We start from the raw sequence: 115343 nt of genomic DNA, 5'->3' as shown, positions 1-115343 counted from the left end.
ACAGACCCTGCTGAGGATGAAAGGCGTTAAGGCCGCAAATTCGCAGATCTTCACGCCCCTGCTGGCGCAAAAAAGCGTGCGCCTGCTCAAGGGAAGCAAAGATTTGCACCGCCCCCAGCGCGGCCAGCTCTTCATCGCCGCTGCGCTGCTGCCAGTAGAACTGCGGCCACTGCGGCTGATGCGTGCACCACAGAAGGGGATCAAATGCGTCATTCAGCGCGAAGGGGACATCGAAAATTCGCGTGCCGGGCGATGGCGGGAACGCTTCATCCAGGCAGCGATACAGGCTTTCCAGCGCGGTGGATACAGACAGCACGCAAACCTCCACGGAGTAAAAACCCCACATTATACGGGGTACTACTGAGGAATAGCAGTACCCACGATGAGGGAGCGGTTTTTAATTAGCGCGGCGGTTAGTGGGTGGCGATTTCGAACGCCATGCCGATATGGTCGATGCCGTCCTCGTCGTAAACCTCAGTCACCGGCACAAAACCGAAGCTGGCGTAGAATTTTTGCAGGTGCGCCTGGGCGCCAAGATAGATAGCCTTTTGCGGCCAGTGTTGCCGGCAGCTGGCCAGCGCCTGTTCCATCAGCTGATAGCCCAGCTTCTCGCCGCGTACCGCCTGGCTGACAATCACCCGGCCAATCACCACCGGTTCAAACTCATCATCGCTCTTGAGAATGCGCGCGTAGGCTACCAGCTCATCGCCGCGCCAGCCGAGAAGATGGCGATTCTCCCCCACCAGATCGTCGCCGTCGACGTCCTGATAGGCGCAGGTTTGTTCGACAACGAACACCGCACAGCGTAATTTCAGCACGGCGTAGAGCTGTGGGACGGTCAGTTCACCGTGGTGAAGATCCTGCCATGTAATCATCTGCGCTTCCTTAATTAATTTTAACCCTAAATAATTCAAGTGGCATGAAGGCGGCCAGCGAGCGAATCCCCTGGAGCTTACATGAGTAAGTAACTGGGGTGAACGAGTGCAGCCAACACACATGCAACTTGAAGTATGACGGGTATACTTTGTTTTTTGACTCACGCCCTAAGGACACTGGACGATGGAATTACTCTTTTTGGGGACATCCGCTGGCGTGCCTACCCGTACGCGTAATATGACGTCGATAGTGCTGAATTTGCAACAGCCAACAATGGCTGAGATGTGGCTGTTCGACTGCGGGGAGGGAACTCAGCATCAGTTTCTGCGTACCCCTTATCATCCCGGCAAGCTGAATAAGATTTTTATTACGCATTTACATGGCGATCATCTCTTCGGTCTCCCCGGCCTGCTGTGCAGCCGCTCGATGCAGGGTAATTCTCTGCCGCTGACGCTGTACGGACCGAAAGGACTTAAAGCGTTCGTGGAAACCGCGCTGCGCCTCAGCGGTTCCTGGACCGATTACCCGCTGACGATTATCGAAGTCGGGCCGGGACTGGTGCTCGATGAAGCCGGCTTCCGGGTCACCGCCTGGCCGCTCAACCACCCGGTCGAATGCTACGGCTATCGTATCGAACAGCATGATAAGCCGGGCACCCTTGACGCCGCGCAGCTTATCGCCGAAGGCGTGCCTCCCGGTCCGTTATTTCAGCGCTTAAAACAGGGATTAACGGTTGAGCTGGAAGATGGAAGGCGGATTGACGGCAGCCGCTACCTTGGCCCGGCAACGCCGGGTAAGAAGCTGGCTATTTTCGGCGATACCGCCCCCTGCGAGGCGGCGCGGGAGCTGGCCTGCGGCGTGGATGTCATGGTTCACGAGGTGACGCTCGAACAGGCGATGGCGGAAAAAGCGAACAGCCGCGGGCATTCAACCAGCCAGCAAACGGCGGCGCTGGCGCGCGACGCGGGCGTCGGCACGCTTATCGCCACCCACTTTAGCTCTCGCTATGACGCTGAAGGCTGCCAGCGTCTGCTGGCAGAGTGCAGAGAGATATTTCCGTCTACCGTGCTGGCGGAAGATTTCATGGCGTATAGCGTAGAATAAAAAAGCGGCGTACCGCGGCAGAGAGACGCCGCGAATACGCCAGCCATTACTCTTCAGCGTAGCTGTTATAACGCAGAATAGATTTTAAATTGCGATAGCCCAGGTAATCCTGGATCGAGTCGTCATCAATTCCTTTTTTTCCCAGCTCATAGCCGCACGCGTGGCGCAGCATCCTGGGATGAATATTTTGCTTCAGCTTCGCCAGCTCGCAGCACTCGCGAATAATTTGATAAAAACGCTGGCGCGTCATCTGATTGCCCCGGGAAGAGATAAACAGCAAATCGTTATGAGCCGGGTAACACTCTCTGGCCAGTAGCCAGCGCTGTAATGAGATAATTTCTTTGGGTTGTAAGGGATGATACCCAGAGATACCGTGACGCGCCCGGCGAATATAAACCCGTTTTCGCGACAGGTCGACATCCCGCAAGGTCAAGGCGGTAATTTCGTTAATCCGACAACCGTGCAAAAAACACATCTGGATCATGCAGCTATTTCTTTCCGGGTGCGCACAATAATGTGCAGCAAGTACCAGACGCTCAACGTCCTTGACGCTAAGATATTCCGTATCTACCTGCATACGTTATTCCTTTTCATCCATTTGACTATAAAATTACTGATAGGTAAATGTCAGCTGTACAATAGACTCAAATTTACCCACCGTTGCTCCACCCCGGGTTGAATATAAACGGGCAGCCAGCGGGAATACGCCTTTCCCGGTACTGCCGTCGATAGCAATACTCATCTGGTCCTGATTTTTATAAAGAGTAGAGTGATCGCTACTGGTGATTTGCAGTGCGATATTCTGCGCCGCATCGCTGGCGGCCATATTGGCAAAATGTCTGGCATCATCAACGTCGATAACGCCGTCAAATTTTACCGTTGCTTTTGTTGTCCCCGCCGGGCAGTTTTCGACATTCAGGTAAAAGGATTTCCACTCTGAAGCGTTGCCGGCCGTTTGAAAGTCAATATTCAGGAGCGGGCCAAAATTAACCTCTTGATACTTCGTGTCGGTACTGACGTCACAGGGGAGATAATAAATATTGCCGGTAATATTCAAAGGGATCCCGCCCGAGGATGAAAAAACAGGCAGCAATAATGCCAGCCATAGCGTCTTTTTCATTATCTACTCCTGCTATTCAATTTCTGCCTGAATGGTTGCCGTAGCGGTAAAGCCTCCGCCGCTGGGTAAATTCCCGGTGGTATTAATCGGATAAATTTTCATAGTGGTGTCCCCGGTCTGACTCGGGTAATTAAAATTGACCGGCAGCAGACCTGAAATGACCGGTATTTTGACGCCGGTAATATTTTCAATGCGCACCGCAATATCGCGATTGGTAGTCGCCAGCGCAGTGCTATCGTTAGTATCCGCCATTCCCTGGAACGACAGCGCGATTTTTACCCCGGCGGAAATATTGGTACAGGCCACCGTCATATTAACAACATGTGGAGAGAAGTCCTTCGGCATCTGGCCCGCGGTTTTAAAATGGTTGGCGGCAATATCCTCAAAATCAATATTAATCGCTTTACCGGTATTAATCTCGCAGGACTGCGGAACCGTTACCGACCCGCTCATTGAAATTTGCGTCAGGGGGATACCGCTGTAGCTGCCCGTTTTTCGCGTCCCGTAAACACTCAGGATAACCGTCGGAGGGATCGTCACCTGGCCAACAAAAGGCCGGGTAAAATAAAGCGAAATATATCCCAGTGACCCTGTGTCAAAAATGGAGCCGCCGGGATTACAGGCAAAACCTTGATTATTCTGATTACTCTTATCCTCAATCGGCGTAGGAATATACTTATTCACGCCCCCTGCAATAAATAACTCGGTGGCAATTTCCAGGTATTGATTTAGCTGGTAATAATTTAATCCGTTGCGGCTTTGCGTCGCGGTAAGGCCTGGCACCGTGGCTTTAAAATACGTCACCCCGCTGGCACTATCACAGTCACACTTTGCCTTGTAGGTTCCCCCGGTACTCCAGTGGTACAAACGGGAAAACTCCATTCCGGCCTGATTTTGTGAGGGATTAGTAAAGCTTTCAATAAATGAAAAGCTATCCTGAAAAGGCGCCCCGCCATTACCGGTATTCTGACACCACCCGGTTGCCGCCATCGCCTGCGGCGAGATCGCCAGCGCCGTCAGGCCCGCTAATATTCCCCATGAAAATCGTTTCATTGTCTCTGCATCCTTTCGATTATCGGCATTGCGCCTGGGCCACAATAATGCCGGTAAGTTCTTTTGCTGACGGCAGCGCATAGTGGATCTGGCAGCGGTCTTGCGTCCCGGAGCCCCACTTCACGTTGAGTACGCCGTTAGATTCCAGTCCGGTCAGGTAGACCTGTCCGCCATCGCCAACGATAAACGCCTGCTCAGAGGATGCCGCCCCGGGGACGCTGACCATGGCCCCGAAAGGCAGGGGTTGCCCGTTCTCCTGGCGTACCGTCATCAGTACCCGGTTACCCACGCTGGTGGCATAATTTGCGCGAACCACCGCCCCACGGGTAGGCACAACCGTCTGCGTCGCCAACTCGAGGTCGACATCGTCCGGCATCGTCGTGGTATCGAGCGTCAGGATATTCTTACGATACGGCGAGGCGTAAGGCACGACGGTATAGCCTCGCCAGTCGGTTCTGACCCCTGTCTGGCTATTCACGCCGACGCCGGCGGCGCCGGGCGCCTTGATGAGAGCGACGGTTTCGCCGAAAGGCTGCCCCAGCGTCAGGCCGTTTTCATGTACCAGCGCTCCGCCGCGCAGGGCGTAGTTCAGCCGATGGCTGTATTTATCATGGCTGTAGCCGCCGGTAAGTTCAGCATAGGTTGCACGCCAGTCCGCATTGACGCTGCCGCTCTCCCCTCTTCCCTGGCTGGTGTAGCCTTCCTGCACGCTCCAGCTCAGGTTATTACGCTCCAGCAAGGTGCCGGAGAGGCCCAGATTGTTGCTTGTGGAGCCATTTTTGCTGCTGTTCAGGGAGTAGTTGGCATAAACCGGCTTCGGTAGCCATTCCCCCAAAGGCACGCTGATGCTCAGGGCAAAAAGGTGGTCTTCATCATTACGCTTACCGGTGTTCTGGTCGGTCGTATTGCGGTTATAGCTGTAGTTCATGCTATAGCTGATGCCGCGCCAGCTATTGTTGTATCCGACGCCCACTGACTCCATAGTGCGGCCGGTATTCCAGTAATCTTCGCGAATATAGCTCAGCGACAGCGACCCCATTTCTTCTCCAAGGCTCTGGCTGATCGTCACCTCCCCGCGGTTGCGCCGACGTTCAATAGAAGGCGTGTAGTTGTCATCCCGATAGGTATCCAGCACTTCCTGCATATCCCAGTAACCGCTGGTCGCATAGCGATATCCCGCCAGGCTTACGTTAGTCCCCAGGCCCGGGAGGTCTTTGCTGTAACGCAGACGTACCGACTGCCCGCTCTCTTTATCTTTATCCTGTCGGGTCGACCAGGCCTGGATGATATCGGTCGATACGGCGCCCAGTTCACCGAGGTTTTTCCCCATTCCCAGCGCCACCGACTGGTACTTACTGCTAAACTGGCCGCCGCCGTACAGGGTTAACCCCCAGGGCAAGCCGTAGATTGCCGTCGCCTGCGTGAGGGGCGTTTCGTCAATGCTGTTGTCGTAGGCGCGATACACGCCGGAGGTCATGCTATATTTCAGCCGCCCTTCGCGCTGCAGGACAGGGAGCGAAGCGTAAGGTACGATCAGGTTCTGCTCGCTGCCGTCCGCCTCTTTGATGGTGACGGCTAAATCACCCGAGCCGCCGGTCGGGTACATATCGGTAATTTCAAAAGCGCCAGGCGCAACGTAGGTCTGGTAAATCTCATAGCCGTTCTGGCGAATAATGACCTGAGCATTAGTGCGCGCAATCCCGCGAACGACGGGCGCGTAGCCGCGCAGGCTTTCCGGCAGCATATCGTCATCGGAAGCCAGCATCGCCCCGCGGAAGGGAACGCCCTCAAAAACGTCGGCGTCCGTGCTGCTATCGCCCAGCGTCATCACCCCCTGTAGCGATTTGATGTTGCGCTGCGCATAGGTATAAACCGTGTCCCAACTATTGCTGGACTCTCCCCCGCTGCTGCTGCGCGACCAGGTGGTGTAGTTACGTAAACGCCACGGCCCGACGTTGATACCGGGGCGCAGGTTAACGTATTGATTATCGCTGTCCGGCGTATCGTTCTGACGTGACCAGTTATTTGCCCCGCTAAAGGAGTAATTCAGCAGGATCGCCGGCACCCCCTCATCCCACTGTTTCGGATCCACCCAGCCGCGGGCGGCGCTGGTCACCGCCGCCTGCGGGAAGCTCAATAGCAGGCGCTGCAGGCTGAAGCGAAAATCAGATTTTGCCTGCGGTATCACGCTGATATCCGCGCAGCCGGGCGATCTGCGGCCCAGCTCTGGAAATTGGGAGACGCGCACGCCCCATTCGGCCAAATCGTCTACCGTCAGGCAAGGCTGTAATTCCGTTATTCCCGGCCCTTTGCTCTGCTGAAAAACCACATCGCGGGTGTCCATAAAAACGTTATTAAGATAAATATCTACCCGATAGGTCCCCGGCAGCTGTCCGCCAGCCTGCTCGTAAGCGGATAAATCCCTGACGCCCGTATGCGGGCCGTCCATTTCCAACAGGGCCGGGTTAAAAACCTCCCGCGCCAGGACATCTTCACACAGCGGTAGCAGCGCAACGGCCAGAGCGCCGGCTATCCGGTTAAGCCGCCATTTATTATGATTATTTTTCATTTTCCCTGGAACTCCCTGGCCTGAAAGCCTCTACAAAGTCGCGTGGTGCAGCGCGCCGGTACCGCCATAATCGTTAATCAGTTTCCACTGCAAAGCGCCCGCGCTGACGCCCGGCAGTTGAAAGCGCGCCGTTTCCCCCGGCCCCACCCAATTGGCCTCTTTAACTTCGGCGCCCCCCACTTTGACCTCGGCAAAATTCATATAAAAGGCGGTGGGATTCATGACCTGTAGCGTATTGCCGCTGCGCGTCCAGCGAAGCTGCTCCGTCACCATCTCCGGCGTTCCCTCAACGGATTTAGGTCGATAAATTAATTTGATGCGCGTTTTGATAGCGATCTGTAGGGTATTGGCGCCGGCTTTAGCCTGCGAGGAGGGAATCGCTTTGATGTTCATCCAGAACATACTTTCTTTATTTTCCGGTAAGCCGCCGCTGTAAATTACCCGCAGTCGGGTTTGCTGCTCGCCCTCAAGGCGAAATAAAGGCGGCGTTAACAGAAAAGGGGCTGCGCCCTTATTACTTTCAACCCAGCTTTGAATGAGATAAGGCGTAGCATCATTATTAGTTACGCTCAGTGAGGACTCTTTTTTACCGCCGGGATAAATCAGACGAGTACCGCCGGTCACCACGCCCGCATGCGCCGCAGCGCCGACCAACAGCCATCCAGCTATTAGCACTTTCAGGTATTTTTGCATCTCCAGCTCCCTGGAAAAGCGAGCCACATAGGGCTCGCTAACACTGTCATATAGACGGAAAATTAGTTATAGCTGATGGTAAAGTTGGCTGTACCGTCAGCTTTACCCGCAACGATAGTGCTTTCAGTCTGGATATAACGGACGCGGAACGGCAGATCGATATTGCCGGTAGCGGGGATGGTCAGGCTGGCAGAACGCGTATAGAGCGGCAGCGTCGCGTTGCTGCTGGCGTCAACCAGCTGCAGGGCCACGCCTTCGGCAACGGCAGGATCGGTACCCGCTCCGGTCAGCTGCAGTTTATCATTATCACCGTTGACGTTAGCGCCGGAGAACAGTACCGATGCTTTGGTGACGGTAGTCGGGCAGTTTTCCAGTTTAATCGCGAAATTCTGTTCAGCCGCAGTAGACCCCGTACCGCTAAACGCGGTCTTGGCAATCTGCCCCATCTGAACTTCCAGCGGGTTGGACAGGTCGTTCACCACGTCGCAGCCCGCATCGATAATATCGCCGATAAACTTCACCTGACCGTCATCCGCCAGCGCAGCACCAGAGAACGCCGCGCAACCGGCGACAACAGCAGCAAGTAATGTTTTTTTCATGATTTATCCTTTTCAATGCAGTCGATGCATTAACTTATAAGCGCAATACCCTGCGCATCCTTTTATTTACGTTTGATATTAATAACGCAACAAAACATTGACCCATGAAATGGATATAATATTTTGAAGTGGTCATTATGTATCAATATGACCACTTCAATTAATTAGAATATAAATTGCCAGGGAAGGCGTTTTTGATTTCATATTTATCAGGAAAAATCCCAATAAACACGATAAAAAGCTAAAGAATGAGAGGCGGAACAAACCATACATAAAGCCAATTAAAACAATTAAAAAATAAATGACACCTATACTTAATATAACTATATGAAAATAATAGTAAAAAATATTGTTAATCATAAATTGACATTGTTACTACCTGTGGATAGCATAGGAGTCAGTTTGATACAAAATGACTATTCCGTTTACCAAACTTCTCTAAACCTCGCATCGTTACTGGCTGTATAGATAACCGTGTGCTGAATATTCCGGTGTCCAAGAAAGTCCTGAATTAATCGCGTATCCACCCCCTTATTAGCCAGCGCGAAACCGCATGCGTGGCGCAGCATATGCGGATGCGCGTTGATTTCCAGCTGGGCGACGAGGCTCAGGTTCTTCATCATCTGGTATATTCTCTGCCGGGATAAAGGCTGGCCATTTCGTGACAGAAAGAGCCAGCCAGAATTATTTCCGGGATAATTATCACGCACGCGCAGCCATTCGTTGAGTACCTTTACCTCTTGTTTATAAATAGGATGAGTGGTTGAAAAGCCGTTCTTCAGTCGACGAATATAAATGACCCCGCTTTGAATATCGATATCAGAGAGCTTCCAGTGACGAATTTCGCTCACTCGACAACCATGATTAAAACACATCCACAGTAAACAGACATCGCGCTCCGGGTTTGCTCCCCGCCTGGCCGCTTCAACCAAACGCTGAACCTCCCCGACAGTCAAATGCTTACGTCTTGTTTTCATTCACTTTCTCCATCTACAAAACACAATAGCGTGCGTAGTAATAATAGTACGGAAAATAAGAGGATGAGTGGAAACGTAAAGTGAGATTAATATGATAAAAAGCATGAATAATACGAAAAAGAGTAAAGAAAGCGCCTGGCGCTTTTGCGTAGATAAAAAAAGGACCGCCGAAGCGATCCTTTTCTCTGGCTAAAGATAGCATTACATCAGCGGCGTAGCCAATTGTACGATGCTGATGAGCGGCTGCGGCCAAACGCCCAGTACCAGCACCAGCAGCGCGGAGATGAGCACCACGATGCCTCCGGCGCTGTACTGCCAGTTAGACGGCGCATCGCGATTCAGTTTCTCCGGCGCGCTCAGATAGAGGCTTACCGCCACGCGCAGGTAGTAGTAGAGGCCAATCGCTGAACCCACCACTACCGCGCCGACCAGCCACCACAGGTGCGCATGCACACCCACCGCCAGCACGTAGAACTTACCGATAAAGCCCAGCGTCATCGGAATACCGGCAAGAGACAGCATCATCACCGTCATTACCGCCGACAGAATCGGACGATGCCAGAACAGGCCACGGTAGGAGTAGAGCGAATCGGCATCCGGGCCGCGGTACGGGCTGGACATCAGGCTCACCACGCCGAACGCGCCGAGGCTGCTGAACAGGTACCCTGCCAGATAAACGCCCACCGCTTCCATCGACATCTCACCGCTCTGCAGAGCAATTAGCGCCACCAGCAGATAGCCAAGATGAGAAATGGAAGAGTAGCCGAGCAGACGTTTAATATTGGTCTGGCTCAGGGCCATCAGGTTCCCGAAGATAATCGAAGCAAAGGCGATCAGGCCCAGCACCACGCGTACCGCCTCGCTGTCGCCCACCGGCATATAGAGGAACAGGCGCATGACCACGCCAAAGATGGCGATTTTACTGGCGGTCGCCAGGAAGGTGGAAACCGGAGCAGGCGCGCCCTGGTATACGTCCGGCGTCCACAGATGGAACGGCACCAGCGACAGCTTAAAGCCGAGACCGACAATCATCAGACCGAGACCAGCCAGCAGCAGCGGCTCGTGCAGCATGCCATCCGTCAGGCTCTTACCGAGCGCCAGGAAGGAGAGGTTACCGGAGTTGGCATACACCAGCGCCATACCGAACAGCAGAAACGAAGAGGCAACGGCGGACAGAATCGTATATTTGATACTGGCTTCCAGCGAACGTTTCTGGCGGAAGGCGTAGCCCACCAGGCCGAACAGCGGCAGCGAAATCAGCTCAATGCCGAGGAACAGCGCCGCCAGATGGTTAGCGCCCGCCAGCAGAATACCGCCCAGCGCGGCGATCAGCACCAGAAGATAGAACTCTTCTTTGTTGTCCTTGTAACCCTCAAGCCACGGGTAGGCGAAAGTACAGGTGGCGAGGCTCGCCAGCAGCACCAGCCCGGTATAGAGCATCGCGTATCCGTCAACGCGAATCAGCGGCGTGACGTCCATCGCTCCGTTCTGACCCACGAACCAGAGTGATATCAGCGCGGCGTTCAGGCCGAGAACCGACAGCGTGGCATTGAGGAAATGATTGCGTCGCCACGCAATGGAGAGCATCACAACCACCACCGTCAAGCCGACGATCAGCAGCGGTAGCAGTGCGATCAGTTGTTGTGGAGTTATTGTCATGGCGAATTACGGCCTTGTAGTAGAAACAGAATTAACAAACCACTGCTGAATGTTGCTCATCGCAGAGTGCGAGGTGTCCAGAATCGGCTGCGGGAAGAAGCCCAGCAGCACCAGCAGAACGACCAGCAGCAGGATGATCGACAGTTCACGCAGGGACATTCCCGGCAGCGCTTTCGCGGCGATTTCGCTTTTTGCTTTACCAAAGTACGCGCGATGCAGCATCGACAGCGAGTACACGGAAGCGAACACCAGACCAAAGGTCGAAATAACGGTGATCACCGGCACGGTTTTATAGCTGCCGAACAGAATCATAAATTCGCCGACGAAGTTACCGGTACCCGGCATCCCGAGGGTCGCGACCGCAAAGAACATCGACAGCGCAGGCAGCCACTTTATCTTGCTCCACAGACCGCCCATCTGACGCATATCGCGCGTATGCAGACGCTCGTAAAGCTGACCGCAAAGAATAAACAGGCCGGCAGCGGACAGACCGTGAGCAATCATCTGAATCACCGCGCCCTGATAAGCCAGCTGGCTGCCGGTGTAGATAGCAATCAGCACGAAGCCCATGTGGGAAACGGAGGTGTAAGCAATCAGACGCTTGATATCGTACTGGCTGAAGGCCATCCACGCGCCGTAGAAGATACCGATGACGCCCAGCCACATCGCGATGGGGGCAAATTCGGCGGAAGCGTTCGGGAACAGCGGCAGCGCAAAGCGCAGCAGGCCGTAGGCCGCGGTTTTCAACAGGATCCCCGCGAGGTCAACGGAACCCGCGGTCGGCGCCTGAGAGTGCGCATCCGGCAGCCAGCCGTGCAGCGGAACCACCGGCATTTTTACCGCGAAAGCGATAAAGAAGCCCAGCATCAGCAGGTATTCCACGCCGTGGGACATCGGCGTCTTCAGCAGCTCTTCATAGTTGAAGGTCCATACGCCGGTAGCGTTGAAGTGAACAAACGCCAGCGCCAGGATGGATATCAGCATCACCAGACCGCTCGCCTGGGTATAAATGAAGAACTTGGTTGCCGCCGTGATACGCGTTTTACCGTCGGAAGCCTTATGGCCCCACAGCGCGATCAGGAAGTACATCGGCACCAGCATCATTTCCCAGAAGAAGAAGAACAGGAACAGGTCGATAGCCAGGAATACGCCGATCACGCCGCCCAGGATCCACATCAGGTTAAGATGGAAAAACCCCTGATATTTCTCGATTTCGCGCCATGAACAGAGCACCGCCAGCACGCCCAGCAGCCCGGTCAGCACCACCATCAGCAGCGACAGACCGTCGATAGCCAGATGAATGCTAATCCCGAATCGCGGGATCCACGGCATCACGAATTCCGACTGCCACTGCGGAATACCGGTAGATTGCGTGAGAGAATAGCCGCCCTGCATCCACAACTGCAGGCCAAGCAGAAACGTCAATCCCATAGTGATCAGCGCGATCCAGCGCGGCATCTTCACGCCAAAGCGTTCAGTCTGCCAGCACAGGAAGCCGCCGATGAAGGGAATTAATATTAGCCAGGGTAATAACATGGCGATCTTTATTCCTTGTTAAAGTCCCGTTCAGGACCGATTTTCAACGAATTCTCACAGAAAATTCACTTCGGATTGCGGGTGTTATTGCCCGGCAGCGCTATGCTTGCCGGGCCTACTGCTTGTAAGTCGGGTTAACCGACAACGCCCACAATCCTCAAACTCAACGCAATACCATCAGCAGCGCCAGCACCACGACAGCGCCGATGCCCATAGAAGCCACATACCAGCGCAGATAGCCATTCTCGCTCACCACCAGGCCTTTGCCTGCGAAGCGGGAAAGGATCGCCGGAATGTTCATCAGGGCATTCAGCGGATCGCTCTTCAGCAGCCACGCCACGCCGAGGAACGGCTTAACGAACACCTTGTCATACAGCCAGTCAAAGCCCCAGGCGTTGTACCACCAGGTACCGAGCAGACGACCCGGCGCGCTGTTGGCAATCGACGTCACCAGCGTGCGTTTACCCAGCCACAGCCAGGCGGCAATCAGAATACCGGCGATAGCAATCACCCCGGAGGCAATTTCCAGCGTCATAACGCGTCCGTGTTCAAGCTCGGTGGTCTGCGGCAGTACGCCTTCCAGCGGCGGCACAATCAGCGCGCCAACGAAGGTCGAGAGCACCAGCAGCACAATCAGCGGCAGATGATGGGTAATCCCCTTCCCTGCGTGAGCGTGAATTTGTTCTTTGCCGTGGAACACGATGAAAATCATACGGAAGGTGTACAGGGAGGTCATAAACGCCCCGACCAGGCCGGCAACCATCAGATTCAGATGACCGTTCGCCATCGCGCCCGCCAGAATCTCATCCTTACTGAAGAAGCCTGCCGTCACCAGCGGCAGCGCGGACAGCGCCGCGCCCCCCACCAGGAAGCAGACGTATACCAGCGGAATAGACTTACGCAGGCCGCCCATCTTGAAGATATTCTGTTCGTGGTGGCAGGCCAGAATCACCGAACCGGACGACAGGAACAGCAGCGCTTTAAAGAACGCATGGGTCATCAGATGGAAAATCGCCGCATCCCACGCCTGCACGCCGAGCGCGAGGAACATGTAGCCAATCTGGCTCATGGTGGAATACGCGAGCACGCGTTTGATATCGGTCTGCACCAGCGCGGCGAAGCCTGCCAGCACCAGCGTTACCGCTCCGACGATACCCACCAGATGCAGAATTTCCGGGGTCATCAGGAACAGGCCATGGGTACGCGCAATCAGGTAGACGCCGGCGGTCACCATGGTGGCGGCGTGGATCAGCGCGGAGACCGGGGTTGGGCCGGCCATCGCGTCCGCAAGCCAGGTCTGCAACGGCAGCTGCGCGGATTTACCCACCGCGCCGCCCAGCAGCATCAGGGTTGCCCACCACAGCATGTTATTACCGGCTTCGAAGTGCGCAGGCGCCAGTTCGACCATTTCGCGGAAGTTCAGGGTGCCCAGCTCGTTGTAGAGAATGAACAGCGCGAACGCCAGGAACACGTCGCCGACGCGGGTCACCACAAAGGCTTTCATCGCCGCCGCGCCGTTCTTCGGATCGGTGTAGTAGAAGCCGATCAGCAGATAGGAGCACAGGCCCACGCCTTCCCAGCCAAGATACATCAGCAGCAGGTTATCAGCGAGCACCAGAACCACCATGCTGGCGATAAACAGGTTGGTATAGGCGAAGAAGCGAGAGTAGCCCTCTTCGCCGCGCATGTACCAGGAGGCGAACATATGGATCAGGAAGCCGACGCCGGTCACCACGGACAGCATGGTCAGAGAGAGACCGTCCAGCACCAGGTTGAAGCCGACGTTGAAGTCGCCCACCGACATCCAGGTCCACAGCGGCACGCTGACCGCCTGTTTGCCGTTGGCGAAGAAGTCAACGCCGACAAACGCCGTGACCAGCGCCGCCAGGCCTACCGAGCCTACCCCCACGGTGGCGGATAAGTTTTCCGACCAGCGGCCGCGAGAGAAGGCCAGCAAAACAAAGCCAATCAATGGCAAAAGAATGGTTAAGGCAAGCATGTTCATCCGCGCAACTCACTTACTGAATCGATGTTCAGGTTCTGGCGACGACGATGGAGCTGCAGCAGCAGCGCCAGGCCGATACTCGCTTCCGCGGCGGCGAGGGTGATGGCGAGGATATACATTATCTGGCCATCGGTCTGGCCCCAGTAGCTCCCTGCAACCACGAAAGCCAGCGCCGCGGCATTGATCATGATCTCCAGGCTAATCAGCATAAACAGCAGATTGCGGCGGATGACCAGCCCCGTCAGGCCGAGGACAAACAGGACAGAGGCGAGGATCAGTCCATGTGTTAAGGGGATCATGCGTGTTCCTCCGTTTTTCTTTTATCGCTGTCGTTCGGACGGTTGCTCAGCACTTCCCCGACGCGCTCTTCACGGCCGATATGGAAGGCAACAACCAGGCCCGCGAGCAGCAGCATGGAGGCCAGCTCCACCGCCAGAACGTACGGACCAAACAGCGCAATACCGACCTCTTTGGCGTTAATCGCCGCGCCGTCGATACCCTGATCGTTAATACCAAGGATGGCGTAAACGATAACCACCAGCAGTACCGCTGCGAGAATGGCCGGACCGATCCAGATCCCAGGTTTCAGCCACTGGCGCTCCTGCTCGATTTCGCTGCCGCCCAGGTTGAGCATCATCACCACGAACACGAACAGCACCATGATGGCCCCGGCGTAGACGATAATTTCCAGCGCACCGGCGAAATAAGCCCCTAAGGAGAAGAACACCCCGGCGATCGCCAACAGCGAAATGATCAGGTACAGCAGCGCGTGCACCGGATTGGTGTGGGTGATCACCCGCAGGGTTGCGAGGATGGCTATCAGGCCACAGATATAAAAAGCGAATTCCATTGCCCTCTCCTTACGGTAACAGGCTCTTGACGTCGATAGGCTTAGCTTCGTTCTCTGCTTCGCCCTTATCTTTGCCGTCGATTGCCATACCCGCCATCCGGTAGAAGTTATATTCCGGGTATTTACCCGGACCGGAAATCAGCAGATCCTCTTTTTCGTACACCAGATCCTGACGTTTGTATTCGCCCAGCTCAAAGTCCGGGGTCAACTGAATCGCCGTGGTCGGGCACGCTTCTTCGCACAGGCCGCAGAAAATGCAGCGCGAGAAGTTGATGCGGAAAAACTCCGGGTACCAGCGGCCGTCTTTGGTCTCCGCTTTTTGCAGAGAGATACAGCCTACCGGACAGGCTACCGCACACAGGTTACAGGCAACGCAGCGCTCTTCGCCGTCCGGATCGCGCGTCAGCACGATGCGGCCACGGTAGCGCGGCGGCAGATATACCGGCTCTTCCGGGTACATCCGAGTTTCACGTTTGGCAAAGGCGTGCATCCCGATCATGCAGATACTGCGGACCTGGGTGCCAAACCCTACCAATAATTCTTTTAAGGTCATGGTCAATTCACCCCTTATTGCGCCTGCCAGAGAATGACAGCCGCCGTTACCAACAAGTTGATCAGCGTTAACGGCAGGCATACCTTCCAGCCAAAGGACATTACCTGGTCATAGCGCGGACGCGGTAATGATGCGCGGATCAAAATGAACATCATCATAAAGAACGCGGTTTTCAGCGCGAACCAGATGAAAGGAGGTAACCATGGGCCATTCCAGCCGCCGAAGAACAGCGTCACAATCAGCGCCGATACGGTAACAATCCCGATATATTCACCGACGAAGAACAGACCGAACTTCATGCCGGAGTATTCGATGTGATAACCGTCAGCCAGCTCCTGTTCCGCTTCCGGTTGGTCAAACGGGTGACGGTGACATACCGCTACGCCCGCAATCGCAAAGGTCACGAAGCCGAAGAACTGAGGGATGACGTTCCACAGATGCGCCTGGTTGTTGACGATATCGGTCATGTTGAATGAACCGGCCTGCGCCACCACGCCCATCAGGGAAAGCCCGAGGAACACTTCGTAGCTCAGGGTCTGGGCAGAAGCACGCATCGCGCCAAGCAGCGAGTATTTGTTGTTGCTCGACCAGCCGGCGAACAGCACCGCATAGACCGCCAGACCTGCCATCATCAGGAAGAACAGGATCCCGATGTTCAGATCGGCCACCACCCACGTCGGGCTGACCGGCACAATGGCGAAGGCCAGCAGCAGCGAAGTAAAGGCAATCACCGGCGCCAGAGTAAAGATCACGCGATCCGAGAAGCGCGGAACCCAGTCCTCTTTAAAGAACATTTTGATCATGTCGGCGACGAGCTGCAGCGAACCGCCCCAGCCCACGCGGTTAGGCCCGTAACGGTTCTGGAACAGGCCCAGCAGACGACGTTCGCCAAAGCTCATAAACGCGCCGCAGGTCACCACCACCAGCAGAATCACCACCGCTTTAAGGATGCCTAACAGAATGTCGATGAGATCGGGAGTTAACCAACTCATGCTTTCGCCTCCTGCAGAGTATCAATACGCGCTCCGGTCAGCACCGGCGCAATCCCTGGCATGCCCATCGGTAAGCCAACCTGCCCTGCCGTCAGCCCCGCCGAGATTACCAGCGGCAGGCTAAGCGCCTGGCCATCAACGCTGAAGGAAACCATCGCCCCTTCGTTCACGCCAAGCTTCGCGGCATCTGCCGGGTTCAGCTTAACGTACGGCTGCGGCATGCGGCTCTGGAATACCGGAGCACGCTGCGACAGCTCGTCGCTGCCGAACAGATGGTAGTAAGGCGCGATACGCCATTTCCCTTCTTCAGCCTGGAAGCTTGCCGGTACCGCGGTAAAGTACTCAAGACCGCTGGCGGAGGCTTCAATCAGACGCACGCCCGGATCGCCGTGGCGCAGTTTACCGCCCACTTCATCCTGGAACTTGTTCCACGCCTGCGGGGAGTTCCAGCCCGGAGCCCATGCAAAGGGAATTTGCGAGCGCGGCGCGGACGGCTGGTTGTTCCCTTCCATGGAGAAGGCAAACATGGTGTCTTTATCCTGCGGCTGACGGGGTTCATGCACGCTGATGTTGGCGCGCATCGCCGTACGACCGCTATAGCGGTGCGGTTCACGGGCCAGCTTCTGACCGCGAATGCGGAAGGTCGCATCCGGCGCGGCGTCTTTGATACCGGCCAGCTGCGGTAGCGCGGCAATGGCGGCGTCAATCACGTGGTCCAGCTGCGTCCAGTCAACCTGGCGATTGTTAACGGTGCTGTGCAATGAGTGCAGCCAGCGCCAGCTTTCCAGCATCACGGTTTTCGCGTCGTAGTAGGCCGGGTCGTAAACCTGGAAGAAGCGCTGGGCGCGACCTTCGTTGTTGACCACGGTACCGTCGCTTTCCGCGAAGCTTGCCGCGGAGAGCACCAGATGCGCTTTTTCCATAATCGCGGTACGCTGATGGTCAACCACCATGACCAGCGGCGCTTTCGCCAGCGCCGCGTCAACGCGGGCGGCTGAAGCGTGGCGGTGCAGGTCGTTTTCCAGCACGATAACCGCATCGGCGTTACCGGTCTCCAGTTCGCTCAGCGCCTCTTCAAGCGAGCCGCCGCCGATCATCCCGAGTCCTACGCTGTTCACTGCCCGGGCGACCATGGTCACGCCAACGTCAGCGCCGCGGCCTTTCAGGGCTTTCGCCACGTTCGCGGCGGCCTGAATCACCTCGATGCTGCCGGCGTTGGTTCCGGAAACAATCAGCGGTTTTTTCGCTCCGGCTAACGCCTGAACGATCACGTCGATTTTGCCTTTCAGCTCGCTGCTCAGCCCTTCGACCGCCGGCGCGCTATCGTCCAGCGCGTGGGCGATGGCGAAGCCTAGACGCGCCTGATCTTCCACCGGCGCGCGGTAGGTCCATGCGGCGATATCATCAAGACGCGTGTCGTCGATATTGGTCACGAACAGCGGATGCTTCGCGCGCTGGCCGATGTTAAGGATCGCGGCGATCTGCCAGTCGGCGACTTTCTGCGCCGCCGCCATTTCACGCGCTTTGCCTTTCACCGCCTGACGCACCGCCAGCGCGATACGCGCGCCGGTCTGGGTGATGTCCTCACCGAGGATCAGCACCGCATCGTAGGATTCGATCTCGCGCAGCGCCGGGGTATGAATACCGCCTTCGCGCAGCACTTTCAGCATCATCTGCAGGCGCGCTTGTTCGCCCTTCGCGATGCCGGTATAGAAGTTTTCGGCGCCGACCAGCTCGCGCAGCGCAAAGTTGCTTTCAATGCTGGCGCGCGGGGAGCCGATACCAATCACCTTCTTCGACTGGCGCAGGATATCTGCCGCCCCCTGCATCGCCTGTTCGGCGTTGAGGGTGATCAGATCGTCGCCGCGGCGCTGAACCGGCTGACGCGGACGATCTTTCAGATTGACATAGCCATAGCCGAAACGACCGCGGTCGCAGAGGAAGTAGCGGTTAACGGTACCGTTATAACGGTTTTCGATACGACGCAGTTCGCCGTAGCGCTCGCCGGGGCTGATGTTACAGCCGATGGAACACTGCTGGCAGATGCTTGGCGCAAACTGCATGTCCCACTTACGGTTATAGCGCTCGGAGTGCGTTTTATCGGTAAAGACGCCGGTCGGACAGACTTCCACCAGGTTACCGGAGAACTCGCTTTCCAGCGTACCGTCTTCCGGACGGCCAAAGTAGACATTGTCGTGAGCGCCGTAGACGCCCAGGTCGGTACCGTCGGCATAGTCTTTGTAGTAGCGAACGCAGCGGTAGCAGGCGATGCAGCGGTTCATTTCGTGAGAGATGAACGGCCCCAGATCCTGGTTGCGGTGGGTACGCTTGGTAAAGCGGTAGCGACGGAAGCTATGACCGGTCATTACGGTCATATCCTGTAAGTGGCAGTTGCCGCCCTCTTCGCACACCGGACAGTCGTGCGGGTGGTTGGTCATCAGCCACTCAACTACGCTTTCGCGGAACTGCTTCGCTTCTGCGTCGTCGATGGAAATAAAAGTGCCGTCGGATGCCGGTGTCATACAGGACATCACCAGGCGGCCACGCGTGTCTTCCGCGTTCTGATATTGCTTCACCGCACACTGGCGGCAAGCACCAACGCTTCCCAGCGCCGGATGCCAGCAAAAGTAAGGAATATCAAGACCCAGAGAGAGACAAGCTTCTAACAGGTTGTCCGCTCCGTTGACCTCGTACTCTTTGCCGTCTACATGAATCGTAGCCATTAGCGTGCTTCCAAAATAAAAAAACCTTTAGATTACCAGCGCGTCTTAAGCAGGTTCGGCTGAATCCCGTTGATTGCATGGGTATTGCTGAACTGCTGTTTAATGCCAGCTTCGAATTCTTCGCGGAAATATTTAATCGCGCTCTGTAGCGGCTCAACCGCACCCGGCGCGTGCGCGCAGAAGGTTTTACCCGGACCGAGGAATCGACACAGTTGCTCAAGCGTCTCGATATCACCCGGCTGGCCTTCGCCGCGCTCGAGAGCGCGCAGAATTTTCACGCTCCACGGCAGACCGTCACGGCAAGGCGTACACCAGCCGCAGGACTCACGGGCAAAGAACTCTTCCAGGTTGCGTACCAGCGGCACCATGCCAATCTCATGGTCAACCGCCATCGCCAGCGCGGTGCCCAGACGGCTGCCCGCTTTACCAATGCTTTCGAATTCCATCGGCAGGTCGAGATGCGCTTCGGTCAAGAAGTCGGTGCCCGCGCCACCCGGCTGCCAGGCTTTGAACTTCAGGCCATCGCGCATGCCGCCCGCGTACTCTTCGAGGATCTCGCGCGCGGTGGTGCCGAACGGCAGCTCCCAGACGCCCGGATTCTTCACGCGGCCGGAGAAACCCATCAGCTTGGTGCCGGCGTCTTTACTGGTCGAAATGTTCTGATACCACTCGACGCCGTTGGCCAGAATCGCCGGGACGTTGCACAGGGTTTCAACGTTGTTTACGCAGGTCGGTTTGCCCCAGACGCCCGAGCTGGCCGGGAACGGCGGCTTCGAACGTGGGTTGGCGCGGCGGCCTTCGAGGGAGTTAATCAGTGCGGTTTCTTCGCCGCAGATATAGCGCCCTGCCCCGGTGTGCACAAACAGTTCGAAGTCAAAACCGGTGCCAAGGATATTTTTACCCAACAGGCCCGCTTCGGTCGCTTCGGCAATGGCCCGGCGCAGATGCTGCGCCGCTTCGATATATTCGCCGCGCAGGAAGATATAGCCGCGCCAGGCTTTCAGCGCGAACGCGGAGATCAGCATGCCTTCCACCAGCAGGTGCGGCAGCTGTTCCATCAGCAGGCGGTCTTTATAGGTGCCCGGCTCCATTTCATCGGCGTTACACAGCAGGTAACGGATGTTCATGGACTCGTCTTTCGGCATCAGGCTCCACTTCAGACCGGTGGAAAAGCCCGCGCCGCCGCGCCCTTTCAGGCCAGCGTCTTTTACCGCAGTGACGATTTCATCCGGCGCCATGCCGGAGAGCGCTTTACGCGCCCCGGCGTAGCCGTTTTTACTCTGGTATTCATCCAGCCATACCGGCTGTTTGTCGTCGCGCAGACGCCAGGTTAACGGATGGGTTTCGGCAGTACGAATAATGGTTTTCATTTATACCGCTCCAGGAGGTCAGGAATCGCTTCCGGCGTCAGATAACTGTGAGTGTCCTCATCAATCATCATGGTCGGCCCCTTGTCGCAGTTGCCCAGGCAGCAGGTCGGCAGCAGGGTGAAGCGGCCATCAAAGGTGGTTTGACCCGGTTTGATATCCAGCTTCTTCTCAATCGCCGACTGAATGCCCTGGAACCCGGTGATGTGGCACACCACGCTGTCGCAGTAGCGAATCACGTGACGGCCCACCGGCTGGCGGAAAATCTGGCTGTAGAAGGTCGCAACGCCTTCTACGTCGCTGGCCGGGATCCCCAGCACATCGGCGATAGCGTAGATTGCGCCGTCCGGCACCCAGCCGCGCTGCTTCTGAACGATCTTCAGCGCTTCAATGGACGCCGCACGCGGGTCTTCGTAGTGGTGCTTCTCGTGCTCAATCGCCTCACGCTCTGCCGCACTCAGCTCAAAAGCCTCGGTTTGTGGTTGTTGATTCTCGTGCATAATTAGCGGTCCACGTCTGACATAACAAAATCGATACTACCCAGATAGACAATCAGGTCGGAGACCAGACTGCCGCGAATAGCGGCCGGGATCTGCTGCAGGTGCGCGAAGCTTGGCGTGCGCACGCGGGTGCGGTAGCTCATGGTGCTGCCGTCGCTGGTCAGGTAGTAACTGTTAATACCCTTGGTCGCTTCAATCATCTGGAAGGATTCTTGCGCCGGCATGACCGGGCCCCAGGAAACCTGCAGGAAGTGCGTAATCAGGGTTTCGATATGCTGCAGCGTGCGCTCTTTTGGCGGCGGCGTCGTCAGCGGATGATCCGCCTTGAACGGGCCTTCCGGCATGTTATCGAGGCACTGCTGAAGAATGCGCAGGCTCTGGCGCAGCTCTTCCACTTTCAGCATCACGCGGGTGTAGCAGTCGGAGACGCCACCGCCGGTCGGGATCTCAAAGTCGAAGTTTTCATAGCCAGAATAGGGACGCCATTTACGTACGTCGAAGCCGATGCCGGTCGCGCGCAGGCCCGCGCCGGTGGTGCCCCACTCCAGCGCTTCTTTGGCGTTGTAGGCGGCAACCCCTTTCGAACGACCGATCAGGATGGTGTTGCGCAGCGCGGCTTTCTCATAGGAATCCAGACGCTTCGGCATCCACTCGAGGAATTCGCGCAGCAGGCGATCCCAGCCGCGGGGCAGGTCGTGCGCGACGCCGCCGATGCGGAACCAGGCCGGGTGCATACGGAAACCGGTGATCGCTTCCACCAGATCGTAGATCTTTTGACGGTCGGTAAAGGCAAAGAACACCGGCGTCATCGCCCCGACGTCCTGAATAAAGGTGGAGATGTACAGCAGATGGCTGTTGATACGGAACAGCTCGGAGAGCATCACGCGGATCACGTTGACGCGATCCGGCACGGTTATTCCCGCCAGTTTCTCAACCGCCAGCACGTAAGGCATTTCGTTAACGCAGCCGCCGAGATATTCAATACGGTCGGTATACGGAATGTAGCTGTGCCAGGACTGGCGCTCGCCCATTTTCTCGGCGCCGCGGTGGTGGTAGCCGATATCTGGCACGCAGTCGATGATCTCTTCGCCATCAAGCTGCAGAATAATACGGAACGCACCGTGAGCGGAGGGGTGGTTCGGGCCGAGGTTAAGGAACATGAAGTCCTCGTTTTCGGTCCCGCGCTTCATGCCCCACTCTTCCGGTTTGAAGGTCAGCGCTTCCATTTCCAGATCCTGTTTGGCTTTGGTCAGCTCAAACGGGTCAAATTCGGTGGCGCGCGCCGGGTAGTCTTTACGCAGCGGGTGACCTTCCCAGGTCGGCGGCATCATGATGCGGCGCAGATTCGGGTGACCATCGAAGGTCACGCCAAACATCTCCCAGGTTTCACGCTCATACCAGTTGGCGTTAGGGAACAGTTTGGTGAAGGTCGGCAGATGCAGATCGTTTTCAGACAAGGCAACCTTGAGCATGATGTCGCGGTTGCGGTCTATTGAAATCAGATGATAGAAAACGGAAAAATCCGCGGCGGGTAAACCGTCGCGGTGCGTGCGCAGACGTTCATCCATGCCGTGCAGGTCAAACAGCATCACGTAAGGCTTCGGCAATTTCCTCAGGAAATCACCCACCTCAAGCAGCTGTTCACGCTTCACCCAAACCACCGGAACGCCGGTGCGGGTTGGCTGAACGGTAAAGGCATCCGGCCCAAAACGGTTGCGCAGTTCGCCGATCACCGGGTCATCAAGGTGATCGCGGGTTTGCCAGGCTGGTGCGGCGTCATGCGCGGTTAAATCGGTCATATTGTTCACCATTGCAAAAGGTCCGTGGTGACTGCCGGCGAGGCTTCGCGCTGTAGTAGATTGATTTGCGAAGTTTTTATCCCGCCCGCAGGCGCAAGTTAAATCTCGTCCGGAGTCCGCAGATTGGTCACTGCAATACGTTCGCCGCGTTTACGCTCGCGTTCCGACTGCATATTGGCGCGGTACACGCCCTGATCGCCAACCACCCACGAGAGCGGACGGCGTTCTTTACCAATGGATTCCTGCAGCAGCATCAGCGCCTGCATATAAGCTTCCGGACGCGGCGGGCAGCCCGGGATGTAAACATCGACCGGAATAAACTTATCCACGCCCTGGACGACAGAGTAAATATCGTACATTCCGCCGGAGTTGGCGCATGCGCCCATCGAGATAACCCACTTCGGCTCCAGCATCTGGTCATAAAGACGCTGAATGACCGGCGCCATTTTGGTAAAGCAGGTGCCGGCAACCACCATCAGGTCAGCCTGACGCGGGGAGGCACGTAATACTTCTGCACCAAAGCGCGCAACGTCATGCACCGCGGTGAATGACGTCACCATTTCCACGTAGCAGCAAGAAAGGCCGAAGTTGTAAGGCCAGATTGAGTTCTTACGGCCCCAGTTCACCATGTCATGCAAGGCGTGTTCGAGTTTCCCCATATACACGCTTTTATTGACTTCTTGCTCCAGGGGGTCGGTTACGATCTCCTGTTTTTGCAGGGGGTAACGGTCGTTCTCACCGTTAGGATCGATGCGGGTGAGCGTATAATCCATCTTATTGCCTCGCTTTTACTGCGTATGACGGTTAGTGGGACTGTCTGTTTCCGGGTTAACCAGCGTGCGACGGGAGCGCGCAGGCGTCCAGTCCAGTGCGCCGATACGAACGAGGTAAACCAGACCAGCCAGTAGCACTAAAATGAAAATTGCGGCTTCCACAAAGCCGACCCAGCCGCTTTCACGGATAGAAGTCGACCATGCGTAGAGATACAGGGCTTCCACGTCGAAGATAACGAAGAACATGGCAACCAGATAAAACTTCGCAGAAAGACGTAAGCGAGCCGAACCGACGGAGTCGATCCCGGATTCAAACGGCGTGTTCTTGCTTCGCGCGCGCGCGCGTCCGCCAAGGTACCAGCCGCCGACGAGCATCAGGCAGCACAGGCCGATAGCGATGATGAGAAATATAGCGAATGCCCAATGATGAGCGATGACTTCAGTGGATGTTGACATACGCATTGCTTAACCAAAAAAGTGTAGCGCTAAAACCCTCTGCTCTTACTGGCAGATGAACGCCACAGCGTTTCACGGGGAGGAATAAAAAAATAGCCGTGCAAAAAAGCGTCCCTGGGTGATGTGGAAGGCCAGTTGCGGTGGCTTTTTACTCCTTTCATTAACCTTTTGTCAACTTTAACAAAAGTTTTCACAACATTAATTTACATTGGATTTTTTTCATTAACATTAAATGCCCTTTCATGCGGAATAACCTTGCATACTGTTCGGCTTTAGTGTTGTTGAATCGTGTCCGTTTCCGCCGTAAATCAAAATTACCCGCCTATTTTGACAGGATTCAGACACGATTCCTCCCCCTAAGGAGGGGTATTTTCTTGATCTGCGACACGCTTTTGTTAATTCAACCAAGAAAACAGCAACAAACCAGATGGTTTTTTAACATTAGCAGGAAGTATTGAAAGTGCAGAGAAAAGTCGAGAAATGAGAGGAGGAGCAGATCTAACTTACTGATTTAGCTCAAAAGAAATCAACAAAAGTTTCTATTAATCAATAAAATTTGAAAAAAACGAACCGCAGCGGCAATTTCACACGTCTGGGGTTAGTTTTTACACTTACATTTTGTTACCAGTTTTTGTGATGTTTGTTAGCTTTTCCCGCTCAGGAAATAAGGGAATTATCTCCCCCTTCGGGAGTATAAACGCGTTGCGTTGACCACGGCTGGTACTCTGCGCTCAGCGACTGAAAAATGGCCTGCGTCAGCTCGCTTGCCTTTTGCGGATTGCAGTTCAGCATGTAGCGGGTATCCGGCAGCACGGGTAAACCGTCACTCCGGCCCGGTACGCGAAATTCGGGGCTCATCATCTCTACTGGCTGCGCGGTCACGCCAAGCCCGGCTTTCACCGCCGCCTTCACCCCCGCCATTGAGCTTGCCGCATGGGAAAGATGCCACGCAACGCCGGCGGCGTTGAGTACCTCAACGATCTCTTCCCGAAACGGATCCGGGGCATCCAGCAAAACAAGCGGGACAGACTCGCCCTGAGGGAGGACATAATCCGCTGCGCAGTACCACAGCGTTGGCGACGTGCGCAGCGTCAGCATGTCAGAACCCTTGGTTTGTCGGGTCGTCAGCGCAAGATCGATTGCCCCGCTCTTCAGCATATCGACGATATCAAGGTGTTTGAGGACTTTGATTTCCAGCGTCAGCCTGGGATAAAAACTACCAATCCGGTTTAACAGGCACGGTAAAATGGTATCCGCCGTCTCATCAGAGGCTCCCACGGTCAGCGTTCCCTGCAGGCTGCCAAACATGAGCGACATACAGGCTTCATCATTAAAGCGCAGAATTTTCCGCGCATAGCCCAGCAGCTGAATGCCCTGCTCGGTCAGAAGCTTATTGCGCCCGTGGCGAGCAAACAGCTCTTTGCCAACCAGCTGCTCCAGCCGCTGCATCTGCTGGCTCACCGCTGACTGGGTCCGGCGCACCGCGACGGCGGCAGCGGCAAAGGTACTGAGATCGGCGACGGCAACAAAGGTTCTCAAGAGATCGAGGTCTAAATTTAGTATCGAACGATTTTCATTTATCATATTTGCTTCACATTCAGGCGGCTAATGCTTACCTGCCTTGTTGATGCTGTGCTCCAGGCTTCCGGCTAATCCTTAAGCTTCGCGTTACCCGCCAGAGACGGACGGATGAACAACTGGACGAACGTTATTGCATTAGAAAGCACTCATCCGCAGCAAATGCGCGGAATTTCAGAGTAATATTTTGCTCGTACGCCTAAGCGCTTTTAATTACGACGCATTTGTTTTTGTGATGTGACGCAAAAAAATAGCCGTCAATGACCATTGTCTGCATCCTCACCGGCGACAAACCTTGCCATCGGGATCAGGCAGAACAAAAACCTGCAATAACAATGTATTAATAAAGAAATAAGCTACCTGGCATAGCCATATGTCGGTATTAACGGCGATATTCTAACCTAAAACCACAATATTTATAAGCGTTAATCAGTATTATCTCAGGCCACTTTAAATGCTGGTCAGCACTTTAATTAAATTAACAGATCTAAGAATATTCCTTGCATAAAATAAAACTCATTTAGCTATTAAATACTTTCATTAAAAATATCTAGCAAAGTTGTTACAACCTTCAGCGTATTGTGAATTAAACGTTCACCAGACGATGATTCGTTTTACGCGCAAAAAACAAGCGCCGGTCCTCTTTAAATCAACAAACCAGATAAACGTTCGCCAAAACACCACCAGGCACAATATAAGACCATCAATAAAAGTATTAAAGGTGTAATGTATAAACAAAAGCGCAGCTCACCAGACAAATTGATTAAACCAAAAAGCGATGAATAGCAAAATCTTCTCCTGTTAACCCTTCAAAACAGCGGGGAGGCGGAGTACATTATTCCGTGCTGACTTCCACGGCAGGGAGTGGCGATAACAGCTAAAAGGTCAAGGTTCATGTCCCCCATCGAAAAATCCAGCAAGTTAGATAACGTCTGTTACGACATCCGCGGCCCGGTTCTGAAAGAGGCGAAACGCCTTGAAGAAGAAGGCAATAAAGTCCTGAAGCTGAACATCGGCAACCCAGCGCCGTTTGGCTTTGACGCGCCTGACGAGATCCTCGTTGACGTTATCCGCAACCTCCCTACCTCGCAGGGCTACAGTGATTCAAAGGGCCTCTATTCCGCCCGTAAGGCCATCATGCAGCATTACCAGGCCCGCGGTATGCGTGATGTGACGGTCGAAGATATCTATATCGGTAACGGCGTTTCGGAGCTTATCGTCCAGGCCATGCAGGCGCTGCTGAACAGCGGCGATGAAATGCTGGTCCCGGCGCCGGATTATCCGCTGTGGACCGCCGCGGTCGCGCTTTCCAGCGGTAAAGCGGTGCACTATCTTTGCGATGAGTCTTCCGACTGGTTCCCGGACCTCGACGATATCCGCGCGAAAATCACCCCGCGTACCCGCGGCATCGTGATTATCAACCCGAATAACCCAACCGGCGCGGTGTACTCAAAAGAGCTGCTGATGGAGATCGTCGAGATCGCCCGCCAGCATAACCTGATTATTTTCGCCGATGAGATCTACGATAAGATCCTCTACGATGAAGCGCAGCACCACTCAATTGCGCCGCTGGCCCCGGATCTGCTCACCGTTACCTTTAACGGCCTGTCAAAAACCTACCGCGTTGCCGGCTTCCGCCAGGGCTGGATGGTGCTGAACGGGCCGAAGAAACACGCAAAAGGCTATATCGAAGGCCTGGAGATGCTGGCCTCTATGCGCCTGTGCGCCAACGTCCCGGCCCAGCATGCGATCCAAACAGCTCTCGGCGGCTATCAGAGCATCAGCGAATTTATTGTTCCCGGCGGACGCTTGTATGAACAGCGTAATCGCGCCTGGGAGCTGATTAACGACATTCCGGGCGTCTCGTGCACTAAGCCGAAAGGCGCGCTGTATATGTTCCCGAAAATCGACGCTAAACGCTTTAATATTCACGATGACCAGAAGATGGTGCTCGATTTTCTGCTGCAGGAGAAAGTCCTGCTGGTTCAGGGTACCGCCTTTAACTGGCCGTGGCCGGACCACGTGCGTATTGTGACCCTTCCGCGCGAAGACGATCTTGAAATGGCAATTACCCGTTTCGGGCGTTTCCTTTCCGGCTACCACCAGCTCTGATTTTATCTGTCCAGCCGCCGGGATTTGCATCCGGCGGCAATCCCTGCGCACAATGGCACCCGACGTCGTAACTGATTAAGGGTTCCTATGAGTCAGAGTCATTTCTTTGCCCACCTCTCCCGCCTGAAACTGATCAACCGCTGGCCGCTGATGCGTAATGTGCGCACCGAAAACGTCTCCGAACACAGCTTACAGGTCGCGATGGTGGCCCATGCGCTGGCGGCGATCAAAAATCGTAAATTCGGCGGCCGGGTTAACGCCGAACGCATCGCGCTGCTGGCGATGTATCACGATGCCTCGGAAGTCCTGACCGGCGACCTGCCGACGCCGGTAAAATATTTCAATTCGCAGATCGCGCAAGAGTACAAAGCCATCGAAAAAATCGCCCAGCAGAAGCTGGTCGATATGGTTCCTGATGAACTGCGCGACATTTTTGAACCGCTGATCGATGAACATCACTACAGCGAAGAGGAAAAATCCCTTGTCAAGCAGGCGGATGCGCTTTGCGCCTACCTGAAGTGTCTGGAAGAGCTATCGGCGGGGAACAATGAATTTCTGCTGGCCAAAGGCCGCCTTGAGAAAACGCTGGAATCGCGCCGCAGCACAGAGATGGACTACTTTATGCAGGTGTTCGTCCCGAGCTTCCATCTTTCCCTCGATGAAATCAGCCAGGATTCGCCTTTATAACCCCACACTTCCCCGGCCAGCGTCAGCCTGACCGGGGAAGGATGCCGCTGAATCAGAACGGAAACAGCACCGGGATCAGCAGGACGCACACCACCATCACCAGGAGGGTGAACGGCACGCCGATTTTGACAAAATCGCTGAATGAATATTTCCCCGGCCCCAGCACCAGGGTGTTCACCGGCGACGATACCGGGGTCATAAACGCCGCCGAGGCCGCCATGGCGACCACCATCGCAAAGGGATAAGGCGAAACGCCCATCGACTTTGCCGCGGCCAGCGCAATGGGCGCCATCAGCACCGCGGTGGCGGTATTGGAAATAAACAGGCCGATAGCCGCGCACATCACAAACAGACAGCCAAGCATCAGGTATGGTCCTTTACTCCCCGCCACATCCATGAGTCCCTGAACCACCAGATCCACGCCGCCGGTTTTCTGCAGCGCCAGAGCAAAAGGCATCATTCCGACAATCAAGATAATGCTCGGCCAGTGGATAGCTTTATAGGCGCTCTCGGCGTTAATACAGCGGAATTTCCCCATCAGCAGGCAGGCAATGATGGCCGCTATAGGGTTAGGAATTTCGTCAGTCAGCATCAGCGCGACCATCAGCACCAGACAGAAAATCGCGTGCGGCGCCTGGCTATGCGCCGGCGAGGCGTCGTTGACCTCGATGGGCATATTCAGCACCACAAAGTCACGGCCCCGCTTAGCCAGCAGCGCTATCTGCCGCCAGTTGCCCACCACCAGCATGATATCGCCAAGCTGCAAGGCTTCATCGGTCACCGCGCCGTCAAGGGCTTTGCCATCGCGTTTCAGCCCCACGATGTTCAAATCGAAACGGGTACGAAAGGCGATTTCGCGCACCGACTTGCCAATCAGTTCTGAATCCGGGATCAGAGAGACTTCCGCCATCCCCACGTCCAGCGCCTGATCGGAAAAATATTCGCCGCGCAGCACCATCGGTTCGAGCATCTGCTCGCCGCAGAACTGGCGCAAATCCACGTCCGAGGCCGACATATCGATCAGCAAGACGTCGCGGGCGCGGAATTCCGATACGCCGTTAACGTTAACGATAACCCGCCGAAAGCGCCGCCAGCGCTCAACGCCGATAACGTTCGCCCCGTAGCGCTCGCGTAGCTTCAGGTCGTCCAGGCGCTGGCCAATCATCGGCGAGCCGGGGCGTATGGCCAGGCGGCGCGCGCGCCCCGTGAGATGATAATCTTTAATGAGATCGCGGAAGGTGCTTCTTTTTCGGCCATCTCGCGCTTGCTCGCCCTCTTCCCCTTTGAGCATAAAGCGCATCACCAGCATATAGAAAACGCCCAGAACCAGCACCACCAGACCTATCGGCGTAACGCTAAAAAAGCTGAATCCTTGCAGCCCTTCGCGTAAAAGTTCGCTGTTAACGACCAGGTTGGGCGGTGTGGCCACCAGGGTCATCATCCCGCTGATAAGTCCGGCAAAACTGAGCGGCATCATCAACCGCGAAGGGGAGGTGTTCATGCGCATCGACACGCTGAGCACCACGGGGATAAAAATGGCCACCACGCCGGTCGAGCTCATAAACGCCCCTAATCCGGCAACGGTTAACATCAAATAGACCAGCATTTTGGTTTCGCTGTTGCCGGCAACCTTCACCAGCCAGGAGCCCATTTTGGTGGCGACCCCGGTGCGCACCAGCCCATCGCCAATAATAAAAAGCGCGGCAATAAGAATAACGTTAGGATCGCTAAAGCCGGAGAAGGCCTCGCTGAGCGTTAAAGTGTCGCTGAGGACGAAAGCGACAATCACCAGCAATGCGATAGCGTCCATGCGCACTTTTCCGGTGGCAAAGAGCACGACGGCTACGGCAAGAAGAGATAACACCCAAATCAATTCACCGTTCACAACTTATCCTTGTCAGAAGATGGAGTTGGAAGTCTGGCATAAAAAAGCCCCGCCGGCGCGGGGCTAAATCATGAGATTAATCTTTAAGGATAATATTCACGTTGCCGTCAGGCAGGCGTTCAACCTGCAGGCTCTCCAGCGTCGTTAATACTAAATCCGCTTCATCAAGACGCGGCGCATCGGCGGGCACATTGACCGCGATGGTGCGACAGCCGGCATTCAGCCCGGCGAGCAGACCGGCAGGCGCATCCTCCACGACGGCGCAATCCCCCGGCGCCAGCCCCAACAGTTCAGCCCCCAGCAGGTAGGCGTCCGGTGCGGGTTTCCCGTGCTTTACGCGCTCGGCGGTAACAAAAACCTTCGCCTCAGGCAGCCCCGCGGCACGATGACGAGCGTGGGCGACGGGTATCGACCCCGACGTCACGATCGCCCACGGAATCCCCGCGCGATCGAGCGTCCTGAGCAACGCCACCGCGCCCGGCAGCGCCGTTACGCCATCCGTATCCGTTGCTTCTACCGTTTCCAGCAGGCTGAACTCTGCCTGAATCTCCTCTTCGCTGCGGCCGGGGAGAAAATGACGCAACGAGGTTATCGCCTGTTTGCCATGAATGAAGTTCAGCACTTCATCATGAGGGATACTGAACCGATCCGCCCATTTGCACCACGAACGCTCCACAACCGGCAGCGAATCGACCAATGTCCCGTCAAGATCAAACAGGAAACCTTTACACTGCACGGGAACCTCCATCAGGCGTTGATAATTTGGTTAATTTCGTTACTGCTTAAATGGTACTGACGCGGGCAGGAGTGCCAGGTGCTCAGCATGCGCTGGTATTTTTCCCACATCGGGGTCTGGGAGTTAAAACCGTGAGTGCCGGCGTCAAAGTGGCTGTAGCGCCCTTCAACGTTAACCATAAAGCGAACATAGCCGAGATAGCGGGCTTCGGTCGCCACGTCGAAGCCGAGGAAGGTGACCCGACGCTCGTCAATTCCGCTGGCATCCTTCAGGTTCGTCCAGGAGACATGCAGCGCGTGATACATCTCCATGATATCAATGATGGTACGACACGTTTCCTCAGTAAGCTGGCCAAACTCGCGGTCCAGCTCGCGCATCTGCAGCCCGTATCCACGCTCAATGATGGTCTGCAGGCGGCGGTAACGTTCAGCGTTGTCCGGATCGAGCATCGTCATCATTTTGTATTGATTCGACAGAATCAGACGCTGCGCATTGGTCATTTCCATTTTTGACTCCTGTGGCACTTTTACGACGTGAAAAAAGAAGGCGCATAATTCATGCGCCTTCTTTTATATGCGTTTTCCCGATGCAATTACAAATCATCAAGGAAAGTTTTATCCAGTTGTTTGAAGGCGCGCTTAAGCGTGTCAGCTAAAGCCTGATAATCCGGCTTGCCGTCAACCGGCGTCAGCGCTTGTCCCGCCTCCTGCAGTTTACCCCGTACTTCATAAAACCAGTTCAGTATCGACGGCGGCAGCGGCGTTACCGAACGCTTACCCAGCCACCATAAGCCTTGCATCGGCAGACTCAGCGCGAACAGCGCGGTAGCCACGGCAGGGCCCAGCTGGCCGCCGAGGGCGATTTGCCAGCACAGCGTGAAAATCGCCACCGGCGGCATGATGCGAATCGCATAGCGCGTGGCGCGAATAATACGGTTTTCAATAAACACCGGGGCAAGGCGCTTATCCAGGGGCCAGGTCTTTGCATAGTGCTGCCCGTGGCGAAACAAGCCAAAAAAACTCACAGGGCGATTCTCGGGACCGGACATGGCTTACCTCAACTTTACATATAAAACTTAAAAAATTTGTGTAAAACACCAACTGTGCATGACAACGTTCAAAAGATTTTGGCAATGGCGGCCTCAATCAGGTATTCTGTGCGCACCTGAGGGGCGGTTAGACCCTTTTACCAGGTTAGTCAAATTATCGCATATTCTGCCACCGGCTGAAAATTATGCAAAATGACATAAAATCAAATGTACTTCTCTCATCGTGCCCGAAAACAGTACAAGGCATGATGTTAATCATAAATGTCGATGTCATCCTGCGCTACGCTTTGTGACACACTGACGTTTTTTTAGCCACGTATCATAAAAGGTACTTCCATGTCGAGTAAGTTAGTACTGGTTCTGAACTGCGGTAGCTCCTCTCTGAAATTCGCTATCCTTGATGCCGTCAACGGCGACGAATACCTGTCTGGTTTAGCAGAATGTTTCCATCTTCCTGAAGCCCGTATCAAATGGAAAATGGACGGCAGCAAGCAAGAAGCCGAATTAGGCGCTGGCGCTGCTCACAGTGAAGCGCTGAACTTTATCGTTAACACTATTCTGGCACAAAAACCAGAACTGTCTGCTCAGCTGACCGCAATCGGCCACCGCATCGTTCACGGTGGTGAAAAATACACCAGCTCCGTCGTTATCGATGACTCCGTGATTCAGGGAATCAAAGACTCCGCCTCTTTCGCTCCGCTGCACAACCCGGCGCACCTGATCGGTATCGCTGAGGCGCTGAAATCTTTCCCTAATCTGAAAGACAAGAACGTTGCCGTGTTCGACACCGCGTTCCATCAGACCATGCCGGAAGAATCTTACCTCTATGCCCTGCCGTACAGCCTGTACAAAGAACACGGCGTACGTCGCTACGGCGCGCACGGCACCAGCCACTTCTATGTGACTCAGGAAGCCGCGAAAGTTCTGAACAAACCGGTTGAAGAGCTGAACATCATCACCTGCCATCTGGGCAACGGTGGTTCCGTTTCCGCTATCCGCAACGGTAAATGCGTTGACACTTCCATGGGTCTGACTCCGCTGGAAGGTCTGGTTATGGGTACGCGTTCTGGCGATATCGACCCGGCAATCATTTTCCATCTGCACGATGCCCTGGGCATGAGCGTAGACGCCATCAACAAAATGCTGACCAAAGAGTCCGGTCTGCTCGGTTTGACCGAAGTGACCAGCGACTGCCGCTACGTTGAAGACAACTACCAGGAAAAAGCTGACGCTAAACGTGCCATGGACGTTTACTGCCACCGCCTGGCGAAATATATCGGCTCCTACACCGCGCTGATGGACGGTCGTCTGGACGCTGTCGTATTCACCGGTGGTATCGGTGAGAACGCCGCGATGGTTCGCGAACTGTCTCTGGGCAAACTGGGCGTACTGGGCTTTGAAGTTGATCACGAGCGCAACCTGGCTGCCCGTTTCGGCAAGTCTGGCTTCATCAACAAAGAAGGCACTCGCCCGGCTATCGTCATTCCGACCAACGAAGAGCTGGTCATCGCGCAAGACGCCAACCGTCTGACCGCCTGATTCCACACCGCCAGCCATAACCCTAAATAATTCGAGTTGCAGGAAGGCGGCGACGCAGAGAATCCCCAGGAGCGTACGAGTAGTACGTAACTGGGGTGAGCGAGTAAAGCCAACGCACATGCAACTTGAAGTATGACGGGAAGCTGGTGGTGCAGTTTTGTATCCCGCCTGATACTGGCGGTAACGAAAGAGGATATATCGTGTCCCGTACAATCATGCTGATCCCTACCGGAACCAGCGTAGGCCTGACCAGCGTCAGCCTCGGTGTTATCCGTGCTATGGAACGTAAAGGCGTTCGTCTGAGCGTCTTTAAACCTATCGCTCAACCGCGTGCCGGTGGCGATGCGCCAGACCAGACTACCACTATTATTCGCGCGAACTCCGACCTTCCGGCCGCAGAACCGCTGAAGATGAGCCACGTTGAGTCGCTGCTCTCCAGCAATCAGAAAGACGTGCTGATGGAAGAGATCATCGCCAACTACCACGCCAACGCGCAAGATGCGGAAGTGGTGCTGGTTGAAGGTCTGGTCCCGACCCGCAAACATCAGTTTGCCCAGTCTCTGAACTACGAAATCGCGAAAACGCTGAACGCTGAAATCGTTTTTGTGATGTCCCAGGGTACCGATACTCCAGAACAGCTGAAAGAGCGCATTGAGCTGACTCGCAGCAGCTTCGGCGGCGCGAAAAACACCAGCGTCACCGGCGTGATCGTCAACAAGCTGAATGCGCCGGTTGACGAACAGGGCCGTACTCGCCCTGACCTGTCGGAAATCTTCGACGACTCTTCCAAAGCAAAAGTCGTGAAGATCGATCCGGCTCAGCTGCAGAGCGGTAGCCCATTACCGGTTCTGGGCGCGGTGCCGTGGAGCTTCGATCTGATCGCCACCCGCGCGATTGATATGGCACATCACCTGAACGCCACCATCATCAACGAAGGCGACATCAATACCCGTCGCGTGAAGTCCGTCACCTTCTGTGCGCGTAGCATTCCGCACATGCTGGAACACTTCCGCGCAGGCTCCCTGCTGGTCACTTCCGCAGACCGTCCTGACGTTCTGGTTGCCGCCTGCCTGGCCGCGATGAACGGCGTGGAAATCGGCGCTATCCTGCTGACCGGCGGCTACGAAATGGACGCCCGCATCAGCAAACTGTGCGAACGCGCGTTTGCAACCGGCCTGCCGGTATTCATGGTTAACACCAACACCTGGCAAACCTCTCTGAGCCTGCAGAGCTTCAACCTGGAAGTTCCGGTTGACGATCACGAGCGCATCGAGAAAGTTCAGGAATACGTGGCTAACTATATCAACGCCGACTGGATTGAATCGCTGACCGCGACTTCCGAGCGCAGCCGTCGCCTCTCTCCGCCAGCCTTCCGCTATCAGCTTACCGAGCTGGCGCGTAAAGCAGGCAAGCGCGTCGTGCTGCCGGAAGGCAACGAGCCGCGTACCGTTAAAGCCGCGGCTATCTGCGCCGAGCGCGGTATCGCCACCTGCGTACTGCTGGGTAACCCGGATGAAATCACCCGCGTGGCCGCCTCTCAGGGCGTAGAGCTGGGCGCCGGTATTGAAATCGTTGACCCGGAAGTGGTTCGCGAAAGCTACGTTGCTCGCCTGGTCGAGCTGCGTAAGAGCAAGGGGATGACCGAAGCGGTTGCCCGCGAGCAGCTGGAAGACAACGTGGTTCTCGGCACCCTGATGCTGGAGCAGGACGAAGTTGACGGTCTGGTATCCGGCGCGGTTCACACCACCGCCAACACCATCCGTCCGCCGCTGCAGCTGATCAAAACGGCTCCGGGCAGCTCCCTGGTCTCCTCCGTATTCTTCATGCTGCTGCCGGAACAGGTTTACGTTTACGGCGACTGCGCGATCAACCCGGATCCGACCGCTGAACAGCTGGCTGAAATCGCCATCCAGTCCGCAGACTCCGCAATTGCCTTCGGCATCGAACCGCGCGTGGCCATGCTCTCCTACTCCACCGGCACCTCCGGCGCAGGCAGCGATGTAGAGAAAGTACGCGAAGCCACGCGTCTGGCGCAGGAAAAACGTCCTGACCTGATGATCGACGGCCCGCTGCAGTACGATGCGGCGGTCATGGCTGACGTTGCGAAATCCAAAGCGCCGAACTCCCCGGTTGCCGGCCGCGCGACCGTGTTCATCTTCCCGGATCTGAACACCGGTAACACCACTTACAAAGCCGTACAGCGTTCTGCCGACCTGATCTCCATCGGGCCGATGCTGCAGGGGATGCGTAAGCCGGTGAACGACCTGTCCCGTGGCGCGCTGGTTGACGATATCGTCTATACCATCGCCCTGACCGCGATTCAGTCTTCCCAGCAGCAAGCATAATCTGCCCGCTGCATGCAAAAAGGCGACCGGATGGTCGCCTTTTTTATTTACAGCAGCTCTCGCGCCGCCGAGACAATATCATGCGCCGTCAGGCCATACTCCTTCTGCAAGAAATCCTGCGTTCCCACCTGGCCGTAGCGCTCCTTCACCCCCACGCGACGCATCGGAACCGGGCAGGTCTCCACCAGCACTTCCGCCACCGCCGATCCCAGCCCGTTATGAATACTGTGGTTTTCACAGGTCACGATACGCCCGGTTTTCTCGGCATAATTTTTCACCAGCATGCGGTCGATGGGCTTCAGGGTAAACATATCAATCACCGCCGCGCTGACCCCTTCCTGCTCAAGCTGACGCGCCGCCTCAAGGGCTTCCGCCACCATGATCCCGTTGGCAATCAGGGTGATGTCGTCGCCTTCGCGCAGCACATTCCCTTTGCCAATGGTAAACGTTGAGCCCGGCGCGTACACGCTCGGCGCCTGTTTGCGGATCGTGCGTACCCAGTAAAAACCGTCGAGATCGATAAGCTGCCGCAGAATATCCTCAAACATCACCGCATCGGTCACTTCCAGCACCACCGAATGCGCCAGACCGCGCACGATCCCCATATCTTCAAACGACATATGGGTTCCGCCGTTATGGCAGGCGGTCACCCCGGCGTCAGAGGCGATCACCTTGACGTTATTCCGCTGATAATCGAGCGACATAAACAGCTGGTCGAAGCAGCGGCGGCTGGCGAAAGCGGTAAAGGTATGAACAAACGGCTTGCGTCCGGTCAACGATAGCCCGGCGGCGGTGCCGATCACGTTGGCTTCCATAATGCCGCAGTTGATGACGTGCTGCGGATGCTCCCGCGCGACGCCATCCATCGCCATGGAGCTCATCAGATCCGCTTCCAGCGCGATAATCGGGCTCCTGGCTTCAATTTGCTGCGCGACGAATCCGGCATAGACTTTACGCATCTCTACGGCATCTTTTTGCCCTGCGGGTGCAACCTTAATCATGTTCAGCCTCCAGTTGGCGAATCGTCTCGTTTAGCGTCTCTTTCATCTCCGCCGTCAGGCGTAAATGGTGGTTATTACTGAGATTCTCGAGATACGGCACGCCCTGGCCTTTCACGCTATCGAGAATAACCACGCGCGGGCGCGCATCGACGGGAGGTACGGGTTGAACCGCGGCCAGCAGCCCGGGGATGTCATCGCCTTTGACGGTGACAACATCAAAACCAAAGGCGCGGAATTTATCCTCCAGGTTGAAAGCGCGAATGATTTCATCCAGCCTGCCGTCAAGCTGTAGCTTGTTCCAGTCAACAAACACGGTCAGATTATTCAGACGGTGATGGGCAATAAACTGAAAGGCTTCCCAGCACTGGCCTTCATTCAGCTCGCCGTCGCCAACGATACAGAACACGCGATTCGCCCGCCCCGCCAGCTTATGCGACAGCGCCATGCCGCCGGCGATGGAAATCCCCTGCCCCAGCGAGCCCGTAGTGGCGTCCACCCCACGCGTTTTCAGCCGGTCCGGATGGCTTGGCAGCCGCGTACCGTTCTGGTTTAGCGTGCTCAGCTCCTCCATCGGGAAATACCCCTTAATCGCTAACGTACTGTACAGCGCGGGGCCGGCATGACCTTTTGATAACACAAAGTAGTCGCGCTCTGGCCAGTCCGGGTCCGCGGGATCAATTTTCATCACCGCGCCGTACAGTACCGCCAGCGTCTCCACGACCGACATACTGCCGCCGTAGTGGCCGAAACCGAGGTCAGTCAGCGATTTCAGGGTAGCGACGCGAATGTCCCGCGCCAGGTTAGTTACTTCTTGCACATTCATGATTTCGCTCCGCTGTTCTCCTGCGCGCCGCCGCCCACAGGTTTCTTTTTCACAAAAACGTTGTACGCCACCAGCAGCACAAACAACGCCACAACTAGGCCGGTAATCGCAAACGGCGACAGGTAGCGGGCCAGGTTACCCAGCACGATACCCACGGCGCCGAAATCCGCATCCGAGAAAGTGGTGTTGGCAAAGCCAATCGCCCCCAGTACCGGCAGCAGCAGCACCGGCAGGAAGGTGATCAGCAGGCCGTTGGCAAACGCGCCAATCATCGCCCCGCGCCGCCCGCCGGTGGCGTTGCCAAAGACGCCTGCGGTCGCGCCGGTAAAGAAATGCGGCACCACGCCGGGCAGGATCAGCACCCATTTAAACTGCCCGCAGAGGAACAGCCCGACCAGACCGCCGAGGAAACTAAACAGGAAGCCAATCAGCACCGCGTTGGGCGCGTAGGGGTAAACGACCGGGCAGTCCAGCGCCGGACGGGCGTTGGGCACCAGCTTTTCTGAAAATCCGGTAAAGGCCGGCACGATTTCCGCGAGGATCAGACGTACCCCTTGCAGGATGATGAACACCCCGGCGGCGAAGGTAATCGCCATAATGATGGCGTAAACCAGATAGTTCTGGCCTCCGCTAAAGGTGCTTTCCACATACTCGCGCCCCGCGCTCACCGCCATAATCAGATAAATGATCATCATGGTCAGCGAAATGGATATGGAGCTGTCGCGCAGGAAGCTCAGGTTTTTCGGCAGATTCATCTCTTCAGTTGAACGCGATCCTTTACCGCAGACGCTACCGATCCAACCCGACAGCACATAGCCCAGGGTGCCGAAATGGCCGAAAGCGATATCATCCGTGCCGGTAATACGCTTCATATAGCGCTGGGCCAGCGCCGGGAAGAACGCCATCACCAGCCCGAGGATCAGGGAGCCGGTAAAGACCAGCCCGACGCCTTCGAAACCCGCCACGGTAAGAATCACGCCGATCATACAGGCCATATAGAAAGTGTGGTGACCTGTCAGGAAGATATACTTCAGACGCGTAAACCGGGCGACCACAATATTCGCTACCATCCCGAACGCCATAATCAGCGCGGTTGAAGCACCGTATTTTTCCAGGGCAATAGAAACAATCGCCTCATTATTAGGAATAATGCCCTGAATATTAAAAGCATGTTCAAACATGCCCCCCAGCGGATTCAGCGAACCGACTAATACCGTCGCGCCGCCGCCAAGAACAATAAAACCCAGAATTGTTTTAATGGTTCCCTTGACGACATCGGAGAAAGATTTCTTTTGCGCTACCAGACCAATTAACGCAATTAAACCGACCAGCACCGAGGGTACTTTTAGAATATCAACAACAAAATTCAGCGTTTCAAGGATAAACATATCCACCTCGCTATCAATAATTATTGTCTGGCGAACCACGCGCGCAGCTGCGCTTCGAGTTCGTTAATATCGATGATGTTAGTAATCACCACCAGCTGGCTTTCCGGCACGCTGGCGCTGGCGGCAATGTCTTTTGCCATCACGAATAAATCCGCCGCGCCCGGCGTTGCCGACGACAGATCGGAGTGCTCTACCTCGGCCTCGATATCGAGTTTTTTAAGCACTTTTTTTATATTCATCTCAACCATAAAACTACTGCCCAGGCCAGAGCCGCAAATTGCCATAATTTTCATTGTTATCACCTTTTTTGGGTAGAGTACGTCCGCATCACGCAGGCGCGTAATGGGTTATAAGCCGGATAATAAAATTGAATCAGTAGCGCGCGATGATCGTTTTTATCTCCTCAATATTGGTTGCCTGATGTAATTTATTCATATCTTCATCGCTGGAAAATAATTCCGCCAGGGCAGAAATCATTTCGATATGGCTATGTTTATCCGGCGCCGCAAGCATAATAATAATATCAACCGGGTCGAACTCCTCAGAGCCAAACGATACCCCTTGTTGCAGTTTCAACAGCGACAGCCCCAGGCCCTTCGCGCCCTCCTCAGGCCGCGCATGCGGCATCGCCAGTCCCGGGGCCAGCACGTAGTACGGCCCGAGCCGCTGATGCTGCTCCACGATGGCCGTCACGTAGGCAGGTTCGATAACGTCGGCCTTCAGCAGCGGCCGGGCGCAGATGTCCAGCGCCTGTGGCCAGGTCTCTACGCTTTGCCGCAGCGCGATGGTGGCATCAGAGAGCCAAGTCTTGAGCATTTTGTCCCGCCTCTTTTAGCAAAAGATGGGCAAACTTTATGCAAGCAGCCAATAGTTATCTGCGAGAACGATCACAAAGATAGCGCTACCAATGCTGAACATTCAGATTTGTGATAGCGCTATCAATTCGTAATCATCCCATCAAAACGCAGCAAAAAGGCCCGTTTAAGGCGTATACTCCCTGACACATGAAGTAATGGATGATAATAAAAACGTCTGTTTAGCAGGAATATGTATGTCTCTAACCCGAAAACGGCGTAGTACCGGTAAAGTCACGATCGCCGATGTTGCTCAGCTGGCTGGTGTGGGAACGATGACCGTGTCCCGCGCCCTTCGCACGCCGGAACAGGTTTCCGATAAGCTACGTGAAAAAATCGAAGCGGCGGTGCAAGAGCTAGGGTATATGCCTAATCTCGCCGCCAGCGCGCTGGCGTCTGCCTCCTCAAGAACCATCGCGATGGTGGTACCAAATCTTGCCGAGGCGGGCTGTTCGGCGATGTTTGCCGGGCTTCAGCAGATATTACAGCCGGCAGGGTATCAAATCATGCTGGCAGAATCGCTGCACCGTCTGGAGCAGGAAGAAAAGCTGCTGGAAACGCTGCTGGCCTCTAACATCGCCGCCGCCATTCTGCTTAGCGTTGAACACAGCGATACCGTACGCCACTGGCTGAAGAACGCCTCGATTCCGGTGGTGGAGATGGGCGCAATGCGCGCCGATCCGATCGACATGAATATTGGCATTGATAACGTAGCGGCGATGTTCGAGCTGACGGAGATGCTTATCCACCGCGGCTATCAGAATATCGGTCTGCTGTGCGCCAATCAGGAACAGTGGATTTTTCAGCAGCATTTGCAGGGGTGGTATAAAGCCATGCTGCGCCATCATATGTCGCCTAACCGGGTAATTAACGCCGCGCTGCCCGCCAACTTTTCCACCGGCGCTTCACAGCTGCCGGAGTTTTTGCTGGCATGGCCGGAGCTGGATGCGCTGGTTTGCGTTTCCGATGAGCTGGCATGCGGAGCGCTGTATGAATGTCAGCGTCGGCGCATAAAGGTACCGGATGATTTAGCCGTCGTCGGTTTTGGCGACAGCGACGTGAGCCGGGTCTGCCAGCCGCCGTTAACGACCATGGCGGTACCACACCATAAGATTGGTATAGAAGCCGGGCGCGCCCTTCTGGAGCGTCTTACGGAGGGAAACTGGAGCGACAGAAAGCCCATCGCGTCCAGTTTATGCATGAGGGACAGCTGTTAGAAAACTACTCAGCCTCTTCCTGCTTTTCGCTTTTTGCTGACTCATTATTCGCATTGCGGGTCATCCACAGCGCCAGCGCTTTTAATGAGTCCGGAGTGAACTCATCGCAGCGGGCGGTGATCTCTTCCGGCGTCAGCCAGCACACTTCGCTCACTTCTTCTTCCTGCAGCGCGAACGGGCCGTGCGATACGCAGCTAAACAGGCCGCCCCAGACGCGGCAGTGTTTATCTTCGTAGTAGAACTGCCCGTGGTCAGCAAAAGGCACGCCGGCAATACCGAGCTCTTCTTCCGCCTCACGGCGCGCGGATTCCAGCATTTGCTCGTCAGCCTGCACCACGCCGCCGGCGGTGGCGTCCAGCATGCCCGGCTGGAAATCTTTTGTTTCGGTACGACGCTGCACCAGGATTTTGCCCATCCCATCATGAACAACAATGTAGGTCGCTCGATGACGCAGGCACTCCGCACGCATTTGTTCGCGGCTGGACTGTGCTATCACCTCATTGTTTTCATTAACAATATCGACCCATTCTGTGCTTGCCAAATGATTCTGTTCCGCCATCAGGAAACCTTACTTTTTAAAGCGCTCTTGCGGCGCGTCTATACGGTTGAGGGGTAAATTACGGGTAAATTGCGACCTCTGCAATAACCTGATTATCATCGAGTGCTAAAACCTGCAATTGCCCCTCGTTCAGAAGACCGTAGCTGGCGGTAAATCCCCCTTTAGGGATGCTGACCGAGCCGGGATTGAAGAGAAAAATCTCGCCGCGTTTCTCGGCAACCGGAATATGAGTATGGCCATAAGCCAGCACATCGCCAGCAGCGAGAGGAGGCAAATTTTCGGGGCTATACAGATGCCCGTGGGTCAGAAACAGACGGGTTCGCGCGCTCAAAACCTGCTGCCAGGGGGCGGTAATGGGGAACCGCAGCAGCATTTGATCGACTTCGCTGTCGCAGTTGCCGCGTACGGCAATCACCCGCTCCGCCACGCTATTTAGCGCCTCCGCGACCTGGGCTGGCGCATAGCCTTCGGGAAGAGCGTTACGCGGCCCGTGATTGAGCACATCGCCGAGGATAACCAGCCACTGCGCCCCACTGCGCGCGAACAGCGCAAGCACGCGTTCAGCGGCAGGCAGAGAGCCGTGGATATCCGAGGCAAACATCAGCTTCATACATTTCATCTCCACGCATTACGATGCCGCTATGATAACGGAACCGCTGGCGCTTATCAGCCCGCGCGTTTGGCTGAGAGTGCGACGTAGAGCTGAACCGACGCCCGCTGCCACTGGAAGGTGGCGTAATCCACCAGCGCGGCGGGAACCTCATCGCCGTTCAGGACCAGGCGATTGAGCATCAGCGCCAGGTCGGTATCGGCAATGGACCATTCGCCAAATAGATTCTGCCCGCCATGGGACAGCAGAACGCCAGCCGTTGCAAACAGCTTGTCGGCGCTTTTTTTCCCGGCTTCGCTGAGCGGAGGTTTCTTTGCTGCGGCAAAGACCACGTCCGTGGAGCGCTCTTCGCGAATCGTCATTAAATCGCTACGCAGCCAGGCCTGCACCTGACGCGCCCGCGCGCGCTTTTGCAGGTCATGCGGGTAAAGCCGCTCCCATTCCGGGGGCGCAAAGCGCTCATCCAGATATTCGGTAATCGCGGAGGATTCGCTCAGGAAGAATTCCCCGATCTCCAGCAGCGGTACGCGACGCGTCGCGCTGTAGCCTTTCCAGCCGCTTTGCAAATGTTCGCCGCTGTCGAGGTTAACGGTTTTCAGGGTAAAAGGCAGGCTCTTTTCCTGCAGGGCAACGTATACGGACATCACATATGGCGAGAAAAAATCGGCGTCGGACCACAGGGTAATCGCGGGCTGGCTCATAGCATCCTCAATGGCTAATGTAATGGGGCGATACGCCAACATATCCTGTCTTTCAGAGGATGTCACTGACCGCCACGCTGAGGATCTTACATACTTCTCAGGGGGTGAACGCGATCGGCGAAAGTCATCCAGGATGAGGCAAACCTGTCGGATGATGCCAGTTCACCTATACTCGAAAAGTTTGCGACCTGTGACGGCGAGGAATTTTCATGATCGATTTTTACTACGCACCCACTCCTAATGGCCACAAAATCACGTTATTCCTCGAAGAAGCGCAGCTGGCGTATCGCCTCATCCGGGTGGATATCGGCAAGGGGGAACAGTTTCATCCGCAGTTTCTCGCGATCTCACCCAACAACAAGATCCCGGCGATCGTTGACCACGCTCCCGCCGACGGTGGTGGCCCATTAAGCCTGTTTGAATCCGGCGCCATCCTGCTCTATCTGGCTGAAAAAACTGGAAAATTACTGAGCGGCGAGCTCCGCGAGCGCCACGTCACCCTACAGTGGTTATTCTGGCAGGTCGGCGGGTTGGGGCCGATGCTCGGACAAAATCATCACTTCAACCACTTTGCTCCGCAGGCGGTGCCCTACGCCATTGAGCGCTATCAGGTGGAAACGCAGCGCCTGTATGGCGTGCTCAATCGGCGCCTTGGCGAGAGTCCCTGGCTTGGCGGCAATCACTACAGCATCGCCGATATCGCCTGCTGGCCGTGGGTGAATGCCCATCAGCGCCAGCGTATCGACCTTGCCAATTACCCGGCGGTGCATAACTGGTTTGAACGCATTCGCCAGCGCCCGGCCACCGTTGAAGCGCTTCTGAAAACAGAAGCCCATTAACCCCCTGCTCGCCCGGGAAGCTTTGATGTATGATTGCGGAAATTACTACACGGAGGAAGCCTGCCATGTCTCAACCAGACGCCATTATTCGAATTAAGAACCTGCGCCTGCGTACTTTTATCGGAATTAAAGAGGAAGAGATCGCCAACCGCCAGGACGTGGTGGTTAACGTCGCGATCCACTACCCGGCGGAAAAATCACGCAACAGCGAAGATATTAACGATGCGCTGAACTACCGCACCATCACCAAGCGCATTATTAGCCATATTGAGAATAACCGCTTCTCTCTGCTGGAAAAATTAACTCAGGATGTGCTCGACATCGCACGCGAACATCACTGGGTCACATATGCTGAAGTAGAGATCGATAAACTGCATGCGCTGCGCTACGCCGATTCGGTATCCATGACGATGAGCTGGCGGCGCTAGACGCATCTTAGGGAGGCGCTATGAACGTTCTGCTTACTGGCGGTACCGGCCTGATTGGCCGCCATCTGATCCCCCGGCTACTGGAGCTTGGACATCACGTAACGGTTTCTACGCGCAGCCCTGAAAAGGCCAAAAGCCGCCTCGATTCGCGCGTCACCCTGTGGCGCGATTTCGAGCATCAGGCGAACCTCAACGGCATTGATGCCGTCATTAATCTGGCCGGCGAGCCGATCGCCGATAAGCGCTGGACGGCGGAGCAGAAACAGCGTCTCTGCCACAGCCGCTGGGATATCACCCAAAAGCTGGTCACGCTGTTCAACGCCAGCGATACGCCCCCCTCGGTGCTGATTAGCGGCTCCGCCGCCGGTTATTATGGCGACCTCGGTGAAGTCGTGGTAACCGAAGAGGAGCCGCCGCACAACGAGTTTACCCACAAGCTTTGCGCCCGCTGGGAGCAAATCGCCTGCGAAGCGCAGAGCGATCGCACCCGCGTCTGCCTGCTGCGTACCGGCGTGGTGCTGGCGCCGCGAGGCGGTATTCTGGCCAAAATGACGCCGGCCTTTAAGCTTGGCCTCGGCGGCCCTATCGGTAGCGGAAGGCAATATCTGGCGTGGATCCACATCGACGACATGGTCAACGGTATTCTCTGGCTGCTGGATAACGACCTGCGGGGGCCGTTTAATATGGTTTCCCCTTACCCTGTGCGCAACGAGCAGTTCGCCCACGCGCTGGGGCATGCGCTAAATCGCCCTGCCATTTTCCGCGTCCCGGCGGCGGCCATTCGCCTGCTGATGGGTGAATCTTCCGTTCTGGTACTCGGCGGCCAGCGCGCGCTGCCTAAACGCCTGGAAGCCGCCGGATTTGGCTTTCGTTGGTACGATCTGGAAGAAGCGCTGGCCAACGTGCTGCGGTAGTCCAGCTCCATCAGGGAGAGTATCGCTCTCCCTGATTAATTTATGGAACCCGCCTCGCAGCGCGCAAAAATCACCCGTCCTGTGTCGCCTTAACTGTGAATCTCATTCCAGTGATATGCCTTTCACTCTGCCATAACCCCTGTGTGTAATTTAACACCATCACACCGTTGACATTCGTCAACAATTTATTCAGCATTACCAGGACGAATTGATGAAGGAACATCCGGATAAACATATCAGAGCAGCTATTGACTACGCGCTGGCACGAGACTGGATTTTTATCACTGGCGGCAAAAGCGCTCACTGTTTTGGCAGGTTGATGTGTGGGACAGCCCGGCACCGGGAACATATGATGAGCATCTGGTCAACGCCTGCGGTACCCATTAACCACGCCAGGCAAATTATCAGAATGGTCGACCGCTGCCAGCCGCCTGCCTCGGGTCAGATTAACCACAAGAAGGATTAAACCATGGCGCTGTATAATTTTACGCTCACCCTCTCCGGCGTAACTGCTCGTACCGTGGGTCTGGAAGATGCGCTGCATGCCGCAGGCTGCGCTGACGCCCTGGTCTGTTTTTACGGAACGGCGGTCTATCTGGAGTTCGATCGCGAAAGAGACTCTCTTGAGCAGGCTATTCTGTCAGCGATTGCCGATATCGAATCCGCATCGGCTCTGAACGCGCGGGTTGAATCCGTCGATTCCGCGCTGGTCGGTTTAAGCGATATTGCCGAACTTACCGGCCTGACGCGACAGGCCGTCGCCTTATTAAAAGATGGCGCACGAGGCTCAGGTCAGTTTCCCGGGCCGGTACAGCGGGTTAAAGGCAACTCCCCGCTGTGGCGCTGGAAAACCGTCGTGGGCTGGCTGGTGATGGAAGGACGGCTTGCCGAAGATTCACCGCTGGTCGCCCACGCGACAGTTCTGGATAACCTCAACCTGGCGCTACAACTGAGGGCGACGCCGGAGAGCACCACCGTGCTGCGCTATCTGCGCGGCTTCGGAAATCAGCCCCGGGCTTGTCCGACGGTTGCTTAGACGCATTGCCCTTCCGGCGCTTTATGATGTTAAGGTGGCGGAATAATCCACCGCTATGGACCGCTTTATGAGAATACTCACCACTCCGCGCCTGCGCCTCTCTCCGTTTCACTCATCCGACTGGCCTTTTTTCCTGCGCTTAAGGCGAGACCCGGAAGTGATGCGCTATATGGGCGAGATTCTTGAGGAGCCGGCGCTGCGGACGCTGTTTGCATCACGCTGCGCTGACCCGGGCGTATTCGTACTGCGCGACGCCAGCGGCGCGGCGGTTGGCGATATTGGCCTGCGCATCAGCGGTAAAAATCCGCACGAAGCGGATGTCGGATACGCTCTCCTGCCTGATGCTCAGGGGAAGGGTTACGCCAGTGAAGCGCTAAAAGCGATTTGCGACTACGGATTTCAGCAGCTCGGCGTTCACGCAATAAATGCCTGGGTGCTGGGCAGTAACGCGGGCTCTTCCCGTCTGCTGGAAAAACACGGCTTTATCCGCATTCAGGTGCTCGAAAAAGCGTACCATCTGAACGGCATTGACTATGACGACTGGGTGTATCGGCTGGAGCGTTAGCCGCCCCGACGGAGAGTGTTCCGCCGGGGGCTGGACAGTGTTTACTTCAAAGAGCCCTTCAGGAACTGCTGCAGACGCTGGCTTTTCGGGTTGCCGAAAACCTCGTCAGGATGCCCTTCTTCTTCAATTTTGCCCTGATGCAGGAAGATCACGTGCGAGGAGACGTGGCGTGCAAAGCCCATTTCATGGGTGACCACGACCATGGTTTTCCCCTCTTCCGCCAGCTGCTGCATGATCCTCAGCACTTCGCCCACCAGTTCAGGGTCAAGCGCCGACGTCGGTTCATCAAACAGCAGTACGTCGGGCTCCATCGCCAGCGCGCGGGCAATGGAAACGCGCTGCTGCTGGCCGCCGGAGAGATGAACCGGATATTTAATCTGCTGACGTTCATCAATACCGACTTTCGCCAGGTATTTTACCGCCCGATCGCGCGCTTCCTGTTTACTCAGGCCCAGCACCTGAATCGGCGCCTCCATCACGTTTTCCAGCACCGTCATATGGCTCCACAGGTTAAAATGCTGGAATACCATCGTCAGGCGAGTACGTAGCAAACGTAGCTGATTTTTATCAGAAACCTTTAACTGACCGTCTTTATCGCGAACCAGGCCAATGTTTTGCCCGTTAACAACGATCGTCCCTTCGCTGGGCTTCTCAAGAAAGTTAATACAGCGCAAAAAGGTACTTTTCCCGGAACCGGATGAGCCAATAATACTGATCACGTCTCCGGCTTTCGCCCGCAGTGAGACGCCCTTCAGTACTTCATGCTCGCCGTAACGTTTATGCAGATCGATTACATTTAATTTATTGTCGGACATGGCGTTCTCAGTGCGTCGAAGAAGGTTTGATATGCTGGAGCCAGCGCTTTTCCGCCCTGCGGAACAGGCTAATCAACACATACGAGATAATTAAATACAGTACTGCGGCAATACCGAAGGCGGTAAACGGCTGGTAGGTTGCCGAGTTAATATCGCGGGCAATTTTCAGCAGATCCGGCACCGTGGCGGTAAAAGCCAGCGCGGTGGAATGCAGCATCAGAATCACTTCGTTGCTGTATGCAGGCAGCGCAATACGCAGCGCGGAAGGCAAAATAATGCAGCGATACATTTTGACCGAAGAAAAACCGTACGCCCGGGCGGCTTCTATCTCGCCTGCCGGCACTGAACGAATCGCCCCGGCGAAAATCTCCGTGGTGTAGGCGCAGGTGTTCAGCGTCAGCGCCAGCACCGTACAGTTCAGGCCGCTGCGAAAGAAGGCGTTCAGCAGTTCTGTGCCTTTGACGACCTCAAGCGTGTACATTCCGGAATAGAACACCAGCAGCTGGACGTACAGCGGCGTGCCGCGAAAGATATAGGTGAACAGCCAGATGGGGAACTGGATAAATTTATTGCTCGACACTCGGCCAATGGCGAGGAAAACCGCCAGGATGCCGCCCATCACCACGGAAGAGATCAGCAGCCAGAGCGTAATCGCCACGCCGGTAAAGCGATAGCCGTCGGTCCACAGCAGGGATTTCCAGTACTCCTGAATAATATCAATCACAGGTCGGCCCTCTTCACGCCCACAGAATAACGGCGTTCGAGCATCAGCAGCACACCATTGGAAACCGTTGTAAATACCAGATAAATCAGGCCACAGACGATGGCAAAGTAGAACGGCTCCCAGGTGCTTTTACCCGCCAGCTGGGTTGCCTTGACCACATCTTCCAGTCCCAGCAGTGAGACCAGCGCGGTCGCTTTGAGGATAACCTGCCAGTTGTTGCCGATTCCGGGCAGCGCGTAGCGCATCATTGCCGGAAACAGAATACGACGAAAGGTTTGCCCACCGCTAAAGCCGAAGGCCGTCGCCGCTTCAATATGTCCCTTTGGCACCGCCAGGAAGGCGCCGCGAAAGGTTTCGGTGAAGTAGGCCCCGTAAATAAAGCCCAGCGTGATGATCCCCGCCACCATGGGGTCGATATCAAACTGCGCCAGGCCAAGCGCATCGGTTACGCCATTGAGCGCAATCTGTAGCCCGTAGAAAATCAGCAGCATCAGCACCAGATCGGGCACGCCGCGGATTAAGGTGGTATAGCCTTCAAAAATCAACGCCAACGGACGATTGTTGGAAAGTTTCGCCCCGGCGCCCGCCAGACCGATAAGCACCGCCAGAACGACCGAGCTTAACGCCAGCTCAAGGGTGACCAGCGCGCCCTGAAAAATAACCTGTGAAAACCCGTACAGCATGCTGTCTGCCCTGTCTGTCATCAACCATCGCGCGCAAAATAACGCGCGACGGGGTACGCGGGATGGTTAGTCGCCGTACACGTTAAAATCGAAATATTTCTTCGCCAGCTTGTCGTAGGTGCCATCCTGGCGCATCTCGGCAAAGGCTTTATTCAGTGCTTCACGTAGTTCGTTATCCTCTTTGCGCAGCCCCATACCGGTGCCGACGCCGAACAGCTTCTCGTCTTTAATCGACGGACCGCCGAACTGATAATCCTTGCCGATAGGCTGTTTGAGGAAGCCTTCGCTGGCGGCGACTTCATCCTGGAACGCCGCGTCAATGCGTCCGGCAGTCAGGTCGGAATAAATATTGTCCTGTCCCTGATAGGAAACGATTTCAATGCCTTTTGGCGCCCAGTGCTCGTTGCCGTAGGTTTCCTGGGTGGTACCCTGGAGAACACCGACGCGCTTGCCTTTCAGCTTCGCGAGGTCTGGCGTAATATCGCTGCCTTTTTTCACGACCAGGCGTGAATCAGCCGCGTACAGTTTGTCGGTGAAGGCAATTTCCTGCTGGCGTTTTTCGGTGATCGAAAGCGAAGACATAATGGCGTCGATTTTCTTCGCTTTTAAAGAAGGGATCAGCGCGTCCAGCGGGTTCTCAATGAAGGTACATTGCGTATTGATACGCTTACAGAGCTCTTTTGCCAGATCGATGTCAAAACCCACCAGTTCACCCTGCGCATTCTTCGATTCGAACGGGGCATAAGTAGGATCGGTGCCGATGCGGACTTTTTGCGGAATGGCTGCGAATACAGTGGAAACGCTGGAAAGGGCCAGCGCTAAAGAGAGAGACAACGCCAGTTTTTTCATAACTATCCTCAACAGACTGTCATTCTAACGGATTTATTAGAAGTACTTACGGCAGTTATCGTGCCATTATTCGCCCCGGTAAGGCAAAGCATTCTGCGCCGGAAAGCAAATTTTTTCGCATCGGAAACGCTTAACTATGCACTTTTTAACATCGCGTGCGCAATTTCCTGCACCAAATTGATCCGCTAAAAGCGCAGCTGCACCAAAATCAGACAGAAAGGGATGCGCATGGCCCGGCGTCCGGGCCAGCGGGCGTCTTAATCACCGTAAACGTTGAAGTCGAAGTATTTCTTCGCCATTTTGTCGTAGGTGCCGTCTTTACGCATGTCGGCCAGCGCTTTATCAAACGCGGCCTTCAGCTCGCTATCGTCCTTACGCAGGCCGATGCCGGTACCATCACCGAAGAACTTTTTGTCTTTAACGGAAGGACCGGCAAAGGCAAAATCTTTACCGGCAGGTTGCTTGAGGAAGCCCTCGCTGGCGGCCACTTCATCCTGCAACGCGGCGTCCAGGCGACCCGCAGCAAGGTCTGAGTAGATCAAATCCTGATTCTGATAGGCCACAACGTCCACGCCGTGGCTGCGCCAGCGTTCATTACCATAGGCCTCCTGGGTGGAGCCCTGCAGTACGCCAACATGCTTGCCTTTGAGGGATTCCAGCGTCGGTTGAATCGGCGAGCCTTTGGCGGCGATCAGGCGGGAGTCGGCCGCGTAGAGCTTGTCAGAGAAGGCGATTTCCTGCTGGCGTTTTTCCGTAATCGACAGCGAAGAGATAATGGCGTCGATTTTCTTGGCCTTCAGCGACGGGATCAGGGAGTCGAAATCGCTGCCGACCCAGGTGCATTTTACTTTGATGCGCGAACAGAGCTCGTTACCCAAATCAATGTCAAAACCCACGAAATCCCCTTTCGCATCCTTTGAAGAGAAAGGCGCGTAGGTGGCATCGGTGCCAATGCGGATATTCTGCGGCAGCGCGGCGAACGCGCTGGAGGCGCTGCAAATTCCCATCATTAAAGAGAGAGCCAGGACCGTCTTCTTCATAGGTTACCCTTAAGTGTCGTGATGTTGTTATGCGATGCGTTATCTTGTTATTTGTACTGCCGGCAAAATCTTGCACGTTTTATGCCATTTTCTCAGTGCGTGCTGGAAATGGCGTTAAATATGTTAAATAAAGGTTGCAAGTTTGTCTTAAAAGGGAAGATACCAGCAATAACGGATAAACCGCAGTGCCGCAGCGCAAAAAAACAAATTAAATGTTGAGGATTTGATCGAGGCGACAAAATTGCACTGCAGGGAGGCGGATGTGAACAAAGCGCACTATCTTAGTGCGCCCTACGCGCCCTGCCAGCGGGAAAAGAGGTCTTGCGGAAGAGAGATATCGAACTGATCGATCACGCGATTGACCGTCTGATTGATCACATCGTCCAGGCTTTTCGGGCGATGATAAAACGCCGGAACCGGCGGCATAATCACCGCGCCCATTTCCGCCGCCTGGACCAGCAGCCGTAAATGGCCAAGGTGGAACGGCGTTTCCCGTACGCACAGCACCAGCGGCCGGCGCTCTTTAAGCACCACGTCCGCCGCCCTGGTCAGCAGCCCGTCGGTATAGCTATGAACGATGCCGGAGAGGGTCTTCATTGAGCATGGCAAAATCACCATCCCGGCGGTTTTAAAAGAGCCGGAAGAGATGCTGGCGGCGATATCGCGGGCATCGTGCACCACGTCGGCTAACGCCTGCACCTCGCGCAGGGAGAAATCCGTCTCCAGCGCCAGCGTCTGGCGCGCGGCCTGGCTTAAAATAAGATGGGTTTCGACATCCGAAACTTCGCGCAAAACCTGGAGCAAGCGTACGCCGTAAATCGCGCCGCTGGCGCCAGAAATACCGATAATGAGTCGCTTCACGATGATTGCCCCTTTCACACAATGGCGCAGACTTTGCCGGATTATAGTCTCCGACGCAACCGCGGACCCGCATTTGGCGCGAGAAAATAAAAAAGCCCGCGGCCGTCAGACCGCGGGCTCTCAGCAAAACAGAGGATTACCCTTCGTTGTGCATCTCTAAGTTTTCAACTTCATTCTGCAGCTGAACCGCTTTCGCGTCGTCGTTACGCAGAGAGTCGAGATAGTCCAGATACTGCTGATCGACATCTTTAGTGACGTAGATACCGTTGAACACCGAGCATTCAAACTGCTGAATATCCGGGTTCTCCGCGCGCACCGCGTCAATCAGATCGTCCAGATCCTGGAAAATCAGGCCATCGGCGCCGATGATCTGGCGGATCTCATCTACCTCACGCCCGTGGGCTATCAGCTCATTGGCGGTTGGCATATCGATGCCATACACGTTCGGGAAGCGAATTTCCGGCGCAGCGGAGGCCAGATACACTTTCTTCGCCCCGGCTTCGCGCGCCATCTCGATAATCTGCTCAGAGGTGGTGCCGCGCACGATGGAGTCATCCACCAGCAGCACGTTCTTATCCCGGAACTCGGCGCGGTTGGCGTTAAGCTTACGGCGCACGGACTTACGGCGCAGCTGCTGGCCCGGCATGATAAAGGTACGGCCAACGTAGCGGTTTTTAACAAACCCCTGGCGATACGGCTTATCGAGGATGCGGGCAATTTCCAGCGCGATATCGCAGGAGGTTTCCGGAATGGGAATGACCACATCGATATCCAGATCTTCCCACTCGCGGGCAATTTTCTCGCCCAGCTTCGTGCCCATATTGACGCGGGCGCTGTAAACGGAAATTTTGTCGATGAAGGAGTCTGGACGCGCAAAATAGACGTACTCGAACAGGCACGGGTTGCTGACCGGGTTTTCCGCACACTGGCGAGTAAACAGCTGGCCTTTTTCGGTGATATATACCGCTTCACCAGGCGCCACGTCGCGCAGGAACTCAAAGCCCAGCGTATCCAGCGCCACGCTTTCCGAAGCGACCATATACTCGGTGCGGCCATCGCCGATATCGCGCTTGCCCAGCACCAGCGGACGAATGCCGTTCGGGTCGCGGAAAGCGACCATGCCGTGACCGATAATCATCGCCACGCAGGCATAAGCGCCGCGAATCTGGCGGTTGGTGGCGGCGATCGCCGCAAAAATGTTGTCTGCTTCCAGCGGATAGTGGCGGAAGTTGTCCAGCTCGCTGGCGAAGATATTGAGCAGGATTTCGGAATCAGAGGTGGTGTTGATGTGGCGGCGTTTTTCTTCAAACAGCTTTTTACGCAGCTCGTGAGCGTTAGTCAGGTTACCGTTGTGCGCCAACGTAATGCCGTACGGCGAGTTGACGTAGAAAGGCTGTGCCTCGGAGGCGCTGGAGCTGCCAGCCGTCGGGTAACGAACGTGACCAATACCCATATTGCCCTGCATACGCTGCATATGGCGAGCTTCAAAAACGTCGCTCACCAGACCGTTCGCCTTACGCAAACGGAAACAGTTGTTCGCATCAATGGTGATGATGCCTGCGGCATCCTGGCCACGATGCTGAAGCACCGTTAACGCGTCATAAATCGACTGGTTTACCGGCATAACACCGGCGATACCGACAATACCGCACATACGTCTTTTCCTCGTTAAGCTACATCCCAACGCTTATGCTTTGGGCAAGAAACTTGACGAGCTCTGCAGATAGTCAAAGAACCATCTGATAACGAAACTGAACTGCGGGATAAGCTCAGACTTTTGCCAGTCTTCGCTTTTCGCCATACCGGTAAAGCTATCGAGAAAGAACAGAATCGCCGAGACGATTAGCACCCCGCGCAGGGCGCCAAAGCAGATCCCTAACACCCTGTCGGTTCCCGACAGGCCGGTTTTTTCCACCAGCTGACCTATCACAAAGTTAACGATAGCGCCGACGATAAGCGTTGCGATAAACAGTATCGCGATAGCAATCCCATTTCGGACCAGTTCGTCTTCAAAGCCCGTGAACCAGACAGCCAGGTAAGTGTAGTAATGACTGGCAACAAAGAAAGCGCATCCCCAGGTTACCAGCGATAAAGCTTCACGAACAAAGCCGCGGATCAGGCTAACCAGTGAGGAAAAACCAATCACCGCAATTATGGCGTAATCAATCCAGACCATATACGTCCCACGATTTTACGCCCTGTCGTCCGGTTCGGGGCGCATTCTAACAGAAAAAGAAAACGTTTGCGTAGGGATTTCCGTGCCCTACAGAAATAAAAATGGCGCTGAAAAAACATTCAACGCCATACTGTCTTTCGCCTCTTCAGGGCGCGTCAGACAGGGGTTTCAGCACTCTACTCCTTTAAAAAAGAGAGAGTTAGTTCGGGCTGTAGCCCATGACCACGCCGCTAAGTCCCGAAAGCTGCTTCAGCTCACCAAGCTGACCTTTCAGCTTATCCTTCGAGGTATCCGGCCCCACGAGAATACGGGTAATTTTACCCTGCACCGGCGTCGAAGGCGACGTGTAAACTTTAAAGCCGGAAGCGCGCAGCTTACCGACAATCTCGTTAACCTTATCGGCGTTCTTCAGCGCCCCAAGCTGCACCACATAGGCTTTACCGGTTGGCGCCGGAATTTCAGCCTGCTGCTGCGGTTTAGGGGGCGGCGTCTGCGCCGTAACCTGCTGCTGCTGTGGTTGCGGTTGCGGCTTCTCTACCGGCTTCGGCTGAGGTTTCGGCTGTGGTTTCGGTGCGACCACCGGCTCCTGCACCACATCAAAACTGTTGTTATTCACCGGTATCCGCGACGGATCCAGCGATGGCGCAGCGGCATCGCCGGCCCTCACCTCTTCCGCCGCCCCTTCAGGAGGCTGCGAAGGCAGCGCCTGGGTCGCCGCTGGCAGCATATCCGGCTCATCGCGATCCCCCGGTTTTGGCACCAGCGGAATGGCGGCAAACTCATCCTGATAATGTTTTTTCTGACCATCCAGCAGCCCTGGCAGGATAATCACCCCCAGCGCCACCAGCACAATCGTCCCGACTAAACGGTTCTGAAACTTACTCGCCACCGATTCTCCCCGCGTCTATTTCTTCCATTACATGCGCCACCGTATGGAATGAACCACACACCAGCACCGTATCTTCAGGCCCGGCGTCCGCCATCGCGGCATGCCACGCCTCAGCGACGCTAGTATAGACTTTACCTGCGCGCAAATGTTCCAGCAGCTGCTCCGCCGTGGCTCCGCGCGGACCTTCCAGCGGCGCGCAGTACCAGTCGTCAACTTCGGCCTGTAAATTTGCCAGCGTTCCCGCGATATCCTTGTCATGCAGCATACCAATAACCGCCAGCACGCGCCCCGTTTTCGATAAGGTTTTGAGACGCCCGGCGAGATAGGCCGCCGCATGCGGATTATGGGCAACATCCAGGATCGTCCGGGGAGCATCGCTGATTATCTGGAAACGCCCCGGCAGCATCGCGTTTTGAACGCCATCGCGCATCGCCTGCTCGTTTACCTTAAGCCCGCTGGCGCGCAAGGCCGCAATCGCCGTAGCCGCATTCGGCAGCGGGACCTGCGGCAGCGGCAGATCGCTTAACGCCCCCTGACGATCGCGGAAGGACCAGCCTTGTTCACTGGCGTCATACTGCCAGTCAACGTCACGGCGCAGGAGCCGCGCCCCTTTTTCGCTCGCCACCTCAGCGATGGTCAACGGCATATCGGGTTCGCCGACGACAGCCGGTTTACCAGGGCGGAAAATCCCCGCCTTTTCGCGACCGATGCTTTCGCGATCGGGCCCCAGCCAGTCGGTATGGTCGAGAGCAATACTGGTCACCACCGCCACGTCAGCATCGACGATATTGGTCGCATCCAGGCGGCCGCCCAGGCCCACCTCAAGAATCACCACATCCAGCCGCGCCTGCTGAAACAGCCACAGCGCGGAGAGGGTGCCAAACTCAAAATAGCTCAGGGAAATCTCGCCGCGCGCGGCTTCAATTTCGGCAAAAGAGGTCGTATGCGCGAGCTCCGCCAGCTCTTCGCCCTGCACCCGCACCCGCTCTGTGTAGCGCACCAGATGCGGCGAACTGTAAACGCCAACCTTATAGCCCGCCGCCATCAGCACCGACTCCAGGGTACGGCAGGTGGTGCCTTTGCCGTTGGTCCCCGCCACCGTAAAGACAAACGGCGCAGGTTTCATTACCGCCATCCGCTGCGCGACCTCGCTGACGCGCGCCAGCCCGAGATCGATAGTTTTGCTGTGCAGATGTTCCAGATAAGAAAGCCACGTAGCCAGGGGCGACGTGGCCTGAGGAATAGGTTGTTTTTCCATGATGTCCGGCAAGAGTTAGGATAACTACGCGTAAAAAAAAGGGCAGCGCCGTCAGGCCTGCCCTCTGCATTATCAGGCCTCTGGTTCCTGATCCGGCACCGGTGGCACCACCTCACCTTCGTGAGCAGGTTCCGGATTTGGCGCCGGAAGGTTCATCAGCTTCGCCAGAATGCTGGCCAGCTTCAGACGCATTTCCGGGCGGCGTACGATCATGTCGATCGCCCCTTTCTCAATCAGGAACTCGCTGCGCTGGAATCCCGGCGGCAGCTTCTCGCGAACGGTCTGCTCGATAACGCGGGGGCCGGCAAAGCCGATCAGCGCTTTTGGCTCAGCGATGTTGAGATCGCCCAGCATCGCAAAGCTCGCAGACACGCCGCCCATGGTTGGGTCGGTCAGCACGGAGATATACGGCAAGCCGCGCTCCTGCATTTTCGCCAGCGCAGCGGAGGTTTTCGCCATCTGCATCAGCGACATCAGCGCTTCCTGCATACGGGCGCCGCCGGATGCGGAGAAGCAAATCAGCGGGCAGTTGTCTTCCAGAGCCTGCTCAACCGCGCGAACAAAGCGCGCGCCGACCACGGAGCCCATCGACCCACCCATAAAGGAGAATTCGAAAGCGGCGGCAACAACCGGCATATCATGCAGGGTGCCTTTCATGACCACCAGCGCGTCTTTTTCGCCGGTCTCTTTCTGGGCGGACGCCAGACGGTCTTTATACTTTTTCGAATCGCGGAACTTCAGCACATCTTTCGGCTCGAGCTCGCTTCCCAGCTCCACGAGGGAACCTTCGTCCAGCAGGCTATGCAGGCGGTTGCGCGCCGACATACGCATGTGGTGATCGCACTTAGGGCAAACCTCCAGGTTGCGCTCCAGCTCTGCGCGGTACAATACCTGACCGCAGCTGTCGCACTTGGTCCATACACCTTCAGGGATACTTGCCTTACGGGTGGGGGTTATATTGCTTTTAATTCGTTCAATCCAGCTCATTGATAACCTTTCTACCTGAACCTGGTCGATGCCAGTTTTGTCGCAAGGGGCGCATAATGCCATTTTTGCCCCTCACAGACCATGAATGTTGCACATTAAATCATAACATCCCGTAACATGGGATAAAAAAGTGGTCGAACCGCTCACACTTCACTCTTCGGGCGGCGGCATACCGCCCGAAGATCGTCGCCGCGTTATTTCGCCTGTTTCGCCGCCGCCCGCTTGTGGCGGATGACTTCAATCACGCCCGGCAATACGGACAGGACGATAATCGCCACGATCAGCAGCTTAAGGTTTTCCTGGACGATCGGCAAATCGCCGAACAGATAACCCGCGTAGGTAAATAACAGTACCCACAGCAGCGCGCCAACAACGTTATACATCGCAAAATGACGATAGGACATATGCCCCATTCCCGCCACAAACGGCGCAAACGTTCTGACGATCGGCACGAAACGGGCCAGGATGATGGTCTTACCGCCGTGGCGTTCGTAGAAGCTATGGGTCTTATCCAGGTAGCTGCGGCGGAAAATTTTCGAATTGGGATTACTGAAGAGCTTTTCGCCAAACAGCCGGCCAATTGTGTAGTTCAAGGCATCGCCAACAATCGCGGCAATGACCATCAGCAGCACCATTAAATGCACGTTGAGATCGTTGGTCGGCAGCGCGGAGAGCGCACCTGCCACAAACAGCAGCGAATCCCCCGGCAGGAACGGCGTGACCACCAGGCCAGTTTCGCAGAACAGAATCAAGAATAAAATCGCGTATACCCAAATGCCGTACTCCGCGACCAGCTCAGCCAGATGCACATCAATATGCAGGATAAAATCAATTAAAAAGTGAATCAGGTCCATAGTTTGCGTTAGCCCTTAATAACCCGGTTAGTCCGCCAGAAACAGCGGGCCCATCGGCATGACCGGGAGGTCGTAGTGGGCCGGGTAGTCCACCGACACCAGATACAATCCTTCCGCCTTTGCCGTTGCGGCGGCAAGCGTCCTGTCTTTTGCCGCCAGAAGTTCTGCAATCCAGCTCTCTGGCTGGTTACCGGCACCTACTTCCATCAGACTGCCGACAATGTTCCTTACCATATGATGTACAAAGGCATTCGCTTTGATGTCCACCACCACATATGCACCATAACGGGTGACGTTAATATGCATCACGTTGCGCCACGGCGTGCGCGACTGGCACTGTACCGCACGAAACGAGGTGAAATCATTCTCTCCCAGCAGACACTGAGCGGCGCGCTGCATCCGCTCTGCATCCAGCGGGAGGTAATAATGGGTTACGCCGCGGCTCAATACCGCCGGCCGCAGACGATGATTATAGATAACATAACGATAGCGACGCGCCGTGGCGCTGAAGCGGGCATGAAAATCCGGTGGAACCGGCTTTACCCAGCGCACCGCAATGTCGCCGGGCAAATTCGCATTTACGCCCAGCGTCCATGCGGCATCCTGACGCTGCGCGCGGGTTTCAAAATGCACGACCTGACCGGTACCGTGAACGCCGGCATCCGTACGGCCCGCGCAAAAAACGTTAACAGGCTCGTTCGCTACCTGCGAGAGCGCCTTTTCCAGCTTCTCCTGTACGCTGCGGACTTCGTTCTGCCGCTGCCAGCCGTAGTACTTGCTGCCATCATATTCGATGCCCAGCGCGATTTTGTAGACCGGCGGCTGCTCCATCTCAGACATCAGTACAAATACTCCTGAACCAGCTTCTCAGCGATTTTTACCGCCATCAGCGCGCCGCCAAAACGGACGTTATCGGCGACGGACCAGAACTGCACCTGCTCAGGCATACCGTAGTCGTTATGCACGCAGCCGACGGAGAGGCGGGCGTTACCGGAAGCATCGCCGACCTGCGTCGGGAACTCGCCCTCTTCGGACAGTTCGATATCTTCGCCAAGGCTAAAGGCATCGCGCGCCTCTTCGGCGGCCAGCGGACGCTGCGCTTCAAAACTCACCATCTGCGCATGGCCGTAAAACACCGGCGACTGAACGACGTTTGCGGAGATCATCAGGCCATCATCCTGCAGGATTTTGCGGACCTCATCGACGATACGGCGCTCTTCACGCACGCTTCCTTCACGATCGGGCAGCAGCGGCAGCATATTGAACGCCAGCTGACGACCGAAGAAATCATCTTCGTCGATCGGAATACCGTTAAGCAATTTGGCGCTCTGCCCCGCGAGGGCATCGACCGCTTTTTTACCGTGAGCGGAAGCGGAAAGCAGGCTGGTCACGCTGATACGCGCCAGGCCGCCCCGATCGATCAACGGTTTCAACGCCGACAGCAGCTGGCTGGTCAGGCTATTCGCGACCGAGATAACGTTGCGATTGCGGTAATCCGCCAGTACGAACGGGTTAACATCCGGCACCACCAGCGGCACGTCCGGCTCCAGCGCAAACAGACCGCTTAAATCAATCACCAGGCAGCCCGCGTTAGTGGCGTCTTCGATATACGCGGCGGAGGCCTCTACACCGGCGGCAAAAAAGGCCAGCTGGGCCTGGGTCCAGTCAAATTCCGCCGCATCCTGAACGATAACCGACTTGCCCGAAAAACGCAGATGTTCACCGGCGCTATCGCTACGCGCCAGCGCATAAATATCCCCCACCGGGAACTGACGATCGGCAAGCGTTTCGAACAGGGCTTCGCCTACGGCGCCCGTTGCGCCCAGTACGGCAATATTCCAGCCTTCAGACATGGTGGTGTACTCCAGAAAAAAGCGGCCCTGCCGGATTATCCAGCAGGAGCATTAAGATGATATTAACGAACAGGATGATGAACGGCGTTAAAGCCCAGCTGGCGCAACAGCGTCGCCGCCTGCGCATCGCTGCACTGTACGTACAGCGAAGACCATTCACGGCGTTCCTGATAATTTTTGCGCAGTTTGTCGAACTCGCCCGCAGCGCCCGCGACTTTTCGCAGCGGCGCATCATCGCGGCGCACATCATACACCAAATGCGCCAGCCGTTTTAGCGTTGCCTGATCGAGCGGCCCGTGCAGCGTAATGCGGCCAAACTCCGGCGCCGGTAGCAACGTGTCCAGCGCCACCTGCTGTGGATGACCAATAAACGCGCTGTAGGCCTCAAAAACCTGCGTCGTACCGCGCGCTTTGCCTTCAAGGGTATAGCCGGCAATATGCGGCGTACCAATATCCACCCGCTTGAGCAATTCGGTATTCAGATCCGGCTCCGGCTCCCAGACATCCAGCACCACGCTTAATGCCTGCCCGGCCTGCAGCCGCTGCAGCAGCGCGGCGTTATCCACCACCGGACCACGGCAGGCGTTGATTAAAATCGTCCCCGGCTTCAGGCGGCGAATCAGCGCCTCATCCGCCAGGTGCAGCGTTTTGTACTGCCCTTCCTTATAGAGCGGGGTATGGAACGTCAAAATGTCCGCGTCCTGCACCAGCTCGTCAAGGGAGCGGAAATCCCCCTCGTCGCCGCGATCGGAGCGCGGCGGATCGCAGAGCAGCGTTTTGATTCCCAGCGCCTCAAGGCGTTTTTGCAGACGCCCGCCCACGTTGCCGACGCCCACGATCCCGACGGTACGGTCGGCCAGCGCAAAACCGTCACGCTCGGCCAGCATGAGCAGCGCGGAAAACACATATTCCACCACCGCGATAGCGTTGCAGCCCGGCGCCGCGGAAAAACCGATTCCCGCCTGCTGTAGCCACGCCTGATCGACATGATCGGTACCCGCCGTCGCGGTGCCAACAAATTTGATCGCTTTGCCAGAAAGTAGCGCTTCGTTAACTTTGGTGACGGATCGCACCATCAGCGCATCGGCGTCATTCAGCGCTTCAACCGGGACAGGGCGACCTGCAACGGCCTTCACTTCCCCCAGGCGGCTAAAAAGCTCGCGCGCATAGGGCATATTTTCATCAACGAGGATTTTCACGGTTCAGTACCTGTCTGAGAGCGAGAGTAAACCGGGGAAGTGTGCCATAATCTGCCCGCCAGGAACATCACCACCCGGCCCTTAGTACAGTAATTTAGTACAGCAATACGCAAAGGATTAATCATGACGCAACCCGTTTCAGGTATGTCCGATCGCCCTCCGGGCTCAGGCGAACCTCCGCTCACCACTCAGCAGCGTACCGCGCTTGAGCGGCTCATTACGCGCCTGGTGGCTTTAACATCCCAGCAAAATGCGGAAGTGTGGGCCTGCGTAAAACACGATCTGAGCCTGAAAAACGACGCGCCGCTGCTGGCAAGCCATTTTGCCGCCGCCGAGAACAGCCTGAACCAGCGCCTAATCCTCGCCCAGCAAAATCATCACCGTCGGCAAATCCTGGCGCAGCTGAGCGAGCTGCTGAATCAGGGCAACAATCGCCAGGCGGTCAGCGATTATATTCGTCAGCATGACGGTCAAACCGCCCTGCATGCCTTGTCCCAGCCGCAGCTGGAGAATGTTCTGCAGCTCCTGCAAAGCGGCCAGCTCTCGATTCCTCAGCCGCAGCAGCGCCCGCCAACGCATCGTCCGCTGCTGCCCGCGGAGCACAACACGCTCAATCAGCAGGTGACCAAACTCGCGGCGGCCACCGGCGAGTCCAGCAAGCTTATCTGGCAATCCATGCTGGAGCTAAGCGGCGTCAAGAGCGGAGAGCTGATCCCGGCGACCCACTTCACTCCCCTCTCGTACTGGCTACATGCCCGGCAAACGCTCAGTTCGCAGGCTGCACCGACGCTAACCTCGCTGCAGGCCGCATTAAAACAGCCGCTTGAAGCCGCGGAATGGCAAAGAGTGATGGATTTTGCCCAAACCCACTGGCACGCGACGGCGCAAACGCCGCTCAGCGCGGCGCAGTTGCTGACGCTGCTCAACAAAATTTTCGTGCTCAGGGTCGCCAGAGCCCAGGAGACGCTGGCGATCCCGCCGGTTCAGGCGCCTCCCGCCTCACCGTGGCTGGTATTGAAAAAACCGTGGGTTATCGCGCTGGCAGCTATCGTGGTGCTTGCCCTGCTGTGGCTGGTGATTTAAGGAGATATCATCGGCCCGCATGCCGGGCCGAATGAAGCGCTACTTACGCAGCGACACCAGGCTAACCAGGATCCCCAGCACGGCGCATATTGCCGCGGCCAGGAAGACGGAAGAGTAGCCTAACGACGTCGCCAGCAGCCCGGTAAGCGGGCCGGTGACGCCGTAAGAGATATCCTGAAACGCGGCATAGCCGCCAAGCGCCGTTCCTCGTACCTGCGGCGGTACCCGCTTCACGACCTCGACGCCCAGCGCCGGGAAGATAAGCGAGCATCCGCAGCCGGTGAGCGCCGCCCCCGCCAGCGCGATCCAGGCATTGGGCGCCTGCCAGAGCAGCGCCAGGCCTATCGCTTCAATCAGCAGCGAAACGATGGCCACTTTCACCCCACCGAAGCGGTCCGGCATCCAGCCAAACAGTACGCGCATCAGGACAAACGCCCCGCCAAACGCGGTCAGCGTAAAACCGGCCATCGCCCAGCCGTTGCTGGCGAAATACAAAGAGACAAATGTGCCAATTACCGCGAAGCCGACGCCCTGAAGGCCAAGACCGATACCGGGCCGCCAGATCATTCCCACCACGCCCCACAGCGACGGCCGCTCGCCGCCGTGAGCAGGAATTTTACGCACCGTGCCGTTAATCGCCCAGGCCACTAACGGCAGCACCATGGTGACGCAGGCCAGCGCCGCGACGCCGTAATGGCTGTAGATCAGCAGCCCCAGCGGCGCCCCGGCCGCCAGAGAGCCGTATATCGCCATACCGTTCCACGACATGACTTTACCGGAGCGCATGGGCCCCACCAGCCCCATCCCCCAGCTTAAATTACCGGTGAGCAGCTGGCTTTCACCAAAACCCAGGATCAGACGGCCAAGCACCAGCAGGCCAAACTTCGCCATGACCGGCACCGGCAGCAGCGCGGCGCACAGCCAGGCGCCCCCCGCCAGCGCGCAGGCCAACATCCCCTGCAGGACAGAGCGTTTGGCGCCGTACTGATCGGCAAGGCGGCCGGCATAGCCGCGGGTTAATACGGTCGCCAGAAACTGGATACCGACGGCGACGCCAACCATGGTATTGCCAAATCCCAGTTCCTGATGGACAAACAAAGGGATAACCGGTAGCGGCAGGCCGACGGTCATATAGGTGAGAAAAACGGCGAACGTGATCCGAAACAGCGAACCATTCGCTGAAGGAGTGCGTTTTGTTTCAGTGACTGCGGACATGCTTTACTCCAGTTCGCAGAGTAAGGCGAGGTGAGACCACGCCCTCTCCACCTGATTATCAGGGTTAAGGCGCGTTGGATGACGTTAAACGCTTACGCATTATCTGAGAGAATAATGTTGTGCCAGGAGTTTGCCTTTTCTCCCGGGGGTCTGTCAAGAATACAAAAAAGGGAGCCCGTTGGCTCCCCTTGTAAAGCGTGTTCGTTATGCGCGGTATTTGCGCATGACCAGCGTGGCGTTAGTCCCGCCAAAGCCGAAGCTGTTAGACATCACGGTCGTCAGCGCGCGTTCGGTCGGCTCGGTCACGATATTCAGGCCGGCTGCCTGCTCGTCCATCTCTTCGATGTTGATGCTCGGCGCAATAAAGCCGTGTTCCAGCATCAGCAGGGAGTAGATAGCTTCCTGTACGCCAGCGGCGCCCAGGGAGTGGCCGGTCATCGCTTTGGTCGCGGAGATCGCCGGGCTGTTATCACCGAAGACTTCACGAATCGCCCCCAGCTCCTTCACATCGCCTACCGGGGTAGAAGTACCGTGGGAGTTCAGGTAGTCAATCGGCGTATCAACGCCGTCCATCGCCATCTTCATGCAGCGAACCGCGCCTTCACCGGACGGGGCAACCATGTCTGCGCCATCGGACGTTGCGCCGTAGCCAACGATTTCAGCATAGATGTGCGCGCCGCGCGCCAGAGCATGTTCCAGCTCTTCAACCACAACCATACCGCCGCCGCCCGCGATAACGAAACCATCACGGTGGGTGTCATAGGTACGAGACGCTTTTTCTGGCGTTTCGTTGTATTTGGTGGACAGCGCGCCCATCGCGTCGAATTCACACGCCATTTCCCAGCACAGCTCTTCGCCGCCGCCGGCAAACACGATGTCCTGTTTGCCCAGCTGGATTTGTTCAACAGCGTTACCGATGCAGTGTGCGGAAGTCGCACAGGCGGAGCTGATGGAGTAGTTCACGCCGTAGATTTTGAACGGTGTTGCAAGGCAAGCGGATACCGCGGACGCCATCGCTTTGGTCACCACGTAGGGGCCAACCGCTTTCAGACCGCGCGGGCTGCGCATTGCATCAGCGCCGAAAACCTGAGATTTAGAAGAACCGCCAGAACCGGCAATCAGGCCCACGCGCGGGTTTTGCTGATAGACTTCATCTTTCAGGCCAGCATCTTCAATTGCCTGCTGCATGGAAAGATAGGAATAGATAGAGGCATCGTTCATGAAACGAACCACTTTACGGTCGATCAAGCCGGTGGTGTCCAGTTTGACGTTGCCCCATACGTGGCTGCGCATTCCTGAATCTTTAAACTCTTCAGAGAAAGTGATCCCGGAGCGTCCTTCACGCAGAGATGCCAGGACTTCCTGCTGGTTATTACCAATACTGGAAACGATGCCCAGGCCAGTAATCACTGCACGTTTCATTCAATACCTCTGTAAGTCGCACTATATTAAGTTTCGAGTCGCACAATAGCGTACACTTGTACGCCGAACAAGTCCGATCAGCCAATTTGTGTATAAATTTGCGCCCTCAGGCACACATCGTTAAGATCGTTCTACGCCTTGTGATTCGAGTAACTTACGTGAAACAAAACGCCATACAACCCGCCAACCTGGAATTCAACGCTGAGGGTACACCTGTTTCCCGAGATTTTGACGATGTCTACTTTTCCAATGACAACGGTCTGGAAGAGACGCGCTACGTTTTCCTCGACGGAAACCAGCTCAGGGAACGCTTCCCTGAGCATGCACGTCCGTTCTTTGTGGTTGCCGAAAGCGGGTTCGGTACCGGCCTGAATTTCCTCACGCTGTGGCAGGCGTTTGACGTTTTTCACCGCGATAATCCAGAAGCTACCCTGCAAAGATTACATTTCATCAGTTTCGAAAAATTTCCGCTGAAAGCGGAGGACCTGCGCCTTGCCCACCAGCGCTGGCCGGAGCTTGCAACCTGGGCCGAGCAGCTGCAGGCGCAGTGGCCTCTGCCCATCGCGGGCTGCCATCGTCTGCTGCTGGATGAAGGGCGGGTCACGCTGGATTTGTGGTTTGGCGATATTAATGAACTGACCAACGAGCTCGATGATTCGCTTAATCAGCAGGTGGACGCCTGGTTTCTTGATGGCTTTGCCCCGGCAAAAAACCCGGACATGTGGACGGCGGAGCTGTTTGCGGCGATGGCTCGTCTGGCAAGACCCGGCGGTACCCTGGCCACATTCACCTCCGCCGGCTTTGTGCGCCGCGGCCTGCAGGAGGCCGGTTTCAGCATGCAGAAGCGCAAGGGTTTTGGCCGCAAGCGCGAAATGCTGACCGGCGAAATGCGTGAAACGCCGGAGATCCCCGCGCGCGCGCCGTGGTTTGCCCGCAGCGGTACGGAACAGCGCGATGCCGCGATTATCGGCGGGGGGATCGCCAGCGCCCTGCTCGCGCTGGCGCTGCTGCGCCGCGGATGGCAGGTAACGTTATACTGCGCCGACAGCGCGCCGGCTGAAGGCGCATCCGGAAACCGCCAGGGCGCGCTCTATCCGCTGCTCAGCCAGCACGATCCCGCCCTGGCCCGCTTCTTCCCGGCGGCATTTACTTTCGCCCGCCGCGTGTATGACGCTCTGCCGGTGATGTTCGATCATGACTGGTGCGGCGTGACGCAGCTGGGCTGGGATACGAAAAGCGCGCAGAAAATCGCCCAGATGATTGCGCTTAACCTGCCGCCGGAAATCGCCGTCGCCGTGGACGCCCGAACCACTGCGCAACAAACCGGTGTGGAAACCGGCTGCGGGGGCATCGCCTATCCTGCCGGCGGCTGGCTTTGTCCGCAGCAGTTAACCGCTGAACTGCTGGCCCTCGCCGCCACTCGCGGATTGCGCGTGCGCTACGATTATCCGGTCACGGAGCTCAGCGCAGACAACAACGGCTGGCAATTAAACCAGCGGCAGTACCACGAGGTCGTGGTGCTGGCCAACGGCCATCAGCTGACCCGCTTTAGCCAGACGGAGCATCTTCCCATGTATCCGGTTGCCGGTCAGGTTAGCCATATTCCGACGACGCCAGGGCTATCGAAATTGCGCCAAGTCCTGTGCTACAACGGCTACCTGACGCCGCAAAACCCGCATAATCAGCAACACTGCATTGGCGCAAGCTACCACCGCGGACAGGCAGAGGCCGCGTTTAGCGCCGAGGATCAGCAGCAGAATCGCCAGCGCCTGATTGACTGTTTCCCGCAGGCGGAATGGACGCGGGAGGTAGACGTGAGCGCTAATCAGGCCCGCAGCGGCGTGCGCTGCGCAACCCGCGATCATTTGCCGATGGTCGGCAGCGTACCTGATTATGAGGCCACCTTACGCGAATATGCCTCTCTGGCTGAACGTCAGGAGCAGGCCGGAGAAGCGCCGGTTTACCGCAACCTGTATATGCTGGGAGCTCTGGGCTCGCGCGGCCTGTGCTCCGCGCCGCTGGCGGCTGAAATTCTGGCGTCGCAAATGAGCAATGAGCCATTACCTATGGATAAAGAAACGCTGGCGGCGCTGAATCCTAACAGGCTGTGGGTAAGAAAACTGCTGAAAGGGAAAGCGGTGAAATAATTGCGGGAAATAGAGCCCGGCTGAGCGAATGCCGGGCTTTGGCGGAGGGCAGAACTATTTCTGCATCGCCTTCTGGTACAAACTGTTCCACATTTCCTGCACCAGAACCTGATCCGGCGGCGACAGTTCGCCCGCGCTGATGGCTTTTTCCAGGCTCCGGGATACCTTGTCATGTACCGCTTGCGCAGTATGCTCGCCCTCTCCTTCCAGCTCGGCCACCGCCAGCGTCAGGTGGCCGCGCAGATAACCGCCGGCAAACAGTTCGTCATCACTGGCGTGGTCGACCATATCATCAATTAACGCCAGAATGCGTGATTCAAACTCCGCGATCATCTTCTTTCCTCATAGTATGTAAAGTGTGGCCTTAGTGCAGGTCTTCCGGCCACGGGAACTGTTCTGCCGTCAAGGGCGGCGTTTGGTAATATTCTTGCAGCGCCTGAATGAAACGCGCGGGACGCTCAGGGATCCCCTGCTCCAGATAGGTCATCACCTGGGCATGCACGCGCCGCTGAAAAGCGATCCGGTCGGGCTCAAAATCCCCTTCCAGGTTGTCGCAGCTGACGTTAAATGGGTATCCCGCCGCCACGCAAAACAGCCAGTCAAACGCCTGAGGCTTCACCTCAACGTCTTCAAATTGAGACTGGGTCATCGCGTCGCGACCGTCCGGGCAGTACCAGTAACCGAAATCTACCAGCTCACGTCGCGCCTTCCCGGCAATGCACCAGTGCGATATCTCGTGCAGTCCGCTGGCGTAAAAGCCGTGGGCAAAGACGATACGGTTGTAAGGCACGTCATCATCTGCCGGAAGATAGATCGGTTCGTCATCGCCTTTAATCAGACGGGTATTAAAATCTTCAGCAAAACAGCCGTCGAAGATTTCGATCAGCTGTTCATATTTATGCGTGCTGTTCATTAGTTCATCCCCAGCCACTGGAGGAACTCCTGTCCATGGCTGTCATAAAGCAGTTTTGCACTCATCACCGCCGACACCACGACGATCATCGGTCGAATCAGTGACTGTCCTTTGCTCAGTACCAGCCGCGATCCCGCGCGGGCGCCGATAAATTGCCCGGCCAGCATCACAAAGCCGGTAGCCCATATCACCTTGCCGCCAATAATAAACAACAGCAGGCCGCCAACGTTAGACGTCGCGTTAAGCAATTTTGCATGCGCGGTCGATTTCGCCAGATTGAACCCCGCGAGGGTGACGAAAGCCAGCGCGTAAAAAGATCCGGCGCCCGGACCAAAGAAACCGTCGTAAAAACCGACGCAGCCACCAGCCACCAGGGCAAACGGCAGACCATACAGACGTCGCTGCCGGTCCTCTTCGCCGAGCTTCGGCATCAGCAGAAAATAGAGGCCAATGCCGATAACCAGGATTGGCAGTATCTGCTTGAGAATATCGGACTGGACGTGCTGGACCAGCAGCGCGCCGCCCGTCGAGCCGAGAAAGGTCATCAGAATATTGAGCTTCTGGTCGGCCAGATTCACCACCTTGCGGCGGATGAAATAAAGCGAGGCGGACAGCGACCCGCCGCAGGCCTGCAGCTTATTCGTTGCCAGCGCCTGCGCAGGGGGAAGACCCGCCGCCATCAGGGCCGGGACGGTCAATAACCCGCCGCCGCCCGCCAGTGAATCGATAAATCCCGCCAGAATGGCCACGAAAAACAGTACGACCAGTACCGTCGGTGACACCATAAAAACGTCGATAAAACTATCCATTAAAGAATATGCTCATCCAGTAGCGCCTGGCAGGAAGGCGGCAGCGGAGGCGGCGTCTTCTTCACAGGAGGGGTTGATCCTGGCTTAGGGGGTTCAAACCAGCTTTGCAATTCCGCACCGCAGCCATCGCCCGCCGGAGGCGGGGCCTGGTCTTCACACTCGAGGCTGCCGGCCGGGCAGCGCAGGCGCACGTGCATATGCGCTCGGTGCTGGAACCATGGGCGAACTTTGCGTAGCCAGTCGCGATCGCTACCGGCATCCAGGCACAGCTGCTGCTTAATCGCCGGGTTGACGAAAATACGCGTAACGTCGCTATCTTGCGCCGCCATCTTAATCAGCTGGCTGATTTGCGGGCTCCACAGAGACGGCACTACGCGTTTGCCGTCGCGGGCCACCAGGTCCAGCGCCTGCGGCTTCAGCAGCTGAGCTGAACTCCAGCGCGCCTGCGGCAGCTGAAGAAAAATATCGACGTCCAGTCCGGACTGATGGCTGGCGTGGCCGCCGTTAAAGCGTCCACCGGCCGGCATACCCATGTCGCCAATCAGCACCGTTCCCATGCCTTTATTGTGCGCCTGATTGCTCAGACGCTGAATAAACTGCACGAGGTCCGGATGGCCGAAGTAGCGGTTCTGATCGGTACGCATCACCTGATAGCCGGTGGCGTTTAACGGCAGCGCCTGCGCGCCAACTATACAGCCATTGGCAAACGCGCCGATGGACTGCGGGCTGCCGCTAACGGGCTGCGTGATTTTCTGCCACGGCGTCGCCGCCAGGCTGGTACCGCTGGCGAGGAGCGCCAGCAGTGCGATAACGGTGTTTTTCATCTATGACCAGCGTGGAATTGATGTCGTCACGTCGCCATTTTGCGCGCGCTGACGCATAAAGTGATCCATTAACACGATCGCCAGCATCGCTTCGGCAATAGGTACCGCACGAATACCGACGCAAGGATCGTGACGCCCTTTGGTGATCATCTCAACTTCTTCGCCAAAGCGATTGATCGTGTGACCCGGGACGGTGATGCTGGAGGTCGGCTTCAGCGCGATATTCGCCACGATCTGCTGACCGCTGCTAATGCCGCCGAGAATGCCGCCCGCGTGGTTGCTCTGGAAGCCCGCTTTGGTAATTTCATCGCGGTTTTCGCTGCCGCGCAGCTTCACCACCTCAAAACCATCGCCAATTTCCACGCCCTTCACCGCATTGATGCTCATCAGCGCGTGCGCGATATCGGCATCGAGACGGTCGAATACCGGCTCGCCCAGTCCCGGCGGTACGCCATCGGCCACCACGGTGACCTTCGCCCCGATGGAGTCGCCCTCTTTTTTCAGGCCGCGCATCAGTTCATCAAGCGCTTCGATTTTGTCCGGATCCGGGCAGAAGAACGGGTTCTGCTCTACCTGATCCCACGCTTTTATCGCCAGCGGGATATCGCCCATCTGGGTCATGCAACCGCGAATCACAATACCAAATTTCGCGGCGAGGAATTTCTTGGCAATCGCCCCTGCGGCCACGCGCATGGCGGTTTCACGCGCAGAGGAACGACCGCCGCCGCGATAGTCGCGCAGGCCATATTTCTGCTCGTAGGTGTAGTCAGCGTGTCCCGGGCGGAAAACGTCCTTAATGGCGCCGTAGTCCTGAGAACGCTGGTCGGTATTCTCAATCAGCAGGCCAATGCTGGTCCCGGTGGTCACCCCCTCGAATACGCCGGAAAGGATCTTCACCTGGTCCGGCTCGCGGCGCTGGGTGGTATAGCGTGAGGTTCCCGGACGACGGCGATCGAGATCGTGCTGGAGATCGGCTTCGGTTAGCGGAATGCCTGGCGGCACGCCGTCAACGATGCAGCCCAGCGCCAGGCCATGCGACTCGCCGAACGTCGTGACGCGAAAGAGTTGTCCAATTGTGTTTCCTGCCATCACGGCTCCGTTTTTGTCGTTATGTTTGCGTGTTGTTTTAGTCTTTATAAATACCGAAATGCGCGCGGGCGGCAATCAGCTGCGGTTTAGTCAGCATAAAGACGCCATCGCCGCCGTTTTCAAACTCCAGCCAGGTAAATGGCACGTCAGGATATTGCTCCATCAGATGTACCATGCTGTTACCGACTTCACAAATCAGGATACCGTCATCGCTGAGATAATCCGGCGCGCAGGCGAGGATCCGGCGGGTTAACTTCAGACCATCGCTACCGGAAGCCAGCCCCAGGACCGGTTCATGGCGATATTCACCCGGCAGGTCGGACATATCTTCTTCATCGACGTACGGCGGATTGGTCACGATCAGATCGTATTGCACCTTCGGCAGATCGCGGAACAGATCGGAGCGAATCGGCGTAACGTTATGAATTAAGCCGTGATCTTCCACGTTCTGCTCGGTAACGGCCAGCGCGTCAGGGGAAATATCCACCGCATCGACTTCCGCTTCCGGGAAAGCGTAAGCGCAGGCGATAGCGATACAGCCGCTGCCGGTGCACATATCAAGGATGTGCTGCGGATAGTGGTCAATCAGGCCGGAAAAATGGTTGTTAATGAGTTCGCCAATCGGCGAGCGCGGTACCAGCACGCGTTCATCGACGTAAAACTCATGGCCGCAGAACCAGGCTTTGTTGGTCAAATAAGCGACCGGAATGCGCTCGTTAATACGACGAATGACGCGCTCAACGATGCGATGTTTTTCGCTGGAAGTCAGACGCGCGGTACGCATATCTTCCGGAATATCAAGCGGCAGATACAGTGAAGGCATCACCAGCTGTACGGCTTCATCCCACGGGTTATCGGTGCCGTGTCCGTACCAGATATTTGCAGCGCTGAAGCGGCTTACCGCCCAACGCAGCATGTCCTGAATGGTATGAAGCTCATTAACGGCTTCATCAACAAAAATTTTATCCACGCTATCCCCCAGGGCACGCTCTGCTATAAATTCGGCGGCTAGTTTGCCACGAAGACGGGGATAAATCAGCATTCTTACGTCAGGCTGAGGGGGAAAAATAGGTTTTCCTTGCCTGGATGCGTGGCGAGTCGGGTAAACTACCGGCAAAGAAAAAATGAGATCAGGTAATGAAAAAGAAAACATCGCTAAGCGAGGAGGATCAGGCATTGTTCCGGCAGCTGATGACCGGCACGCGTCAGATTAAGCAGGACACCATCGTTCATCGCCCGCAGCGTAAAAAAATCGCTGAAGTACCACCCAAGCGGCTGCTCCAGGAGCAGGCGGATAACAGTCACTATTTTTCCGATGAGTTTCAGCCGCTGCTGAATACCGAAGGGTCGGTTAAGTATGTGCGCTCGGACGTCAGCCATTTTGAGCTGAAAAAACTGCGTCGGGGTGATTATTCGCCGGAGCTGTTTCTCGACCTGCACGGTTTAACCCAGCAACAGGCCAAGCAGGAACTGGGAGCCTTGATTGCCGCCTGCCGTCGCGAGCACGTATTCTGCGCCTGCGTGATGCACGGGCATGGAAAGCATATTCTCAAACAGCAAACGCCGCTGTGGCTGGCCCAGCACCCGCATATTATGGCGTTTCATCAGGCACCAAAAGAGTACGGCGGAGACGCCGCACTGCTGGTTCTGATTGAAGTTGAAGAGTGGCAACCGCCGGAGCTTCCGTAAACGTCAGCCCCGGGAGGGAATCAGATAGCCTTCGCCATCTTCAAATTGCAGGGGCTCATTTGCCAGTTGAATTCGCCTTTGCCGCTGGCATCAAGCGTGACGCAGGCAATCGCCGAAGTGGTGAACATCGGGGGAGTTTCCCCGGGCACAGCTCTGAGACGAGGTACCCCACCAGAGGGAGGTGAGACACGACCAGCGCCGTCGCCACACCTTCATTCGCCAGCGCCTGCAGATAAGCGCTAACCATGCCAACGTCGCCGCACGGCGTGAGTTCCGGCATCACGTCGACATCTTTTGGCAGATTCATGCACTCCCCAACAATTTCCAGCGTCTGTTCTGCACGCAGGTAGGGACTCACAAGAACCCGCTCAATATCCACTTTTTGACCTTTCAGCCAGGTAGCCATCTGACGAGACTCATCGCAACCGCAGACGGTTAATGGACGAACCGAGTCACTGGCTGCATCGAGGGCAGCGTCGCCGTGACGCATGATAAAAACTTGCATATTGCACCGCTTTTGTTAACCAGAAGCACCGCGGTCTTACCCACGTAGACGATACGCAGGTGACCCGGTGGCCGGGCATTGTGCCTGATCCATTCAACGAATGAAACGCTGTTTTTTACCTCAATGGCGTAAGTATAGTCAACTATTGCTTACAAAATCGCCAAAGCGCAGCGCCGTTCATTACCGGATTTACCTTCTTTGACCACAACTTAGGTCGTACGTTCCTCAGCGGGCCAAAAGGTCGCCCCCTGCTCGGCCATGTGTAACAAAGTGTCACATGGTGTAAAACGCGGGCCGTACTGAGCAGCCAGGCGCTGTAATATCGCGGCGACCTCCCCCGCTCCCAGGGTATCCATATAGCGGAACGGGCCGCCAAGAAACGGCGGAAAACCAATGCCAAATACGGCGCCGATATCACCATCGCGGGCGCTGCGAACCACTCGCTCATCGAAGCAGCGCGCCGCTTCGTTAAGCATCATCATCACGCAGCGTTCCGCCACCTGCTGCGCGGACAAGCGCGCCTGCGGTGAGGAAATACCCAGTAAAGCGTAGATCGCAGGATCGGGCCGTTTTTTGCTTTTACGCCCTTTTGCCGCATAAAGATAGAAACCCCGGTTATTTTTTCTCCCTTTGCGATCGTCATTCAGAATCGAACTAATGATGTTTGCAGGCGGGCTAAAACGATCTCCCCATGCGGCCTCCAGCACCGGGATAATTTTGGTACCGGTATCGATTCCCACTTCATCAAGGAGCTGAATAGGGCCAACCGGAAAACCGAATTTAACCAAAGCGTTATCAATATGCTCTACCGGCTCGCCTTCCATCAACAGGCGCATGGCTTCATTTATGTAGGGGGCCAGAATGCGGTTAACATAAAAGCCCGCTTTATCGGCGACGACAATCGGCGTTTTACCCTGCAGTTTCGCCAGCTTAACCGCCGTCGCAATTGTTTGCCGATCCGTACCACTATGCGGAATCACCTCCACCAGCGGCATTTTGTCTACCGGGCTAAAGAAGTGAAGCCCGATGACCCGCTGCGGCCTGCTTGCATGCGCCGCGATCTCGCCGATCGGTAAAGACGACGTATTAGAAGCAAAGATCGTCTCCGGGCGGCAGTGCTGTTCAACTTCGCTGACCATCTTCTGCTTGAGCGTAAGGTCTTCAAACACCGCTTCGATCACCACATCGCGATGTGCGAATCCCTGGTAATCCAGCGAACCGGATATTAACCCCATCTGGCGATCGCGCTCGCTGGCGCGCAGATAGCGGCGACGCACCTGTTTATCGAGCAGATCCCAGCTGTACTTCAGTGCGTGATTTATCCCGCGCGGCTGGATGTCCTTTATGCGTACCGGTAATCCGCCTTTGCAGGCGGTGACGTAAGCGATACCGCCCCCCATAAGTCCTCCGCCCAGAATGCCCACGCTGCGCAGCACGACGGGATCAGCATCCGCGCCGCGATCTTTTTTCAGATCGGTGCTGGCGAAAAAAATCGACCGTAGCGCCTGCGATTGCGGCGTCATCGCCAGCTCGCCAAAAGCGCGGGCCTCCTCGGCGTATCCGCTGCTGCAGCCCTGCGCCAGTCCGGTTTCAATCACCTGCAGAATGCGCTCAGTTGCCGGGTAGTTCCCCTGGGTTTTGTGATGCGTCTTTTTCGCGACGAGACGAAACAGCAGGCTGCGGCCAAGCGGGCCTGCGAGAATACGTTCGCGCGCCGGAACAACGCGGCTTGCCGGGCGACCTTTGAGCGCCAGTTCAATCGCGGTTTGCAGCAGGATAGTCTGCGGCACCACCTCATCAACCAGCCCTGCCTTCAGGGCCTGACGCGGGCGAAGCTGCTTACCGGTCAGGATCATCTCCAGCGCGCCGCTGACGCCAATTAATCGCGGTAGACGCTGAGTTCCGCCAGAGCCGGGCAGCAGCCCCAGCTGTACTTCCGGGAGGCCAAGCCGGGTTTTATCGTCATCGCTGCATACCCGCCCGTGGCAGGCCAGCGCCAGTTCAAGGCCGCCGCCCAGGCATGCGCCGTGGATAGCGGCAATCACCGGAATCGACAGACCGTGGATCTCGGCCATGATTTGCTGGCCCTGACGGGCAAGCGCCTCCGCTTCCTGCGCGGAATGGCAGCGGGCAATCATATTGATATCCGCCCCGGCGATAAAGTTATCCGCTTTTGCCGAGATGAACACCGCGCCGCGCAGCTCCTTATTGTCGCGGATCTGGCGGATGATCCCCCGCACCTCGCTGGCGAACTCAGCCTTCAGGGTGTTCATTTTTTCACCGGGCGCGTCAATGGTGATGACGGCGATATTGTCCGGGCGAACCTCAAGCGTAAATGCCGATACGGTTTCCATTATTCGGCCTCCAGAACCATCGCTGAACCCAACCCACCCGCCGCGCAGGCGGTGACCAGACCAAATCCGCCGCCGCGCCGCCGCAGTTCATGCAGCGTTTGGGTAATCATCCGCGCGCCGGTGGCGGCAAAGGGATGACCGTAGGCAATCGAGCCGCCAAGCACGTTAAATTTGCTCTCGTCCACTTCCCCGGTAGCCTGAGAGCGGCCAAGCACTTCGCGGGCAAAGCGATCGCTGGCCATACATTGCAGGTTGGCCAGCGTTTGCGCGGCAAAAGCTTCATGCATATCAATCAGGGTCAAATCAGCCAGCGTCAGCCCCGCTCTTTCCAGCGCCAGCGGCGTCGACCACGCCGGGCCCAGCAGCATATCCTGGCGAACATCAATCGCGGTGAAAGCGTAGCTTCGCAGATAGCCCAGCGGAACAAGGCCCAGCTCTTTAGCCCGGGATTCGGTCATCAGGATCACCGCCGCCGCCCCATCGGTTAGCGGCGTACTGTTCGCGGCGGTTACGCTCCCGTGTTGACGATCGAAGGCCGGGCGTAACTTTTGGTAATCCGCCAGGGTTGAATTTTTACGAATATTATTATCCTGTTCCAGCGGCTCACGGAACGGCGGCGTGTACGCCGTCATCACTTCTGCCGAGAGCTTACCTTCCTCCCAGGCTCTGGCCGCAAGCTGGTGTGAACGCAGCGCCAGCGCATCCTGCCGTTCGCGCGTGATAGCCCACGTTTTCGCCATCTGCTCGGCGGTATCGCCCATCCGCAGGCCGGTTGAGTATTCGGCAACCGCTGGCGGTACGGGCAGAAGGTCGCGAAAACGCAGCCGAGAAAATAGCTTCAGACGCTGTCCCAGGGTGCGAGCTTTGTTGGCATCAACAAGCGTTCGGGCGAGTTTTTTGCTGACGCCAATAGGTAATACGGAAGAGGAGTCGGCTCCGCCGGCGATACCCGCGCGAATAGTGCCTGCCATCAGGCTTTCCGCGACGTTGGCTACCGCCTGAAAGCTGGTCGCACAGGCGCGGCTGACGCTGTAGGCATCGGTATGCACGCTCATGCCGGTCCCCAGCACAATTTCCCGGGCGATGTTCGGCGCTTCCGGCATCTGCACCACCTGGCCAAATACCAGCTGGTCTATTATGTCCGCGGGGATGTTGCTGCGAGCCAGCATTTCGCCGACCACCAGCTTACCTAAATCAACGGCAGGCACGCCGTGAAAAGCCGTCGCCTGTCGGGCAAACGGAGTACGTAAACCGCTGACTATCGCGATACGATCGCCCTGGCGGGTGACTAGCGGTAATGCCTGACTCATAACGCTCCCCTGTTAACCGATAAAACAAAGTGGTCTGACCTGATAACAGTTTTAACTAATATTTTACATTAAGCCAATCGGGGAACCGAAAAAGTGGGAGCCAAAACACATTGATTAGAAAAGGTAACGCCCCTGCCATGAGGGGCATTAAGGGAAGGATTAACGCAAGCCGAGCTGGAAAATCAGGGTTTCAGCTTCACAGCTGAACACGAAATCGATATCCAGCTTCACGCCGCCATCAACGTCGGTAAAGGTCGGGGTGATTTTGCACGGCTCTGATTCAACGTTACGCGCTCTTTCGCTTAATGCGGCGAGCGTTTCTTCGGCTTCGGCACGGTTCGCAAACACGCGGCTATAAGAGGCGGTGCAATCGGTGTTGTCCATAATGGTGCCAACATCCATACAGCAGCAAACCGGGGTTTCATCAGCACTGCATTTACTCATCGTAGATTTCCTCTGTATATGCACTCAAGGTGCCAGACAAATAATGTGCGTATTTTACGCCCCGGGCATGCCTGCCTCCAGTCGTTAATGGCGACAAACGGGATAAGTGACCGAAATCACACTTAAAAATGATCCAAAACAAAAAGCGCCTACTTTGGGTAACAGGTACCCGGGCAAATTTGCCAACTGGATCGCGTTTCTTAGATCACAATTGAAAAAACTTATAAACAAACTTGCAACATATCATCTGGTCAGACCTATACTCAGCGCACTGGTCTGATTTCTCTGTCGTAAAGCAGACCCTACACTTCGCGCTCCTGTTACAGCATGTAACATTGTTTAAATAAAAATAACTCTATGAGGTTATGGGCATGAGCCAGAAAACCCGCCTTACCCAATCTGCCCTTGCAGTGGCTGTAGCACTCGTTTCAACCCAGGCCTGGTCAGCAGGCTTTCAGCTAAACGAATTCTCTTCATCGGGCCTTGGTCGCGCCTATTCAGGTGAAGGCGCTATTGCTGATGATGCGGGAAACGCCAGTCGTAACCCGGCGTTAATCATGATGTTCGACCGTCCAACCTTCTCCGGCGGCGCTATTTTCGTCGATCCTGATGTCAACGTCACCGGTAGTTCAGTTATCGGTAATGACGCCAGTCAGGACAATATTGCGCCTACCGCATGGGTGCCAAATCTGCACTTCGTGGCGCCGATTAACGACCAGTTCGGTTGGGGAGCTTCCCTGACCTCTAACTATGGTTTAGCCACCGAGTTCAACAACGATTTTGCCGCGGGCTCGATGGGCGGTACCACCGATCTCGAAACGCTCAACCTGAACCTGAGCGGCGCTTATCGTCTCAACGACCACTGGAGTTTTGGTCTGGGCTTTGACGCCGTGTACGCTCGAGCAAAATTAGAGCGCTATGCGGGTGATTTACCGGAAATTATCGGCGCACAGCTACCGGGAATGGTGAAAGCCGGCAAACTCTCCCCGGCTCAGGCTGCGGCCATCGGTCAACAGGCCGGCGGTATCAGCCGCGACACCCAAATTGCTCGTCTGAAGGGTGATGAATGGGGCTTTGGCTGGAATGCCGGTATTTTATATGAAGTCGATAAAAACAACCGCTACGGCTTAACCTACCGCTCTGAAGTCAAAGTTGATTTTGACGGGGATTACAAGAGCAGCCTGCCGTCTTCCCTCAACCCCATCAACTCTGCTCTGGGCCTGGGCCTGCCGTACGGCACCGGCGGCTCCACGATTGGCGGTTCTCTGACGTTGAATCTGCCAGAAATGTGGGAAGTATCAGGTTATAACCGCGTGGCGCCAAAATGGGCCGTTCACTACAGCCTGGCATACACCAGCTGGAGCCAGTTCCAGGAGCTGAAAGCGACCAAAACCAGCGGTGGGGAAACGCTGTTCTACAAGGACGAAGGTTTTAAAGATTCCTACCGTATCGCGCTGGGTACGACCTATTACCACGACGATAACTGGACCTTCCGTACCGGTATCGCCTTTGATGATAGCCCGGTCCCGGCTTCCAATCGCTCTATCTCTATTCCGGACCAGGATCGCCTGTGGCTCAGCGCCGGTACGACTTACGCCTTTAATAAAGATGCCTCAGTCGACGTCGGTGTGTCTTATATGCACGGTCAGCACGTTGAATTTACAGAAGGGCCGTATACATTTAAATCAGAAGGTAAAGCCTGGCTGTACGGCGCGAACTTCAACTACCGTTTCTGATAATGTGAAGCCACAAAAAAGGGTGAACATCATGTTCACCCTTTTTACTTTCTACCCGTCGGTTACTGTGAATCGATATCTTTGAGATCGCCCTCAATCGCCTGCGCGTTCGGGTTTTCATTCGGGGAAAGTTTACCGCCGTTGGCGATAAAGTCGTGACGCTGGAAGTAGGCTTCACGCATTAAAATATACGGATCGGAGGACTGACGGAGCAAGCCGTCTGAATCCAGCAGCTGCGCGCGCGTTTCAACGCCCTCAACCATCCATTTGCCGATAGACATCGGCCATGTCAGCCAGGAAAGAACCGGATACAGGTCATCAGCCATATCGCCACCCTCATCACGCAGGGTGAAGCTGCCGTAGAAAGGCAGTTGCACATATGGACCATAGCCGACGCCATAGTGACCCAGCGTGCTACCGAAGCGGGCAGGCTCAACGCGCTGTAGTTTCGGATTCGCCATCCCGGCCACATCAACCAGGCCACCCATACCAAGGATGGTGTTCAGGAAGAAACGCGTAAAATGCACCATTCCTTTATAGGGATCGCCTTTCAGGAAGGAGTTCACCATTACCGCCGGCTCTTCGAGGTTGCTGGTAAAATTACTCAGCCCGTTACGCGCCGGCTGCGGAACGTAATCACGCCACGCCACCGCGACGGGGCGAAGGACATAGGGATCGACAACGTTGAAGTTGAAGTTGAACATGGTACGGTTAAAGCCTTCAAGCGGATCTGAACGCCCCTGCGGCCGATCGCCAGAACTAGAACTGGCGCATCCCACCAGCAATGTGGCGCCAAGCGCAAGCGCCGACAGGCGAAAATTCATAGGTGTCTCCCTGTTAATTTAAGCTATCGCTGGGGGTTATCGGGGGACAGCTGCCTCCATAAAGATATCGCCCGTAAGCATGTGCCTGCTTTCAGCATAGCCTTTTTTAGCATCATTGTTGGTGTCCCGATTCTATACACATTTTGCAATTTCCGTATTGCTAATCTTGTCATTGTGAAGAATTTAGGAGCTTATCCGACCCGAACAGCCGAAACCGCTCTAGGATTATAATAAAGACCCGCCGTTGAGGAAAAGTTATGAAACCGCAAACTCACCATGATAATGAGGATGTCGAAGTAGAGAGTGAAGAAAAGCAGAATGGTGAAGAAATTGAGGTTGATGAAGAACGCCTGCCTTCACAGGCGATGGCCACTCATGAAGTGATTCGCCAGGAGGGCGAGAAAGAGCTCGAACGCGATGCCATGGCGCTATTATGGTCAGCGATTGCCGCCGGGCTTTCGATGGGCGCCTCGCTGGTCGCCAAAGGCATCTTTCATGTCCATCTGAGCGAACTTCCCGGCGGCTTCTTGCTGGAAAATCTTGGTTATACCTTTGGTTTTGTTATCGTCATTCTCGCTCGCCAACAGCTGTTTACCGAGAACACCGTCACCGCCGTCCTGCCTATTATGCATAAACCCACGCCAGGCAACATCGGCCTGCTGTTACGTTTATGGGGGATTGTGCTGGCAGGTAACTTAATCGGGACCGCTATCGCGGCCTGGGCGTTCGATGTTATGCCTGTGTTCGATGAGCCCACTCGCGAAGCCTTTCTTAAAATTAGCCTGAAGGTCATGCAAAACCCGCCGCTGGAGATGTTTGCCAATGCGATTATCTCCGGCTGGCTGGTCGCCACCATGGTGTGGATGTTTCCTGCCGCAGGTTCTGCAAAGATTGTCGTCATCATTCTGATGACCTGGCTTATCGCCCTCGCGGACACCACGCATATTGTGGTTGGCAGCGTCGAGATTTTCTACCTGGTATTTAACGGGACGCTACCGTGGCAGGAATTTATCTGGCCTTTTGCTCTGCCAACGCTTGCCGGCAACATATGCGGCGGGACCTTTATTTTCGCTTTACTAAGCCATGCCCAGATTCGCAATGACATGAGTCATGAGAAGAAAGCTCGTGCAGCCGAGGAGGCAAAAAAGCGCTAAATGGCTATAGATTAAGCAGTTGGCCCGTACAAGCTTAACGAGCGCCGAAAATAACGCTATAATCCCGGCGCTTCGTCCCCTTAGTTAAATGGATATAACGAGCCCCTCCTAAGGGCTAGTTGCAGGTTCGATTCCTGCAGGGGACACTTTTGAATTATTCACCTCCGTTCACAGCATTCGTTTAATCATCACCACCGCAGAACAACGCCAGCCCCGAAGCAGATGAATCACAGAGGTTTATCGATTCCTGCATAGATCTCATCAAGTTGCTGTAGCCGGTCTTCATATGATTTCGTCAAACAGCGGCTGTCGCTGCCGCATTTCTGCCGGCTATGGAGCCATGTTTTTTGTGCGTCCATCATCTCGCCACGCGTCCCCATTGGAAAAAGCCCCCGCAGAAACTCATACTTCGTCGCCATCGCCACGTCCATATCGTTCAGGCTCCGGTTAGCGCAGATAGCCTTTTCATCCGCCTGCGTCGCTTTCTGACAATCAAAACTCGCGGAGTACCCCGCTACCGGATACAGCACAGCAATAGTCATCAGTACTTCTCTTATCTTCATATGCGCTCCATTTCCGCTACCCGTTTATAACGAGTGCCCCTCGCTACGGAGCCCAGCGTAAGCTTTTGACACACTGACGCTCTGAACTATCCGTGCTGTCGATAATTATAGTTAATCCACCTTAAGGCTCCCATTGGGTGAACCGCGCGCCTTCCGCAATATCTTTTTCCCCGACGCTGATGCGCCCTACAGCCTGGCTGAATTATTGGTCAGAATTGCATCAGAGCGGGTCACGGCATTGCTTGCCAGCGAGGGGGAATATTTTTCTCGCGCAGCGATTTTCATATTTTTGCCTGGCCTGACTTCCCATCAATAAATATAAATTCATTTAAAATCAATGTAATAAATTAAACCCTATCATTCACAGTAGTTATCATTGTTGATTGTTTCCTTGCGTTACGATTCGCAAAACAATGCCGGTAGATAAATCCCTGCCGTCACGTATTCTTGCCGCTGCCGGATGCGCTGAACTGCTGTTCTTTCAGTATCAGCGTTGCTTAAAAGCAGCGCGTCCGGCGGTTTATGGCGGATGAAAGGCTATCTTCTCAGCCATCCGCTTCATATTGCGGCAGGATGTCTGCGACAAGAATCGGGTTCTGTACGGGACTTGCGGACAGCCTGTTGCCTTACCTAAATTGGTTATACGGATAGATATGATGAAAAAACTCGCAATGGCACTGGGTATCTGTGCGCTTATGGCTTGTGGCGCTGCCAGCGCGGCAAATGGTCAGGTCGTTTCAAAGGCTAAGTCAGCCTGCCAGAATAACGCGACGCAGTGCGCCCAGGCTAAGTCCACGGCGAAAGCGGATGCGCAGAAAGAAGCAAAAGCAGCCAAAGACGCCTGTGCTAAAAACCAGGCAGCCTGCGACAACGCAAAAACTGCGGCCAAAAACGCAGTGAAAAAGTAACAACAGTAGGGTGGGGTATAACCCCACCCTACTTTCAAAATATGCTCCCCACCGTACGCCAGCGTGACTCCCGCAGGGCAGATTCTGTTTTGCTTATGGCAGATATAGCAGGATTCTTTTCGCACGAGCCCGCATCAAAACAAGCAGTTACACGATACAGGCCTGACCCATGGCGGCGCTCCCTCGTCTGTCCGATCGCCATTCACATCGGCTAACAGACGTTTTCGAGCAGGTTTCGCGTTCGATAAATCACCCGCTTATTAATTCACTACCCGCCTCCTGAATTATTAGTAATTCACATAATCACCGCGAATTTAATTCATCAATAAAATAATCAAAAACAATCAATCCGCAGCAAGATGAATGAGCATGCTAATTTTTTAGCAGCGATACATTTAATTATTACAGGAAAGCTGATAGCATACAGGAGAGATAATATCCTGACCGGATTCAACATAGCACTCCGCTATCAACAATTGATATAGAATATCTGTTTTGATAAATATTTTGTATGAATCGAAATCGTCGCAACGTCGATAGAGGTCAATTTAAGAAAACCATAACCCCCTATTTTTCATAAGATGATATAGACCATGGAAAGAAAAGAAAGAAACATATGGAAACTAAACAATCTTCCCCCCCTGGAATACTGTTCAATATCTCGCGCTAAAAAACTATTGAATTGTGAAATAGAAGATCTGCTTCATTGGCATGATATTGGCGCGATAAGCCTGTGCATAAAAGTAGGTAAAACTAACGGAACATTAAAAGGTGCGTTCCAACATGACCAGAGCAGTAATAATCTCTATTTTCTTAACGCCCCCAATATTGATGAGTTGAGCATAAGCGAAAGATCGTGGTCACGGCATTCAAAAATTAACAAAATTTTTAAATTTAATGATAGTGAAGCAAATCAGGAAGCCCAATATGGTATACCTGTTACCCAGCTAAAACTCCGGGTTTCCGTCTCTGGCTTATGGTACTGCCACACGAGAAATTTGATGGAGATCTTAGAAACACCTGAAGACATTATTACTGAGCAGAGGATAAGCATCATATCACCGGCCACCAATGTCCTCTTCTGCCACTTCATACCCGACGAGGATGAGAGGCCAACCATCACGCTGAGTAAGCTTTACATCACGAGTCAGGCGATTGAGAAAATTTATGAACATACCATCAGCAGTCGCCCTCTCGAACTTTCTGAAAAAACCTTACATTTATCTGAGGAGCAAGATATAGCGACGCCCTCAACGATTATGCAAAATAAGTTGCTCATTGAATTTATCAATCACATCATTCAATCCAATCCCCATTTTGGCGATAACATGCTTAACGCGACTGAAAACAAAAAAAGTAAAATATTTAATAGAGCTATGGATAAACTCAGGTCTGAAGGCGTGGTTTCCAGCTACGGCAGCATTAATCTTCCGGCGTCAGAATATACGTTCGAATAATACTTCTTTAATTTAATTAAATCAGAATGAATCATTACAACGCCATAGGTACAGGGCGCGCAATGCAGTAGCAAATGTGAAATGCATTTCAATATGAATTCAGAGATGAATCTGGCTTCATAATAAAATCGTTCTCTATAAACGCTCCTGATGTATATGAAATACTTTATATACAGCGAATCAACGTAACGTTAAATCTCTCTCAGTCGATTCGTTAAATCCCTGTCCTGCGCTCAATATTGACGCAGCCTGATGTGCCATTAGTATAAACTCTCGGGTCGCGGCGCTTTGCCAGGCCCCCTTTCGCTGTATCAAACACGCGGTTCTTTCCAGTAATGATGGCGCGAGTTCGATCGCGGTTAAATCGTCACGCCCCTGAACAATGGCAGCAGGAAGCAAGGTTGCCAACGACGTGCGTTCAACCACGGTCAGCACTGCGCTAATCGAGTTGGCCTCCATCTGCACTTTCGGTTGAATACCGCGCTGTCGGCAGTCGCGATCGATTTGCTCGCGAGTAGCAAAAGCGCTGCTTAGCAGAATCAGTGACGCCTGATTGAGCGCCGTCAGCGCCACACGGCGGGTCGCCGCCAGAGGATGAGAGCGGCCAACCACCAGCGCCAGGGTTTCAGAGAGCAGCGGCTGAGACACAATATCCCGTGAATCGCTACCGTCGAAAGCGATCCCGATATCCAGCTCATCATTGAGCAGCAGAGTCTCCATTCGATTCTGCGCCAGCTCTTGTATATCCAGCGTTATATTCGGGTAACGTTGATAAAACGAAGCCACCAGCGCCCCATAAAATAATGGGTAAAGGTTGGCATCATCGCTACACGTAGGGTACCGCGCTGCAAATCTTCAACGTCATGAAGCGCGCGCTGCCCCTCGGCCAGTTCCCGTAAAGCCCGGCGCGCATAAATTAACCAGACCTTGCCGGCGTCCGTCAGGCAAGTGTTGCGCCCGCTGCGATCAAAAAGCCGTACTCCCAGCGTCTCTTCCAGCTGTCGAATCTGCTGCGACAAAGCCGGCTGTGAAACATGCAGGATGGCTGCCGCTCGCGTAAAGCCGCCGTGTTCAGCAACGGCAATGAAGTAGTTGAGGTGTCGCGGCAGCATGAATTCATCCATAAGAAATTCAAATGAACTCAATCATAATTAAGTATTTTAACTTATGAAATAAGTTACGTACTCTGCTCGCGATTCTTTACCAAACGCCACAGGAGATCGGCATGAGTTGCCTCAATACCTTCCCCACAGCGAAACAAACGCCGGCTACTCAACGATGAACCTGAAGCAACGTAATGGCACGATGCTGCTGGTGCTGGTGCTTATCGGTATCAATATGCGTCCGCTGCTGACCTCCGTTGGACCGCTCCTTCCGCAGATCCAGCAGGCAAGCGGCATGAGCTTCACGCTTGCCTCTCTGCTCACCGCGCTACCGGTGATCGCCATGGGTCTGCTGGCGCTAGCCGGCGGCTGGATTAACCGTCATTTCAGCGAGCGCCAAAGTATCTCCCTCAGCCTGTTAACGATCGTCGCCGGGGCTTTACTTCGCGAACTGGCGCCGCAGAGCGCGCTATTACTCAGCAGCGCGCTCCTTGGCGGAATCGGCATTGGTATTATTCAGGCGCTCATTCCCGCGGTGATAAAGCGTCTTTTTCATCGTCGGACGCCGCAGGTGATGGGGCTCTGGTCCGCGGCGCTGATGGGCGGCGGCGGCCTGGGCGCCGCATTCACGCCGTGGCTGGCGCAGCATAGCGCTATCTGGTATCACGCGCTTGCGTGGTGGGCGTTACCCGCCGCCGCCGCGCTCCTCTGCTGGTGGCCGCTAAGCCGAACGTTACCCGCCCGGACGCCATCAACAACCCGGGTCACGCTTTTTCGCCATCGTCGCGCGTGGACGCTTAGCCTCTATTTTGGTTTGATCAATGGCGGCTATGCCAGCCTGATTGCCTGGCTGCCGCCTTACTATATGCAGTCGGGCTACAGCGCGCAGTTCAGCGGTACCCTGCTGGCGTTAATGACCATCGGCCAGACCGGCGGAGCGCTCCTGCTGCCCATCCTGGCCAGACATGAGGATCGACGAACGCTTCTGATGCTGGCATTGGCCTTACAGCTTGTCGGCTTCTGCGGTTTTATCTGGCTACCGCAGCAGGTACCGCTTGTCTGGGCCATCTGCTGCGGTATTGGGCTTGGCGGCGCATTTCCGCTGTGTCTGGTCCTGGCGCTCGATCACGCCAGGCACCCCGCCATTGCGGGCCGACTGGTCGCGTTTATGCAGGGAGTAGGCTTTATTGTCGCCGGGCTTTCCCCCTGGCTGTCGGGACTGCTGCGGAGTTTAAGCGGCAATTACCAGCTCGACTGGATGCTTCACGCCGCCTGCGTCCTGGCCTTAATGGCCTTAACGCTGCGTTTCGCTCCCGCACGCTACCCGCAAGAGTGGCAACATCAGGATTCAGCCGCTCGCTAAACCCGTTATCTCCTCATGCGGGATAGTTAACTCCTCCCGCATTCAGGCAAAAAAAAGCACAAAATCAAATAACTATATCAGTACAAAAACTGTTGTTAATGACCGTCGCCAGAATGAAATTTAATACCGAATGAAATTAATGTGTCGCCGAATCACGACACTCGTAAGTAACTAAAAATTAATAAAAAAATGGCTCTTGTTTCCCTCATTTTTTAGGCGTACATTAGCGCCATCTGGAGCCGTTTACGCTCAGAATTTACAGCTACCGCCCGCTGAAAAAGCGTCGTTTTCCTGAGCGATAGCTGAGCAGGCAATGAAGAGCAAATTCATTTAAGGCGTCTCGCCGAGAGCGCGGAGTGATGAGTCGTGAAATATTTCTTAATGGGCATTTCTTTTATGGTCATCGTTTGGGCCGGTACTTTCGCCCTGATGATCTAGCTTTAACGGTGTTAAAAAAAGGAGCCTCTCGGCTCCTTTTTTTATTCGTGGCTTTCGCTGGTTAACTTAGCCGATGCGGGAAGCAGCCCGTCAGCACGGAACATCGATTTAATGCCGCGCACCGCCTGGCGGATACGATCGCGGTTCTCAATTAACGCGAAGCGTACATGGGTATCGCCATAGTCTCCAAAGCCAATGCCCGGAGAAACGCAGACTTTTGCATCCTGCAGCAGCTTTTTAGCAAACTCCAGTGAGCCCATCGCCGCATACTGCTCTGGGATCTTCGCCCAGACATACATTGACGCCTTCGGACATTCCACCATCCATCCGGCCTCATGCAACCCTTTCACCAGCACATCGCGACGACGTTTATACTGCTCGGCAATATCGCGAACGCACTGCTGATCGCCTTCAAGCGCGGCAATCGCCGCAACCTGTAGAGGGGTGAAAGTGCCGTAATCGTGATAGCTTTTAATACGCGCCAGCGCATTAACCAACGTTTTGTTACCGACCATAAAGCCGATACGCCAGCCCGCCATATTATAGCTTTTAGAGAGCGTAAAGAATTCGACGGCGACATCGCGCGCGCCGGGGACCTGCATGATAGAGGGCGCTTTCCAGCCATCGTAAACAATATCGGCATAGGCCAGATCGTGCACCACCAGCACGTCATAACGCTTCGCCAGCGCCACGACTTTCTCAAAGAACTCCAGTTCGACGCACTGCGCGGTCGGGTTGGAGGGGAAACCGAGGATCATCATTTTCGGCTTCGGGTAACTCTCACGAATCGCGCGCTCAAGCTCGTTGAAGAAATCCACGCCTTCGACCAGAGGTACCGAACGTACCTGGGCTCCGGCAATCACCGCACCGTAAATATGGATGGGATAGCTGGGATTTGGCACCAGTACGGTATCGCCATGGTCAAGCGTCGCCAGCATCAGATGCGCCAGCCCCTCTTTTGAACCAATGGTGACTATCGCTTCTGATTCCGGATCGATCTCAACGTTATAGCGCTCTTGATACCAACGAGAAATCGCCCGGCGCAGGCGCGGAATGCCGCGGGAAGTAGAATAGCCGTGGGTATCGGGACGCTGGGCAACGGTGCAGAGTTTCTCAACGATATGCGGCGGAGTGGCGCCATCGGGGTTACCCATGCTGAAATCAATAATATCTTCGCCGCGGCGTCGCGCAGCCATTTTTAGTTCAGCAGTGATATTAAAAACGTAAGGGGGGAGACGATCGATACGCGTAAAACGGCGTTCAGGACTGAATTCAGCCATAGATTCCTCGGATTAACGTTAGCGCCCGGACCGTCCGAGCGACGCTGCTGCCTGTGCAGCACGTTTAGAAAATAACCCGAAAATTTTCCTGCTGTCGAGAGGGGCTGAGAAAAATAATTTCTGGCGATAAAAACGGGCATCAGTCCGACTAAATACGGCAGCAACGTTCTTTCCCCTCCTCGCCTACTACATCAAAATTAACATGCTGATATCTTTAATTTTACTTAAATGCTTGCTCATCCGTAGACGCTATTGAATCGCGGGTGTTTGTTATTAATCCCCTTTTATTTGTAAGACTTTTCCCTATTCATGCCTTCAGCTGGCCTTCTGCCGCGAGGTTTTCTATCATGTTGCTTTCTCGCGATTAACACGGCGCACACATGCACGAAATATTTACTATGCTGCTGGCGGTTTTTGACCGCGCGGCATTAATGCTGATTTGTCTCTTTTTCCTCATTCGCCTGCGCCTGTTTCGTGAACTTCTGCATAAATCCGCGCACACCCCTAAAGAATTGCTGGCCGTTACCGCGATCTTCTCTCTCTTTGCCCTCTTTAGCACCTGGTCAGGCGTACCGGTCGAGGGATCGCTGGTCAACGTGCGTATTATCGCGGTCATGTCCGGCGGGATCCTGTTCGGCCCGTGGGTTGGGGCTATTGTCGGCGCGATCGCCGGCGTACATCGCTACCTGATTGATATTGATGGCGTCACCGCCGTCCCCTGCTTTATTACCAGCATTGTCGCCGGTCTGCTCTCTGGTTTTATTGGTCGTAAAGTGCCGAAAGCACAGCGCTGGAAAGCGGGGATCCTCGCCGGGATGCTATGCGAAACCTTAACCATGATTCTCGTGATCGTGTGGGCGCCTTCATTCGCGCTGGGGATAGACATCGTGTCTAAGATTGGTATTCCGATGATCCTTGGCAGCGTATGTATCGGCTTTATCGTTTTGCTGGTGCAGAGCGTTGAGGGGGAAAAGGAAGCCAGCGCCGCCCGTCAGGCAAAACTGGCGCTCGACATCGCCAACAAAACGCTCCCGCTATTTCGCCACGTCAACAGCGAGTCCCTGCGTCAGGTATGCGACATTATCCGCCGCGATATCAGTGCCGATGCCGTCGCGATTACCAATACCCAACACGTGATGGCCTACGTCGGCGTCGGGGAAATCAACTACCGCGATAACGATGACTTTATCAGCCCAACGACGCAACAGGCGATCCGCTATGGAAAAATCATTATTAAAAACAATGATGAGGCTCATCGGACGCCGGAAATACACTCTATGCTGGTCATTCCGCTGTGGGAAAAAGGCGTCGTTACCGGTACGCTAAAAATCTATTACTGCCACGCGCACCGCATCACCTCTTCATTGCAGGAAATGGCGGTAGGCCTGTCGCAAATTATCTCTACGCAGCTGGAGGTTTCCCGCGCTGAACAGCTGCGTGAAATGGCCAATAAAGCCGAGCTGCGGGCGCTGCAAAGCAAAATCAATCCCCATTTCTTATTTAATGCGCTGAACGCCATTTCATCGTCGATTCGCATGAATCCGGACACCGCGCGTCAGTTAATTTTTAATTTGTCGCGCTATTTACGCTACAACATTGAATTAAAAGATGATGAACAGATAGATATCAAAAGGGAGCTGTATCAAATCAAGGATTACATCGCGATTGAACAGGCTCGCTTCGGCGACAAGCTGACGGTGATTTATGATATTGATGATGAAGTCAGCTTTATGATCCCCAGCCTGCTAATTCAGCCGCTGGTGGAGAATGCTATCGTCCACGGGATTCAGCCCTGCAAAGGAAAAGGCGTGGTGACCATTGGCATCAATGAGTGCGGGAATCGGGTACGAATTAGCGTTCGCGATACAGGGAACGGTATCGACCCTGCGGTGGTAGCGAGGGTAGAGGCTGACGAAATGCCGGGAAATAAAATCGGTTTACTCAATGTTCATCACCGGGTCAAGCTACTGTACGGGGAAGGACTGCATATCCGACGCCTGACGCCGGGGACCGAAATTGCCTTCTATGTGCCAACCCAACACGCGCCCCAGGTGGCTACGGAGTCGCTGCTGTCATGAGCGGAGATAAAATGAAGGTCATCATTGTGGAGGATGAGTTCCTCGCGCAGCAAGAGCTCACCTGGTTGATTAACACCCATAGCGAAATGGAGATTGTCGGCACCTTTGACGACGGTCTGGATGTGCTGAAGTTTTTACAGCACAACAAAGTCGACGCCATTTTTCTCGATATCAATATTCCATCTCTGGATGGCGTACTGCTGGCGCAAAACATCAGCCAGTTCGCGCATAAGCCCTTTATCGTTTTTATTACCGCGTGGAAAGAGCATGCGGTGGAAGCCTTTGAGCTGGAGGCGTTTGATTATATTCTCAAGCCCTACCAGGAATCGCGCATTATCAACATGCTGCAAAAGCTGACCGGCGCCTGGCAGCAACAGCAGCAGGTCAGCACCGGTAGCGGGGCAACGGCCAATCCAGCCAGGGAAAACGACACGATTAATCTGGTTAAAGATGAACGGATTATCGTCACCAGCATCCACGATATTTACTACGCGGAAGCGCATGAAAAGATGACGTTCGTTTATACCCGCAAGGAGTCCTTCGTGATGCCGATGAATATCACGGAGTTCTGCAACAAGCTACCGCCGGCGCACTTTTTCCGCTGTCACCGCTCGTACTGCGTCAACCTGAACAAAATTCGCGAAATCGAACCCTGGTTCAACAACACCTATATTCTGCGGCTACGCGACCTTGAGTTTCAGGTTCCGGTAAGCCGCAGCAAGGTGAAAGAGTTTCGCCAGCTCATGCATCTGTAGAGGATTTACCCGAATAATCATTTTATTCGGGTAAGAGACGGGGCTTACAGAATCTGCCCCAGAGTCTGACGCAGGTGCGCGCCGGAGCCCAGCAGTCCCGGATTGTCGTGGACAATCAGATAGACCGGAATATCCTGGACGAAGGCTTTAAATCGGCCTTTATCTTCAAAACCGCCGCGAAAGCCGGAGGCTTTGAAGAATTCAAGGAAGCGCGGCACGATACCGCCAGCAATATACACGCCGCCAAAGGTGCCGAGGGTCAGCGCCAGGTTACCGCCAAATCGGCCCATAATGACGCAAAACAGCGACAGCGCGCGGCGGCAATCGATGCAGGTATCGGCCAGCGCGCGTTCGGTCACATCTTTAGGCTGCAGATTTTCCGGTAGACGCCCGTCAGACTTCACGATCGCATGATAAAGATTGACCAACCCCGGCCCAGATAAGACGCGTTCAGCGGAGACGTGCCCCAGCTCGCTGCGCAGCTCTTCGAGAATAATGCCTTCCTCTTCGCTATTGGGGGCGAAATCCACATGGCCGCCCTCACCCGGCAGGCTCACCCAGCGCTTATCAACGTGTACCAGATGAGCAACGCCCAGCCCGGTACCGGCGCCGTAGACGGCAATCGGCTTGCCTTCCACCGGTTCCGCGCCGCCAAACTGAATCAGATGTTCAGCTTTTAGCATGGGGATCGCCATCGATACCGCGGTAAAATCGTTAATGATTTCCAGATGCGAGAAACCCAGGTTCTTTTTCATCTCAGCGATAGAAAATGCCCAGGTGTGGTTGGTCATCGCCACCCAGTCGCCGGTAATCGGACAGGCGATGGCAATACAGCCGTCTTCTACCTGGACGTTATGCTCTTCCAGATAGACCTGAACAACGGCTTCAAGACTGGGATAATCGAGCCCGGAATAGGTCTTAGCACGGGAGATCTCCCCGCTTGCCAGATCGCATAACGCCAGACGAGCATTCGTTCCGCCAACGTCCCCTACTAAAGCAAATTTTGTCATTCCGTTACGGCTCCGCTAAAGTCAAAATGATTCTTTGGCACACTCTAAATTCATGACGTCCTAACAACAACGACCAACGCATAAGCGCCCTTTGTTTAGCGACCTACGTCACAGTTAGGCTGTAATTTATGAAATTATTGTGCGGCCGATCGTCAGGCCAGCTCTTTACTTTATCGTTTCAGCACCATTTGCGCCAACGACCTTAACGCCCCCGGGCAAAGTAGTGCGTCGAAACCTTCAGAAGGATATTTTCATGCTGCACCCGCGCGCCAGAACGATGCTGTTGTTATCGATACCCGCAATCGTGATTGGTATTGCTGCCAGCCTGGTCTTGATTGTGGCGATGAAAACGGCAGCCATGCTGCAGAATATTCTCTGGAGTAGCCTGCCTGGATTGCTGGGTATGAACGCCAGCGGCCCTTTCTGGACGATAGCTATCCTCACCGGCACCGGCATCGCCGTGGGTCTGGTCGTGCGTTTTAGTCCTGGTCACGCCGGACCCGATCCGGCCACCGAGTCACTCATTGGCGCACCGGTGAGTCCCGGCGCTCTGCCCGGCCTGCTCGCTGCGCTGATCGTCGGCCTGGCGGGCGGCGTTAGCCTCGGGCCGGAGCATCCTATCATGGTGATTAATATCGCCCTCACGGTGGCGCTTGGCTCCCGCCTTTTCCCGCGAGTCAGCGCGCTGGACTGGACGATCCTGGCGTCTTCCGGCACTATCGGGGCGCTATTTGGCACACCTGTTGCCGCGGCGCTGATCTTTTCGCAAACGCTGAACAGCAGTAACGATGTCCCGCTTTGGGACCGACTCTTCGCCCCCTTACTTGCCGCGGCGGCGGGTTCTCTGACCACCGGGCTGTTTTTCCACCCCAACTTTTCGTTACCTATTGCGCACTACGAGCGGTGGCAGCTTGTCGATATCTTTAGCGGCGCTATCGTGACGCTGATTGCTATTGCCGTCGGCATGGTTGGCGTTTGGTGCTTACCGCGCCTGCACGCGCTGATGCAGCGGCTGAAAAATCCGATCTTAACCCTCGGTATTGGCGGATTTTTATTGGGGATCCTGGGCGTCGTCGGCGGGCATATCACCCTGTTTAAAGGCCTGGATGAAATGCAGCAATTAGCCTTCAGCCAGACGTTAACCGCCAGCGATTACATGCTTATTGCTTTAGTGAAGCTGGCGGCGCTGGTGCTGGCGGCCGCCTGTGGTTTTCGCGGCGGTCGAATTTTTCCGGCGGTGTTCGTCGGCGTCGCGCTAGGCCTGATGCTTCACGCACACGTGGATGCCGTGCCGGCAGCCATCACCGTTTCCTGCGCCATCCTCGGACTGACGCTGGTAGTGACGCGTGATGGCTGGTTGAGCCTGTTTATGGCAGCGGTCGTGGTGCCCGATTCCACGCTGCTTCCGCTGCTGTGTATCGTCATGCTTCCGGCCTGGCTGCTGCTGGCCGATAAACCCTTGATGATTGCCAGGAAGCGTGGAGATTAAACCCGGCTGTTTCTCTCTTCCAGCGCCTGAGTGACCGTGCGCAGAAAGTCGGGAATATCCATTTTTGGCAGCATCACCTCCACCAGCGTCAGCCTGTCTGAGGCGACGCTGCTATTCATCGCTTCCTGCAGTTCGTGGGTGCGCGTCACTCGCCAGCATCGGGAAGGGACATCCGGCGCAAAAGCGTCAGGCAGGCGATTCCAGTCCCAGAGCGCAATATCGTTATAGCGCTGCTCGGGGCCGTGAATCGCGCGCTCGACCGTATAGCCTTCGTTATTGAGCAACAGGATCAGCGGGCGCTGCTTATCTCTGAGCATCGACCCCAGCTCCTGAATAGTTAACTGCGCAGCGCCATCGCCAACAACCAGCACCACCCTTCTGTCCGCTGCCGCGATTTGCGCCCCGTAGGCTGCCGGAAGGGTAAAGCCTATCGATCCCCATAGCGGCTGGACAATCAGCGTTGCGTCAGCGGGCAGCTTAAGCGCGGCGGCGCCAAAAGCGGCCGTCCCCTGATCGGCAAGGATAATATCTCCCGGGCGCAGCTGTTTCTGCACCGTACTCCAGAAATTTTTCTGCGTCAGGCTCCCCTCTGGCGCGCCGCTGACGCCCGGCGCCTGAACATTTGGCGCATGCCATTCTGCCGCCAGGCTGGCAGAGAGTTCGATCAAGACATCCAGCGCCTTTTCCATCGGTACCCGGCTAAACCAGCGATCGCCAACCCGAACGGCGAAGGGCTGGACTTCTATCGTTTTTTCCTGCGTAAGGTGTTGGGTGAAACCGGCGGTAATGGTATCGGTAAAACGCGTGCCGACGCAGATAATGGTATCCGCGTTTTCAATGGCATCGCGGGTATCCTCTGCGCTGGCTATCCCGCTATAAGTCCCGACGAACCCAGGCTGCTGCTCATCAAAAAGCCCTTTGCCCATCAGCATTGTGGCGTAAGCAACCGGCACCTTCGCCACCCACTCTCGCAGAGCGTTTTGTAGTCCATAGCGCTGGGCGAGGAAATCCGCCAGCAGCGATACGCGACGGCTGCTTCTGAGCATCCGCTCGGCGTGCTCGCGGAACCCGGCCAGCTGGTTCTCGTCGGCGGGCAGCGTGTGAATAAGCAAGCGGTGAGCTGGCGGGGTGGCCTTTGCTTTGGCCACATCGGCCGGCAGCATGAGATAACCGGGGCGATGCTGGGTCAGCATTTCACTCAGTACCCGGTCTATTTCATGGCAGGCATTTCCCGCCGCCAGCACCGCCTGAGAGCAGGTAATATGTTCACTCATACGCGAAAAGTGGCTGAAATCACCGTCGCCAAGCGTATGGTGCAGCAGCTCGCCGCGCTGCTGTGCGCCGGTACAGGGAGCGCCGACGATATGCAGGACCGGTACATGCTCAGCGTAGCTCCCGGCAACGCCGTTGAGCGCGCTCAGTTCACCGACGCCATAGGTGGTCAACAGCGCGCCCGCGCCCTTAATGCGCGCATAGCCATCGGCGGCATAGGCGGCGTTTAGCTCGTTAGCACAGCCTACCCACCCTAAGCTCTGCTGCGCGATAACGCTGTCGAGAAACTGTAAATTGTAATCACCCGGTACGCCAAACAAGCGGTCTATGCCGCAATCTACGAGACGATCCAACAGATAATCGCCAATGGTATAAGTCGGTTGCATATCCTTACTCTCCTCTCGTGCAGGTAAGTTGAGTATTGAATAAGCAGGTGCGCTGTCCAGATTGCGCTCAACAATGGCGGTGGAAAGCAAAATTTACGCCTTCAGGGTGTGTACTCCGCGGCAAACATTCTTTAGTGTAAACGTATACACAACCCTGTTTTATCTGCGGAGGAAGTATGGTTTACCAGGCAAACGCCACGCGATATCAAACGATGGAGTACCGCCGCTGCGGTCATAGCGGACTAAAGCTACCGGCGATTTCTCTTGGGCTTTGGCACAATTTTGGCGACGAAACGCGGGTGGAAACCAGCCGCCAGCTTCTGCGTCACGCATTTGATCTCGGCATGACTCATTTTGATTTAGCCAACAACTATGGGCCACCGCCGGGTTCGGCGGAGAGTCATTTTGGCCGCATCCTGAAAGAGGATTTTTTGCCCTATCGCGATGAACTGATTATCTCCAGTAAAGCCGGTTACACCATGTGGGACGGCCCCTATGGCGACTGGGGATCGCGCAAGTACCTGATTGCCAGCCTCGACCAGAGCCTTAAGCGAATGGGTCTCGACTATGTCGACATCTTCTACCATCACCGCCCCGATCCCGAAACGCCGCTGCGGGAAACCATGAGCGCGCTGGACCACATCGTCCGCCAGGGGAAAGCGCTCTACGTCGGATTATCGAATTATCCGCTCGAACAGGCCCGGGAAGCCGTCAATATCCTTAACGATCTCGGCACGCCGTGTCTGATTCATCAGCCCAAATATTCGATGTTTGAACGCTGGGTCGAGGAGGGATTACTCGATTTCCTACAGAGCGCGGGGGTGGGAAGTATAGCGTTTTCACCGCTTGCGGGCGGCCAGCTCACCAACCGTTACCTGCACGGTATCCCGGCGGACTCCCGCGCCGCCAGCGGCAGCCGGTTCCTGCAACCGGAGCAGCTTACTGAAAGCAAGCTGGAAAAGATTAGTCAGTTGAATACGCTGGCCGAATCCCGCGGACAGAAGCTCTCACAGATGGCGCTGGCCTGGGTACTGCGCGATGAGAAAGTGACGTCGGTACTGATTGGCGCCAGTAAAACTTCGCAGCTCGACGATGCGGTTGGCATGCTGGAAAACCGCCATTTCAGCGCCGAAGAACGGGCCACCATTGACGCGATCCTTGCGGTGTAAATTCATTGTTACTTTAGCAAAAAGTGCTCTCACTTGCGATTTAGGAGTTCCTCCGATGCGGCGGGGCTTTACCGCCCCGTAATATCAGGTTAACAGGCCGACAACGGCCCCGATCGTGAAGGAGAAGAGTATGTTCAGGTCACTGATTTTGGCTGCAGTGCTTCTGGCTTCAGCGCCATTGGTCGCTAACGCTGGTGAAATCACCCTGTTGCCATCAATAAAATTACAAATTGGCGATCGCGACAATTACGGTAACTACTGGGACGGTGGCGGCTGGCGCGACCGTGATTACTGGCGTCGACACTATGAGTGGCGCGATAACCGCTGGCGCCGTCACGACAACGGCTGGCATCGCGGCTGGGATAAAGGTAAAGCCTACGAACGCGGCTATCGCGAAGGCTGGAAAGATCGCGATGACCGACGCGGCGGCTGGGGGCGTGGGCCAGGCGGCGGACGCGGACATGGCCACGGGCATCATTAATCGCAAAGGGAGCCATTCGGCTCCCTTTTTCATCGTCACGCTTAACTGAATATCGTTCCAATAATCAGCCAGCCGTTAAGCAGCACAACGACCGCAACTATCCCCCACCCCAGCAGTTTTACCCACCGGGAATTGACCAGGTCGCCCATTAACCGGGAATCGCTGGTGAATATCAGCAGCGGCACCAGCGCGAGGGCGATACCAAAGCTCAGCAATACCTGGCTCATCACCAGAATACGCGTGGGATCCAGCCCCATTAAAATGACGATAAACGACGGCAGCATGGTGATCGCCCGGCGAAACCACAGCGGGATATGGAAGCGGATAAAGCCCTGCATTACCACCTGCCCTGCCAGGGTTCCCACAACCGTGGAGGATAAACCCGCCGCTATCAGGCTCAGACCAAAGATGGTAGCTGCCGCGTGGCTCAGCAAGGGCTCCAGCGTCAGATAGGCCTGATCGAGGTCGGCAATCCCGGTGTGGCCGTTAAAGTGGAAGGCGGCGGCGGCGGTCGCCATCATGGCCAGGTTAACAAAACCCGCGATGGTCATGGCAATGGCGACATCCCAGCGCGTGGCGTTATAGCGCTCTTTGCGCGTCCCCCCGTGCAGGTGCTGAGTGAGCGATGAGTGTAAGTAGATAACATGCGGCATGATGGTCGCCCCCAATACCCCGGCGGCAAGAAACACCGCTTCGCTGGTCGGCAGTGAAGGCACGATCATCCCTTTCGCCAGGGGTGCCAGCGCGGGCTGGGAGAAGATAAGCTCAACGACGTACGCTGCGGCGACAAACAGCAGCAGCCCGCCTATCACTTTTTCCAGCGGCTTTTGACCGCGACGCTGCAGCATCAGAATCAGGAAGGTCGCAATTCCGGTCAATACAGCGCCCTGAAGCAATGACACGCCGAGCACCAGCTTAAATCCGATAGCCGCGCCAATAAACTCGGCAAGATCGGTCGCCATAGCGATAATTTCGGCCTGCACCCAGTAGAACCACACCACAGGACGCGGGTAGTGGTCGCGAATTTGCTCCGCCAGATTTTTACCGGTGGCGATGCCCAGCTTCGCCGACATCACCTGAATCAGCATCGCCATCAGGTTAGCCCATACCACCACCCACAGCAGCTGGTAGCCAAAGCTGGCGCCGGCCTGAATGTTGGTGGCGAAGTTACCCGGATCGATATAGCCAATGGCAGCAATGAACGCCGGCCCCATCAGGGCGAGCTTAATCTTGCGCGCTGCGCGACCGCTGCTATTCTCAACGCGACTGTTGGTCATTTTCTGCCTCTGGAAATATAGCCTTTGCTATGTTTTATGCTATCAAAATGCGAATGATTATCAAGTTCATTTGGAGCGATGATAATGATTGCTGTGATAGGGGAGAACGATAGCGGGTTGGCAACGGAAAACCGGGGAACTGATAAACGCTTTTAATTAATCACCAGAATAGTACAACCGAGCAACTTTTAAAACCTTTACGTAACATAACAAAAATGCATGGTTGATCACTATTTTTGCCATTAGTCACATATCCTTGCAATAGTGTGTGCTGGCTCTCGTTTTCTTTGCGCTTGTTACATAGAATGTGCACAGAAATTTAACCTGCCTCATATTTGGAGCAAATATGGACCGCGTCCTGCACTTTATTCTCGCGATCGTAGTGGTGGCCATTCTGGCCCTGTTGGTCAGCCACAACCGTAAGCAGATTCGTATTCGTTATGTCATTCAGCTGCTTGTCATTGAAGTGCTGCTGGCCTGGTTCTTCCTGAACTCTGACATTGGTCTGGGTTTTGTGAAGGGCTTCTCCGAGATGTTTGAAAAACTTCTCGGTTTCGCCAACGAAGGGACAAACTTCGTCTTCGGCAACATGAACGACAAAGGCCTGGCGTTCTTCTTCCTGAAGGTTTTGTGCCCGATCGTCTTTATTTCTGCGCTGATCGGTATTTTGCAGCATATTCGTATTCTGCCTATCGTCATTCGCGCGATTGGTACCGTGCTGTCCAAAATCAACGGCATGGGCAAGCTGGAATCCTTTAACGCTGTCAGCTCGCTGATTCTGGGCCAGTCCGAAAACTTCATCGCCTATAAAGATATTCTTGGCAAGATGTCCCGCAACCGCATGTACACCATGGCGGCGACCGCGATGTCTACGGTATCCATGTCTATCGTGGGCGCGTACATGACCATGCTGCAGCCGAAATATGTAGTTGCGGCGCTGGTACTGAACATGTTCAGCACCTTTATCGTGCTGTCGCTGATTAACCCGTATCGCGTTGACGAAAGCGAAGAAAATCTGCAGATGTCTAACCTGCATGAAGGACAGAGCTTCTTCGAGATGCTGGGTGAATACATCCTGGCAGGCTTTAAAGTGGCGATTATCGTGGCCGCCATGCTGATTGGTTTTATCGCGCTGATTTCCGCGCTGAACGCCCTGTTCGCCACCGTCACCGGCTGGTTCGGCTATAGCATCTCCTTCCAGGGGATCCTCGGCTATATCTTTTATCCGGTTGCGTGGGTGATGGGCGTACCGGCAGGTGAAGCGCTGCAGGTAGGAAGTATTATGGCCACCAAGCTGGTTTCTAACGAATTCGTCGCCATGATGGATCTGCAGAAAGTTGCCGCCACGCTCTCTCCGCGTGCGGAAGGCATCATCTCTATCTTCCTGGTCTCCTTCGCCAACTTCTCTTCTATCGGTATCATCGCCGGCGCGATTAAAGGCCTGAACGAAGAGCAAGGTAACGTGGTTTCCCGCTTCGGCCTGAAGCTGGTGTACGGTTCTACGCTGGTGAGCGTGCTCTCTGCGTCTATCGCCGCGCTGGTACTGTAATTCGTCAGCGGTATCGCGAAAGCCGGGCAAGTCCCGGCTTTTTCATGCCCGCAGTTCGCTCAACGGCAGCGGCTTACCCACCAGATACCCCTGGAGATAATCGACACCTAACTCGAGAAGCTTTTCCCGCTGCTCCGGCGTTTCAACGTATTCCGCCACCACTTTCATCTTCTTAACCTTAGCCATTTCAATAATGGATTTGACCATAATGGCGTCCAGCGGATCGGTCTCGATATCGCGCACGAAGCAGCCGTCAATTTTCAGGATATCGGCCTGCAGGCTTTTCAGACGCTCGTAGTTAGCGTAGCCGGTACCAAAGTCATCAATCGCTATACCGCAACCGAAATCTCGCAGCAGCTGGATGTTATGCATGCTGGTCTCGACATCGGAAAACGCCTGCTCTTCGGTAACTTCAATCGTTATCGCCTCCGCCGACAGGTTATAGCGTTTAAACAGCGCGATGATTTGCGCCGCGCTATCCTTTTGCATCAGCGTATAGGGCAGAAGGTTGACGGAGAAATGCTGGCCATGATGGTGATTGAGCGAACTAAACAGCGTTTCCAGCACCTGCATATCAAAACGCTGGCTCAGGTTAAACTGCGCAATCAGCGGGATAAACCGATCGGGCGTAATGATGGTATTGCCGCAGCGCATACGACTCAGTATCTCGTAATACCCCTCGCCGGAGGCGTCCCGGATAGGCTGGGCGTACAGTACCAGCCCACGTTCGTTAAGCGCCTGCTTAATCTTCGCCAGCAGCCGTACCTGTTCGCTCGTTTGATCGGAAATCTGCTCTTGCGCCGCGTCCAGCGGTAATACGCGCCGCGCCGCGCCGGCCTGCTCCGATAACCAGCTAAGCTGACCAAGCATCGGGTGAAGCTCAGATTCTATGCCGCGGTAGCCGCCCCACGATGCGCCAAATTCCAGATCTAACGCCTGGTTATTCCAGCTAAATTTTTTATGGTTAAGCGTGGAAACAATATGACTTAACCGCGCCTCTGGCTCCGGCCCCTTCAGTACCAGCAGTAGCTCGCTGCCGGGGAGCTGAAATATTCGCTCGCCGGGAGCTAATAGCGGCTGTAGCTTCCGGGCTATCTGCCGTTTGCTCTCCACTCTCATCATCATGCCATAATGGCGGCTCAGGAAGTCCAGATTCTGAATGCGCAGGCTGCTGATGGCCACAGCAGGATTCCGCTGCAGGTGACTCTCCAGCGCGCGCAGATTCGGTAAACCGGTTAGCGGATCTTCTTCCGCCTGATCCCGCCACCTGAACTTCATTCTTTCACTGCGAGCGTAGATATCCGCCATATAAAACAGGCAGATAGTGAAACAAATGAGTACCGAAAGAACAAACGACAGTGAATATTCAGTTTGTACGCCGTGTAAAAAATTCTGGTTATACGCCACGAGTAAAAAGGCTGAAACGGACCATGAAATGCGAATCAGCGTATGCCCCAAGCGGCTAATACCAATGAAGTATAAAATGAAAATAAGCGGGACTAAATAACCGGCAATAAAAACAGAATCATAAGGCGTACACAGCACCAGTAATATTGCCGCCAGGGCCACAAACCAATACAACGTAAATACCCGCTGCTCGCCCGCCCGCCATGAGTGGCAAAGATTACGCCAGAATGCTCGTGCATAACGTGGACTGATAATCATCCGCAACGGATAATAAAAGAATGTCGTGAAAATTAATGCGGCGCTAATCAGGCTTTGTATATCGATAATGGTGTAAATAACCGACATACTGCCGAAATAGCTGGATATTGCCAACGGAAAAGCAAAAAAACGCCCCGCCAGATACATGGTGACCTTCAAAAGGAGCGGTGCAAAAAAGCCTCCCCAAAAAATCCTCGCGCCCATATGTTTTGCCGTCAGCCCAGCGCGCCAGCGCCTTCCAAGCTGAAAGCGAACAATCGCGCAGGACAGGAAAACTGAAAAGAGCTGGCAAAATAGCAGGATCAGCGCCTGGGTTAGCGTCAGATCGATTATCCAGGCATTAGTGATCGCAAACGCGATAATCAATGGCGCAACGGCGTAGCGGCCAAAAATAAAAAGTACGGAATACATTAAGCTCAGCGGTAGCCATGCCAGATAAATTTGATTTCCGTCAATAATGGTTTGTGGGGAAATAAATCGGGACAGCGGAATTGCGATAAAGCAGACCAGGAGCGCCAGCAGAGTTTTTTTGATCTTAATGTTAAGATGATCAAGCATTATTGTTAATTAAAACTCCGGCTGCAACAAATATATTCAGGCAACAGATATTATGTTGCTTAATAAAGGCAGGCAAGATTTTAAATAGTGAAAAAATCTGAAATTACTTAACGCAGAGGTTTGCTGACTTATTCAGAGAATGCTTTACATTTCCTCCGCCAGACAAACAAAAAACCCCCGCCGTAGCGAGGGTTCCGAATTTGGTGGAGCTAAGCGGGATCGAACCGCTGACCTCTTGCATGCCATGCAAGCGCTCTCCCAGCTGAGCTATAGCCCCACAGGACCTCTTTACGAACCAAACCTGATGGGTGCAGGTGTTGGTGGAGCTAAGCGGGATCGAACCGCTGACCTCTTGCATGCCATGCAAGCGCTCTCCCAGCTGAGCTATAGCCCCGTAACGTAAAGCGTGTCGTGTTGACGGGCGGCATAATATGAATTCCTTCGCCAGGTGTCAACGGCAAAATCAATCCCGGCTATTTGATCGCTGAAAAAGCAGGCAAACGGCTGACATTGCGAGCCTTATCGCAGCCAGAAGTTAAACATGTCACTCTTTCCTTTAAAAGGATGCTATAACATGTGCAACTAATTCCCACATATTTACTCAGGAAATAGTATGCTCAAGGAACGAATGACACCTGAAGAAATAGCGCATCTGACTGGCTTCAGTCGGCAAACGATTAACAAATGGGTACGTAAAGAGGGATGGCAAACGTCCCCGCGCCCCGGCGTACAGGGCGGCAAAGCGCGCCTCGTACATGTTAATGAGCAGGTTCGCGAGTTTATTCGCAGCGCGCAGCGCGTGGCCGAAAACCCTGTCCCCTATTCCGCAACGGATAACGATCTCGAATCTCTGCTGCTTACCCTGTGTAAAGAGATGACGCCGGGAGAGCAAAAGCTGCTGATGTCGCTGCTGCTGCGTGAAGGGATCACCGGGTTACTCAACCGACTCGGTATTCGCGATCGGTGAAAGCATGATGAAACTTAAAGATAAAATGACCCCAGCGGAGCTCGCCGAGTGCCTTAACCTCGCCCGGCAAACCATAAACCGCTGGGCCAGAGAACAAAAATGGCGGACGGAACCGATCCCCGGAGTCAAAGGCGGACGCGCTCGTCTTATCGTCATCGACAGGTCGGTGATCGATTTCCTGGCAAATATCCCGGCGCTGCGGCATCTGACCATGGATAACCAGTTGGCGGAACCGCCCGTCAAATACTTTGTGAACGATGCGGACACAATCTGGCGCCAGATTGTCGAGACCATGCACCTGATGACCCCAACTGAGCAGCTGCACCTGCGGGATTTTCTTGCGCGCGAGGGGATCAGCGGGTTTCTGTCCCGGCTTGGCATTACTGATGCGAAGTAACGGGCAAAAAAAACGGCGGGGTTCGCTATCCCCGCCGTTTAACAATCGCTGTATCAGGATCAGGATTGCTGGCTTTCGCGCTCAGCAATAAAGGCCAGCGCCTTGTTGATACGTTCTACGCTACGTGATTTACCGATCGCATGGACGGTCACATCAAGCGCCGGAGACTGACCCGCACCGGTCACCGCGACGCGCAGCGGCATTCCCACTTTTCCCATCCCCACTTCCAGCTCATCGGCCGTCGCCTGAATCGCATGATGGACGTTTTCCGCCGTCCAGTCGCTTATAGCGGCTAATTTGTCGCGCACCACTTCCAGCGGCTGACGAGCAACAGGACGCAGATGTTTTTTCGCCGCATCGGCATCAAACTCGGCAAAATCTTCATAGAAATAGCGGCAGCTCGCCGCCATCTCTTTAAGGGTTTTGCAGCGCTCGCCCAGCAGCTTCACCAGCTCAGCCAGCTGCGGGCCGTTACGGGTGTCGATATTTTCCTGCTCAATGTGCCACTGTAAATGCGTTGCCACGTACTCCGGGGCCAGCGAGTTGATATAGTGGTGGTTCAGCCACTGCAGCTTTTCCGTATTGAACGCGCTCGCCGATTTGCTCACCGCCCCCAGGCTGAACAGTTTAATCATCTCTTCGCGAGAGAAAATCTCCTGGTCGCCGCTGGACCATCCCAGACGCACCAGATAGTTCAGCAGCGCTTCCGGCAGATAGCCGTCGTCGCGATACTGCATAACGCTGACCGCACCGTGGCGCTTGGACAGTTTCTTACCATCGTCGCCGTTAATCATCGAGACGTGGGCGTAAACCGGCACCGGCGCATTCAGCGCTTTCAGGATGTTAATCTGGCGCGGGGTATTGTTGATATGGTCTTCGCCGCGAATAACGTGGGTGATTTCCATATCCCAGTCGTCAACCACGACGCAGAAGTTGTAGGTTGGAGAACCATCGGTACGGCGGATAATCAGATCGTCCAGCTCCTGGTTGCTGAATTCGATCGGACCGCGGATCTGGTCGTCAAAAACAACGGAACCCTCTTCCGGGTTGGCAAAACGGACGACGCAAGGTTCGTCATCAGCATGATGTTCGTGGCCATGGCGGCAGCGACCGTCGTAGCGGGGCTTCTCGCCTTTTGCCATTTGCTCTTCACGCAGCGCTTCCAGACGCTCTTTAGAGCAATAGCATTTATAGGCCGTGCCCGCTGTCAGCATTTCATCAATAACGGCGTTGTAGCGATCAAAACGCTTGGTCTGGAAGTACGGACCCTCGTCCCATTCCAGGCTCAGCCAGTTCATACCATCCATAATGGCTTCAATGGCCTCCGGCGTGGAGCGCTCAAGATCGGTATCTTCAATACGCAGCACAAACTCACCGCCGTGATTACGTGCAAAAAGCCAGGAATAGAGAGCAGTACGCGCGCCGCCAACGTGCAGATAGCCTGTCGGGCTGGGCGCGAAGCGAGTTTTGATTTTCATGAAGTGGCCTTACGTTTGATAAAGGTGCCGACACGCGGCAGTGTTCGTTGGATTTTATGGAGGAATATTCTAACACCGTGGGCTGATTCCTCAATGTTGTTACCGTTTCAACGTCACGCTTTCCCCTTTTTGTTTATAAATCATGCGCCACGGATGACATTGCGATCGTTTTGTTTAATTTTACGACGAACAAACAAATTATTTAGAAAAGGCGTTGACTCATTTTCAACTCTCCCTATAATGCGACTCCACACAGCGGGGGTGATTAGCTCAGCTGGGAGAGCACCTCCCTTACAAGGAGGGGGTCGGCGGTTCGAACCCGTCATCACCCACCAACTACTTTACGTAGTCTCCGCCGTGTAGCAAGAAATTGAGAAGTGGGTGATTAGCTCAGCTGGGAGAGCACCTCCCTTACAAGGAGGGGGTCGGCGGTTCGATCCCGTCATCACCCACCACTTTCTCGCCAGCTGGATTTCTTGCCGTAAAATGAAGTACCGAAGTGGGTGATTAGCTCAGCTGGGAGAGCACCTCCCTTACAAGGAGGGGGTCGGCGGTTCGATCCCGTCATCACCCACCACTTCGGGTCGTTAGCTCAGTTGGTAGAGCAGTTGACTTTTAATCAATTGGTCGCAGGTTCGAATCCTGCACGACCCACCAATGTAAAAAAGCGCCCTAAAGGCGCTTTTTTGCTATCTGCGATAGACAAAGCCGACACGGGCCTTCATCTTGCTATCCGGCACTGACCATCAATTCACCAGCGCCGCAATCAGCTTCTCCAGCGCGGGCGTCGCCTGCTGTTGGTCATAGACGATATACAAATCTGCCGGTATGCGTTCTTCCAGCGGACGAAACACCACCCCCGGCCACGTCATTTGCGCATAGCTATCAGCGATGAGCGTAATACCTATCCCCATACTGACCATCGCCAGAACCGTTTGCGGCTCCATCACTTCACGGATAATCATCGGCGAGAATCCGGCGCTCTGGCACACGCGCTGCAAAAACTTCCAGTCGGTATGTATTGAAGGCATGGTGACAAAATATTCGTTACGCAAAGCCGCAAGCGGGATCGCCTTACGCGCGACAAGCGGATGCTCTTCCGGCATGGCCACCAGAAAAGAGGATTCGTGCAAGCGCAGGCTGGTAAATCCAGGAGAAGGCGCTGTCGCCATCCGCCAGACGCCGGCGTCCAGCTCGCGTCGTTCCAGCATCGCCATCTGCATGGCGGGCATGTTCTCGCGAAAAAGCACCTCTACGTTAGGGTTCTCTTTCAAAAAACGCCGCATCACCGGACGCATTTTTCCCCACATAGCCGTACCTATCACGCCCAGCTCTACCCGTCCCGCCTCACCCCGCCCAATCTGTTCCACGCGCGCCAGCGCCTGATTCGCGCTGGAAAGCAGACGACGGGACTCCTCCATCAGGATTTTCCCTGCGTGGGTCAACGCTACGCTGCGGGAGTGGCGAACAAACAGCAGCGTGCCAAGCTGCTGCTCCAGGTCTTTAATGTGAATGCTGAGCGGAGGTTGCGACATGTTCAGACGGGCCGCCGCACTACCAAAATGCAGCTCTTCGGCAACAGCCAGAAAATAGCGCAATAACTTCAGATCGATACGATGCGTGCGTTCCATGGGTCATGCGCTCCTGAGGCATAAAGATAATGCGCAAAGTTACCACACTGCATCAGAAAAAATGAAACGGCGGAACATGTGCCCGCCGCGGAAGAGGATTAATGCGTCAGCGCTTTTTTCATTAATTTCTCAGGTTCATGTTTATATTTGAAGAACACAGCAAAAACAACCGCCAGCAGCAATGAATAGGCCGCGAAGACCAGCCAGATGGTCTGCCACTCTTTTACGCCATCAACAGAGAAGTAATCCACGGCCATGCCGCTGAGAACCGAACCTACCCATGCGCCAACACCGTTCACCATGGTCATAAACAACCCCTGCGCGCTGGCGCGAATATGCGCCCCCGCCTCTTGCTCTACGAACACCGATCCTGAAATATTAAAAAAGTCGAATGCGCAGCCGTAAACGATCATCGACATCAGCAGCAGAACAAAACCGAACGGAGACGGATCGCCAAAGGCAAAAAAGCCAAAGCGCAGCGTCCACGCCAGCATACTCATCAGCATGACCGTTTTAATGCCAAAGCGTTTCAGAAAGAATGGAATGGTGAGAATAAAGGCGACTTCCGCCATCTGCGAAACCGAAAGCAAAATAGAGGGATAGCGTACGACAAAGCTGTCGGCAAACGCCGGGTTGCGGGCGAAATCATGCAGAAAGGGGTTACCGAAGACGTTGGTTATTTGCAGTACCGCCCCGAGCATCATCGCGAAGAAAAAGAAAATGGCCATCCGCGGATTTTTAAACAATATGAATGCATCCAGTCCCAGCCTCGTGGCCAATGTGGCGCCAGGTTTCTTCTCGGTCACAGCAATTTTCGGTAGCGTAAGCGCATAAATCGCCAGTAATAACGACGCGGCAGAGGCGATATACAGCTGCGCGCTGCTCAGCTCCAGCCCCATCAGGCTCACCGTCCACATGGCGACAATAAAACCAAGGGTGCCAAATACGCGAACAGGAGGAAACGCGGTCGCCGGATCCTGGCCGGACTGCGCCAGACATGAATAGGAGATGCTATTAGACAACGAGATAGTCGGCATATAGGCCATCGCGTTAATCAGCATTACCCAGAACATCGTCTCCGGATCGGTGACGGTCGTTGCATAAAGAAGCACTCCCGCACAGACCAGGTGGCAGAGCATATAGGCCCGTTCTGCACGTAGCCATTTATCGGCAACGATCCCCATAATGGCGGGCATGATAATGGCCGCCAGCCCTTTGGAACTATAGACAATGCCGACATTTGCCCCGGTGAAATGCAGTGTGTTTATCATGTAAGAACCCAGGGTGACCAGCCAGCTACCCCAGATAAAATATTGCAAAAACGACATGAGTTTTAAGCGAGAGGCGATACCCATTTTTCCGTTCCTTGCCATTAAAGTAAGACCCCGCAAGCGGGGTCAATATTTATTATTTTTTCAGGCCAGTTTGCGTAAGAAGCCGCAGATCAGGTTAATAAAGTTCTGCCGGGAGAGTTCGGCCGCCGCCAGGGTTTGCGCGTGAGATAGTTTCACATCGCCGAGGCCCTCAGCCAGATTGGTAATGGCTGAGACGGCCACCACTTTCAGCTCGCAATGGCGGGCAGCGATGACTTCCGGCACGACGGACATCCCCACCACATCGCCGCCGATAATCTGCATCATGCGAATCTCCGCCGCCGTTTCAAAATTCGGCCCGGGATAAGAGACAAATACGCCTTCAGTCAGCGGAAATCCCTCCTCCTCCGCTACGCGCTGCAGAACGGCGCGGTAATCCGCGTCATAGGCGTTGGCCAGGGAGAAGAAGCGTTCGCCGAAGCGCTCATCATTCAGGCCCACCATTGGCGTACCCGGCATCGTGTTAATATGATCGCTGAGCGCCACCAGACTTCCCGGCCCCACTTCCGGACGTAAAGAACCGGCCGCGTTAGTACAAAACAGCAGTTCACACCCCAGCAGCTTTAGCGTCCGAATGGCATCAGTCATCACCGTCATGCCCCGACCTTCATAGAAGTGCCCACGCCCTTTCATGCAGGCAACGGGTACGCCGGCCAGATTTCCAAGCACCAGTTCACCGGCATGGCCGTGCACGGTACTCACCGGAAAGCCGGGCAGCTTTTCGTAAGATATCGCCACCGCATCTTCAATTTGTTCCGCCAGCGCCCCTAGACCCGACCCCAGGATAAAGGCCACCCGCGGCGTAAAATCCGGCTTATATCCGCGAATAATATCGGCGCTATACCAGGGATTCTGTGAGAAAAGCGTGTCGCTCATAAGCTGTCCTTAAAAACTGAAAGATCGATAAAGTGATTGGCTACCATGCTGTTATAACGATGCTACGCAATCGATTACCAATACAGTTTTCCCGGACGTTTGATATTAAAAAGCTATTGATTTCATTTCTGATACAAGGGGTCGTTTTCGCGTAAGGCGGTCAGCTGGCCAGCCTGCTGCCGCACCACCTCCCACAGCGCCTCTGCGGCTGTCGATAGCGAGCGGTTTTTACGCCGCGCCAGCATCAGCTGGCGTTCCACCACCGGGGTGAGTCGCTTCACCTGCAGATGACTTCCCTGAGGGAGCGGCAGCGCTAACGCAGGTAGGATGCTGATGCCTATCCCCGACTCAACCATTGGAAATAGCGTGGCCGGATGACCGATTTCCTGCACGATATTTGCGGTAACGGCGAATCCCGCGAGCGCGGCGTCAATCAGCGGCCGGCTACCCGAAGCATAATCCTGCAAAACCAGCCGCTGGTCATGCAGCGCATGCCAGCTCACCGCATCCCTTTTAGCGAAAGGGTGATCGCGACGGCAAAGCAGCAGGAAAGGTTCAGCGAGAACCGCCTCACACTGCAAATCGGTCGCGGCGCCAGGGTCGATAACAATGCCAAAATCAACTTCTCCCTGACGGATGCTCTCCAGCACCCACTGCTGGGGGCGATCGTGCAGAACAAAATCTATCTCCGGATAGCGACGGTTGCTGTAGGCGATGCACTGCGGGATCAGATGGGCGGAAATGGTCTGGCTGGCCGCCACCCGCACGGTTCCCATAAGCTGCTGCCCGACGCGCCCGGCCTCACGCAACGTGCCGTTTAACTCATCCAGCAGGCGCTCAAGCCGGGCCGCCAGCTGCTGTCCGGCTTCCGTGAGCACCACTTCGCGCGTCGTTCGGTCAAGCAGGCGTACGCCGGTCTGATGTTCCAGCTCTTTCACGCTGTGGCTTACCGCTGACTGACTCAGGCCAATACTCTCCCCTGCCCGGCTAAAGCTTTTGACGCGAGCAACGGTCACAAAAACCTTCAACTGACGTAGCGAATAATTCATCTCTTTTTTTCATGAATAGATGCAATAAATCGATTTTATTTCTCAAACTAAAGAAAGCACAATAGCGACATCGATTTTCAGGAGCGTTTATGAAATTTTTCCGCATTCTTGATCCATTCACCCTGACGTTAGTCACCGTCGTCCTGCTGGCCTCCTTTTTTCCTGCGCGCGGCGGATTTGTCCCCTTCTTTGAACATTTAACCACCGCCGCCATCGCGCTGCTTTTCTTTATGCACGGCGCCAAGCTCTCCCGTGAGGCGATCGTTGCCGGGGGCAGCCACTGGCGTTTACATCTCTGGGTCATGTGCAGCACGTTTATCGTTTTTCCCGTGCTTGGCGTGCTGTTCGCCTGGTGGGCGCCCGTTAACGTCGATCCGGCGCTCTATACCGGGTTTATTTATCTCTGCATTCTTCCCGCCACCGTCCAGTCAGCCATTGCGTTTACCTCCCTGGCGGGCGGCAACGTGGCGGCTGCGGTATGCTCGGCTTCGGCCTCAAGCCTGCTGGGGATCTTCATTTCCCCACTGCTGGTCGGCCTGTTGATGAACCTGCACGGTGCGGGGGGGAGTCTGGAGCAGGTTGGCAAAATCATGCTGCAGCTGCTGCTGCCGTTTGTGCTGGGACATCTCTCTCGTCCGTGGATTGGCAACTGGGTGGCAAAACATAAAAAGTGGATCTCGAAAACCGACCAGACCTCCATCCTGCTGGTGGTCTATTCGGCGTTCAGCGAGGCGGTTGTTAACGGTATCTGGCACAAAGTCGGCGTCGGTTCGCTGCTGTTTATCGTTATTGTCAGCATGGTGCTGCTGGCGATTGTGATTGCGATTAACGTCTTTGTGGCGCGCAGGTGCGGGTTTAATAAAGCGGATGAAATTACGATTGTCTTTTGCGGGTCGAAAAAGAGCCTGGCGAACGGCATTCCGATGGCCAACATTCTCTTCCCGACCTCTATCCTGGGGATAATGGTGCTGCCGCTGATGATCTTCCATCAGATTCAGCTTATGGTCTGTGCGGTGCTGGCGCGGCGCTATAAGCGCCAGGCCGAAGCGTTACAGGCGCAGGAGAAAAGCCGCGCCTCCGAAGCCTAACGCGGGCGCTTAAGGGGCTCGACCAGGCTGGTCAGCCCCTCCGTTTTAATCAATAGCGTTAATGCCATCAGCTCGCCAAGATGCCCGGCGGGAAATTGATCCTTACGGGCAAACCACAGCAAATACTCTTCCGGCACATCGATTAAGCGCCGCCCTTTGTATTTACCAAACGGCATTTCCGTGTTGGCAATCTCAATAAGCTGATCTTTATCCACGCGACTCTCCGAGCAGACGCAGCATTTCGTCTTCATCGATCACCGTAATTCCCAGCTCCTGCGCTTTGGCAAGCTTAGAGCCCGCCGCCTCCCCGGCGATGACCAGGTCGGTCTTCTTCGACACGCTGCCCGCCACCTTCGCCCCCAGCGCAACCAGCCGGGCTTTCGCATCGTCACGGGAGAGCTGACTCAGGCTACCGGTCAGAACCACCGTTTTGCCGGCAAAGGGGCTATCAATCTCTTCCGCATTGACCACGACCGGCGCCGGCCAGCGGACGCCTTCTTTACGCAGCTGAGCAATCACTTCGCGGTTGCTCTCTTCGGCAAAGAAATTACGCACGTGCGTGGCAACCACAATCCCGACATCGGGCACTTTTTGCAGATCGTCAATTGAAGCCTGCTCCAGCGCCTCAATGGTGCCAAAGTGGGCCGCTAAACCGGCTGCCGTCGCCTCACCGACTTCGCGGATCCCCAGCGCATAAAGGAAACGGGCAAAGGTGGTCTCTTTGGACTTCTCCAGGGCATCCACCACGTTCTGCGCTGATTTGGGCCCCATGCGATCGAGCCCGGTGAGTTTACCCGGCGTCAGTTGGAAGAGATCGGCCGGCGTATGCACGTACTCTTTTTCAACCAGCTGATCGATGATTTTATCGCCCATACCGTCAACGTCCAGGGCGCGACGGGAGACAAAATGCTTGAGCGCTTCTTTACGCTGGGCGCCGCAGATCAGACCGCCGGTACAGCGCGTCACCACTTCGCCTTCCACGCGTTCAACGTCGGAATGACATACCGGACAATGGGTGGGGAACACGATCTCACGCGTCTCCTCCGGGCGTTCTGAGAGCACGACGTTCACGACCTGAGGGATAACATCGCCGGCGCGGCGAATGACCACCTTATCGCCGATACGCAGTCCCAGACGCTCGATTTCATCAGCATTATGCAGCGTCGCGTTGCTGACCAGGACCCCGGCGACGTGTACCGGCTCCAGACGCGCAACCGGCGTGATGGCGCCAGTGCGCCCGACCTGAAACTCAACGTCGCGCACGAAAGTCATCTGCTCCTGCGCCGGAAACTTAAACGCCACCGCCCAGCGCGGCGCGCGGGCTACGAAGCCAAGCTGTTCCTGCAGCGCCAGCGAATCGACTTTGATGACCACGCCGTCGATATCAAACCCCAGCTTCGGCCGATCATCTTCAACCTGGCGATAGTAAGTAAGCACTTCCTCTGGCGTATGGCAGAGCTTTACACGCTCGCTGACCGGCAGCCCCCAGGACTTAAACTGCTGCAAGCGCGCCGAGTGGCTGGCAGGCAGCTCGCCGCCTTCCAGCACGCCCACGCCGTAGCAAAAGAAAGTGAGTGGACGCTTCGCGGTAATTCGCGGATCGAGCTGGCGTAAAGACCCCGCCGCCGCGTTACGCGGGTTAGCAAAGACTTTACCTCCGGTTCGCCGCGCCTCTTCATTAATTTTTTCAAACCCTGCCTGCGGCAGGAACACCTCTCCGCGCACCTCAAGCCGCTGCGGAATATTGTCACCGCGTAGCTTCAGGGGAATCGCGCGAATGGTACGCACGTTGGAGGTAATATCTTCGCCGGTCGTTCCATCGCCGCGGGTCGCCGCCTGCACCAGCAGGCCGTTTTCATACAGGATACTGACCGCCAGGCCATCCAGCTTGAGCTCACAGCAGTAAGTCAGGTTATCGGTATTTTTCAGGCGATCCTGTACCCGCTTGTTGAACGCGAGGAAGCTCTCCTCATCAAAAACGTTGTCCAGCGACAGCATCGGGACTTCATGGCGAATCTGGCTAAAAGAGGCTAACGGTGCGGCACCGACGCGCTGGGTGGGCGAGTCCGGGGTGATCAGCTCAGGGTACTGAGCTTCCAGCTCGCGCAGTTCGCGCATTAACCGATCGTATTCCGCATCAGGGATTTCCGGCGTATCCATGACGTGGTAGAGATATTCATGATGGCGAAGCGTGGTTCGCAGTTCAGTCAGTTTTTGTTCGTTCGATTCCATATCACACCATCAATGATAAAAAACCCCCGACGGGCGGGGGTTCAGGATAAGTAGATGAAACGCAAGAAGATGAATCAGGCGTTAGCCTCTTTCACTTCACGAATTCGGTCTTGATATTCACGCAATTTTTGCGGCGTCATCATACGACGCTGGTCATCCAGCACTACGCCGCCGACTTCATCGGCAATGTACTGCGCGGACTGCAGCATCAGCTTAAAGTTTTGCAGTTCATCGCCAAAGGACGGAACCTGCATAAAGATAGTCACCCCGGGCGTCATCATATCCGCCATGCTGTCAGGATTGAAGGTGCCAGGCTTAACCATATTGGCCAGACTGAAGAGCACCTGACCGCTGCCGTCCGGGCTGAGGTGGCGATGGAAGATATTCATATCGCCAAATTTGAAGCCCGCCTGCTGGATGCTATTGATGAGTAGCTCGCCGTTGAGCTGCGAACCGTGATGCGCAGCGACGTTCATCACGATGACCGTCTCCTTACGCTCTTTAGGCTGCGGCGCGGCCTGCTGCGGCTCAGGGGCCTGAGGTTCCGGCGCCGGCTGCGGCTCTGGAGCGGCGGCAGGTTGTTGAACCGGCTGCTGCACATGCTGAACGGGCTGCTGCGCATGCTGAACGGGTTGCTGCACATGCGGAACGGGCTGCGGCTGTACCGGCTGCTGAGGCGGCACGGCGCGCTGCGGCTGCTGGACCGGGGCCTGGGCGTGAACGGGCTGATGTTGCGGCGGCTGCGGTGCACGGACAGGCTCTTCCGGGCGCACAGGTGGCTGTTGCGCCTGACGCTCATAAGGAGGCTGATACTGGTGCTGCGGCTGACGAGGTGCTTCATGCTCCCCATGAACGCCATTCGGCGCATGACTGGTCCGATGAACCCGGACTTCACCAACGCCTTCAACATCGTCATCAAAGTCGTCGCCTTCCGACGCTTCATCGTCGCGAGACTTCATACGTTTCAGTGGGCGATCGCGAAACATCGAGGAGCGTTCTTTACGGCTGGTCCAGAAACCGTGCACCAGTAAAGCGATTATGGCGATCGCGCCAACAATGATTAATATCAGACGCAAATCCTGCATCATTATATTCTCTGTTGTTCTAACACCTTGCCACCACGGCAAACATTTACTCACTAAGAGTATTTGCCGATTACATCAAGTGCAAGTGCGTCGGGGGCTTTCACTACATAAAGATGAACTAAATCGTGCTTTTTGCTGTTTTTTCGAACATTTCCTAACTGGTTATTGTCTGCTAACCCGATAAAATAGCCCGGCATTCAGCCTGGATGTCAAAAAAGGAGCATTACCTGACTATGGTTTCATCATCCGTAACGACCCCGCGTAGTGGCGTCTACTATTTTTCGCAGGGTTGGAAGCTGATCGGGCTGCCGGGGATCCGTCGATACGTATTCCTCCCTTTACTCGTCAACATTATTCTGATGGGCGGCGCATTCTGGTGGCTGTTCACGCGTCTGGACAGCTGGATCCCTTCGTTGATGAGCCATGTTCCTGAATGGCTGCAATGGCTTAACTATCTGCTGTGGCCCATGGTGGTCATTTCTATTCTGCTTGTCTTCGGCTACTTCTTCTCGACAATCGCCAACTGGATTGCCGCGCCCTTTAGCGGCCTGCTGGCCGAGCAGCTTGAAGCGCGCCTGACGGGCGCGACGCCGCCGGATGTCGGGGTTTTCGGCATCCTGAAAGATGTTCCGCGCATCATGAAGCGCGAGTGGCAGAAGTTTGCCTGGTACCTGCCGCGGGCCATCGTCCTTTTGCTTCTCTACTTTATCCCCGGTATCGGCCAGACCGTCGCCCCCGTGCTGTGGTTCCTGTTCAGCGCCTGGATGCTGGCGATTCAGTACTGCGATTACCCTTTTGATAACCATAAGGTGCCGTTTAAAACGATGCGTCAGGCGCTGCGCACGCGCAAAGTGACCAATATGCAGTTTGGCGCCCTGACCAGCCTGTTTACCATGATCCCGGTGCTAAACCTGGTCATCCTGCCCGTCGCGATTTGCGGCGCGACGGCGATGTGGGTCGATTGCTACCGTGACAAACACGCCATGTGGAAGTAGCGCTATCGCTTTCGGAGCGGCTTATGCCGCTCCTTATTACTTCTGGCTTGCCATTATTTCTCTTCTGAATATAGATATGCTAAATCCTTACTTCCGCATATTCTTTAAGCGGGTATGCTGAAGCCGTACTCCCAAATTTCATACAGTTAAGGACGGGCCATGAGTAAGATTTTTGAAGATAACTCCCTGACTATCGGCCATACGCCGCTGGTACGACTGAACCGCATCGGTAACGGACGCATCCTGGCAAAGGTAGAATCTCGTAACCCGAGCTTTAGCGTAAAATGCCGTATCGGTGCCAATATGATTTGGGATGCCGAAAAACGCGGCGTGCTGAAGCCCGGCGTTGAGCTGGTGGAACCGACCAGCGGTAATACCGGTATCGCGCTGGCGTACGTGGCTGCGGCGCGCGGTTATAAACTGACGCTGACGATGCCGGAGACCATGAGCATCGAACGCCGCAAGCTGCTGAAGGCCCTGGGCGCTAACCTGGTGCTGACCGAAGGCGCCAAGGGGATGAAAGGCGCCATCCAGAAAGCCGAAGAAATTGTCGCCAGCGACCCGGAAAAATTCCTCCTGCTCCAGCAGTTCAGCAA

108 protein-coding genes, 7 tRNA genes and 2 pseudogenes (1 of these 117 running past the window's edge) are annotated in these 115343 nt (G+C 55.3%); 37 read left to right on the top strand and 80 right to left on the bottom strand.

Going from position 1 to position 115343, the window contains the following annotated elements; translation table 11 throughout:
• Both menF and CDA56_RS18980 read right to left on the bottom strand, forming a co-directional pair.
• A protein-coding gene (menF, locus tag CDA56_RS18985) for an isochorismate synthase MenF (RefSeq protein ID WP_046877175.1) crosses the window boundary here: on the bottom strand, positions 1-316 show its 5' end (the start). The gene continues 980 nt to the left of window position 1, outside the view; only the first 316 of its 1296 coding nucleotides appear in the window; it begins with the start codon at positions 314-316; the stop codon falls past the left edge of the window.
• 97 nt (positions 317-413) lie between these two features.
• Positions 414-875 (bottom strand): GNAT family N-acetyltransferase, encoded by a 462-nt coding sequence (locus CDA56_RS18980; RefSeq protein ID WP_004852808.1) that lies wholly within the window; start codon positions 873-875, stop codon positions 414-416.
• A 184-nt stretch (positions 876-1059) separates the two neighbouring features.
• On the opposite strand from CDA56_RS18980, the gene rnz reads away from it, so the two are divergent.
• Positions 1060-1980 carry a ribonuclease Z gene (gene rnz, locus CDA56_RS18975; protein ID WP_014230243.1) on the top strand — a complete coding sequence of 307 codons (921 nt, stop codon included), beginning with the start codon at positions 1060-1062 and terminating at the stop codon, positions 1978-1980.
• 46 nt (positions 1981-2026) lie between these two features.
• On the opposite strand, the gene CDA56_RS18970 is transcribed toward rnz, so the two are convergent.
• The 21 genes from CDA56_RS18970 to CDA56_RS18860 all read right to left on the bottom strand — a co-directional run bounded on the left by CDA56_RS18970 (position 2027) and on the right by CDA56_RS18860 (position 25788).
• Entirely contained in the window at positions 2027-2557 is a 531-nt protein-coding gene (locus CDA56_RS18970) for a tyrosine-type recombinase/integrase (RefSeq protein ID WP_025106684.1), read from the bottom strand.
• Between the two features lie 33 nt (positions 2558-2590).
• A complete protein-coding gene (locus CDA56_RS18965) occupies positions 2591-3100 on the bottom strand; it encodes a fimbrial protein (RefSeq protein WP_025106683.1) in 510 nt (169 codons plus the stop codon).
• Between the two features lie 12 nt (positions 3101-3112).
• Positions 3113-4153: a fimbrial protein gene (locus CDA56_RS18960; protein ID WP_102802941.1), complete on the bottom strand. Its 1041-nt coding sequence runs from the start codon at positions 4151-4153 to the stop codon at positions 3113-3115.
• A gap of 19 nt (positions 4154-4172) precedes the next feature.
• Positions 4173-6722, bottom strand: coding sequence for a fimbria/pilus outer membrane usher protein (locus tag CDA56_RS18955; protein WP_102802942.1), 2550 nt, complete (start codon positions 6720-6722; stop codon positions 4173-4175).
• A 30-nt stretch (positions 6723-6752) separates the two neighbouring features.
• Positions 6753-7415, bottom strand: a complete 663-nt coding sequence (locus tag CDA56_RS18950; protein WP_048260671.1) for a fimbrial biogenesis chaperone — start codon at positions 7413-7415, stop codon at positions 6753-6755.
• Between the two features lie 62 nt (positions 7416-7477).
• The gene (locus tag CDA56_RS18945; protein WP_014230249.1) at positions 7478-8014 is read right to left on the bottom strand and encodes a fimbrial protein; all 537 of its coding nucleotides are present in this window, start codon (positions 8012-8014) and stop codon (positions 7478-7480) included.
• Between the two features lie 425 nt (positions 8015-8439).
• A complete protein-coding gene (locus CDA56_RS18940; RefSeq protein WP_025106679.1) occupies positions 8440-8991 on the bottom strand; it encodes a tyrosine-type DNA invertase in 552 nt (183 codons plus the stop codon).
• A gap of 201 nt (positions 8992-9192) precedes the next feature.
• Complete coding sequence (nuoN, locus tag CDA56_RS18935) at positions 9193-10650, bottom strand: NADH-quinone oxidoreductase subunit NuoN (RefSeq protein WP_004852828.1); 1458 nt, start codon at positions 10648-10650, stop codon at positions 9193-9195.
• Between the two features lie 6 nt (positions 10651-10656).
• Positions 10657-12186 (bottom strand): NADH-quinone oxidoreductase subunit M, encoded by a 1530-nt coding sequence (nuoM, locus tag CDA56_RS18930; RefSeq protein ID WP_004104059.1) that lies wholly within the window; start codon positions 12184-12186, stop codon positions 10657-10659.
• 163 nt (positions 12187-12349) lie between these two features.
• Positions 12350-14191, bottom strand: a complete 1842-nt coding sequence (gene nuoL / locus CDA56_RS18925) for an NADH-quinone oxidoreductase subunit L (protein ID WP_025106678.1) — start codon at positions 14189-14191, stop codon at positions 12350-12352.
• Positions 14188-14490: an NADH-quinone oxidoreductase subunit NuoK gene (nuoK, locus tag CDA56_RS18920; RefSeq protein WP_004104062.1), complete on the bottom strand. Its 303-nt coding sequence runs from the start codon at positions 14488-14490 to the stop codon at positions 14188-14190. Before nuoK ends, nuoL begins: the two co-directional genes overlap by 4 nt.
• Entirely contained in the window at positions 14487-15041 is a 555-nt protein-coding gene (gene nuoJ / locus CDA56_RS18915; RefSeq protein ID WP_014230252.1) for an NADH-quinone oxidoreductase subunit J, read from the bottom strand. The genes nuoK and nuoJ overlap by 4 nt, the downstream gene beginning before the upstream one ends.
• A 10-nt stretch (positions 15042-15051) precedes the next feature.
• Complete coding sequence (gene nuoI / locus CDA56_RS18910; protein ID WP_004104066.1) at positions 15052-15594, bottom strand: NADH-quinone oxidoreductase subunit NuoI; 543 nt, start codon at positions 15592-15594, stop codon at positions 15052-15054.
• A 14-nt stretch (positions 15595-15608) separates the two neighbouring features.
• Positions 15609-16586 (bottom strand): NADH-quinone oxidoreductase subunit NuoH, encoded by a 978-nt coding sequence (gene nuoH, locus CDA56_RS18905; protein WP_004104068.1) that lies wholly within the window; start codon positions 16584-16586, stop codon positions 15609-15611.
• Positions 16583-19309, bottom strand: coding sequence for an NADH-quinone oxidoreductase subunit NuoG (gene nuoG, locus CDA56_RS18900; protein WP_025106677.1), 2727 nt, complete (start codon positions 19307-19309; stop codon positions 16583-16585). Before nuoG ends, nuoH begins: the two co-directional genes overlap by 4 nt.
• Before the next feature lie 32 nt (positions 19310-19341).
• Positions 19342-20679: an NADH-quinone oxidoreductase subunit NuoF gene (nuoF, locus tag CDA56_RS18895; protein ID WP_004852841.1), complete on the bottom strand. Its 1338-nt coding sequence runs from the start codon at positions 20677-20679 to the stop codon at positions 19342-19344.
• Positions 20676-21176, bottom strand: a complete 501-nt coding sequence (gene nuoE / locus CDA56_RS18890) for an NADH-quinone oxidoreductase subunit NuoE (protein ID WP_004104075.1) — start codon at positions 21174-21176, stop codon at positions 20676-20678. Before nuoE ends, nuoF begins: the two co-directional genes overlap by 4 nt.
• 2 nt (positions 21177-21178) lie before the next feature.
• Complete coding sequence (gene nuoC, locus CDA56_RS18885) at positions 21179-22987, bottom strand: NADH-quinone oxidoreductase subunit C/D (protein ID WP_025106676.1); 1809 nt, start codon at positions 22985-22987, stop codon at positions 21179-21181.
• Positions 22988-23073: 86 nt separating this feature from the next.
• A complete protein-coding gene (gene nuoB / locus CDA56_RS18880) occupies positions 23074-23748 on the bottom strand; it encodes an NADH-quinone oxidoreductase subunit NuoB (RefSeq protein ID WP_002913178.1) in 675 nt (224 codons plus the stop codon).
• A 15-nt stretch (positions 23749-23763) separates the two neighbouring features.
• A complete protein-coding gene (gene nuoA, locus CDA56_RS18875) occupies positions 23764-24210 on the bottom strand; it encodes an NADH-quinone oxidoreductase subunit NuoA (protein WP_004123140.1) in 447 nt (148 codons plus the stop codon).
• Between the two features lie 651 nt (positions 24211-24861).
• Entirely contained in the window at positions 24862-25788 is a 927-nt protein-coding gene (locus CDA56_RS18860; RefSeq protein ID WP_014839121.1) for a LysR family transcriptional regulator, read from the bottom strand.
• Between the two features lie 888 nt (positions 25789-26676).
• Here CDA56_RS18860 and alaA point away from each other — a divergent pair.
• Positions 26677-27894 carry an alanine transaminase AlaA gene (alaA, locus tag CDA56_RS18855; RefSeq protein ID WP_004852849.1) on the top strand — a complete coding sequence of 406 codons (1218 nt, stop codon included), beginning with the start codon at positions 26677-26679 and terminating at the stop codon, positions 27892-27894.
• Positions 27895-27981: 87 nt separating this feature from the next.
• The gene (gene yfbR, locus CDA56_RS18850; RefSeq protein ID WP_102802944.1) at positions 27982-28581 is read left to right on the top strand and encodes a 5'-deoxynucleotidase; all 600 of its coding nucleotides are present in this window, start codon (positions 27982-27984) and stop codon (positions 28579-28581) included.
• Positions 28582-28633: 52 nt separating this feature from the next.
• On the opposite strand, the gene CDA56_RS18845 is transcribed toward yfbR, so the two are convergent.
• The 4 genes from CDA56_RS18845 to yfbV form a co-directional block, all read right to left on the bottom strand.
• Positions 28634-30466: an SLC13 family permease gene (locus tag CDA56_RS18845; protein ID WP_014230256.1), complete on the bottom strand. Its 1833-nt coding sequence runs from the start codon at positions 30464-30466 to the stop codon at positions 28634-28636.
• A 76-nt stretch (positions 30467-30542) separates the two neighbouring features.
• Positions 30543-31202, bottom strand: coding sequence for a sugar phosphatase (locus tag CDA56_RS18840; RefSeq protein WP_064357956.1), 660 nt, complete (start codon positions 31200-31202; stop codon positions 30543-30545).
• An 11-nt stretch (positions 31203-31213) separates the two neighbouring features.
• Positions 31214-31708: a YfbU family protein gene (locus CDA56_RS18835; RefSeq protein WP_004123152.1), complete on the bottom strand. Its 495-nt coding sequence runs from the start codon at positions 31706-31708 to the stop codon at positions 31214-31216.
• An 86-nt stretch (positions 31709-31794) separates the two neighbouring features.
• A complete protein-coding gene (yfbV, locus tag CDA56_RS18830; RefSeq protein ID WP_004104090.1) occupies positions 31795-32250 on the bottom strand; it encodes a terminus macrodomain insulation protein YfbV in 456 nt (151 codons plus the stop codon).
• 336 nt (positions 32251-32586) lie between these two features.
• On the opposite strand from yfbV, the gene ackA reads away from it, so the two are divergent.
• A complete protein-coding gene (gene ackA / locus CDA56_RS18825) occupies positions 32587-33789 on the top strand; it encodes an acetate kinase (protein ID WP_004123156.1) in 1203 nt (400 codons plus the stop codon).
• Positions 33790-33989: 200 nt separating this feature from the next.
• On the top strand, positions 33990-36134 hold the full coding sequence (pta, locus tag CDA56_RS18820; RefSeq protein ID WP_014230257.1) for a phosphate acetyltransferase: 2145 nt from the start codon (positions 33990-33992) through the stop codon (positions 36132-36134).
• Between the two features lie 47 nt (positions 36135-36181).
• On the opposite strand, the gene CDA56_RS18815 is transcribed toward pta, so the two are convergent.
• From CDA56_RS18815 to CDA56_RS18795, 5 genes are all read right to left on the bottom strand, one after another.
• Entirely contained in the window at positions 36182-37135 is a 954-nt protein-coding gene (locus CDA56_RS18815) for a transketolase family protein (protein WP_046877181.1), read from the bottom strand.
• Complete coding sequence (locus CDA56_RS18810; protein WP_032694829.1) at positions 37128-37958, bottom strand: transketolase; 831 nt, start codon at positions 37956-37958, stop codon at positions 37128-37130. The genes CDA56_RS18815 and CDA56_RS18810 overlap by 8 nt, the downstream gene beginning before the upstream one ends.
• Complete coding sequence (locus tag CDA56_RS18805) at positions 37955-39346, bottom strand: PTS ascorbate transporter subunit IIC (protein WP_004852862.1); 1392 nt, start codon at positions 39344-39346, stop codon at positions 37955-37957. The genes CDA56_RS18810 and CDA56_RS18805 overlap by 4 nt, the downstream gene beginning before the upstream one ends.
• Before the next feature lie 20 nt (positions 39347-39366).
• The gene (locus CDA56_RS18800) at positions 39367-39639 is read right to left on the bottom strand and encodes a PTS sugar transporter subunit IIB (protein ID WP_004870916.1); all 273 of its coding nucleotides are present in this window, start codon (positions 39637-39639) and stop codon (positions 39367-39369) included.
• Positions 39640-39718: 79 nt separating this feature from the next.
• Entirely contained in the window at positions 39719-40162 is a 444-nt protein-coding gene (locus tag CDA56_RS18795) for a PTS sugar transporter subunit IIA (RefSeq protein ID WP_032750745.1), read from the bottom strand.
• A gap of 235 nt (positions 40163-40397) precedes the next feature.
• Here CDA56_RS18795 and CDA56_RS18790 point away from each other — a divergent pair, with 235 nt between their 5' ends.
• Positions 40398-41417 (top strand): LacI family DNA-binding transcriptional regulator, encoded by a 1020-nt coding sequence (locus CDA56_RS18790; RefSeq protein ID WP_103814841.1) that lies wholly within the window; start codon positions 40398-40400, stop codon positions 41415-41417.
• Between the two features lie 4 nt (positions 41418-41421).
• Here the strand turns inward: CDA56_RS18790 and yfcD are convergent, their stop codons facing one another.
• From yfcD to yfcF, 3 genes are read right to left on the bottom strand one after another with little or no spacing between them, the layout of a single operon-like run.
• On the bottom strand, positions 41422-41976 hold the full coding sequence (gene yfcD / locus CDA56_RS18785) for an NUDIX hydrolase YfcD (RefSeq protein ID WP_004852867.1): 555 nt from the start codon (positions 41974-41976) through the stop codon (positions 41422-41424).
• Between the two features lie 58 nt (positions 41977-42034).
• Entirely contained in the window at positions 42035-42586 is a 552-nt protein-coding gene (yfcE, locus tag CDA56_RS18780) for a phosphodiesterase (protein ID WP_014230262.1), read from the bottom strand.
• Positions 42587-42642: 56 nt separating this feature from the next.
• The gene (gene yfcF / locus CDA56_RS18775; RefSeq protein WP_103814839.1) at positions 42643-43287 is read right to left on the bottom strand and encodes a glutathione transferase; all 645 of its coding nucleotides are present in this window, start codon (positions 43285-43287) and stop codon (positions 42643-42645) included.
• 209 nt (positions 43288-43496) lie between these two features.
• Here yfcF and yfcG point away from each other — a divergent pair, with 209 nt between their 5' ends.
• From yfcG to CDA56_RS18745, 6 genes are all read left to right on the top strand, one after another.
• A complete protein-coding gene (gene yfcG, locus CDA56_RS18770; protein ID WP_014230264.1) occupies positions 43497-44126 on the top strand; it encodes a GSH-dependent disulfide bond oxidoreductase in 630 nt (209 codons plus the stop codon).
• 65 nt (positions 44127-44191) lie between these two features.
• Positions 44192-44554 (top strand): dihydroneopterin triphosphate 2'-epimerase, encoded by a 363-nt coding sequence (gene folX, locus CDA56_RS18765; protein ID WP_004104107.1) that lies wholly within the window; start codon positions 44192-44194, stop codon positions 44552-44554.
• 20 nt (positions 44555-44574) lie between these two features.
• Entirely contained in the window at positions 44575-45468 is an 894-nt protein-coding gene (locus tag CDA56_RS18760) for a TIGR01777 family oxidoreductase (protein WP_048260663.1), read from the top strand.
• Positions 45469-45679: 211 nt separating this feature from the next.
• On the top strand, positions 45680-45934 hold the full coding sequence (locus tag CDA56_RS18755; RefSeq protein WP_032720494.1) for a hypothetical protein: 255 nt from the start codon (positions 45680-45682) through the stop codon (positions 45932-45934).
• Positions 45935-45937: 3 nt separating this feature from the next.
• Positions 45938-46504: a hypothetical protein gene (locus CDA56_RS18750; protein ID WP_032750748.1), complete on the top strand. Its 567-nt coding sequence runs from the start codon at positions 45938-45940 to the stop codon at positions 46502-46504.
• 67 nt (positions 46505-46571) lie between these two features.
• On the top strand, positions 46572-47069 hold the full coding sequence (locus CDA56_RS18745) for a GNAT family N-acetyltransferase (protein ID WP_071957318.1): 498 nt from the start codon (positions 46572-46574) through the stop codon (positions 47067-47069).
• 41 nt (positions 47070-47110) lie between these two features.
• Here CDA56_RS18745 and hisP read toward each other — a convergent pair whose 3' ends face one another.
• The 15 genes from hisP to pdxB all read right to left on the bottom strand — a co-directional run bounded on the left by hisP (position 47111) and on the right by pdxB (position 61257).
• Positions 47111-47884 (bottom strand): histidine ABC transporter ATP-binding protein HisP, encoded by a 774-nt coding sequence (hisP, locus tag CDA56_RS18740; protein ID WP_004852881.1) that lies wholly within the window; start codon positions 47882-47884, stop codon positions 47111-47113.
• Positions 47885-47891: 7 nt separating this feature from the next.
• Entirely contained in the window at positions 47892-48608 is a 717-nt protein-coding gene (gene hisM / locus CDA56_RS18735) for a histidine ABC transporter permease HisM (RefSeq protein WP_004852883.1), read from the bottom strand.
• Positions 48605-49291, bottom strand: coding sequence for a histidine ABC transporter permease HisQ (locus tag CDA56_RS18730; protein ID WP_014230269.1), 687 nt, complete (start codon positions 49289-49291; stop codon positions 48605-48607). The genes hisM and CDA56_RS18730 overlap by 4 nt, the downstream gene beginning before the upstream one ends.
• A gap of 66 nt (positions 49292-49357) precedes the next feature.
• Complete coding sequence (gene hisJ, locus CDA56_RS18725; RefSeq protein WP_004123203.1) at positions 49358-50140, bottom strand: histidine ABC transporter substrate-binding protein HisJ; 783 nt, start codon at positions 50138-50140, stop codon at positions 49358-49360.
• 257 nt (positions 50141-50397) lie between these two features.
• The gene (gene argT, locus CDA56_RS18720; RefSeq protein WP_025106663.1) at positions 50398-51180 is read right to left on the bottom strand and encodes a lysine/arginine/ornithine ABC transporter substrate-binding protein ArgT; all 783 of its coding nucleotides are present in this window, start codon (positions 51178-51180) and stop codon (positions 50398-50400) included.
• Positions 51181-51471: 291 nt separating this feature from the next.
• The gene (locus tag CDA56_RS18715; RefSeq protein WP_004852887.1) at positions 51472-52041 is read right to left on the bottom strand and encodes a UbiX family flavin prenyltransferase; all 570 of its coding nucleotides are present in this window, start codon (positions 52039-52041) and stop codon (positions 51472-51474) included.
• A gap of 136 nt (positions 52042-52177) precedes the next feature.
• The gene (gene purF, locus CDA56_RS18710) at positions 52178-53695 is read right to left on the bottom strand and encodes an amidophosphoribosyltransferase (RefSeq protein WP_004123211.1); all 1518 of its coding nucleotides are present in this window, start codon (positions 53693-53695) and stop codon (positions 52178-52180) included.
• Between the two features lie 33 nt (positions 53696-53728).
• A complete protein-coding gene (gene cvpA / locus CDA56_RS18705; RefSeq protein WP_004104143.1) occupies positions 53729-54217 on the bottom strand; it encodes a colicin V production protein in 489 nt (162 codons plus the stop codon).
• A gap of 199 nt (positions 54218-54416) precedes the next feature.
• Positions 54417-55106, bottom strand: coding sequence for a cell division protein DedD (gene dedD, locus CDA56_RS18700; protein WP_025106662.1), 690 nt, complete (start codon positions 55104-55106; stop codon positions 54417-54419).
• Complete coding sequence (gene folC, locus CDA56_RS18695) at positions 55096-56364, bottom strand: bifunctional tetrahydrofolate synthase/dihydrofolate synthase (RefSeq protein WP_064357778.1); 1269 nt, start codon at positions 56362-56364, stop codon at positions 55096-55098. The genes dedD and folC overlap by 11 nt, the downstream gene beginning before the upstream one ends.
• Before the next feature lie 72 nt (positions 56365-56436).
• The gene (gene accD / locus CDA56_RS18690; RefSeq protein WP_004870882.1) at positions 56437-57351 is read right to left on the bottom strand and encodes an acetyl-CoA carboxylase, carboxyltransferase subunit beta; all 915 of its coding nucleotides are present in this window, start codon (positions 57349-57351) and stop codon (positions 56437-56439) included.
• Positions 57352-57545: 194 nt separating this feature from the next.
• Positions 57546-58205 (bottom strand): DedA family protein, encoded by a 660-nt coding sequence (locus CDA56_RS18685; protein ID WP_004123217.1) that lies wholly within the window; start codon positions 58203-58205, stop codon positions 57546-57548.
• Positions 58206-58232: 27 nt separating this feature from the next.
• Positions 58233-59045, bottom strand: coding sequence for a tRNA pseudouridine(38-40) synthase TruA (gene truA, locus CDA56_RS18680; RefSeq protein WP_009654666.1), 813 nt, complete (start codon positions 59043-59045; stop codon positions 58233-58235).
• Entirely contained in the window at positions 59045-60058 is a 1014-nt protein-coding gene (locus tag CDA56_RS18675) for an aspartate-semialdehyde dehydrogenase (RefSeq protein WP_004852895.1), read from the bottom strand. The genes truA and CDA56_RS18675 overlap by 1 nt, the downstream gene beginning before the upstream one ends.
• A 62-nt stretch (positions 60059-60120) precedes the next feature.
• Positions 60121-61257, bottom strand: a complete 1137-nt coding sequence (gene pdxB, locus CDA56_RS18670) for a 4-phosphoerythronate dehydrogenase PdxB (protein WP_064391565.1) — start codon at positions 61255-61257, stop codon at positions 60121-60123.
• A gap of 123 nt (positions 61258-61380) precedes the next feature.
• Here pdxB and flk point away from each other — a divergent pair, with 123 nt between their 5' ends.
• The gene (gene flk / locus CDA56_RS18665; protein ID WP_025106658.1) at positions 61381-62340 is read left to right on the top strand and encodes a flagella biosynthesis regulator Flk; all 960 of its coding nucleotides are present in this window, start codon (positions 61381-61383) and stop codon (positions 62338-62340) included.
• 39 nt (positions 62341-62379) lie between these two features.
• Here the strand turns inward: flk and CDA56_RS18660 are convergent, their stop codons facing one another.
• On the bottom strand, positions 62380-63555 hold the full coding sequence (locus CDA56_RS18660) for an MFS transporter (protein WP_032750755.1): 1176 nt from the start codon (positions 63553-63555) through the stop codon (positions 62380-62382).
• Positions 63556-63759: 204 nt separating this feature from the next.
• Positions 63760-64977, bottom strand: coding sequence for a beta-ketoacyl-ACP synthase I (gene fabB / locus CDA56_RS18655; protein WP_014230276.1), 1218 nt, complete (start codon positions 64975-64977; stop codon positions 63760-63762).
• A 158-nt stretch (positions 64978-65135) separates the two neighbouring features.
• Here fabB and mnmC point away from each other — a divergent pair, with 158 nt between their 5' ends.
• Positions 65136-67124 (top strand): bifunctional tRNA (5-methylaminomethyl-2-thiouridine)(34)-methyltransferase MnmC2/FAD-dependent 5-carboxymethylaminomethyl-2-thiouridine(34) oxidoreductase MnmC1, encoded by a 1989-nt coding sequence (gene mnmC, locus CDA56_RS18650; RefSeq protein ID WP_049082448.1) that lies wholly within the window; start codon positions 65136-65138, stop codon positions 67122-67124.
• Positions 67125-67178: 54 nt separating this feature from the next.
• Here mnmC and CDA56_RS18645 read toward each other — a convergent pair whose 3' ends face one another.
• From CDA56_RS18645 to prmB, 6 genes are read right to left on the bottom strand one after another with little or no spacing between them, the layout of a single operon-like run.
• Complete coding sequence (locus tag CDA56_RS18645) at positions 67179-67457, bottom strand: YfcL family protein (RefSeq protein ID WP_014230278.1); 279 nt, start codon at positions 67455-67457, stop codon at positions 67179-67181.
• A gap of 31 nt (positions 67458-67488) precedes the next feature.
• Complete coding sequence (locus tag CDA56_RS18640; RefSeq protein ID WP_014230279.1) at positions 67489-68037, bottom strand: elongation factor P hydroxylase; 549 nt, start codon at positions 68035-68037, stop codon at positions 67489-67491.
• On the bottom strand, positions 68037-68846 hold the full coding sequence (locus tag CDA56_RS18635) for a sulfite exporter TauE/SafE family protein (RefSeq protein WP_014230280.1): 810 nt from the start codon (positions 68844-68846) through the stop codon (positions 68037-68039). Before CDA56_RS18635 ends, CDA56_RS18640 begins: the two co-directional genes overlap by 1 nt.
• Positions 68846-69670: a penicillin-insensitive murein endopeptidase gene (mepA, locus tag CDA56_RS18630; RefSeq protein ID WP_032750757.1), complete on the bottom strand. Its 825-nt coding sequence runs from the start codon at positions 69668-69670 to the stop codon at positions 68846-68848. The genes CDA56_RS18635 and mepA overlap by 1 nt, the downstream gene beginning before the upstream one ends.
• Entirely contained in the window at positions 69671-70759 is a 1089-nt protein-coding gene (aroC, locus tag CDA56_RS18625; RefSeq protein WP_102802947.1) for a chorismate synthase, read from the bottom strand.
• Between the two features lie 37 nt (positions 70760-70796).
• The gene (prmB, locus tag CDA56_RS18620; protein WP_009652591.1) at positions 70797-71729 is read right to left on the bottom strand and encodes a 50S ribosomal protein L3 N(5)-glutamine methyltransferase; all 933 of its coding nucleotides are present in this window, start codon (positions 71727-71729) and stop codon (positions 70797-70799) included.
• Positions 71730-71896: 167 nt separating this feature from the next.
• Between prmB and smrB the strand changes: the two genes are divergently transcribed.
• Positions 71897-72448: an endonuclease SmrB gene (smrB, locus tag CDA56_RS18615; protein ID WP_004123257.1), complete on the top strand. Its 552-nt coding sequence runs from the start codon at positions 71897-71899 to the stop codon at positions 72446-72448.
• 20 nt (positions 72449-72468) lie between these two features.
• Here the strand turns inward: smrB and sixA are convergent.
• From sixA to CDA56_RS18595, 4 genes and pseudogenes are all read right to left on the bottom strand, one after another.
• A pseudogene (gene sixA / locus CDA56_RS18610) lies at positions 72469-72953 on the bottom strand (phosphohistidine phosphatase SixA).
• Between the two features lie 209 nt (positions 72954-73162).
• The gene (gene fadJ / locus CDA56_RS18605) at positions 73163-75307 is read right to left on the bottom strand and encodes a fatty acid oxidation complex subunit alpha FadJ (protein ID WP_102802948.1); all 2145 of its coding nucleotides are present in this window, start codon (positions 75305-75307) and stop codon (positions 73163-73165) included.
• Positions 75307-76617, bottom strand: a complete 1311-nt coding sequence (fadI, locus tag CDA56_RS18600; RefSeq protein ID WP_025106653.1) for an acetyl-CoA C-acyltransferase FadI — start codon at positions 76615-76617, stop codon at positions 75307-75309. The genes fadJ and fadI overlap by 1 nt, the downstream gene beginning before the upstream one ends.
• Before the next feature lie 159 nt (positions 76618-76776).
• A complete protein-coding gene (locus CDA56_RS18595) occupies positions 76777-77061 on the bottom strand; it encodes a YfcZ/YiiS family protein (protein ID WP_014230287.1) in 285 nt (94 codons plus the stop codon).
• Positions 77062-77432: 371 nt separating this feature from the next.
• Between CDA56_RS18595 and fadL the strand changes: the two genes are divergently transcribed.
• Positions 77433-78797, top strand: coding sequence for a long-chain fatty acid transporter FadL (fadL, locus tag CDA56_RS18590; RefSeq protein WP_014839142.1), 1365 nt, complete (start codon positions 77433-77435; stop codon positions 78795-78797).
• 62 nt (positions 78798-78859) lie between these two features.
• Here the strand turns inward: fadL and mlaA are convergent, their stop codons facing one another.
• On the bottom strand, positions 78860-79621 hold the full coding sequence (gene mlaA, locus CDA56_RS18585) for a phospholipid-binding lipoprotein MlaA (protein WP_014230289.1): 762 nt from the start codon (positions 79619-79621) through the stop codon (positions 78860-78862).
• A gap of 257 nt (positions 79622-79878) precedes the next feature.
• Between mlaA and CDA56_RS18580 the strand changes: the two genes are divergently transcribed.
• Both CDA56_RS18580 and CDA56_RS18575 read left to right on the top strand, forming a co-directional pair.
• Positions 79879-80775: a formate/nitrite transporter family protein gene (locus CDA56_RS18580; RefSeq protein WP_032720499.1), complete on the top strand. Its 897-nt coding sequence runs from the start codon at positions 79879-79881 to the stop codon at positions 80773-80775.
• A gap of 74 nt (positions 80776-80849) precedes the next feature.
• A tRNA-Arg gene (locus CDA56_RS18575) sits at positions 80850-80921 on the top strand.
• An 81-nt stretch (positions 80922-81002) separates the two neighbouring features.
• On the opposite strand, the gene CDA56_RS18570 is transcribed toward CDA56_RS18575, so the two are convergent.
• Positions 81003-81338 (bottom strand): lysozyme inhibitor LprI family protein, encoded by a 336-nt coding sequence (locus CDA56_RS18570; RefSeq protein WP_033836713.1) that lies wholly within the window; start codon positions 81336-81338, stop codon positions 81003-81005.
• Positions 81339-81991: 653 nt separating this feature from the next.
• On the opposite strand from CDA56_RS18570, the gene CDA56_RS18565 reads away from it, so the two are divergent.
• Positions 81992-82246, top strand: a complete 255-nt coding sequence (locus CDA56_RS18565) for a hypothetical protein (protein WP_004852922.1) — start codon at positions 81992-81994, stop codon at positions 82244-82246.
• A gap of 593 nt (positions 82247-82839) precedes the next feature.
• The gene (locus tag CDA56_RS18560; protein ID WP_025106650.1) at positions 82840-83703 is read left to right on the top strand and encodes a hypothetical protein; all 864 of its coding nucleotides are present in this window, start codon (positions 82840-82842) and stop codon (positions 83701-83703) included.
• Between the two features lie 180 nt (positions 83704-83883).
• On the opposite strand, the pseudogene cynR reads toward CDA56_RS18560, so the two are convergent.
• Positions 83884-84815: pseudogene (cynR, locus tag CDA56_RS18555) on the bottom strand (transcriptional regulator CynR).
• Positions 84816-84981: 166 nt separating this feature from the next.
• Here cynR and CDA56_RS18550 point away from each other — a divergent pair.
• Both CDA56_RS18550 and ypdK read left to right on the top strand, forming a co-directional pair.
• Complete coding sequence (locus CDA56_RS18550; RefSeq protein ID WP_049082533.1) at positions 84982-86169, top strand: cyanate transporter; 1188 nt, start codon at positions 84982-84984, stop codon at positions 86167-86169.
• A gap of 366 nt (positions 86170-86535) precedes the next feature.
• Positions 86536-86607, top strand: a complete 72-nt coding sequence (gene ypdK, locus CDA56_RS18545) for a membrane protein YpdK (protein ID WP_077777854.1) — start codon at positions 86536-86538, stop codon at positions 86605-86607.
• Between the two features lie 41 nt (positions 86608-86648).
• On the opposite strand, the gene alaC is transcribed toward ypdK, so the two are convergent.
• Entirely contained in the window at positions 86649-87887 is a 1239-nt protein-coding gene (gene alaC, locus CDA56_RS18540; protein WP_009654875.1) for an alanine transaminase, read from the bottom strand.
• Positions 87888-88285: 398 nt separating this feature from the next.
• Between alaC and CDA56_RS18535 the strand changes: the two genes are divergently transcribed.
• On the top strand, positions 88286-89965 hold the full coding sequence (locus tag CDA56_RS18535; protein ID WP_161506375.1) for a sensor histidine kinase: 1680 nt from the start codon (positions 88286-88288) through the stop codon (positions 89963-89965).
• 11 nt (positions 89966-89976) lie between these two features.
• Entirely contained in the window at positions 89977-90720 is a 744-nt protein-coding gene (locus tag CDA56_RS18530; protein ID WP_102802951.1) for a LytR/AlgR family response regulator transcription factor, read from the top strand.
• Between the two features lie 44 nt (positions 90721-90764).
• Here CDA56_RS18530 and glk read toward each other — a convergent pair whose 3' ends face one another.
• Complete coding sequence (gene glk, locus CDA56_RS18525; protein ID WP_004852938.1) at positions 90765-91730, bottom strand: glucokinase; 966 nt, start codon at positions 91728-91730, stop codon at positions 90765-90767.
• A gap of 253 nt (positions 91731-91983) precedes the next feature.
• On the opposite strand from glk, the gene CDA56_RS18520 reads away from it, so the two are divergent.
• Complete coding sequence (locus tag CDA56_RS18520) at positions 91984-93219, top strand: ion channel protein (RefSeq protein WP_103814837.1); 1236 nt, start codon at positions 91984-91986, stop codon at positions 93217-93219.
• Here CDA56_RS18520 and CDA56_RS18515 read toward each other — a convergent pair.
• Positions 93216-94877, bottom strand: coding sequence for an alpha-keto acid decarboxylase family protein (locus CDA56_RS18515; protein ID WP_064377548.1), 1662 nt, complete (start codon positions 94875-94877; stop codon positions 93216-93218). The two genes, CDA56_RS18520 and CDA56_RS18515, sit on opposite strands and share 4 nt — an antisense overlap.
• 176 nt (positions 94878-95053) lie before the next feature.
• On the opposite strand from CDA56_RS18515, the gene mgrA reads away from it, so the two are divergent.
• Entirely contained in the window at positions 95054-96046 is a 993-nt protein-coding gene (gene mgrA, locus CDA56_RS18510; protein WP_049082531.1) for an L-glyceraldehyde 3-phosphate reductase, read from the top strand.
• Between the two features lie 130 nt (positions 96047-96176).
• On the top strand, positions 96177-96527 hold the full coding sequence (locus CDA56_RS18505) for a DUF2502 domain-containing protein (RefSeq protein ID WP_014230302.1): 351 nt from the start codon (positions 96177-96179) through the stop codon (positions 96525-96527).
• 41 nt (positions 96528-96568) lie between these two features.
• Here the strand turns inward: CDA56_RS18505 and CDA56_RS18500 are convergent, their stop codons facing one another.
• On the bottom strand, positions 96569-97804 hold the full coding sequence (locus CDA56_RS18500; RefSeq protein WP_025106644.1) for an Nramp family divalent metal transporter: 1236 nt from the start codon (positions 97802-97804) through the stop codon (positions 96569-96571).
• 346 nt (positions 97805-98150) lie between these two features.
• On the opposite strand from CDA56_RS18500, the gene CDA56_RS18495 reads away from it, so the two are divergent.
• Positions 98151-99353, top strand: coding sequence for a NupC/NupG family nucleoside CNT transporter (locus tag CDA56_RS18495; protein ID WP_004104312.1), 1203 nt, complete (start codon positions 98151-98153; stop codon positions 99351-99353).
• A gap of 42 nt (positions 99354-99395) precedes the next feature.
• On the opposite strand, the gene CDA56_RS18490 is transcribed toward CDA56_RS18495, so the two are convergent.
• The 3 genes from CDA56_RS18490 to CDA56_RS18480 all read right to left on the bottom strand — a co-directional run bounded on the left by CDA56_RS18490 (position 99396) and on the right by CDA56_RS18480 (position 101970).
• Positions 99396-101576: an EAL domain-containing protein gene (locus tag CDA56_RS18490; RefSeq protein WP_102802949.1), complete on the bottom strand. Its 2181-nt coding sequence runs from the start codon at positions 101574-101576 to the stop codon at positions 99396-99398.
• Between the two features lie 201 nt (positions 101577-101777).
• Positions 101778-101853 (bottom strand) — tRNA-Ala (locus CDA56_RS18485).
• Between the two features lie 41 nt (positions 101854-101894).
• Positions 101895-101970, bottom strand: a tRNA-Ala gene (locus CDA56_RS18480).
• A 219-nt stretch (positions 101971-102189) separates the two neighbouring features.
• Here CDA56_RS18480 and CDA56_RS18475 point away from each other — a divergent pair.
• Complete coding sequence (locus tag CDA56_RS18475; RefSeq protein ID WP_004852968.1) at positions 102190-102543, top strand: YfeC-like transcriptional regulator; 354 nt, start codon at positions 102190-102192, stop codon at positions 102541-102543.
• A 4-nt stretch (positions 102544-102547) separates the two neighbouring features.
• Positions 102548-102940, top strand: coding sequence for a YfeC-like transcriptional regulator (locus tag CDA56_RS18470; RefSeq protein ID WP_032720507.1), 393 nt, complete (start codon positions 102548-102550; stop codon positions 102938-102940).
• Between the two features lie 59 nt (positions 102941-102999).
• On the opposite strand, the gene gltX is transcribed toward CDA56_RS18470, so the two are convergent.
• A complete protein-coding gene (gene gltX / locus CDA56_RS18465) occupies positions 103000-104418 on the bottom strand; it encodes a glutamate--tRNA ligase (protein WP_064377551.1) in 1419 nt (472 codons plus the stop codon).
• Between the two features lie 259 nt (positions 104419-104677).
• On the opposite strand from gltX, the gene CDA56_RS18455 reads away from it, so the two are divergent.
• The 4 genes from CDA56_RS18455 (at position 104678) to CDA56_RS18440 (ending at position 105075) form a co-directional block, all read left to right on the top strand.
• Positions 104678-104753, top strand: a tRNA-Val gene (locus CDA56_RS18455).
• 44 nt (positions 104754-104797) lie between these two features.
• Positions 104798-104873, top strand: a tRNA-Val gene (locus CDA56_RS18450).
• A gap of 46 nt (positions 104874-104919) precedes the next feature.
• Positions 104920-104995 (top strand) — tRNA-Val (locus CDA56_RS18445).
• 4 nt (positions 104996-104999) lie between these two features.
• Positions 105000-105075: transfer RNA gene (locus tag CDA56_RS18440), tRNA-Lys, on the top strand.
• 89 nt (positions 105076-105164) lie between these two features.
• Here CDA56_RS18440 and CDA56_RS18435 read toward each other — a convergent pair.
• The 4 genes from CDA56_RS18435 to CDA56_RS18420 form a co-directional block, all read right to left on the bottom strand.
• Positions 105165-106049, bottom strand: a complete 885-nt coding sequence (locus CDA56_RS18435; RefSeq protein ID WP_104011390.1) for a LysR family transcriptional regulator — start codon at positions 106047-106049, stop codon at positions 105165-105167.
• Between the two features lie 98 nt (positions 106050-106147).
• Positions 106148-107404 carry a nucleoside permease gene (locus CDA56_RS18430; protein WP_103814834.1) on the bottom strand — a complete coding sequence of 419 codons (1257 nt, stop codon included), beginning with the start codon at positions 107402-107404 and terminating at the stop codon, positions 106148-106150.
• Between the two features lie 60 nt (positions 107405-107464).
• Entirely contained in the window at positions 107465-108298 is an 834-nt protein-coding gene (xapA, locus tag CDA56_RS18425; protein ID WP_014230309.1) for a xanthosine phosphorylase, read from the bottom strand.
• Positions 108299-108420: 122 nt separating this feature from the next.
• The gene (locus CDA56_RS18420) at positions 108421-109347 is read right to left on the bottom strand and encodes a LysR family transcriptional regulator (protein WP_032693079.1); all 927 of its coding nucleotides are present in this window, start codon (positions 109345-109347) and stop codon (positions 108421-108423) included.
• Between the two features lie 89 nt (positions 109348-109436).
• Here CDA56_RS18420 and CDA56_RS18415 point away from each other — a divergent pair, with 89 nt between their 5' ends.
• Entirely contained in the window at positions 109437-110435 is a 999-nt protein-coding gene (locus tag CDA56_RS18415) for a bile acid:sodium symporter family protein (RefSeq protein ID WP_004852990.1), read from the top strand.
• On the opposite strand, the gene CDA56_RS18410 is transcribed toward CDA56_RS18415, so the two are convergent.
• The 3 genes from CDA56_RS18410 to zipA form a co-directional block, all read right to left on the bottom strand.
• Positions 110432-110650, bottom strand: coding sequence for a DUF3820 family protein (locus tag CDA56_RS18410; protein ID WP_004123346.1), 219 nt, complete (start codon positions 110648-110650; stop codon positions 110432-110434). The genes CDA56_RS18415 and CDA56_RS18410 overlap by 4 nt on opposite strands.
• A complete protein-coding gene (gene ligA / locus CDA56_RS18405; RefSeq protein ID WP_103814832.1) occupies positions 110643-112667 on the bottom strand; it encodes an NAD-dependent DNA ligase LigA in 2025 nt (674 codons plus the stop codon). The genes CDA56_RS18410 and ligA overlap by 8 nt, the downstream gene beginning before the upstream one ends.
• 74 nt (positions 112668-112741) lie before the next feature.
• Complete coding sequence (gene zipA, locus CDA56_RS18400) at positions 112742-113755, bottom strand: cell division protein ZipA (protein WP_014230313.1); 1014 nt, start codon at positions 113753-113755, stop codon at positions 112742-112744.
• A gap of 230 nt (positions 113756-113985) precedes the next feature.
• Here zipA and cysZ point away from each other — a divergent pair, with 230 nt between their 5' ends.
• Positions 113986-114747 (top strand): sulfate transporter CysZ, encoded by a 762-nt coding sequence (gene cysZ / locus CDA56_RS18395; RefSeq protein WP_009654873.1) that lies wholly within the window; start codon positions 113986-113988, stop codon positions 114745-114747.
• 159 nt (positions 114748-114906) lie between these two features.
• Positions 114907-115343, top strand: a 437-nt coding sequence (locus tag CDA56_RS18390) for a pyridoxal-phosphate dependent enzyme (protein WP_139536124.1), incomplete at its 3' end; no start/stop codon positions are given.

Source organism: Klebsiella michiganensis (assembly GCF_002925905.1).
Lineage (GTDB): Bacteria > Pseudomonadota > Gammaproteobacteria > Enterobacterales > Enterobacteriaceae > Klebsiella > Klebsiella michiganensis.
The sequence above is the reverse complement of the archived record's forward strand: the minus strand, read 5'-3'. Positions and strand labels throughout refer to the sequence as shown.

Bases quoted from the DNA above. Each gene is read 5' to 3' on its own strand.
- CDA56_RS18980 (WP_004852808.1), bottom strand. From the start codon at position 875: ATGATTACATGGCAGGATCTTCACCACGGTGAACTGACCGTCCCACAG.
- rnz (WP_014230243.1), top strand. From the start codon at position 1,060: ATGGAATTACTCTTTTTGGGGACATCCGCTGGCGTGCCTACCCGTACG.
- CDA56_RS18970 (WP_025106684.1), bottom strand. From the start codon at position 2,557: ATGCAGGTAGATACGGAATATCTTAGCGTCAAGGACGTTGAGCGTCTG.
- CDA56_RS18965 (WP_025106683.1), bottom strand. From the start codon at position 3,100: ATGAAAAAGACGCTATGGCTGGCATTATTGCTGCCTGTTTTTTCATCC.
- CDA56_RS18960 (WP_102802941.1), bottom strand. From the start codon at position 4,153: ATGAAACGATTTTCATGGGGAATATTAGCGGGCCTGACGGCGCTGGCG.
- CDA56_RS18955 (WP_102802942.1), bottom strand. From the start codon at position 6,722: ATGAAAAATAATCATAATAAATGGCGGCTTAACCGGATAGCCGGCGCT.
- CDA56_RS18950 (WP_048260671.1), bottom strand. From the start codon at position 7,415: ATGCAAAAATACCTGAAAGTGCTAATAGCTGGATGGCTGTTGGTCGGC.
- CDA56_RS18945 (WP_014230249.1), bottom strand. From the start codon at position 8,014: ATGAAAAAAACATTACTTGCTGCTGTTGTCGCCGGTTGCGCGGCGTTC.
- CDA56_RS18940 (WP_025106679.1), bottom strand. From the start codon at position 8,991: ATGAAAACAAGACGTAAGCATTTGACTGTCGGGGAGGTTCAGCGTTTG.
- nuoN (WP_004852828.1), bottom strand. From the start codon at position 10,650: ATGACAATAACTCCACAACAACTGATCGCACTGCTACCGCTGCTGATC.
- nuoM (WP_004104059.1), bottom strand. From the start codon at position 12,186: ATGTTATTACCCTGGCTAATATTAATTCCCTTCATCGGCGGCTTCCTG.
- nuoL (WP_025106678.1), bottom strand. From the start codon at position 14,191: ATGAACATGCTTGCCTTAACCATTCTTTTGCCATTGATTGGCTTTGTT.
- nuoK (WP_004104062.1), bottom strand. From the start codon at position 14,490: ATGATCCCCTTAACACATGGACTGATCCTCGCCTCTGTCCTGTTTGTC.
- nuoJ (WP_014230252.1), bottom strand. From the start codon at position 15,041: ATGGAATTCGCTTTTTATATCTGTGGCCTGATAGCCATCCTCGCAACC.
- nuoI (WP_004104066.1), bottom strand. From the start codon at position 15,594: ATGACCTTAAAAGAATTATTGGTAGGGTTTGGCACCCAGGTCCGCAGT.
- nuoH (WP_004104068.1), bottom strand. From the start codon at position 16,586: ATGAGTTGGTTAACTCCCGATCTCATCGACATTCTGTTAGGCATCCTT.
- nuoG (WP_025106677.1), bottom strand. From the start codon at position 19,309: ATGGCTACGATTCATGTAGACGGCAAAGAGTACGAGGTCAACGGAGCG.
- nuoF (WP_004852841.1), bottom strand. From the start codon at position 20,679: ATGAAAACCATTATTCGTACTGCCGAAACCCATCCGTTAACCTGGCGT.
- nuoE (WP_004104075.1), bottom strand. From the start codon at position 21,176: ATGCACGAGAATCAACAACCACAAACCGAGGCTTTTGAGCTGAGTGCG.
- nuoC (WP_025106676.1), bottom strand. From the start codon at position 22,987: ATGGTGAACAATATGACCGATTTAACCGCGCATGACGCCGCACCAGCC.
- nuoB (WP_002913178.1), bottom strand. From the start codon at position 23,748: ATGGATTATACGCTCACCCGCATCGATCCTAACGGTGAGAACGACCGT.
- nuoA (WP_004123140.1), bottom strand. From the start codon at position 24,210: ATGCGTATGTCAACATCCACTGAAGTCATCGCTCATCATTGGGCATTC.
- CDA56_RS18860 (WP_014839121.1), bottom strand. From the start codon at position 25,788: ATGATAAATGAAAATCGTTCGATACTAAATTTAGACCTCGATCTCTTG.
- alaA (WP_004852849.1), top strand. From the start codon at position 26,677: ATGTCCCCCATCGAAAAATCCAGCAAGTTAGATAACGTCTGTTACGAC.
- yfbR (WP_102802944.1), top strand. From the start codon at position 27,982: ATGAGTCAGAGTCATTTCTTTGCCCACCTCTCCCGCCTGAAACTGATC.
- CDA56_RS18835 (WP_004123152.1), bottom strand. From the start codon at position 31,708: ATGGAAATGACCAATGCGCAGCGTCTGATTCTGTCGAATCAATACAAA.
- yfbV (WP_004104090.1), bottom strand. From the start codon at position 32,250: ATGTCCGGTCCCGAGAATCGCCCTGTGAGTTTTTTTGGCTTGTTTCGC.
- ackA (WP_004123156.1), top strand. From the start codon at position 32,587: ATGTCGAGTAAGTTAGTACTGGTTCTGAACTGCGGTAGCTCCTCTCTG.
- CDA56_RS18815 (WP_046877181.1), bottom strand. From the start codon at position 37,135: ATGATTAAGGTTGCACCCGCAGGGCAAAAAGATGCCGTAGAGATGCGT.
- CDA56_RS18810 (WP_032694829.1), bottom strand. From the start codon at position 37,958: ATGAATGTGCAAGAAGTAACTAACCTGGCGCGGGACATTCGCGTCGCT.
- CDA56_RS18805 (WP_004852862.1), bottom strand. From the start codon at position 39,346: ATGTTTATCCTTGAAACGCTGAATTTTGTTGTTGATATTCTAAAAGTA.
- CDA56_RS18800 (WP_004870916.1), bottom strand. From the start codon at position 39,639: ATGAAAATTATGGCAATTTGCGGCTCTGGCCTGGGCAGTAGTTTTATG.
- CDA56_RS18795 (WP_032750745.1), bottom strand. From the start codon at position 40,162: ATGCTCAAGACTTGGCTCTCTGATGCCACCATCGCGCTGCGGCAAAGC.
- CDA56_RS18790 (WP_103814841.1), top strand. From the start codon at position 40,398: ATGTCTCTAACCCGAAAACGGCGTAGTACCGGTAAAGTCACGATCGCC.
- yfcD (WP_004852867.1), bottom strand. From the start codon at position 41,976: ATGGCGGAACAGAATCATTTGGCAAGCACAGAATGGGTCGATATTGTT.
- yfcE (WP_014230262.1), bottom strand. From the start codon at position 42,586: ATGAAGCTGATGTTTGCCTCGGATATCCACGGCTCTCTGCCTGCCGCT.
- yfcF (WP_103814839.1), bottom strand. From the start codon at position 43,287: ATGAGCCAGCCCGCGATTACCCTGTGGTCCGACGCCGATTTTTTCTCG.
- yfcG (WP_014230264.1), top strand. From the start codon at position 43,497: ATGATCGATTTTTACTACGCACCCACTCCTAATGGCCACAAAATCACG.
- folX (WP_004104107.1), top strand. From the start codon at position 44,192: ATGTCTCAACCAGACGCCATTATTCGAATTAAGAACCTGCGCCTGCGT.
- CDA56_RS18760 (WP_048260663.1), top strand. From the start codon at position 44,575: ATGAACGTTCTGCTTACTGGCGGTACCGGCCTGATTGGCCGCCATCTG.
- CDA56_RS18755 (WP_032720494.1), top strand. From the start codon at position 45,680: ATGAAGGAACATCCGGATAAACATATCAGAGCAGCTATTGACTACGCG.
- CDA56_RS18750 (WP_032750748.1), top strand. From the start codon at position 45,938: ATGGCGCTGTATAATTTTACGCTCACCCTCTCCGGCGTAACTGCTCGT.
- CDA56_RS18745 (WP_071957318.1), top strand. From the start codon at position 46,572: ATGAGAATACTCACCACTCCGCGCCTGCGCCTCTCTCCGTTTCACTCA.
- hisP (WP_004852881.1), bottom strand. From the start codon at position 47,884: ATGTCCGACAATAAATTAAATGTAATCGATCTGCATAAACGTTACGGC.
- CDA56_RS18730 (WP_014230269.1), bottom strand. From the start codon at position 49,291: ATGCTGTACGGGTTTTCACAGGTTATTTTTCAGGGCGCGCTGGTCACC.
- hisJ (WP_004123203.1), bottom strand. From the start codon at position 50,140: ATGAAAAAACTGGCGTTGTCTCTCTCTTTAGCGCTGGCCCTTTCCAGC.
- argT (WP_025106663.1), bottom strand. From the start codon at position 51,180: ATGAAGAAGACGGTCCTGGCTCTCTCTTTAATGATGGGAATTTGCAGC.
- purF (WP_004123211.1), bottom strand. From the start codon at position 53,695: ATGTGCGGTATTGTCGGTATCGCCGGTGTTATGCCGGTAAACCAGTCG.
- cvpA (WP_004104143.1), bottom strand. From the start codon at position 54,217: ATGGTCTGGATTGATTACGCCATAATTGCGGTGATTGGTTTTTCCTCA.
- folC (WP_064357778.1), bottom strand. From the start codon at position 56,364: ATGGAAAAACAACCTATTCCTCAGGCCACGTCGCCCCTGGCTACGTGG.
- accD (WP_004870882.1), bottom strand. From the start codon at position 57,351: ATGAGCTGGATTGAACGAATTAAAAGCAATATAACCCCCACCCGTAAG.
- CDA56_RS18685 (WP_004123217.1), bottom strand. From the start codon at position 58,205: ATGGACCTGATTCACTTTTTAATTGATTTTATCCTGCATATTGATGTG.
- truA (WP_009654666.1), bottom strand. From the start codon at position 59,045: ATGTCTGAGATGGAGCAGCCGCCGGTCTACAAAATCGCGCTGGGCATC.
- CDA56_RS18675 (WP_004852895.1), bottom strand. From the start codon at position 60,058: ATGTCTGAAGGCTGGAATATTGCCGTACTGGGCGCAACGGGCGCCGTA.
- flk (WP_025106658.1), top strand. From the start codon at position 61,381: ATGACGCAACCCGTTTCAGGTATGTCCGATCGCCCTCCGGGCTCAGGC.
- CDA56_RS18660 (WP_032750755.1), bottom strand. From the start codon at position 63,555: ATGTCCGCAGTCACTGAAACAAAACGCACTCCTTCAGCGAATGGTTCG.
- fabB (WP_014230276.1), bottom strand. From the start codon at position 64,977: ATGAAACGTGCAGTGATTACTGGCCTGGGCATCGTTTCCAGTATTGGT.
- CDA56_RS18645 (WP_014230278.1), bottom strand. From the start codon at position 67,457: ATGATCGCGGAGTTTGAATCACGCATTCTGGCGTTAATTGATGATATG.
- CDA56_RS18640 (WP_014230279.1), bottom strand. From the start codon at position 68,037: ATGAACAGCACGCATAAATATGAACAGCTGATCGAAATCTTCGACGGC.
- CDA56_RS18635 (WP_014230280.1), bottom strand. From the start codon at position 68,846: ATGGATAGTTTTATCGACGTTTTTATGGTGTCACCGACGGTACTGGTC.
- mepA (WP_032750757.1), bottom strand. From the start codon at position 69,670: ATGAAAAACACCGTTATCGCACTGCTGGCGCTCCTCGCCAGCGGTACC.
- aroC (WP_102802947.1), bottom strand. From the start codon at position 70,759: ATGGCAGGAAACACAATTGGACAACTCTTTCGCGTCACGACGTTCGGC.
- smrB (WP_004123257.1), top strand. From the start codon at position 71,897: ATGAAAAAGAAAACATCGCTAAGCGAGGAGGATCAGGCATTGTTCCGG.
- fadJ (WP_102802948.1), bottom strand. From the start codon at position 75,307: ATGGAAACCGTATCGGCATTTACGCTTGAGGTTCGCCCGGACAATATC.
- fadI (WP_025106653.1), bottom strand. From the start codon at position 76,617: ATGAGTCAGGCATTACCGCTAGTCACCCGCCAGGGCGATCGTATCGCG.
- CDA56_RS18595 (WP_014230287.1), bottom strand. From the start codon at position 77,061: ATGAGTAAATGCAGTGCTGATGAAACCCCGGTTTGCTGCTGTATGGAT.
- fadL (WP_014839142.1), top strand. From the start codon at position 77,433: ATGAGCCAGAAAACCCGCCTTACCCAATCTGCCCTTGCAGTGGCTGTA.
- mlaA (WP_014230289.1), bottom strand. From the start codon at position 79,621: ATGAATTTTCGCCTGTCGGCGCTTGCGCTTGGCGCCACATTGCTGGTG.
- CDA56_RS18580 (WP_032720499.1), top strand. From the start codon at position 79,879: ATGAAACCGCAAACTCACCATGATAATGAGGATGTCGAAGTAGAGAGT.
- CDA56_RS18570 (WP_033836713.1), bottom strand. From the start codon at position 81,338: ATGAAGATAAGAGAAGTACTGATGACTATTGCTGTGCTGTATCCGGTA.
- CDA56_RS18565 (WP_004852922.1), top strand. From the start codon at position 81,992: ATGATGAAAAAACTCGCAATGGCACTGGGTATCTGTGCGCTTATGGCT.
- CDA56_RS18560 (WP_025106650.1), top strand. From the start codon at position 82,840: ATGGAAAGAAAAGAAAGAAACATATGGAAACTAAACAATCTTCCCCCC.
- CDA56_RS18550 (WP_049082533.1), top strand. From the start codon at position 84,982: ATGAACCTGAAGCAACGTAATGGCACGATGCTGCTGGTGCTGGTGCTT.
- alaC (WP_009654875.1), bottom strand. From the start codon at position 87,887: ATGGCTGAATTCAGTCCTGAACGCCGTTTTACGCGTATCGATCGTCTC.
- CDA56_RS18535 (WP_161506375.1), top strand. From the start codon at position 88,286: ATGCTGCTGGCGGTTTTTGACCGCGCGGCATTAATGCTGATTTGTCTC.
- CDA56_RS18530 (WP_102802951.1), top strand. From the start codon at position 89,977: ATGAAGGTCATCATTGTGGAGGATGAGTTCCTCGCGCAGCAAGAGCTC.
- glk (WP_004852938.1), bottom strand. From the start codon at position 91,730: ATGACAAAATTTGCTTTAGTAGGGGACGTTGGCGGAACGAATGCTCGT.
- CDA56_RS18520 (WP_103814837.1), top strand. From the start codon at position 91,984: ATGCTGCACCCGCGCGCCAGAACGATGCTGTTGTTATCGATACCCGCA.
- CDA56_RS18515 (WP_064377548.1), bottom strand. From the start codon at position 94,877: ATGCAACCGACTTATACCATTGGCGATTATCTGTTGGATCGTCTCGTA.
- mgrA (WP_049082531.1), top strand. From the start codon at position 95,054: ATGGTTTACCAGGCAAACGCCACGCGATATCAAACGATGGAGTACCGC.
- CDA56_RS18505 (WP_014230302.1), top strand. From the start codon at position 96,177: ATGTTCAGGTCACTGATTTTGGCTGCAGTGCTTCTGGCTTCAGCGCCA.
- CDA56_RS18500 (WP_025106644.1), bottom strand. From the start codon at position 97,804: ATGACCAACAGTCGCGTTGAGAATAGCAGCGGTCGCGCAGCGCGCAAG.
- CDA56_RS18495 (WP_004104312.1), top strand. From the start codon at position 98,151: ATGGACCGCGTCCTGCACTTTATTCTCGCGATCGTAGTGGTGGCCATT.
- CDA56_RS18490 (WP_102802949.1), bottom strand. From the start codon at position 101,576: ATGCTTGATCATCTTAACATTAAGATCAAAAAAACTCTGCTGGCGCTC.
- CDA56_RS18475 (WP_004852968.1), top strand. From the start codon at position 102,190: ATGCTCAAGGAACGAATGACACCTGAAGAAATAGCGCATCTGACTGGC.
- CDA56_RS18470 (WP_032720507.1), top strand. From the start codon at position 102,548: ATGATGAAACTTAAAGATAAAATGACCCCAGCGGAGCTCGCCGAGTGC.
- gltX (WP_064377551.1), bottom strand. From the start codon at position 104,418: ATGAAAATCAAAACTCGCTTCGCGCCCAGCCCGACAGGCTATCTGCAC.
- CDA56_RS18435 (WP_104011390.1), bottom strand. From the start codon at position 106,049: ATGGAACGCACGCATCGTATCGATCTGAAGTTATTGCGCTATTTTCTG.
- CDA56_RS18430 (WP_103814834.1), bottom strand. From the start codon at position 107,404: ATGGGTATCGCCTCTCGCTTAAAACTCATGTCGTTTTTGCAATATTTT.
- xapA (WP_014230309.1), bottom strand. From the start codon at position 108,298: ATGAGCGACACGCTTTTCTCACAGAATCCCTGGTATAGCGCCGATATT.
- CDA56_RS18420 (WP_032693079.1), bottom strand. From the start codon at position 109,347: ATGAATTATTCGCTACGTCAGTTGAAGGTTTTTGTGACCGTTGCTCGC.
- CDA56_RS18415 (WP_004852990.1), top strand. From the start codon at position 109,437: ATGAAATTTTTCCGCATTCTTGATCCATTCACCCTGACGTTAGTCACC.
- ligA (WP_103814832.1), bottom strand. From the start codon at position 112,667: ATGGAATCGAACGAACAAAAACTGACTGAACTGCGAACCACGCTTCGC.
- zipA (WP_014230313.1), bottom strand. From the start codon at position 113,755: ATGATGCAGGATTTGCGTCTGATATTAATCATTGTTGGCGCGATCGCC.
- cysZ (WP_009654873.1), top strand. From the start codon at position 113,986: ATGGTTTCATCATCCGTAACGACCCCGCGTAGTGGCGTCTACTATTTT.